This is a genomic window from Vibrio japonicus (genome assembly GCF_024582835.1).
GTDB lineage: Bacteria > Pseudomonadota > Gammaproteobacteria > Enterobacterales > Vibrionaceae > Vibrio > Vibrio japonicus.
This window is the reverse complement of record NZ_CP102096.1, coordinates 1,038,090-1,153,432: the sequence shown is the minus strand read 5'-3', so window position 1 is coordinate 1,153,432 and position 115,343 is coordinate 1,038,090. Positions and strand designations below refer to the sequence as shown.

Annotated in this window: 92 protein-coding genes (2 of these 92 cut by a window edge); 42 read left to right on the top strand and 50 right to left on the bottom strand. The window is 44.6% G+C overall.

The window, feature by feature from the left end:
- Positions 1-674, top strand: the 3' portion of a protein-coding gene (locus NP165_RS05510; protein WP_257085314.1) for a dicarboxylate/amino acid:cation symporter. The gene continues 583 nt to the left of window position 1, outside the view; the window shows 674 of its 1,257 coding nt (coding positions 584-1,257); its start codon lies beyond the left edge, outside the window; the stop codon is at positions 672-674.
- 209 nt (positions 675-883) lie between these two features.
- Here NP165_RS05510 and NP165_RS05505 read toward each other — a convergent pair whose 3' ends face one another.
- The 16 genes from NP165_RS05505 to hrpA form a co-directional block, all read right to left on the bottom strand.
- Positions 884-1,231: a hypothetical protein gene (locus tag NP165_RS05505; RefSeq protein WP_257085313.1), complete on the bottom strand. Its 348-nt coding sequence runs from the start codon at positions 1,229-1,231 to the stop codon at positions 884-886.
- A 116-nt stretch (positions 1,232-1,347) separates the two neighbouring features.
- Complete coding sequence (locus tag NP165_RS05500; protein ID WP_257085312.1) at positions 1,348-1,893, bottom strand: hypothetical protein; 546 nt, start codon at positions 1,891-1,893, stop codon at positions 1,348-1,350.
- A 39-nt stretch (positions 1,894-1,932) separates the two neighbouring features.
- Positions 1,933-2,934 carry a hypothetical protein gene (locus tag NP165_RS05495; protein WP_257085311.1) on the bottom strand — a complete coding sequence of 334 codons (1,002 nt, stop codon included), beginning with the start codon at positions 2,932-2,934 and terminating at the stop codon, positions 1,933-1,935.
- Between the two features lie 106 nt (positions 2,935-3,040).
- A complete protein-coding gene (locus tag NP165_RS05490) occupies positions 3,041-4,000 on the bottom strand; it encodes a hypothetical protein (RefSeq protein WP_257085310.1) in 960 nt (319 codons plus the stop codon).
- A gap of 125 nt (positions 4,001-4,125) precedes the next feature.
- Positions 4,126-5,136 carry a hypothetical protein gene (locus NP165_RS05485; protein ID WP_257085309.1) on the bottom strand — a complete coding sequence of 337 codons (1,011 nt, stop codon included), beginning with the start codon at positions 5,134-5,136 and terminating at the stop codon, positions 4,126-4,128.
- A gap of 12 nt (positions 5,137-5,148) precedes the next feature.
- The gene (locus NP165_RS05480; protein ID WP_257085308.1) at positions 5,149-6,093 is read right to left on the bottom strand and encodes a hypothetical protein; all 945 of its coding nucleotides are present in this window, start codon (positions 6,091-6,093) and stop codon (positions 5,149-5,151) included.
- Positions 6,094-6,199: 106 nt separating this feature from the next.
- The gene (locus tag NP165_RS05475) at positions 6,200-7,159 is read right to left on the bottom strand and encodes a hypothetical protein (RefSeq protein ID WP_257085307.1); all 960 of its coding nucleotides are present in this window, start codon (positions 7,157-7,159) and stop codon (positions 6,200-6,202) included.
- Positions 7,160-7,219: 60 nt separating this feature from the next.
- Positions 7,220-8,158 carry a hypothetical protein gene (locus NP165_RS05470; protein ID WP_257085306.1) on the bottom strand — a complete coding sequence of 313 codons (939 nt, stop codon included), beginning with the start codon at positions 8,156-8,158 and terminating at the stop codon, positions 7,220-7,222.
- A gap of 44 nt (positions 8,159-8,202) precedes the next feature.
- Positions 8,203-9,153 carry a hypothetical protein gene (locus tag NP165_RS05465; protein WP_257085304.1) on the bottom strand — a complete coding sequence of 317 codons (951 nt, stop codon included), beginning with the start codon at positions 9,151-9,153 and terminating at the stop codon, positions 8,203-8,205.
- 60 nt (positions 9,154-9,213) lie between these two features.
- Positions 9,214-10,152, bottom strand: coding sequence for a hypothetical protein (locus NP165_RS05460; RefSeq protein ID WP_257085303.1), 939 nt, complete (start codon positions 10,150-10,152; stop codon positions 9,214-9,216).
- Between the two features lie 44 nt (positions 10,153-10,196).
- Positions 10,197-11,156, bottom strand: coding sequence for a hypothetical protein (locus tag NP165_RS05455; RefSeq protein ID WP_257085302.1), 960 nt, complete (start codon positions 11,154-11,156; stop codon positions 10,197-10,199).
- Between the two features lie 125 nt (positions 11,157-11,281).
- A complete protein-coding gene (locus NP165_RS05450; protein WP_257085301.1) occupies positions 11,282-12,292 on the bottom strand; it encodes a hypothetical protein in 1,011 nt (336 codons plus the stop codon).
- Entirely contained in the window at positions 12,293-16,678 is a 4,386-nt protein-coding gene (locus tag NP165_RS05445) for a PAAR-like domain-containing protein (protein WP_257085300.1), read from the bottom strand.
- Positions 16,679-16,695: 17 nt separating this feature from the next.
- A complete protein-coding gene (locus NP165_RS05440; RefSeq protein WP_257085299.1) occupies positions 16,696-17,148 on the bottom strand; it encodes a hypothetical protein in 453 nt (150 codons plus the stop codon).
- 353 nt (positions 17,149-17,501) lie between these two features.
- A complete protein-coding gene (locus NP165_RS05435) occupies positions 17,502-17,999 on the bottom strand; it encodes a porin family protein (RefSeq protein ID WP_257085298.1) in 498 nt (165 codons plus the stop codon).
- Positions 18,000-18,104: 105 nt separating this feature from the next.
- Entirely contained in the window at positions 18,105-22,055 is a 3,951-nt protein-coding gene (hrpA, locus tag NP165_RS05430; RefSeq protein WP_257085297.1) for an ATP-dependent RNA helicase HrpA, read from the bottom strand.
- Positions 22,056-22,337: 282 nt separating this feature from the next.
- Here hrpA and NP165_RS05425 point away from each other — a divergent pair, with 282 nt between their 5' ends.
- From NP165_RS05425 to NP165_RS05405, 5 genes are all read left to right on the top strand, one after another.
- Positions 22,338-22,703, top strand: a complete 366-nt coding sequence (locus tag NP165_RS05425) for a VC1380 family protein (protein WP_257085296.1) — start codon at positions 22,338-22,340, stop codon at positions 22,701-22,703.
- Positions 22,704-22,706: 3 nt separating this feature from the next.
- A complete protein-coding gene (locus tag NP165_RS05420) occupies positions 22,707-24,617 on the top strand; it encodes an alkaline phosphatase D family protein (RefSeq protein WP_257085295.1) in 1,911 nt (636 codons plus the stop codon).
- A gap of 84 nt (positions 24,618-24,701) precedes the next feature.
- A complete protein-coding gene (locus NP165_RS05415; RefSeq protein WP_257085294.1) occupies positions 24,702-25,157 on the top strand; it encodes a tellurite resistance TerB family protein in 456 nt (151 codons plus the stop codon).
- Between the two features lie 227 nt (positions 25,158-25,384).
- The gene (locus NP165_RS05410; RefSeq protein WP_257085293.1) at positions 25,385-26,134 is read left to right on the top strand and encodes a helix-turn-helix domain-containing protein; all 750 of its coding nucleotides are present in this window, start codon (positions 25,385-25,387) and stop codon (positions 26,132-26,134) included.
- 123 nt (positions 26,135-26,257) lie between these two features.
- Positions 26,258-28,399 (top strand): VIT and vWA domain-containing protein, encoded by a 2,142-nt coding sequence (locus tag NP165_RS05405; RefSeq protein ID WP_257085292.1) that lies wholly within the window; start codon positions 26,258-26,260, stop codon positions 28,397-28,399.
- A gap of 194 nt (positions 28,400-28,593) precedes the next feature.
- On the opposite strand, the gene NP165_RS05400 is transcribed toward NP165_RS05405, so the two are convergent.
- Positions 28,594-29,124, bottom strand: a complete 531-nt coding sequence (locus NP165_RS05400; protein ID WP_257085291.1) for a 3'-5' exonuclease — start codon at positions 29,122-29,124, stop codon at positions 28,594-28,596.
- Positions 29,125-29,211: 87 nt separating this feature from the next.
- Complete coding sequence (locus tag NP165_RS05395) at positions 29,212-30,741, bottom strand: sensor domain-containing diguanylate cyclase (protein ID WP_257085290.1); 1,530 nt, start codon at positions 30,739-30,741, stop codon at positions 29,212-29,214.
- A 319-nt stretch (positions 30,742-31,060) separates the two neighbouring features.
- Here NP165_RS05395 and NP165_RS05390 point away from each other — a divergent pair, with 319 nt between their 5' ends.
- From NP165_RS05390 to NP165_RS05380, 3 genes are read left to right on the top strand one after another with little or no spacing between them, the layout of a single operon-like run.
- Positions 31,061-31,693 (top strand): DUF2760 domain-containing protein, encoded by a 633-nt coding sequence (locus NP165_RS05390; RefSeq protein WP_257085289.1) that lies wholly within the window; start codon positions 31,061-31,063, stop codon positions 31,691-31,693.
- The gene (locus NP165_RS05385; RefSeq protein WP_257085288.1) at positions 31,693-33,609 is read left to right on the top strand and encodes an Hsp70 family protein; all 1,917 of its coding nucleotides are present in this window, start codon (positions 31,693-31,695) and stop codon (positions 33,607-33,609) included. Before NP165_RS05390 ends, NP165_RS05385 begins: the two co-directional genes overlap by 1 nt.
- A gap of 57 nt (positions 33,610-33,666) precedes the next feature.
- A complete protein-coding gene (locus tag NP165_RS05380) occupies positions 33,667-36,477 on the top strand; it encodes an Hsp70 family protein (protein ID WP_257085287.1) in 2,811 nt (936 codons plus the stop codon).
- Between the two features lie 99 nt (positions 36,478-36,576).
- Here the strand turns inward: NP165_RS05380 and NP165_RS05375 are convergent, their stop codons facing one another.
- Positions 36,577-36,777: a hypothetical protein gene (locus NP165_RS05375; RefSeq protein ID WP_257085286.1), complete on the bottom strand. Its 201-nt coding sequence runs from the start codon at positions 36,775-36,777 to the stop codon at positions 36,577-36,579.
- Between the two features lie 103 nt (positions 36,778-36,880).
- Between NP165_RS05375 and NP165_RS05370 the strand changes: the two genes are divergently transcribed.
- Positions 36,881-37,582 (top strand): DNA-3-methyladenine glycosylase I, encoded by a 702-nt coding sequence (locus tag NP165_RS05370; RefSeq protein WP_257085285.1) that lies wholly within the window; start codon positions 36,881-36,883, stop codon positions 37,580-37,582.
- A gap of 192 nt (positions 37,583-37,774) precedes the next feature.
- Here the strand turns inward: NP165_RS05370 and NP165_RS05365 are convergent, their stop codons facing one another.
- Together NP165_RS05365 and metE are read right to left on the bottom strand one after the other, a co-directional pair.
- Positions 37,775-39,232, bottom strand: a complete 1,458-nt coding sequence (locus NP165_RS05365; protein ID WP_257085284.1) for a DUF3360 domain-containing protein — start codon at positions 39,230-39,232, stop codon at positions 37,775-37,777.
- 399 nt (positions 39,233-39,631) lie between these two features.
- The gene (gene metE / locus NP165_RS05360) at positions 39,632-41,923 is read right to left on the bottom strand and encodes a 5-methyltetrahydropteroyltriglutamate--homocysteine S-methyltransferase (RefSeq protein WP_257085283.1); all 2,292 of its coding nucleotides are present in this window, start codon (positions 41,921-41,923) and stop codon (positions 39,632-39,634) included.
- 293 nt (positions 41,924-42,216) lie between these two features.
- Here metE and metR point away from each other — a divergent pair, with 293 nt between their 5' ends.
- Complete coding sequence (gene metR, locus NP165_RS05355) at positions 42,217-43,128, top strand: HTH-type transcriptional regulator MetR (RefSeq protein WP_257085282.1); 912 nt, start codon at positions 42,217-42,219, stop codon at positions 43,126-43,128.
- 67 nt (positions 43,129-43,195) lie between these two features.
- Here the strand turns inward: metR and NP165_RS05350 are convergent, their stop codons facing one another.
- Complete coding sequence (locus NP165_RS05350; RefSeq protein ID WP_257085281.1) at positions 43,196-43,396, bottom strand: DUF4250 domain-containing protein; 201 nt, start codon at positions 43,394-43,396, stop codon at positions 43,196-43,198.
- 71 nt (positions 43,397-43,467) lie between these two features.
- Positions 43,468-44,148: an HI_1241 family integral membrane domain gene (locus tag NP165_RS05345; protein WP_257085280.1), complete on the bottom strand. Its 681-nt coding sequence runs from the start codon at positions 44,146-44,148 to the stop codon at positions 43,468-43,470.
- Positions 44,149-44,406: 258 nt separating this feature from the next.
- Here NP165_RS05345 and NP165_RS05340 point away from each other — a divergent pair, with 258 nt between their 5' ends.
- Positions 44,407-46,707 carry a YgiQ family radical SAM protein gene (locus NP165_RS05340; protein WP_257085279.1) on the top strand — a complete coding sequence of 767 codons (2,301 nt, stop codon included), beginning with the start codon at positions 44,407-44,409 and terminating at the stop codon, positions 46,705-46,707.
- Between the two features lie 118 nt (positions 46,708-46,825).
- Here NP165_RS05340 and serC read toward each other — a convergent pair whose 3' ends face one another.
- Together serC and NP165_RS05330 are read right to left on the bottom strand one after the other, a co-directional pair.
- Positions 46,826-47,908 carry a 3-phosphoserine/phosphohydroxythreonine transaminase gene (gene serC, locus NP165_RS05335; RefSeq protein ID WP_257085278.1) on the bottom strand — a complete coding sequence of 361 codons (1,083 nt, stop codon included), beginning with the start codon at positions 47,906-47,908 and terminating at the stop codon, positions 46,826-46,828.
- A gap of 176 nt (positions 47,909-48,084) precedes the next feature.
- The gene (locus tag NP165_RS05330; RefSeq protein ID WP_257085277.1) at positions 48,085-49,344 is read right to left on the bottom strand and encodes a DUF945 family protein; all 1,260 of its coding nucleotides are present in this window, start codon (positions 49,342-49,344) and stop codon (positions 48,085-48,087) included.
- A gap of 172 nt (positions 49,345-49,516) precedes the next feature.
- Here NP165_RS05330 and NP165_RS05325 point away from each other — a divergent pair, with 172 nt between their 5' ends.
- From NP165_RS05325 to NP165_RS05315, 3 genes are all read left to right on the top strand, one after another.
- Complete coding sequence (locus tag NP165_RS05325) at positions 49,517-51,445, top strand: ATP-binding protein (protein ID WP_257085276.1); 1,929 nt, start codon at positions 49,517-49,519, stop codon at positions 51,443-51,445.
- A gap of 17 nt (positions 51,446-51,462) precedes the next feature.
- Positions 51,463-51,960, top strand: coding sequence for a response regulator (locus tag NP165_RS05320; protein WP_257085275.1), 498 nt, complete (start codon positions 51,463-51,465; stop codon positions 51,958-51,960).
- Positions 51,961-52,124: 164 nt separating this feature from the next.
- A complete protein-coding gene (locus tag NP165_RS05315) occupies positions 52,125-52,676 on the top strand; it encodes a hypothetical protein (RefSeq protein ID WP_257085274.1) in 552 nt (183 codons plus the stop codon).
- A 158-nt stretch (positions 52,677-52,834) separates the two neighbouring features.
- Here the strand turns inward: NP165_RS05315 and NP165_RS05310 are convergent, their stop codons facing one another.
- A complete protein-coding gene (locus tag NP165_RS05310; protein ID WP_257085546.1) occupies positions 52,835-53,422 on the bottom strand; it encodes a TfoX/Sxy family DNA transformation protein in 588 nt (195 codons plus the stop codon).
- 353 nt (positions 53,423-53,775) lie between these two features.
- On the opposite strand from NP165_RS05310, the gene NP165_RS05305 reads away from it, so the two are divergent.
- The 7 genes from NP165_RS05305 (at position 53,776) to NP165_RS05275 (ending at position 61,544) form a co-directional block, all read left to right on the top strand.
- Complete coding sequence (locus NP165_RS05305; RefSeq protein WP_257085273.1) at positions 53,776-54,696, top strand: HDOD domain-containing protein; 921 nt, start codon at positions 53,776-53,778, stop codon at positions 54,694-54,696.
- Between the two features lie 13 nt (positions 54,697-54,709).
- Positions 54,710-55,615: a LysO family transporter gene (locus NP165_RS05300; protein ID WP_257085272.1), complete on the top strand. Its 906-nt coding sequence runs from the start codon at positions 54,710-54,712 to the stop codon at positions 55,613-55,615.
- A 112-nt stretch (positions 55,616-55,727) separates the two neighbouring features.
- Positions 55,728-56,240: a hypothetical protein gene (locus NP165_RS05295; RefSeq protein WP_257085271.1), complete on the top strand. Its 513-nt coding sequence runs from the start codon at positions 55,728-55,730 to the stop codon at positions 56,238-56,240.
- A gap of 144 nt (positions 56,241-56,384) precedes the next feature.
- Positions 56,385-58,031 carry a pyridoxal-dependent aspartate 1-decarboxylase PanP gene (gene panP, locus NP165_RS05290; RefSeq protein WP_257085270.1) on the top strand — a complete coding sequence of 549 codons (1,647 nt, stop codon included), beginning with the start codon at positions 56,385-56,387 and terminating at the stop codon, positions 58,029-58,031.
- Between the two features lie 285 nt (positions 58,032-58,316).
- Positions 58,317-59,171 (top strand): MurR/RpiR family transcriptional regulator, encoded by an 855-nt coding sequence (locus NP165_RS05285; protein WP_053408385.1) that lies wholly within the window; start codon positions 58,317-58,319, stop codon positions 59,169-59,171.
- A 251-nt stretch (positions 59,172-59,422) separates the two neighbouring features.
- The gene (locus NP165_RS05280; protein WP_257085269.1) at positions 59,423-59,686 is read left to right on the top strand and encodes a GrxA family glutaredoxin; all 264 of its coding nucleotides are present in this window, start codon (positions 59,423-59,425) and stop codon (positions 59,684-59,686) included.
- A gap of 175 nt (positions 59,687-59,861) precedes the next feature.
- Positions 59,862-61,544: an aspartate:alanine antiporter gene (locus NP165_RS05275; RefSeq protein ID WP_257085268.1), complete on the top strand. Its 1,683-nt coding sequence runs from the start codon at positions 59,862-59,864 to the stop codon at positions 61,542-61,544.
- 46 nt (positions 61,545-61,590) lie between these two features.
- On the opposite strand, the gene NP165_RS05270 is transcribed toward NP165_RS05275, so the two are convergent.
- The 4 genes from NP165_RS05270 to NP165_RS05255 form a co-directional block, all read right to left on the bottom strand.
- On the bottom strand, positions 61,591-62,268 hold the full coding sequence (locus NP165_RS05270) for an ABC transporter permease (protein ID WP_257085267.1): 678 nt from the start codon (positions 62,266-62,268) through the stop codon (positions 61,591-61,593).
- 3 nt (positions 62,269-62,271) lie between these two features.
- Entirely contained in the window at positions 62,272-63,012 is a 741-nt protein-coding gene (locus tag NP165_RS05265) for an ABC transporter permease (RefSeq protein ID WP_257085266.1), read from the bottom strand.
- An 81-nt stretch (positions 63,013-63,093) separates the two neighbouring features.
- On the bottom strand, positions 63,094-63,864 hold the full coding sequence (gene aotJ, locus NP165_RS05260) for an L-arginine-binding protein AotJ (RefSeq protein WP_257085265.1): 771 nt from the start codon (positions 63,862-63,864) through the stop codon (positions 63,094-63,096).
- 74 nt (positions 63,865-63,938) lie between these two features.
- Complete coding sequence (locus NP165_RS05255; protein ID WP_257085264.1) at positions 63,939-64,709, bottom strand: ABC transporter ATP-binding protein; 771 nt, start codon at positions 64,707-64,709, stop codon at positions 63,939-63,941.
- A gap of 665 nt (positions 64,710-65,374) precedes the next feature.
- Between NP165_RS05255 and NP165_RS05250 the strand changes: the two genes are divergently transcribed.
- The 9 genes from NP165_RS05250 (at position 65,375) to NP165_RS05210 (ending at position 78,082) form a co-directional block, all read left to right on the top strand.
- Positions 65,375-66,922 carry a DUF3360 family protein gene (locus tag NP165_RS05250; protein ID WP_257085263.1) on the top strand — a complete coding sequence of 516 codons (1,548 nt, stop codon included), beginning with the start codon at positions 65,375-65,377 and terminating at the stop codon, positions 66,920-66,922.
- 295 nt (positions 66,923-67,217) lie between these two features.
- Complete coding sequence (gene pflB, locus NP165_RS05245) at positions 67,218-69,497, top strand: formate C-acetyltransferase (RefSeq protein ID WP_257085262.1); 2,280 nt, start codon at positions 67,218-67,220, stop codon at positions 69,495-69,497.
- Positions 69,498-69,639: 142 nt separating this feature from the next.
- Complete coding sequence (locus NP165_RS05240; RefSeq protein WP_371133692.1) at positions 69,640-70,647, top strand: lipid A deacylase LpxR family protein; 1,008 nt, start codon at positions 69,640-69,642, stop codon at positions 70,645-70,647.
- A gap of 92 nt (positions 70,648-70,739) precedes the next feature.
- Positions 70,740-71,480, top strand: coding sequence for a pyruvate formate lyase 1-activating protein (pflA, locus tag NP165_RS05235; protein WP_257085261.1), 741 nt, complete (start codon positions 70,740-70,742; stop codon positions 71,478-71,480).
- A 66-nt stretch (positions 71,481-71,546) separates the two neighbouring features.
- On the top strand, positions 71,547-72,212 hold the full coding sequence (locus NP165_RS05230; RefSeq protein WP_257085260.1) for an energy-coupling factor ABC transporter permease: 666 nt from the start codon (positions 71,547-71,549) through the stop codon (positions 72,210-72,212).
- Positions 72,213-72,337: 125 nt separating this feature from the next.
- Positions 72,338-72,838, top strand: coding sequence for a YfbU family protein (locus NP165_RS05225; protein WP_257085259.1), 501 nt, complete (start codon positions 72,338-72,340; stop codon positions 72,836-72,838).
- 340 nt (positions 72,839-73,178) lie between these two features.
- Positions 73,179-75,113, top strand: coding sequence for a PrkA family serine protein kinase (locus NP165_RS05220; protein ID WP_257085258.1), 1,935 nt, complete (start codon positions 73,179-73,181; stop codon positions 75,111-75,113).
- 148 nt (positions 75,114-75,261) lie between these two features.
- A complete protein-coding gene (locus NP165_RS05215; protein ID WP_257085257.1) occupies positions 75,262-76,533 on the top strand; it encodes a YeaH/YhbH family protein in 1,272 nt (423 codons plus the stop codon).
- Between the two features lie 10 nt (positions 76,534-76,543).
- The gene (locus NP165_RS05210) at positions 76,544-78,082 is read left to right on the top strand and encodes a SpoVR family protein (protein ID WP_257085256.1); all 1,539 of its coding nucleotides are present in this window, start codon (positions 76,544-76,546) and stop codon (positions 78,080-78,082) included.
- A gap of 90 nt (positions 78,083-78,172) precedes the next feature.
- Here the strand turns inward: NP165_RS05210 and kdsB are convergent, their stop codons facing one another.
- Genes kdsB through NP165_RS05185 form a run of 5 tightly spaced genes read right to left on the bottom strand, consistent with a single transcriptional unit; the run spans position 78,173 to position 84,043 of the window.
- Positions 78,173-78,928, bottom strand: a complete 756-nt coding sequence (kdsB, locus tag NP165_RS05205) for a 3-deoxy-manno-octulosonate cytidylyltransferase (RefSeq protein WP_257085255.1) — start codon at positions 78,926-78,928, stop codon at positions 78,173-78,175.
- The gene (locus NP165_RS05200; protein WP_053395656.1) at positions 78,928-79,107 is read right to left on the bottom strand and encodes a Trm112 family protein; all 180 of its coding nucleotides are present in this window, start codon (positions 79,105-79,107) and stop codon (positions 78,928-78,930) included. The genes kdsB and NP165_RS05200 overlap by 1 nt, the downstream gene beginning before the upstream one ends.
- Positions 79,088-80,095 carry a tetraacyldisaccharide 4'-kinase gene (gene lpxK, locus NP165_RS05195; protein WP_257085254.1) on the bottom strand — a complete coding sequence of 336 codons (1,008 nt, stop codon included), beginning with the start codon at positions 80,093-80,095 and terminating at the stop codon, positions 79,088-79,090. The genes NP165_RS05200 and lpxK overlap by 20 nt, the downstream gene beginning before the upstream one ends.
- Positions 80,096-80,097: 2 nt before the next feature.
- Positions 80,098-81,846 (bottom strand): lipid A ABC transporter ATP-binding protein/permease MsbA, encoded by a 1,749-nt coding sequence (gene msbA, locus NP165_RS05190; RefSeq protein WP_257085253.1) that lies wholly within the window; start codon positions 81,844-81,846, stop codon positions 80,098-80,100.
- A 31-nt stretch (positions 81,847-81,877) separates the two neighbouring features.
- Entirely contained in the window at positions 81,878-84,043 is a 2,166-nt protein-coding gene (locus tag NP165_RS05185; RefSeq protein ID WP_257085252.1) for a DNA internalization-related competence protein ComEC/Rec2, read from the bottom strand.
- Positions 84,044-84,126: 83 nt separating this feature from the next.
- On the opposite strand from NP165_RS05185, the gene NP165_RS05180 reads away from it, so the two are divergent.
- Positions 84,127-84,657 carry a DUF2062 domain-containing protein gene (locus NP165_RS05180; protein WP_257085251.1) on the top strand — a complete coding sequence of 177 codons (531 nt, stop codon included), beginning with the start codon at positions 84,127-84,129 and terminating at the stop codon, positions 84,655-84,657.
- A gap of 139 nt (positions 84,658-84,796) precedes the next feature.
- Here the strand turns inward: NP165_RS05180 and lolE are convergent, their stop codons facing one another.
- The 3 genes from lolE to lolC are packed head-to-tail and all read right to left on the bottom strand — an operon-like array spanning position 84,797 to position 87,930.
- Positions 84,797-86,041, bottom strand: a complete 1,245-nt coding sequence (lolE, locus tag NP165_RS05175; RefSeq protein ID WP_257085250.1) for a lipoprotein-releasing ABC transporter permease subunit LolE — start codon at positions 86,039-86,041, stop codon at positions 84,797-84,799.
- Between the two features lies 1 nt (position 86,042).
- A complete protein-coding gene (gene lolD, locus NP165_RS05170; protein WP_257085249.1) occupies positions 86,043-86,729 on the bottom strand; it encodes a lipoprotein-releasing ABC transporter ATP-binding protein LolD in 687 nt (228 codons plus the stop codon).
- Entirely contained in the window at positions 86,722-87,930 is a 1,209-nt protein-coding gene (gene lolC, locus NP165_RS05165; protein ID WP_257085248.1) for a lipoprotein-releasing ABC transporter permease subunit LolC, read from the bottom strand. Before lolC ends, lolD begins: the two co-directional genes overlap by 8 nt.
- A 164-nt stretch (positions 87,931-88,094) precedes the next feature.
- Here lolC and NP165_RS05160 point away from each other — a divergent pair, with 164 nt between their 5' ends.
- From NP165_RS05160 to NP165_RS05145, 4 genes are all read left to right on the top strand, one after another.
- On the top strand, positions 88,095-88,661 hold the full coding sequence (locus tag NP165_RS05160; RefSeq protein WP_257085247.1) for a PilZ domain-containing protein: 567 nt from the start codon (positions 88,095-88,097) through the stop codon (positions 88,659-88,661).
- 10 nt (positions 88,662-88,671) lie between these two features.
- On the top strand, positions 88,672-92,133 hold the full coding sequence (gene mfd, locus NP165_RS05155; protein WP_257085246.1) for a transcription-repair coupling factor: 3,462 nt from the start codon (positions 88,672-88,674) through the stop codon (positions 92,131-92,133).
- 52 nt (positions 92,134-92,185) lie between these two features.
- The gene (locus NP165_RS05150; protein ID WP_257085245.1) at positions 92,186-92,941 is read left to right on the top strand and encodes a peptidoglycan binding protein CsiV; all 756 of its coding nucleotides are present in this window, start codon (positions 92,186-92,188) and stop codon (positions 92,939-92,941) included.
- A gap of 83 nt (positions 92,942-93,024) precedes the next feature.
- Positions 93,025-93,564: a GNAT family N-acetyltransferase gene (locus NP165_RS05145; RefSeq protein WP_257085244.1), complete on the top strand. Its 540-nt coding sequence runs from the start codon at positions 93,025-93,027 to the stop codon at positions 93,562-93,564.
- A 76-nt stretch (positions 93,565-93,640) separates the two neighbouring features.
- Here NP165_RS05145 and NP165_RS05140 read toward each other — a convergent pair whose 3' ends face one another.
- From NP165_RS05140 to hinT, 7 genes are all read right to left on the bottom strand, one after another.
- On the bottom strand, positions 93,641-94,930 hold the full coding sequence (locus tag NP165_RS05140; RefSeq protein WP_257085243.1) for an NAD(P)/FAD-dependent oxidoreductase: 1,290 nt from the start codon (positions 94,928-94,930) through the stop codon (positions 93,641-93,643).
- Between the two features lie 413 nt (positions 94,931-95,343).
- On the bottom strand, positions 95,344-95,886 hold the full coding sequence (ycfP, locus tag NP165_RS05135; RefSeq protein ID WP_257085242.1) for an alpha/beta hydrolase YcfP: 543 nt from the start codon (positions 95,884-95,886) through the stop codon (positions 95,344-95,346).
- A gap of 100 nt (positions 95,887-95,986) precedes the next feature.
- On the bottom strand, positions 95,987-96,841 hold the full coding sequence (locus NP165_RS05130) for a phosphotransferase (protein ID WP_257085240.1): 855 nt from the start codon (positions 96,839-96,841) through the stop codon (positions 95,987-95,989).
- Between the two features lie 16 nt (positions 96,842-96,857).
- The gene (gene lpoB / locus NP165_RS05125; RefSeq protein ID WP_257085239.1) at positions 96,858-97,448 is read right to left on the bottom strand and encodes a penicillin-binding protein activator LpoB; all 591 of its coding nucleotides are present in this window, start codon (positions 97,446-97,448) and stop codon (positions 96,858-96,860) included.
- A 68-nt stretch (positions 97,449-97,516) separates the two neighbouring features.
- Positions 97,517-97,906, bottom strand: coding sequence for a YcfL family putative periplasmic lipoprotein (locus tag NP165_RS05120; RefSeq protein ID WP_257085238.1), 390 nt, complete (start codon positions 97,904-97,906; stop codon positions 97,517-97,519).
- Positions 97,903-99,297, bottom strand: coding sequence for a COG3014 family protein (locus NP165_RS05115; protein ID WP_257085237.1), 1,395 nt, complete (start codon positions 99,295-99,297; stop codon positions 97,903-97,905). Before NP165_RS05115 ends, NP165_RS05120 begins: the two co-directional genes overlap by 4 nt.
- 101 nt (positions 99,298-99,398) lie before the next feature.
- A complete protein-coding gene (gene hinT / locus NP165_RS05110) occupies positions 99,399-99,749 on the bottom strand; it encodes a purine nucleoside phosphoramidase (protein WP_257085236.1) in 351 nt (116 codons plus the stop codon).
- A gap of 453 nt (positions 99,750-100,202) precedes the next feature.
- On the opposite strand from hinT, the gene NP165_RS05105 reads away from it, so the two are divergent.
- Positions 100,203-101,375, top strand: a complete 1,173-nt coding sequence (locus NP165_RS05105; RefSeq protein ID WP_257085235.1) for a DUF1887 family protein — start codon at positions 100,203-100,205, stop codon at positions 101,373-101,375.
- Between the two features lie 95 nt (positions 101,376-101,470).
- On the opposite strand, the gene fadR is transcribed toward NP165_RS05105, so the two are convergent.
- Complete coding sequence (gene fadR / locus NP165_RS05100) at positions 101,471-102,310, bottom strand: fatty acid metabolism transcriptional regulator FadR (protein WP_257085234.1); 840 nt, start codon at positions 102,308-102,310, stop codon at positions 101,471-101,473.
- Positions 102,311-102,996: 686 nt separating this feature from the next.
- Between fadR and nhaB the strand changes: the two genes are divergently transcribed.
- Both nhaB and dsbB read left to right on the top strand, forming a co-directional pair.
- Entirely contained in the window at positions 102,997-104,586 is a 1,590-nt protein-coding gene (nhaB, locus tag NP165_RS05095; RefSeq protein WP_257085233.1) for a Na(+)/H(+) antiporter NhaB, read from the top strand.
- A gap of 92 nt (positions 104,587-104,678) precedes the next feature.
- Positions 104,679-105,197, top strand: coding sequence for a disulfide bond formation protein DsbB (dsbB, locus tag NP165_RS05090; RefSeq protein WP_257085232.1), 519 nt, complete (start codon positions 104,679-104,681; stop codon positions 105,195-105,197).
- Between the two features lie 76 nt (positions 105,198-105,273).
- On the opposite strand, the gene NP165_RS05085 is transcribed toward dsbB, so the two are convergent.
- Together NP165_RS05085 and lrp are read right to left on the bottom strand one after the other, a co-directional pair.
- Positions 105,274-108,264 (bottom strand): DNA translocase FtsK, encoded by a 2,991-nt coding sequence (locus NP165_RS05085; protein ID WP_257085231.1) that lies wholly within the window; start codon positions 108,262-108,264, stop codon positions 105,274-105,276.
- A 139-nt stretch (positions 108,265-108,403) separates the two neighbouring features.
- Positions 108,404-108,898, bottom strand: coding sequence for a leucine-responsive transcriptional regulator Lrp (lrp, locus tag NP165_RS05080; RefSeq protein ID WP_257085230.1), 495 nt, complete (start codon positions 108,896-108,898; stop codon positions 108,404-108,406).
- 174 nt (positions 108,899-109,072) lie between these two features.
- Between lrp and ald the strand changes: the two genes are divergently transcribed.
- The gene (ald, locus tag NP165_RS05075) at positions 109,073-110,197 is read left to right on the top strand and encodes an alanine dehydrogenase (RefSeq protein WP_257085229.1); all 1,125 of its coding nucleotides are present in this window, start codon (positions 109,073-109,075) and stop codon (positions 110,195-110,197) included.
- Positions 110,198-110,285: 88 nt separating this feature from the next.
- Here ald and yfbV read toward each other — a convergent pair whose 3' ends face one another.
- Positions 110,286-110,738, bottom strand: coding sequence for a terminus macrodomain insulation protein YfbV (gene yfbV, locus NP165_RS05070; protein WP_257085228.1), 453 nt, complete (start codon positions 110,736-110,738; stop codon positions 110,286-110,288).
- 363 nt (positions 110,739-111,101) lie between these two features.
- Between yfbV and NP165_RS05065 the strand changes: the two genes are divergently transcribed.
- Both NP165_RS05065 and pta read left to right on the top strand, forming a co-directional pair.
- Positions 111,102-112,298 carry an acetate kinase gene (locus tag NP165_RS05065; RefSeq protein WP_257085227.1) on the top strand — a complete coding sequence of 399 codons (1,197 nt, stop codon included), beginning with the start codon at positions 111,102-111,104 and terminating at the stop codon, positions 112,296-112,298.
- Positions 112,299-112,414: 116 nt separating this feature from the next.
- Positions 112,415-114,559 carry a phosphate acetyltransferase gene (pta, locus tag NP165_RS05060; RefSeq protein ID WP_257085226.1) on the top strand — a complete coding sequence of 715 codons (2,145 nt, stop codon included), beginning with the start codon at positions 112,415-112,417 and terminating at the stop codon, positions 114,557-114,559.
- A gap of 55 nt (positions 114,560-114,614) precedes the next feature.
- On the opposite strand, the gene NP165_RS05055 is transcribed toward pta, so the two are convergent.
- Positions 114,615-115,343: the 3' portion of an MgtC/SapB family protein gene (locus tag NP165_RS05055; protein ID WP_257085225.1), read on the bottom strand. Its footprint extends 546 nt past the window's final position; 729 of the gene's 1,275 nt are visible here — the last part of the coding sequence; its start codon lies beyond the right edge, outside the window; it ends in the stop codon at positions 114,615-114,617.

The following is a 115,343-nucleotide window of genomic DNA, read 5'->3' as shown; positions in this document are numbered from 1 at the left end:
TAATGATCATTGCTCCAATTGGTGTATTTGGCCTAATGGCAGAAGCAGTAGGCACATTCGGTTTTGGCGCACTAATGGTCGTCTTCAAACTGTTCGTTGTGTACGTTGCTGCCATTCTAATCTTCGGCTTTGTTGTTTACCCTCTAATGGTTCATATCTTCACTAAGACCTCAGCGAAGAAGTTCCTAACCGCAATGAAGAAACCACAAGCAGTTGCTCTTTCAACGGCATCTTCTATGGCTACACTACCAGTTACTATGGATACTTGTGAGAAAGAACTGGGCGTTAGAAACTCGACGGCATCATTTGTACTGCCACTTGGTGCAACCATCAACATGTCAGGTAACGCGATTTACTACGGCCTTGTTGCTATCTTCTTTGCGCAGCTGTTCAACATCGACCTAGGTATGGGCGCGTACATCGCGATCATCGTAACGTCTACGCTAGGTGCGGTTGGTCAAGCCGGTGTTCCTGGTCCTTCTTTCCTAGTGGTCGCTGTTCTGCTAGCGGCGGGCATTCCAATTGAAGGTCTACCACTGCTGTTCGCTCTAGACCGTATTTTCGACATGATTCGTACTGCGCTAAACATCACTGGTGATGCGGCTTGTGCTGTTATCGTTGATGCAATCATCGAAGACGAAAAAGAAGTAGAGTTACAAAAGCAAGAAGCTTGAGTTTAAGCGTACAAAAATCAAGTAGGAGGAGGTCTAGCGGCCTCCTTCCTCTCACACAACCATACAAGTGTGGGTCGAATATGTCAGTGACTGACGCTACTCTTATAACGAATTCAGCCCCCTAAACTTTCACGAGTTTGTGCGACCAATCAATACTTAGCAGGCATAAATCCACGCTTCATTTATTGTCCTGCGGAGACTTAATCCCTCTATAATGCATGGCCTCTTACCCGATTCGTTTGGTAATGAGAAACTAGGTCACCTTGAGCGGCAAGAGCCGCTTCAACACGTTGTTCAAAGTTATCCGGCTTTTTATCCTTACGTAAGAAGTATTTTGCTGGCTCCCTTCTAAATGACTCTCCTGTAATAACCGCCTCTTTGCCATGTTCCATAAACGCTAAGATTTGAGCTAATGGATAAGTCATATCGCCTTCTCGATGAAAAGAAAGTTTACCAATATCAATACCCATGATCCCCATTGGCCGGTAGCCCGTTTGGTTTTTGTTCTCAAATTGCAATACGATATTTAAGCCAAGGTGATTTTCTAATATTCCCATTTTGTCAAATGATGCCGCTCCAACTCTCCCATGGCGCCACGAGTAGACAATTTGCCTGTTTCGATCAAAGTAAACTTCCGCGTCTTGAGGTTTGAGTAAGAAAAGCAACCACATACCTAAAGATAAAGCGCCCATGAAGGAAAAAGGCCGATACCGAAAAGGAAATGGTCTAGCTCTCCAAGTTGCTTAAGCGCTCTCATATGAGTAAACAATGTCACATCGCCGTCTTGCTCAAAATAGATACTGAAACCTTTAATGGAATTATCTGCGAGAGCTATCCCACGCCGATAAATATCTTCTTTTTTCTTATCTCCGTCCTTTTGTGCATCGGAAAGTCGGTTTATGTATCTGGCTTTGTCTTCTTCATAGCTTTCAATCATACGAGCTGCCTGAGCCTTGTGAGCTTCAAAATCATATTGGTAACGAGAATCGTAGATAAAATACAGGGTCAATACGGTTAGCATCAGCATCCATGGCACGACAATGGTATTTCGGCGAGTATGATAGCCAGTCCTTAACGTCAACAGATTATCATTGACCGTCATAAACGGTTCGAGCGGGTCTTTCATCGGGACAACAATCACTTCAGCTCGAAATTGCGCCCACCATTTTGAAAAAGGTTGCGCTTTTGTTGTGAATATTCCTTTAGAGCCGCGATTCATTTATTTGCTCAACACACCATCATGTCCCAAAAAATGTATTTACATAGCCAACGGTTTAATAACATTCTTCTCGTAGAGCTCGACCAAGTTATGACTTGCACCAAGCACCATTTCTAGTCGCTGATCAAAGTTCTTGGGCTTCTTATCATCGAACAGGAAAAAGCGTGCAGGCTCACGCTGAAATGATTCGCCAGTAATCACAGCGTCTTTTCCTTTTTCCATGAAAGCCAGCAATTGAGCAAGTAGGTAAGTGAGGTCTTCTTCTTTATGGAAAATGAGTCTTTCGGCATCGATCCCCCACACAGCACTGGGCCAGAAACCGCCTTTCTTCTTGTTCTCGAACTGAAGAAAGATACTCAACCCCATCATGTTTTCTTTGATCCCTATATCTTCAAAGCGAGCAGCTCCAATACGGCCCCAACGCCATGTGTAAACAATACCTCGACGTCGGTCAAAATAAACCTCCGCATCTCTGGGCTTTATAAAAAATAATCCAAAAAAGCATGCGGCTGAACTCCCGCAGACGCCCAACATCAGAAAGCCAAAAAGTGTCCATACCAAATAGCCTTGTAGGTACTTGCTCTCTAGGTAGGTAAAAATGGTTGGTTCACCGTCCTTTTCTACATAAACCATATAACTTTTAATCAACTGGTTATAGTCTTCAACTCTACCTAAATAGTATTTCTCTTCTTCTGCATTATTGTCCTTTTTAGCTTCTAGAAGCCACTCCTCCCTTTGCTTTTTCTCGTTTTGGAAATACTCAATATTTTCGATGGCTAACTCTTTTTGTCGATCTACATTAGGAATTATACCAAGCCATAAGTAGGTACTAAAGATTGAAGCGAATAGCAAAGGTAAGCCGATTGTGTTTCTCCTGCTATGGAAGCCGGTGCGAATGGTTAAAGTGTCATCATTGACGGACATGATAGGCTCCAATGGGTCTTCCATTGGCACCACGATCACTTCTGCTCGAAATTGCGCCCACCACTTAGAAAAAGGTTGTGCAAATTTGGTAAATATCCCCATTTCCTGGCGTTTCATTTATTTTCCCCAAGGTGTGGTGTTTGGTTATTCATCAAACATACTCATTTGGCTATTGTTGATATATCTGATTTAAAGCCAACACACCGATGGCCATTAATACCTGTTAATTCACTACTTTTAGATTCGCATAGAGGTCGGGAAGTACGTGCTCGTGCTCTAGCAACTTCTCTAATCGTTCTTCAAATGGCTCCGGTCTTTTATCGATAAAAAAGTACGTTTTCGATTCTGGTCTATGGAAGCTCTCGCCTGTTATTACCGCACTCTTGCCGTTGTCCATAAAATTAAATAGCTGCGCCAAGAAATAATCATTATCTCTTCCTGAATTGAGATGCACTTTTCCTGTCGGCTGAACAGTCACAGGAACCACGTCATAACCACCTTTACCCTTTTTGTTTTCACAATAAAAGTAGAGAAGCAGTCCCGTTTTACGCTCTAAGAACCCTAAGTTCTCGAAACGGCAAGCCGCCAGTCGTCCAAAAAACCAGGTGTAAACAAGGCCACGCTTTCTGTCGAAATATATATGCGCAGGCTTTGGAGATTTGATGAAAAACACTGTAAAGAATAAGGTTAATGACAAAATCACACTTGCAATAACTAATTCAGAAATAAATGATTTACGTATATTTTCCGCACCATATGTCAATACAGCCCTACCGTAGTTGATTAAAGAATATTCTCCTTCCTCATCAAACCAAGCTCGATAAAACTTAGACCACTGTTTATCGAAAGCATCAAATGGTTCCCCCCTAGCCTCTTGGGCCTTATATTCAATAACCCTTTCCTTTGCAGTAATCAGCGAAGCAGAATTAGGGCCTAAGTCACCGACAAAAACAAAGGCCAAATACCATAGCCCAATAACTAGAGGTAGAAGGTAGGCAAATCGTAAACCATGCCTAGCATCACGCACAGTCAGGACATCATCCGTCACCGTCATAAAAGGCTCTAACGGATCATGAGCTGGCTGTATCGGCTTAAATTGGGAAGTAAAGGACTCCCGCCATTTACTGAGCCTTTGTGGGTATTGGTATCTAACTAAAAAGCCTTGGCTGTTTGTTCTTTTCATTGTTTCTGTTGTCACGTAAGTAAACTGAATCGTTGGCTACCGGTGTTGGTTACACAAATAAGGTGATGGTTGCTGGTGCTCTCTTTTAATATTCCTTTAGAGCCGCGATTCATTTATTTATCACACTAAATCGCATGGCCTCTTACCCGATTCGTTTGGTAGTGAGAAACTAGGTCACCTTGAGCGGCAAGAGCCGCTTCAACACGTTGTTCAAAGTTATCCGGCTTTTTATCCTTACGTAAGAAGTATTTTGCTGGCTCCCTTCTAAATGACTCTCCTGTAATAACCGCCTCTTTGCCATGTTCCATAAACGCTAAGATTTGAGCTAATGGATAAGTCATATCGCCTTCTCGATGAAAAGAAAGCTTACCAATATCAATACCCATGATCCCCATTGGCCAGTAGCCCGTTTGGTTTTTGTTCTCAAATTGCAATACGATATTTAAGCCAAGGTGATTTTCTAATATTCCCATTTTGTCAAATGACGCCGCTCCAACCCTTCCATGTCGCCACGAGTAGACAATTTGCCTGTTTCGATCAAAGTAAACTTCCGCGTCTTGCGGTTTTAGCAAGAAAAGCAACCACATACCTAAAGATAAAGCGCCCATGAAGGAAAAAAGGCCAATACCGAAAAGGAAATGATCTAGCTTCCCAAGTTGCTTAAGCGCTCTAATATGAGTAAACAATGTGACGTCACCGTCTTGCTCAAAATAGATGCTAAAGGCTTTAATTTGTTTATCTTCATCAGCGACTCTTCCACGATAGTAGCTCTCATCATCTTTTCGCCCTTCTTTCTGAAAGTCTATAACCCAGCGTTCGTATTTATTTTTTCTATCTTGGTGAAATTCAATCATACGCTCAGCTCGAGCCTTGTGAGCTTCAAAATCATATTGGTAGCGAGAATCGTAGAAAAAATACAGGGTCAATACGGTTAGCATCAGCATCCATGGCAAGACAATGGTATTTCGGCGAGTATGATAGCCAGTCCTTAACGTCAACAGATTATCATTGACCGTCATAAACGGTTCGAGCGGGTCTTTCATCGGGACAACAATCACTTCAGCTCGAAATTGCGCCCACCATTTTGAAAAAGGTTGCGCTTTTGTTGTGAATATTCCTTTAGACCCGCGATTCATTTATTTATCACACTAAATCGCATGCCCTTTTGGCCTGTGGGTTTGGTAGTGATGGACTAAATCCCCTTCAGCCTTCAGCGCTGCATCTACACGCGCTTCAAAGTTGTCTGGCTTAGGATCCACTCGCCAAAATAGCTTTGCAGGTTTACGCTTAAATGACGGCACTGTGATGACTGCTTCTTTGCCATGATCCATAAACGCAAGGATTTGCGCTAATGGGTAGGTGGTATCTGCTTCGGTATGAAAAGCGAGCTTACCAGTATCAATACCGACAATCGCCATCGGGCGATAGCCCTTCTGCTTTTTGTTTTCAAACTGCAACACGATATTAATACCAACTTGGTTCTCAATCAGCCCCATTTTATCAAAGTAGGCCGCGCCCACTCGGCCATGGCGCCAGCTATATACAATTTGGCGTTGGCGGTCAAAGTAGACTTCGGCATCTCTGGGTTTTAGAAAGAAAATGAGCCACATAGCAATGCTCGGTAACAAAAAAAAACATAACAGAAGAAAGCCAGTAAGAAAATAACCAAGCTCGCCTTCAATTTCCTTAGCCCTTAAATAAGTTGCCCATGTCACCTCACCATTTTCATTAAGCAGCGCACTGGCACGCTTTTCAATATCATCAGTTCTGTACGATGGGTCTCTCAACGCCCTCTGCTGCTCAACATATTCCAGCATTTCATGTGCATATTCCTGCTTACTTTCAAAATCAGGCAGCCAATCATTAAGCATATAAATCGAAAAAAAGCTAAACAGCAACATCAGCGGAATAAGGATCGTATCGCGCCGGTTATGATAGCCTGTTCGTACGGTCAGCACCTTATCATCTACCGATACTATAGGATCGAGAGGGTCTTCCATAGGAATGACAATTACCTCAGAGCGAAACTCCTGCCACCACTTGGAAAAAGGCTGGGCTTTGGTGGTAAATATGCCCCAAAATCGACGTTTCATTTATTTTCCCCAAGGTGTGGTGTTTGGTTATTCATCAAACATACTCATTTGGCTATTGTTGATATATCTGATTTAAAGCCAACACACCGAGGGCCATTAATACCTGTTAATTCACTACTTTTAGATTCGCATAGAGGTCGGGAAGCACGTGCTCGTGCTCTAGCAACTTCTCTAATCGTTCTTCAAATGGCTCCGGTCTTTTATCGATAAAAAAGTACGTTTTCGATTCCGGTCTATGGAAGCTCTCGCCTGTTATTACCGCGCTCTTTCCATTGTCCATAAAATTAAACAATTGAGCGAAGAAGTAGTCATTATCTCTTTCTGAATTGAGATGCACTTTTCCTGTCGGCTGAACGGTCACAGGAACCACGTCATAACCACCTTTACGCTTTTTGTTTTCACAATAAAAATAGAGAAGTAATCCCGTTTTCCGCTCTAAGAACCCTAAATTCTCGAAACGGCAAGCCGCCAATCGTCCAAAAAACCAGGTGTAAACAAGGCCACGCTTTCTGTCGAAATATATATGCGCAGGCTTTGGGGATTTGATAAAAAACACCGTAAAGAATAAGGTTAATGACAGTATCACGCTAGCGATAACAACGTCTGAAATCAGAGACTTTTTTTGTGACTCTCTGCCATAAGTAAAAATAGCTTTGCTATAGCTTAAGAAAGAATAGCTTCCGTCATCATCAAACATCATTCGATAATAGGAATACCGCCTATTGTGATAATCATCAAAATAAAAATCTTTTGTATCTTTAGCTTGATATTCAGCTAATTTATCTCTCCCATAAGACACTGATGCAGAGTTTGGTCCTAAATCCCCAATAAAAGCACAAGACAAAATCCATAACCCAATAACCAAAGGCAAAAGGTAGGCAAATCGCAAACCATGCCTAGCATCACGCACAGTCAGGACATCATCCGTCACCGTCATAAAAGGCTCTAACGGATCATGAGCTGGCTGTATCAGCTTAAATTGGGAAGCAAAGGACTCCCGCCATTTACTGAGCCTTTGTGGGTATTGGTATCTGACTAAAAAGCCTTGGCTGTTTGTTCTTTTCATTGTTCTTTTGTAATCAAAGCCAACAGAGTCGCTGGCCTACTTTTAATCAACACAGATTTCTCAAATTAGATGTTGCGTATACAAATCTGGCAATTCATGGTCTCTTCTCAATATTTCCTGTACCCGCAGATCAAAGTTCTCAGGCTTCTCATCGATATAAAAGTAATATTTTGGCTGAGGCCGGACAAATCGTTCACCCTTAATCACTGCGCTTTTGCCTTTATCCATAAAGGCAAAAATTTGAGCCATGAGCTCCGTATTGTCACTTTCATTGTTGAAATGCGCACGTCCTGTCGGCTGAAGCCCAAACCTAGCCGGCCAGAACTGTTTTTTCTTGTGTTCACTGTACAATATAAAATCAAGTCCATAGCTGCTTTCACGGTAACCAAGGTTATCGAAGTGACAAGCGGCCACTTTCCCCCAACGCCATGTGTAAACAATCTGACGTTGCCTATCGAAATAAATATCAGCAACTCTCGGTAATCGAAAGAAAGCTACGGTGCCTGCGATAGAAATAATCAACAACATGAAAGAAATTATTATGTTTTCATGTAAAATTTCTTTTTGATACTCCCCACCATAATTATTTACGGCATTTAAGCGCTTAAATAATGAGCTCTTTCCCTCTTCACCAACTAAAGATTCGTAGTAAATAAAATCTGTACTATCGAAAGAGCGCCCGGCGTCGATGAACTCTTGCTTTCTCTCAACCATTCTATTGGCAGATGCTATCTCAGTGTCACTTGGCCACAAGCCACTAGTGACATAAATGAACAGTCCCCAAAATGCCAACACAAAAGGAGCGATGTATACAAATCGCATGGAATGCATAGGGGAAGCCACGGAAAGCCTAGTATCGTCCACCAACATAATCGAGTTCAGAGGATCGTTATAGGTATCAAGAGTGACGCGATCATTGAGCCACTCGCGTAGCTCTACAAATCTTCTAGCGCGTTGCAGCAGCCCAATAGAGCCGCTCTTATTTCTTTTTTCTATCATTGAGTTTGATTTAAAGCCAACACACCGATGGCCATTAATACCTGTTAATTCACTACTTTTAGATTCGCATAGAGGTCGGGAAGCACGTGCTCATGCTCTAGCAACTTCTCTAATCGTTCTTCAAATGGCTCCGGCCTTTTATCGATGAAAAAGTACGTTTTCGATTCCGGTCTATGGAAGCTCTCGCCTGTTATTACCGCACTCTTGCCGTTGTCCATAAAATTAAACACTTGAGCGAAGAAGTAGTCATTATCTCTTTCTGAATTGAGGTGCACTTTCCCTGTCGGCTGAACGGTCACAGGAACCACGTCATAACCACCTTTACCCTTTTTGTTTTCACAATAAAAGTAGAGAAGTAGTCCCGTTTTCCGCTCTAAGAACCCTAAATTCTCGAAACGGCAAGCCGCCAATCGTCCAAAAAACCAGGTGTAAACAAGGCCACGCTTTCGGTCGAAGTATATATGCGCAGGCTTTGGGGATTTGATAAAAAAGACTGTGGTACATACAGCAAGGGAGATTGCAATCAAAGAAATAGCAACATTAAAATACACAGATTCTCTATAGGTTTGAGAACTGTAATTAGCTACTGCATTAAGATAGTTCCCAAAAGAGTAGTCACCATTTTCGCTAAAAAGTGCTTTTGAATAAGCGTAGAATTGCTTGTCATATGGAAGGCCTTCACTCTCTTTCATTTCATAATATGAAATACTTTCTTTAGCATAGGCTATCTCATCTGGATGAGGACCGACACGCTCAATAAAAACAAAGGATAGAACCCATAAGCCAAGTACTAAAGGCAAAAGGTAGGCAAATCGTAAACCATGCCTCGCATCACGTACAGTCAGGACATCATCGGTCACCATCATAAAAGGCTCTAACGGATCATGAACTGGCTGTATCGGCTTAAATTGGGAAGCAAAGGACTCCCGCCATTTACTGAGCCTTTGTGGGTATTGGTACCTGACTAAGAAGCCCTGACTGTTTGCTCTTTTCATTGTTCTTTTGTAATCAAAGCCAACAGAATCGCTGGCCTACTTTTAATTAACACAGATTTCTCAAATTAGATGTTGCGTATACAAATCTGGCAATTCGTGATCTCTTCCCAATATTTCCTGTACTCGCCGCTCAAAGTTCTCAGGCTTCTCATCGATATAAAAGTAATATTTTGGCTGAGGCCGGACAAATCGTTCACCCTTAATCACTGCGCTTTTACCTTTATCCATAAAGGCAAAAATTTGAGCCATGAGCTCCGTATTGTCACTTTCATTGTTGAAATGCGCACGTCCTGTCGGCTGAAACCCAAACCTCGCCGGCCAGAACTGTTTTTTCTTGTGTTCACTGTACAATATAAAATCAAGTCCATAGCTGCTTTCACGGTAACCAAGGTTATCGAAGTGACAAGCGGCCACTTTCCCCCAACGCCATGTGTAAACAATCTGACGCTGGCGGTCGAAATAAAGGTCAGCAACCCTCGGTAAGCGAAAAAAGGCAATGGTTCCACATATAGATAAAGCTAGTAATGAAAAAATAATTACTATATGCCAAAAAACCTTACTTCTATAACGTTCACTACTGTACTCTTTTACGGTATGTAAATACTCAAATAAGGAGCTTTTCCCATCTTTACCAACTAAAGATTCGTAATAAAGAAAATCAGTATTATCGAAGGAACGCCCCGCTTCGATGAACTCTTGTTTACGTTCAATCATTCTATTGGCAAATGTTACCTCACTATTACTCGGTAGAAAGTCACTTGCAACATAAAACAGCAATCCCCAAAGCGCTAATACCAAAGGAGTGATGTATACAAATCGCATGGAATGCATAGGGGAAGCCACGGAAAGCGTAGTATCGTCCACCAACATAATCGAGTTCAGAGGATCGTTATAGGTATCAAGTGTGACGCGATCATTGAGCCACTCGCGTAGCTCTACGAATTTTCTAGCGCGTTGAAGCAGCCCAAAAGAGCCGCTCTTATTTCTTTTTTCTATCATTGAGTTTGATTCACAGCCAACACACCGATGGCCATTAATACCTGTTAATTGACTACTTTTAGATTCGCATAGAGGTCGGGAAGCACGTGCTCATGCTCTAGCAACTTCTCTAATCGTTCTTCAAATGGCTCTGGCTTTTTATCGATAAAAAAGTACGTTTTCGACTCTGGTCTATGGAAGCTCTCGCCTGTTATTACCGCGCTCTTTCCATTGTCCATAAAATTAAACACTTGAGCAAAGAAGTAGTCATTATCTCTTCCTGAATTGAGATTCACTTTTCCTGTCGGCTGAACAGTCACAGGAACCACGTCATAACCACCTTTACCCTTTTTGTTTTCACAATAAAAATAGAGAAGCAGTCCCGTTTTACGCTCTAAGAACCCCAAATTCTCGAAACGGCAAGCCGCCAGTCGTCCAAAAAACCAGGTGTAAACAAGGCCACGCTTTCTGTCGAAATATATATGCGCAGGCTTTGGGGATTTGATGAAAAAGATCGTAAAGAACAAAGTTAGAGATAACACCACACCCGCTATGACAGAATCAGAGATAAGAAACTTACGCTGCGTCTCCGTACCATGAGCAAGAACTGCTTTTGTATAACCAATGAGAGAATACTCACCATCATTTTCAAACATTAGTTTATAGTATTTATAATCCTCTTTGTGATATTCACTAAATGGTAAACCTTGAGCTTCCATTTTTTGATACTTAGCAAGCTTTTCTTCTCCAGTATGAATAGAAGCTGTATTTGACCCTAGCTTACCAATAAAAAAGAACGACAAAACCCAAAGCCCAATAACCAAAGGTAAAAGGTACGCAAATCGTAAACCATGCCTCGCATCACGCACAGACAAAACATCATCAGTCACCGCCATAAAAGGTTCTAACGGATCATGAGCTGGCTGAATCGGCTTAAATTGGGAAGCAAAAGACTCTCGCCATTTACTGAGTCTTTTTGGGTATTGGTATCTGACCAAGAAACCTTGGCTATTTGCTCTTTTCATTGTTTCTGTTGCCACGTAAGTAAACTGAATCGTTGGCTACCGGTGTTGGTTACACAAATAAGGTGATGGTTGCTGGTGCTCTCTTTTAATATTCCTTTAAAACCTCGATTCATTTATTTATCACACTAAATCGCATGGCCTCTCACCCGATTCGTTTGGTAGTGAGAAACTAGGTCACCTTGAGCGGCAAGAGCCGCTTCAACACGTTGTTCAAAGTTATCCGGCTTTTTATCCTTACGTAAGAAGTATTTTGCTGGCTCCCTTCTAAATGACTCTCCTGTAATAACCGCTTCTTTGCCATGTTCCATAAACGCTAAGATTTGAGCTAATGGATAAGTCATATCGCCTTCTCGATGAAAAGAAAGCTTACCAATATCAATACCCATGATCCCCATTGGTCGGTAGCCCGTTTGGTTTTTGTTCTCAAATTGCAATACGATATTTAAGCCAAGGTGATTTTCTAATATTCCCATTTTGTCAAATGATGCCGCTCCAACTCTCCCATGACGCCACGAATAGACAATTTGTCTGTTTCGATCAAAGTAAACTTCCGCGTCTTGAGGTTTGAGTAAGAAAAGCAACCACATACCTAAAGATAAAGCGCCCATGAAGGAAAAAAGGCCAATACCGAAAAGGAAATGATCTAGCTCTCCAAGTTGCTTAAGCGCTCTCATATGAGTAAACAATGTCACATCGCCGTCTTGCTCAAAATAGATACTGAAACCTTTAATAGAATTATCTGCGAGAGCTATCCCACGCCGAAAAATTTCCTCTTCTTCTTTATCTCCTTCCTTTTGAGCGTCGGAAAGGTAGCTTATGTATCTGGCTTTGTCTTCTTTATAGCTTTCAATCATACGAGCTGCCTGAGCCTTGTGAGCTTCAAAATCATATTGGTAGCGAGAATCGTAGATAAAATACAGGGTCAATACGGTTAGCATCAGCATCCATGGCACGACAATGGTATTTCGACGAGTATGATAACCAGTCCGTAACGTCAACAGATTATCATTGACCGTCATAAACGGCTCGAGCGGGTCTTTCATCGGGACAACGATCACTTCTGCTCGAAATTGCGTCCACCATTTTGAAAAAGGTTGCGCTTTTGTTGTGAATATTCCTTTAGAGCCGCGATTCATTTATTTTCCCCAAGGTGTTGTGTTTGGTTTTTCATCAAGCATACCTATTTGACTCGTGCTTATGTAGCCGCTGCTGGTTAAATAGCGTTTTGGCACAACAGTGTTTGGTGTCGGTTCATAACACCAGATCAGACGAGCCGGATGCGAAAACTCGACATTGACCGTGACATGCAGACCGTCTTCTTTGGCGATACATAACGCCTTATCTTCAAATGCTGCCACCAGCGCACTCCTGAAAGTTTCGGTCATGGCCTTATCGGGCTCAGGTACTGAGTAAGCCGCGTATTTGGCATCATCAAGTTCACGATAAATCGAGCCATGCAGTTGAGATACATTCATTTTAAAATCCGGTAAGACGAATACGTAACTGAACTTGTATCGATATGGCACTGAGCCATAAGGACGAATACTGCTGTCTACGATAGTGAGTTTTGGTGCGTAAAAATAGTTTAAAAACTCCTGCGACTCGATGTTCAATGCGGCATCAAAGTACTTAATGTTATCAGATGTCACAGCCTTGTTGTTATCAGATACCGCAGCGGCGATAACATCTATCCTCTCTTGAACAGTATCAATGTCTTCTTGCTTCTTAAAATCACTCCAAAACGGATAATACTTACTGGTCCCCCAGAAAGAGCTGTAGAGCAAGTTTTCAAAACTATTTTTGCCAAATCGGTCGATTTGATATGCGCTAAATAGGAGGCCAGCAAGACCAACGACTAATAATATGACTCCAACAGGGCCCTCGATGACAGAAAGGGCAATCAATAGACTGGAGACGCCACCAGTCAGATAGCCCAGAGAAGCTTGTTTATTGCCTGACCTATAACTAGTAAAAACATCCCAGAAGTAAATAAATGCCATTGCTACGTTTGCACCGACAACAAGTCCTTTTATAGGCGCTGCCGCTAGACGCGTATCTAGACGCTGACTGTAAGCTTGTAAACTGCGTACTCCGAGCTTTTCAGCTAACTGCTTACTCATATTCGGTAACTGCTTTTGAAGAGCAAGAAGTGCCCTCTCAGTTCCACGTGCTGCAACATTTACCCCTTTAGCACTGTACTGGCTAAGAGTAATACTGTCTGCGGTAATCGCCGCGAGCGTGGACAACATTTTCACCGTACGATACGCATATTCTTTGTCATCATTGACGGGATCAAGTGTATCGAACTGTGTTTGAGCCAAAAGATCATTTATGGTGTTCACATTTGCTTGATACGACCAATAGGTCAGTCCTAAGCCAGCACTTTCTTGAGCGAAGTGCAGAAGTGTTTTTGTGGGAAGCTTATCGGCCAGTTTTTTGAGCCATTCAGGCGCTGATGTTGTTGGTTCAGCTTCCAGTAATTCGAAAATACGTTGCTCTGCTCGGTTTGCTTTCATTTCAGACCAATTGAGAAGTTTTTCTCCAAATTGCACGTTCGATTTGGTTGAATTCGTTTGACCCGTTTGTTTATAGATTAAGTTTTCGATGTCATCCAGAGCCACGTTTAGTCGATTCCCAGTAAACCGAACTCCTAACAAGGCATCAAATAATGATGGTAAGGTTGATCTGTAAAAACACTCTAACCCAGAATTTCCTAGTAACTTAGTGCCATAAGTGAACTCAGCTTGTATGCGGGCTAAATAATTGCCTATAGAAGTTAATACTGGAGGAACAGCATGGTGCCAATTTATTTGTTCTTGAGGTTGAAGAAATACCATCTGAATGGCTTTTAGAGAAATCCCCCACACCTTATCTAATGAGGTGAGTTCTTCTGTATAAAAGGCTTCACCAACCCATCTATCCATGCTTTCAATACCTTCTTCACTTGCGGTAACGCCTTCAAAAAGCGAGCCAAGAAGGAACAGCAATTTACCCATCTCAGCAGCAGGATCGATAATTCCTTGCTGACGAATATCAAAGTAGTGTCTTAGATAGCAAGTTAGAGAACCAACCTCATCTTCAGCGCCTTTACCCGCAACAAAATAGTCCATTAGAGCAAGCAATTTCTTGCGTTCCGTCTTTTTCGTGCTGATTTCTCTTTGGTAAGCTTTCAAAAATAGTGGGAGTCTTTCCGTATCAAGGTTCTCTTCTGCTGCTTGTTTAACTTCAGGAATGTCGCTTTCAAGACACGACTGTGCATACTGACCAATCGTCAATGGGTATTGGTTGACACTTACATAGGCTTGCTGCTCAGCGACATTTTTCGAGATGACTTTGGAGATATCCCGCTGACGTCCAGTAGGATCAAACAAAGCCACCAAAGTGCCGTCTTTATGCTCGCTATGGCTTTTTTGCATGGTTTCAACCACACCTTCAGCAGCAAGGTGATAACTTAGTGTAGTGGTTGCCAAATCAAGGCCATGGGGCATCGGTTTCGCGCTGTCTTTGTCTGCCAACCATTTTTCATCGTTATTACGATAATCCTCAACCAAAGCACTGAGGTTCTCTTGCGTCGCCTCTTGGCTAAACTCCGTTTGCGGCGAACTTAAATCCACTTGCTGCATGGATTTTTTACGTAAGTCTTTATCACCGTTCATTTTGTCAATGATGGCCGCCGACCACTCATGCTCTGAGTACGCGATGGAGATTTTTTTCGTGTTGGCGGTTACAAATGCAAAGGGATAGAAGGTCGAGCCAGATGAGGTATCGAGCGTTAAGCCATCTTGTGCGTTCTCTTCATTGGTGAAGAAGTACTTCTCAAACTTCTCAAGCACACCAGTTGCAGTTTGGGTTTGGGCGTATTTGAAGATGTGGAAAGGTCGGTTCTCTTCCTCACTTTCTTCCTTAATGTATATCCAACCCTCTCGAAGCAGTCTCAGTAAGTAACCACCAGTTTCCTTCAGTCCTGATGCAGCCGTCATCTCCGACATGCTCGGTGGCGCCTGAGCAGGCATCACCTCATCAAAGAAATTCGCGTAGCCGTATCGAACTGGGTAGATTGGAATAACGTTTTCAATCACGCCCGCCACTTCGTTCATGAAAGGCTCCACCGTGTCAATGGTTTTGGTGGTGTTCACTACCGCTTCAATGGACTCGCTTTCAATAGAATGAGTGTCATCTGCGGCTTTAATCACCTTCACATTATCGGTATTGGCAAGAAGTGCAGCCGCCTTACTTTGCATCTTGATAAATACATCAGAAGTCAGATCAGGCAACTGCTTCATATAAGCACTTAAAGTATCAATATGTTTATCAAACACTTCATCGGATAAGTAAGCGTATTGCAGCTTGCTTGCTTCACCACGCAAGAAGTTTAAACGGCCTTGGATTTTATTAAGCAGTGAATCTAGCTCTTCATTGATGGTCTTTTCTGCAGCTTGCCAATTGTAATTCGCCAGATAGGTTTGTGGATTGCCTTTACCTCGTTCTCGCATGTACGCCAGCATTCGGTCTGTGGTTTCGTGAGGCGCTAAGCGAAGTAAAACCGACAGTAGTTCCCCTTCCTCTAACACTTGCGGCATTGTGTACGACAGTAGGGCTTCTGTGGTATGCGGCAGAGGTTGATCAACGTTGCCGATAATGGCATCACAGGTTTTCGACACATCAAATGTGGTCTCTGGATGAAAATGGGTGAAGTGTTGGGTGGTTTCCGCTTTCACCATGTCTTGAAAGTAAACATCGCTACTTAGAGTTTGACCGATACTTCCCCAAGGTGTGCCAATCGTTTCGATTCTTGTGGGTTGCCAAAAACCACGTTGCCCTTTGGTGGCAATATCAAAAAAGGCATCATCGGAGAGGCGTTCAACATGGTGAGGGTTTTCTCGACGCACAGGGGTAACGACAAATTCGTCTTGACTCTCTTCCACCATCAGTTTCACTTTGCCTGATTTGAGTGAGTCTGCCCCACCACGGCCTCGCCCATCAAGCTTGTTTTCATAAACGGTCGCGCCTTGTTCATCGGTTAGTTTAAAGGGCGCATTAACCAGTCGTTGACCATTTGGATGACGAACACAAACATCCATAATAAAAATTTCTTCTAGCTCTTCTTCAACCGAGAAAGGCGGATTTTGTACCCCAAAACACATAGTGTTGGCATTGTTCATGGTCATTTGATCACTTTGGCGGGCAACACCTCGGCCTTCAATTATGACATTCGAAGAAGACGTGACAAATTGAGCTTCACCTTGAATCGTGCCAGAGCTGATGCCTTTTTTGTCGCCACCTTCATCACCAGTACTGGTAGAAAACTTACTTCCTTGCAGCGCAATACAGTTACCACCATCCGCCGTGACGCTGGTTGAACCATCAACGAGATCTGAAGATTTGGCGTTATTGCCATAAGGGATAGGCACAACAGGCTTGCCTACTTTAGTTAAACAAACATCTGGCACAGAAGCATTCGCTTCGCCACCAGAACCTTTATGAACGAAACTTAACCCGTTTGCGCCTATTGTTGATGCCATGCTGTGTTCTCTCTAACTCAGTTTAATCGGACTTTAGTGGCTTGAATTTTGTGCAACTTATCCGCCGACGTGTTGATGTGTTGAGCGGTCGTTTTGATGGTGCCGTTTTTGGCTGTCATTGATACTTGAGCTTCTCCAGAACGGAGAATGATGCTTTCATCGCCTTGAATAACCATGTTTTTAGCTCTGAGGACGAGCAACTCTTCGTCAAGCAATGAACTATAGATATCAACGAGAATAGGTAGGCTGAGATCCCCAGCAAGAAAGTCAATTCTGCAATCCAATTGATTATCAATCGCCAATTCGATGTCCGATTTGGTAAATGCACGGCCAATCGCCGCCCAGACAGGCTGACCCACTGTGTTGCCATGAAAATCAACTTTAACGCGAGTTTGATCTGAGTGGACTTCACTTACCCAGCCGATGCGTGGATATGGTTCTCTGGAGTTGTCCTGACGGTGTTGGCTCATTACTGGAATTCCTCTAAATAAATAGCGAGGAATTTTAGCAATTAAAAGGGAGTAACAGACAGTTGCATATAACTAGGTTATTCTCTGGCGTAAGTCGACTAAAACACCCTTTAAATAGGTAAAAAGAAAGATGTCACAGACAAAAAGAACATAAGGCCTATCGATTCGTTTGAATGCACGAATTGTCAGAAAACACCAAGGTGAGACTAACATCACACTTTGTATAGCAAGTGCGCTAACACAAAGTCATTGCAGAGTGTCATGCAACCTTTCGTCACTTCTCGTTGAAACAAACCACAAAAAAACCACTCGACATAAGCGAGTGGTTTTGATTATTCGTCTATCTTATAAAATTATAAGAAGTGGAATGATGCGTTAACTGAAAAGTTCTCTACGTCTTCATCATCCATTGTAAATACATTGTACGATGCACCTAAAGAGATTGGGCCCATGATAAAGTATTCTGCACCTACACCGTACATTGTATCGATATCATCTTCTTTAAAACCTGCTGAGCTGTCTTCCAGCTTGTAAGAGTGCAGACCTGCTTTTGCATAGATGTGAAGAGGACCGAAGTCGATGCTTGGTTTTGCCGCTGCATAGAATGTTGAACCATCTAGGTTTAACTTTTGATTCTTGTAGTTAACGCCGTCAAACTCACCAAATGATTGGTAACCAGCTTCTAGGCCGATAAACGGAAGAATACCGGTACCTACGTGCACATTGTAAGATGAAGCCGTCTCACCACTAAAATCAGCTTGACCGACACTTGCACTACCATAAATCCAAGAGTCCGCAGAAGCTGTTGCTGATGCGCCAACAAGAGCAAGCGCTAATAGTGTTTTTTTCATAATAAACCTTCTTTTTAATTACTAATGGCAGTAGAGCGCAGAGGCAACCTACTGCCTATCAAGTCAAAATTCTGAACAATACCGTAAACCAAGCAATATTCATGCCTAGCAAGCATCAATTGCGTTCTTCACTCGCTTGTCTGATACCGGATATGGTGTCCCTAACTGCTGTGCAAAATAGCTTACACGAAGTTCTTCCAACATCCAGCGGATTTCTTTGACATTTTCCGGCACTGCCACCCCCTTAGGTATCTTATTGAGCAGTTCTTTGTAGTCATTAGCCACTGACTCAATCTTCAACATGTGCAGACGGTCTTTGTTTGGATCAATCGGCAATTTTTCCATGCGGCGTTCAATCGCCTTCATGTAACGCAGAATATCCGGCAAACGCTTCCAACCACATTCGGTAGCAAAGCCTTTGAAAATCAATCCTTCGATCTGCGCTTTGATGTCCGACAGCGCAAACGCCATCGTGAAATCGATCTTACCTTTTAGCTTTTTGTTGATGTTAAACGCAGTGGTTAAGATGGTTTCCACCTGCTTTGCAATATCGACCACGGTGTCACCCAGCTCGGCTCTCACATGCTCTTTCAACGCATCGAACTTTTCTGGTTCCCACACCAAACCGCCCTGCTCTTCAATCAACTTATCGACACCACACGCAATGCAGTCATCAATCAGATCCAGCACCTTGCCGTATGGGTTGAAGTACAAACCGAGCTTAGATTTGTTCGGCAAGTTCGAATGCAGGTATTTGATCGGCGACGGTACATTCAACAAGATCAAACGGCGCTGACCAGCTTGCATCGCCTGGATCTGCTCTTGCTCAGTTTCGTATAGCTTAATTTCCACGCTGTCTTTGGTATCAACAATCGCTGGGTAAGCTTTTACGTCATACCCGCCACGTTTTTGCTGATACACTTTTGGCAACTCGCCAAAACTCCACGTGTGCAAACCTTGCTGCTCGATGTCGTCATCCGCAACTTTGGACAAAGTTTCCTGAACCTTATCTTTTAAGCTCTCTTTTAGCTCATGCAGATTACGGTTTTCTTTCAGCTTGCGATTTCTGTGGTCAACCGCGCGGAATGTGACTTTTAAGTGATCTGGTATTTGGTCAAGATTCCAATCTTCACGCAGTACTTCTACCCCAGTCATGCGGCGCAGTTCTTTTTCCAAAGCATCCAAAAGCGGCGCTTCCATTGGCGTCACTCGCGCTAGAAATGCATCGGCGTAGTTAGGCGCAGGTACAAAGTTTTTACGCACTGTTTTTGGTAGCGATTTAATTAAGCTCACCACCAATTCGTGGCGCAGACCTGGGATTTGCCAATCAAAACCAGCTGGCTCCACTTGGTTGAGCACTGGCAACGGCAAATGCACCGTAACACCGTCACTGTCTTCACCCGGCTCAAACTGGTAACTCAGTTTGAGTTTAAGACCGTTCTGATGCCAGAAGTTTGGATAATCCAAATCAGTGATATGGCTGGCATCTCCTTTGAATAACATCTCTTTTTCAAAGTTGAGCAGTTCACTATTTTGCTTCGATGCGCTCTTCCACCAAGTGTCAAAATGTCGACCAGAGACGACTTCAGTACTGACGCGTTGGTCATAGAAGTCAAACAGCTCGTCATCATCGACTAAGATATCGCGGCGGCGAGACTTGTGTTCCAGCTCTTCCACTTCTTGCAGCAATTTGCGGTTTTGTTTGAAGAACGCGTGTTTGGTTTCCCACTCACCTTCAACCAATGCACTGCGAATGAAGATCTCACGGCTTATTGCACTGTCGATGTTGCCGTAGTTGACCAAACGCTTAGGCACGATTGGTACTCCGTACAACATCACTTTTTCGTACGCCATCACCGCGGCGCGTTTCTTCGACCAATGCGGCTCACTGTAGCTGCGTTTGATCAGGTGTTTCGCTAACGGTTCAATCCACTCTGGCTGAATCTTAGCGATGATGCGACCCCACAATTTTGAGGTTTCCACCAGCTCCGCTGACATGATCCACTTCGGCTGTTTTTTGAATAGCCCAGATGCCGGGAAGATATGGAAACGCGCGTTACGCGCACCTTGGTACTCGTTCTTTTCCTGATCTTTCATACCGATGTGAGACAGCAAACCAACCAAGATGGCACTGTGCACGCCTTGGTAGCTGGCTGGCTCGTCATTCAGTTTGAATTCCATCTCGCGCATTGACTGGTGCAGTTGGAAGTACACATCTTGCCATTCACGGATACGCAGGTAGTTCAGGTACTCTTGCTTACACTGCTTGCGGAACTGGTTGCCAGTGAGGGCTTTTTGCTGCTTCTGAATGTAATCCCACAGGTTCACAAACGTGAGGAAATCCGACTCTTCGTGGAAGAAACGGCGGTGTTTGTCATCAGAAGATTGCTGTTTATCACTTGGGCGTTCACGCGGGTCTTGAATAGACAGCGCAGAGGCAATCACCATCAATTCTTTCAATGCGCCGTATTTCGGTGCTTCCAGCACCATACGTGCTAAACGCGGGTCGATAGGTAGACGTGCAAGTTGGCGACCAATATTGGTTAAGCGCTTCTTACCACCTTGAGAACCGCCATCTTTCGCTTCGGCGTTAATCGCGCCTAGCTCTTCAAGCAAACGCACACCATCTTGGATGTTGCGTTTATCTGGCGCTTCAACAAATGGGAACGCCTGAATGTCGCCCAGACCCAGTGCGGTCATCTGCAAGATAACTGACGCAAGGTTGGTACGCAGAATTTCCGGATCAGTAAACTCAGGACGAGAATTAAAATCCTCCTCAGAGTAGAGTCGAATACAGATACCTTCTTCGACACGACCACAACGACCTTTACGCTGGTTGGCGCTCGCTTGGGAAACGGGCTCAATTGGCAGCCGCTGAACTTTGGTGCGGTAGCTGTATCGGCTAATGCGCGCTGTACCTGGGTCAATAACGTATTTGATGCCCGGGACGGTCAAAGAGGTTTCCGCGACGTTGGTTGCCAGCACAATACGGCGGCCAGCATGTGGTTGGAAAATCTTATTTTGCTCACCCGCAGACAAACGTGCGTACAGCGGCACAATCTCGGTGCTCTTCAGGTTACGCTTTGAAAGCGCATCGGCGGTATCGCGGATTTCTCGCTCACCGTTCATGAAGATCAGGATGTCGCCTAGCCCTTCATCACACAGCTCATCGACGGCTTCAAAAATGCCTTCTAGCTGATCTCGGTCGCTATCGTCATCGCCACTCAGCGGTCGGTAACGCGTTTCAACCGGATACGTGCGACCAGACACTTCAATGATCGGAGCACTACCAAAATGTTTCGAGAAACGTTCTGGGTCGATGGTCGCCGAGGTAATGATCACTTTAAGATCTGGGCGACGCGGAAGTAACTCTTTCAGGTAGCCGAGGATAAAGTCGATGTTCAGGCTGCGCTCGTGCGCTTCATCGATAATGATGGTGTCATATTGATTCAGGAAGCGGTCATGCTGAATTTCAGCCAGCAAAATACCGTCTGTCATCAATTTGATTTGGGTGTTTTCTGATATCTGATCGTTAAATCGAACCTTGTAACCAACGAACTCACCCAGTTGGGTTTCCATCTCTTCCGCAATACGGCTGGCAACCGAACGAGCCGCCAGACGACGTGGCTGAGTGTGACCAATCAGGCCGTACTTACCGCGGCCTAATTCAGCACAAATCTTCGGCAGCTGAGTGGTTTTACCTGAGCCCGTTTCACCCGCGACGATCACCACTTGGTTTTCTTCAATCGCTTTGGCAATGTCGTCTCTTTTCTGACTGACGGGTAGCAGTTCTGGGTATTCGATGGTGGCTTGGAAGTTGGTGCGTTGCTGCACTTCCATCATGGATTTCGCGATATCAAGAGCGATTTCATCCAGTACCGCATTGCGAGAAGCGTCTTTTTTAATTTTGCTTGCACCGGAAATGCGTTTATTGAGACGAAATCGATCGCGCATCATGCACTGCTGAAGTGCTTTCCGTAAGGATGCCGGCGTATTGGCCTGAACCTGTTGTTCAGTCGCCTTAGATTCTGTTCTTGGGGGCTGTGACGATGTCAAAGCGTTACCTATTCATTCTTTTCATAAAACTGCGCGGATTGTAGCATAAGCCGTGTTATCGATTGAATAAAAACGCTTATAGGGTCACTCTCTAAAAAGGATTCACACAGATATCTAACGAGGGAGCCACTCAGACGCCAACAGCAACACTAAAACTTCAGTGTTACTAGCGTTTTCTTGCCTTAAAATGACAATTATTAGTCAATTGAACCTCTTAGTACTTATGTTTCACCGCCGTATGCCGTTAATATAGATAGCGTCCTGTTCTTAAATAAATTGACTGTGAAAGTATCCGAACTCAAAACACTACTTAATTCCCTCCCCGCTCACTCAGACCCAGAAGTGGTATGCGGTGAAATGTGGCTACCAGAACGACTCACACAAGCTCAACTTGACGGGGAGTTGCTGTTTCTGGAATTTGATTCTGCGCCCGAGGACATTCAGGGAGAAGAAGAAGGAAGAGGTTTTGTTGAGCATGAAATTGATATGATCAGACACCGTTTAGAGCAAATTCTGGACGACGAGTCAGATACAAAGACAAAAGCGGATGCTATGCTAGCACTTTTCCTCATGGGCCATGAGCTAACAAGCTCTGAAGTCGTCGAAATACTTGAGAACCCAGAAATAGTAGAAGAAGCAATTGACTAATTAATGACCTCCAATACGATTCCTTTTCTTATCGCTGGCCCTATTTTACGAAAAGCGACGGCCAATCAGCTTGTTTTTTGGTTCGTGACACGTGAACCACTACAAGGGACTTTTCAGCTATACAAGCACGGTGACGACACCGCTTTTTACTCAGGCGATTTAGGTGAGTGCCAGTCCATTCGAGTTGGTGAACATGCCGTGGTCACACTTGCTAAGTTTGACAGTGAGTTTCCAACCAATACCGCCTTAAACTATGAGTTCAACACTCAGTTTGGTGAAGTATCACAACTGATTCCGGATTTGCTTTACGACGATGAGGATCGCTTAAGTATCGTCATTTCTGACAAAGCTGACTACATTCTCCACGGTTCTTGCCGTAACCCACATGACCCTTGCTTGGATGCATTAGTCGCTGCAGACAACAAAGTTCAAACGCTGGCGATTAATGATAGACCTGACTTATTGATGATGAGCGGCGATCAGATCTATGCCGATCATGTGGCCGGACCCATGTTGGATGCTATCGATCAAGTGATTGATTTACTGGGTTTACCAAAAGAGCATTTTGTTGATAGCCCAGTGTCTGACTGCAGTGAGTTACGAGCTCATCCCGATTTCATGTATGGACGGGATAAGATTTTGCCTCATTACGTTGATGATGGCAGTTTGTTGACGACGTTTTTCCCACACCGACACGCGCCGATCTTTACTTCAAAAGACTGCGAGAATCACTTAATCACGTTCTCAGAGTTTTTCGCGATGTATCTTTTGGTTTGGTCGCCTAGCCTATGGTCACGGGTTAACCAAACACGATTGCTCGACCAAGGATTTGTCTCCAACGGTACGCAACTCGAACCAAAATGGCAGCAAAAATGGCGTGAAGAAAGAGAACACCTCGACAAATTTGTTGCAGGCCTAGTCCATACCCAGCGTTTACTGGCTCACATTCCGACTTACATGATCTTTGACGATCATGATGTCACCGATGACTGGAACCTCACTATCGGTTGGGAAAAAGCCGCCTACGAGAATCCATTTTCGAAACGAATCATCGGGAATGCCTTGATCGCGTACTGGATATGTCAGGGCTGGGGGAACGAGCCAAACAATTTCAATCAAGAGTTCTTGGAGTTAGCAAACAACTACTTCACTGAGAACTGTTGCGAATCTCAAGACGCGTTTATCCAACATCTCTATTCATTTGAGAGATGGCACTACACCATCCACACATCGCCCAAGGTGGTGGTGCTGGATACTCGCACGAGGCGCTGGCGTTCTGAGTCTCGCATGAATAAGCCTTCTGGTTTGATGGACTGGGAAGCACTCATCGAATTCCACCAAGAATTGATGCACCAAGACAAAGTCATTATTGTTTCTGCCGCGCCAATATTTGGCGTCAAATTCATTGAGGCTTTGCAACGTATAATGACGAACCTTGGCCATCCTTTAGTTGTCGATGCGGAAAACTGGATGGCTCACCCTGGCAGCGCCAATACTCTGTTGAGTATTTTTACGCACACCAAAACGCCCACCAATTTCGTGATTCTGTCAGGCGATGTACACTACTCGTTTGCTTATGACATCAAACTGAGATTTCGAAAATGCAGCCCGAACATTTTCCAGATTACCTGTAGCGGCTTAAAGAATAATTTTCCGGAGCCACTTTTGGGGTTCTGTGACCACGCAGACCGATTACTCTACTCTCCGCGTTCGATTTTGAACTTTTTCACCAAACGTAAGCGGATGAAAATCCAAAAGCGCGACCCTGATATGCCAGGCTCTCGTCGCTTAGTGAATAGCAGCGCGATTGGAGAGCTGAAGCTAGACGCACAAGGTAAGCCACATCGAATTTCAATTTTGACCGCTAGCGGGCAGGAGATCGAGTTTCCCCCGATACAAAAAAGACATCAGTAAAAACGTAAGCGTTGTGTAAAAACACTTGTGTTCCACACGATGAATCACTATCTATTAATGTGAGACGTTTTTCAGGGGGACGACATGGTTACTGCCATCACAAAATTATTTAAACAGCTATTGGAAGGGAAAGATTTAGGAAACCAGTCGACCACTGACCCAAATCTCGCCATTGCCTGTTTGCTATCCGAAGTAGCAGGTGCTGACTACCAGATTGACGAATCTGAAAAGGTCGCAAAAGTGCACTTACTTTGCAGATTACTTAACTTGGATGAGGCTTCTGCCAAAGCGCTGTTATCACGTGCTCAAGATAAGAATAAAGAATCTGCATCCCTTTATGATTTTACCTCTCAGCTTAGAGAACTCAGTCAAGAAACACGGTTTGAGTTAATACAAGCTATGTGGGAAGTCGCCAATGCCGATGGAAAAATTGATCCACTTGAGGACGCGGTCATTCGTAAAACTGCAGAGCTTTTGTATGTCGACCACCAAGCATTTATTCAGGCTAAACTGGCTGTCATCGACAAAACAAAACCTTAGTAGACGGGTTTTACGAGCCGAAATACCACACCAGAAAAGTCAAAAGGGAGCTTTCGAGTTGCCCTTTTTATAGCCTCCTCTTCCAACGCGCCTATGCGGTTTGCAAATACCCAAGTCTTGCACCCCATCACAACAGCATGATTCAGGGGTGAAACTCCCCACTAGATCTCAACTTGTAAATCGATTTCATATAAACTGCAAAAAAGCCTATAGAAATCCGATTTATCATGTCAGAAAGCCAACAACTCATTAAGCAACTGAAGAAGCAGTTAAAGCTGCGTGATATACAATATTTAGACATTGCCAACCACTTAGAGCTAAGTGAAGGCTCCGTAAAGCGTCTTTTGGCGTCGGGCTCTCAAATCAGTCTCGAGAGATTAAGCAAAATATGCGACCTTATTGGGATGGAAATGTCTGAGCTATTTGCGTTAGTGGCACAAGAGAGCAAAGCACTGCAAGGGTTGACGTTCGAGCAAGAAAAGCAAATCGTTGATGATAAAGCGCTGCTGCTGGTGGCGGTTTGCGTTATGAATGGTTTCTTGTTTGATGAAATTCTTGCTAGGTACCCGCTCGGTCAAACCACCCTTATTCAAAAACTGGCAGAGCTTGATCGCTTAGGCATCATTGAGTTGCAACCTGGGAATCGCGTAAAGCTGAAGCTCTCACCAGATTTTAACTGGATTGCTGGCGGCCCTATTCAAACCTTTTTCCTCAACGACGTGCTTTCCGAATTTTTCCGTAGTTACTTTAATCGCCAAGATGAGAAGTTAGTTTTAGCAACGGGTTTAATGACGCCACTCACTAACCAAAAGTTCCAACAAAGATTACAAAGACTGGTCGATGAGTTTTACTCCGCTTGCCATGATGACAAACAACTGGGTATTGATGAGCGTAACGGCACATCCCTTGTGGTGGCATTGCGACGTTGGCATTTCGACTTGTTTGACCAAATCAATAGCACAAACAGCTCGAAGTAACATAAGAAATCACTTCTAGTCGCTCATTATGTTACTTGGACAATAACCCTACGCCTCCCACTCCGCGTGTTGCATTCTAGCCCTCTCTAGAATGAGGTCTAACCACTTAAGAACGGAGGCAACATGGACCATCACCCACTCAGCCAATTAAACAGCAGTGTGCGTCGTGTAATCGACCTGACATGCAGCTTTATCCTGATCATATTTGCCGTTCTGATCAGCCCTAACCTTTTTGCAGCGGGCTTACTCAAGCCAAGCGATGCTAAATATCAATCACTGACTATTAAGACTCACCACGTCGATGTTGTCATTCAAGACGGCATAGCGACCACGACCATTGAACAAACCTTCGCAAACCCTAACGATCATGAGCTGGAAGCGCTATACACCTTCCCTGTTCCTGAGCAGGCTGTCGTTGGCGAGTTCATTTATTGGATTAATGGCCAACCTGTCATTGCCGAAGCGGTAAAAAAACAGCAAGCCCGCCAAATTTATGACGATCAGAAGGCTCAAGGTCGCTCTACTGCACTCACTGAGAAAGACGGCTATAAAGCATTCTCTATGCGTGTTTTCCCAGTATTGCCAAATCAAAGTGTCAAGGTTCGACTGGTCTACTTGCAAGACGCGATCCTTGATCACGGTGTCGGACGTTATGTTTACCCAATGGAAGAAGGCGGCACCGATGCAGCGGCAGACTCGTTTTGGACTCGCAATGACCGCGTTGAACAAGATTTCAGTTTCACCATGACCTTAAAGTCTGGCTACCCAGTGGATGGCGTGCGACTACCTGCTCACCCTAAGGCCCTGCTGTCTCATAGCCCTGATGGTGAACATACCATTTGGAGTGCGCAACTTGGCAATCTCAGCACAAACGTTGACGGTAACGCGGGAATTGAAGAAAGCGATAAAAGTGCTATCGCGCAACCCTCTAACGTAAGCAACGCACCGGCTTTCAACTTAAATCAAGACATCGTAGCTTACTGGCGACTTGCTGAGGGCGTACCAGGTCGAGTAGACATGCTGGCTTACCGCGATCCTCAAGAAAGTGACCGAGGTACCGTTAAAATCACCTTCACTCCAGGCGATGATCTCAGTGCCATCACGCAACCAAGAGACTGGGTATTTATCCTAGACCGTTCTGGCTCAATGCAAGGCAAGTACGCAACGTTGGCCGAAGGCGTAAAAAAAGCCCTACATAAACTGCCAACGCAAGACAGGTTCCAAATCATTATGTTTGATGACAGCGTGGTTGACGTTACCAACGGCTATCAAGCGGTCACTCCTGAGCGAGTTAACCAAGCTATTGAAAAAATGAACACACTCGGTGTCGGTGGAGGAACCAACCTATATGCGGGCCTGAAGAAAGGACTAAGAAACTTAGACGACGACCGAGTTACCGGTGTGGTTTTGGTCACCGATGGCGTTGCCAATGTGGGTACAACAGAGAAAAGTGCCTTCTTGAAGTTAGTCGAACAAGCCGATGTGCGTCTCTTTACCTTCATCATGGGTAACAGCGCCAATCGCCCACTGCTTGAACCTATGACTAAGATCAGTGACGGTTTTGCTGCCAGCGTTTCAAACTCCGACGACATCATGGGTCATTTGATGAACGCCACCAGCAAGCTTAATCATCATGCTTACCGAGATATTGAGCTCAAGGTGAACGGAGCAAAGATTACCGATTTAACGCCTCAAGATATTCGCTCTTTATACCGTGGTGAACAACTGACCGTACTCGGCCATTACTTCAAACCGGGCCAAGCGAAGTTAACGCTATCGATGAAAATCGCTGGACATGAGAAACAGTACACGACAGAAGTCACGTTACCTGAAAAAGCCACAGAGCACCCAGAACTGGAACGTATTTGGGCATTCTCCGCGATTCGCGACCTTGAAGAGACCATGAATTACTTTGAACATAAAGATTCAGACTCACAACAAGCCATCGAAGACATCGCCTTAGAGTACGGTTTGCTCACCGATTACACCTCATTGCTTGTGGTTGAAGAACAAGTATTTGAAGAGCTGGGGATTGAGCGTCGTAATCAACAACGAGTAGAAAAGGAACAACAAGCACGCCAACAACGTGAGTCAGCCCCAACGGAATCACGTCGTGCCGACAAAGGCCAGCCAATGTTTAATGACCCTGCACCTTCCCATTCAGGTGGTGGCAGTGGCGGCGGCAGCATTGGATGGTTATCACTACTTGGCTTTATCGGTTTGGCGTGGGCAAGACGTACGCCGAAGAAAAATAAGACCCAGTAAATTCACTGAAACACATTCGCCAAACAGTTTGACGAAACAGCAACCACTCATGGGGCAAAGATAGGATTCCCTGCCCCATGAGAAAAACCAGACAACTTGGAGACTACTATGAATCAGCAGTGGTATCGATGAAGGTGACGACTATGTGGGAGCAAGCCCAGTATATCTTGAGAGCTATAGCTATAGACAAAAGACTAAAGCATGGCGAGGGCCAACTTGGCCAAATTGTACGCATCGACATACCCTGAGTGCTGTCGACCTTCCCATTCTATATTTTGGCTTTCTTGAGCCGCTCGATGCCCAATTCGTTTGTCTTTAAGGCGATTTTGCACGCGATATAAAGTGGCTAAGTTGATGAACTCTTTAAACGGCATTTCGATGCCTTTGTCTTTGCATTCTTGTGACAAGACTAAATCGTCACGTCCCCAAGATGCATAGATCTTGTTTGCACCACCAAAGTTCTTGATCATCGACTTTAATACTTCTTGTAATGGTCGACCTTGCTTTTCTATCTTTCGCGGTGTGATACCCGTTAATTGAGAACAGAAAAGCGAGACTTCGTCTTTTTCAGGCTTCACGTAATACTGAGCACGCTTAACAATCTCGCCTTTTACTAAGTCGATCTCAGCCAAGCCTACTTCAATGATTTCACCAGTTGTACCTACACCGTTTTCATTCCAGCAACACATTTCCAGATCAAAACAAACTATACGGTTATGGTTCATCACTCGCCTTTAATTGAATTCTTCGAAAGAGCGGAATTCTACATGAGAACACCCTACAATTCGAATTTTGCTCGGCTAACTGCTTAGTTAATCCGCAACTGTGACCTTGTTACGCCCTGCATTTTTGCTTAGGTACAGTTGGACATCAGCTTTTTGCAGCGCATCTTCTTCGTTTTCAGTGGTGCGAATGATTCCCCCCATACTCAGCGTACAGCGAACAGTATGCTCACCACTTTGAAGCGGTGACAACTCTACCGCTTCAATAATGCTCAGTAGGTAATCATAGAACGCTTTTTTATCTGAAACTTTCGATATAATTGAAAACTCATCACCGCCAGTACGGACAAACATGTCGTCAGGCTTGAGGTAACTTTCTACCACTCGAGCCACATGAATTAGCATTTCGTCCCCGACCACATGACCAAAGTTATCATTAATGTGCTTAAAGTTATCGACGTCAAATGCGGCTAAGCCAAATGTTTGCCCTTCCGAAATATTGCGGTTCAATTGTTCACTAAAGGCCCGTCGATTAAACAATCCCGTCAGCGAGTCATGATTTACTAAAAATTGCAGCTCTTGCGTACGTTCATCCAGTAATACAGAAAGGCGCTCTTTCTCACGGACTTGAAGGAAGACAACGTAAGCCATCAAACAAGCGACGGCTAGACCACCGATAGCGACACTCTTAAGCACCATACGATCATTGTTTGTTAGCCTTTCAATTAACTTAAACTCGACGATCCACTCTCGATTTGGCAAAGTGACGGTTTTGCTGAGCAACATGCCGCCTGTCTCTTGCCATTTTTCACTCTCATATAAAATAGGGTCATCTTCCGCATCAAAGCCCATGTCGGTCACTTTGATAAGCAGCTCTTGGTCGGCAGAGGTACGAGTAACAAGGGTGTCGAAATAACGCGTTGTTCGAATCACACCCACCATCACACCAATAAGATCTTGATCCGATTTTATGTCGAACACTGGGTGATAAACCAAAAGCCCCGTCTTCTCTAGTGATTGGTCCAATCCATCTTGCAACAAACGTACTTTGTCAGAAATGCTAGGCTGACCCGTCGCACGGATACCATCTACAACAAGTTGAAAGCGCAAACGCGACGAATAAAAACCAAGCAGTTCCATGTTGCTATCGGTTCTTGGGTAAATGTCAGACGCGACATAAATTGGCTCGTTATTCGGCATAATGTAGCCCAAGGTTTTAGGGCCATCTTTAGGAACGGTGTAAAGGGTAAAGCTAGGGAAGGTTTGCTTTACCGTGGCAATGTATTCACTCAGGTTCTCTTTTTCAACTTTCTGCATCCATTGCAGGCCGATTAGCGTGTCCGATGAAGAGAGGAGTTTTTTGGCAAATATCGGAAAGGTTTCCCAATTTTCAGGCTCGGTTGAATGGAAATAATTCGCCCCTGCACCTATCGTATGAAGGTCACTTTTTAGAATCTGTTGCAGGTTTCTTACCCTTTGCTCTGCATGGTTATCAAACAAATCAACGGTGTACTTGAGTTGCGATTGATAGGCAAAATAAAGTAAAACAACCATCACCAACGCGATAGAAAGAAACGCCATCAGAGGGTAAACAAACTTCTTTGGAGCGGATAATTGCATACGTGATACTACAGTCCTTGTTAATCGCTATTTGATAATCTTATCTGCATACTATCAATAACATAAGTGTTTGCGTGTATTCCTTGAACTAAACCGTACAAACTTCGCAATAACGCGCACTTTACGTACTACAAGTGTGTAAAAACCCGCCATACAAACTTTCGTTCAACGGATTAAGTACGATTTCTAGCGGCGTGAACCATTGAATGTGTTACTATTCGCCCCAATTTATCATAGTAATTTGACTCCATGTTCAAGTGATAGCAATGTCAGAGATTCAACAAATCTCTACTTGAACTGTAACTATAAGAGAAATGTCATGACGTTCGATTTACAAATGATCCCTCAAACGTTCGATATGCTACATGCTGGCTTAGCGGCTTCTAGCGTTCTATTACTGCTGATTGCAGTTTCTCGTAAATCCAAAGTGATTGAGAAAGTGGTAGAAAAGCCTGTCGAGAAAATCGTCGAAGTTGAAAAGCCTGTTGAAAAGATCGTTGAAGTAGAAAAAGTTGTCGAAGTTGAAAAAGTTGTTGAGAAAGTGGTTGAAGTAGAATCTAAACTGGCTACCGCTTCTACCGATTCAGCAATGCAGCTGCTTTCTATCATGCAGCAAGAAGCTCGCTTAATTGATTTCCTACAAGAAGATCTCACTTCGTTCTCTGATGAAGAAGTCGGCGCTGCTGCTCGCGTTATCCATACTGGTGGTCAGAAAGTTCTTAAAGACTACGTAACGCTAGAGCACATCCGCAATGAAGATGAAGAAACGCGTATCACCATCGAAGAAGGCTTTAACCCTCAAGAAGTTCGACTGACTGGTAATGTGACAGGTCGCGCACCGTTCAACGGCACACTTGTACACAAAGGCTGGAAAGCAAGCTCAATGAACCTGCCTAAGCTTGCGGAAAACTACGACGCATCTGTGATCGCTCCAGCAGAGGTAGAGCTGTAATGGAACAAGTACAATCTGAAATTCAAGCGCCTAAGTTTAGCGTTGGTATCGACTTAGGGACCACTCACTGCGTGCTGTCTTATGTGGACACATCAAACGAAGATGCACGTGTTGAAGTGATGCCAATTCCTCAGCTTACTGCGCCCGGCACAGTGGAAACACGCAGCCAGCTTGGCTCATTTTTATATCAACCACACGAGCATGAGATGGATCCATCTTCTCGCGTTCTACCTTGGTCATCAGAGCCACGAGCACTAGTGGGTGCTATAGCACGTAACTTAGGCTCAAAAACACCAATTCGCCTAATCGCCAGTGCAAAATCTTGGCTTTGCCACGGTGGAGTTAACCGTCGTGATGCATTTTTGCCAGCGGGCAGCCCAGAAGAAGTAGAAAAAGTATCACCGCTTCGTGCGACTGAACTTTACCTTGAACACTTGAAAGATGCATGGAACCACACGCATCCTAACCATGCTCTTTCTGAGCAGGACGTAACGATTACTGTCCCAGCCTCTTTTGATCCGGCAGCACGTGATTTGACCGCAGAAGCAGCACGTAACGTGGGCTTTGTGCATCTGACGCTTCTCGAAGAGCCACAAGCGGCTTTATACAACTGGATTGACAACAGCAATGACAAGTGGCGCGACGAAGTTGCCGTCGGTGACATTGTACTGGTTGTGGATATCGGTGGTGGTACCACTGACCTTTCTTTGGTTGAAGTGACTGAAGATGAAGGCAACTTGACCCTAAACCGTATCGCAGTAGGTGAACATATTCTACTGGGTGGCGACAACATGGATTTGGCGCTAGCGTACCGTTTGAAAATGAAGCTGGCTCAAGAAGGTAAAGAACTCGCGCCTTGGCAAGTTCAGGCGATGACGCACGCATGCCGAGACGCAAAAGAAAGCCTATTAAACGACAGCGAACTTCAGTCTGTACCAATCGTTGTGCCAAGCCGCGGTTCTAAACTACTAGGCGCGACACTGAAAACTGAGTTGACGCAAGAAGAAGTTCAGCAAACGCTTGTGGACGGCTTCTTCCCTCAAGTCGCGGTGACTGAACATCCTGTTACACGCAGTCGCGGTGCCTTGACTCAAATGGGTCTGCCTTACGCACAAGACGCAGGCATTACTCGTCATATTGCGGCTTTCTTATCTAAGCAAGCAAACGCGAAAGGTGGCGAGGCTGCACCTGCACAAGAGTTTGACCCGTTTGCGAACATGCCAGGAATGCCAGGTGGTGATTCAGCACCTTCGGCGGACTTTATCAAACCAACAGCAATCTTGTTTAACGGCGGTGTTCTTAAATCTGATCTTCTGGCAAATCGCCTAGAAGAAACCATCAATGAATGGCTAATCGACGCAGACTGCGAAATGGCGAATCGCCTGACAGGTGTTGACCTAGATCTCGCCGTAGCAAGCGGTGCTTCGTACTACGGTTCGGTAAGACGTGGCCAAGGTGTTCGTATTCGTGGCGGTATCGCATCAAGCTACTACGTTGGTATCGAAAGTGCGATGCCTGCTATACCTGGTATGGCTCCTCCAATGGAAGCGCTTTGCGTTGCTCCTTTTGGTATGGAAGAAGGTTCGAGCGTTGAAGTCCCAAGTCAGGAATTTGGTTTGATCATTGGTCAGCCAGTCAACTTCCAGTTCTTTGGTTCTACCGTTCGTCGTGAAGACGCAGCAGGTACACACCTAGATCATTGGGGTCAAGATGAGCTGGAAGAGCTGCCTGAGATTCAGGTAACACTGCCGGTTTCTGAAGGTCGCAGCGAAGGCGAAGTCGTTCCGGTGACGTTGGCAGCACGAGTGACAGAGTTAGGCACGCTTTACCTAGAAGCAATTGCAGCCGATAACGGTCAGAAATGGCACGTTGAGTTTGATGTGCGTGAAGACAGCAAAAACGACTCAAACGAATAAGAATAAGTAAAACAGACGGCATCCTCATGGGGTGCCGTTTTTTGATAAGGTTTTGTCATGGCATCCCCTCGTTTTCTCGTCGGTATCGACTTAGGAACAACCAACACGGTTGTTGCGTACTGCGAAATCACCGACAACCTACAACAATCCGCAGTTTCCCTATTTGAAATTGACCAGCTTATCGGTCCGGGTGAAGTGGTTCGTAAACCCCTCCTCCCCTCTTTCCGCTATCACCCTGCGACAGGACAAATCTCTCCGTCTGATTTGATCTTGCCGTGGGAACATGAACCCGTGTCGGGTGATATTCGCCATGTTATCGTGGGCGAATGGGCGCGCGAGCTAGGCGCAAAAGTAGAAGGCCGCCAAGTATCCAGCGCAAAAAGTTGGCTATCTCATCAAGCTGTAGACCGCAATTCCGATATTCTCCCTTGGGCAGCAGCTTCAGATGTCGACAAAGTGTCGCCTGTTGTAGCAAGCGCAAGTTATCTCAACCACATCCGACAAGCGTGGAATTATCGTAATCCAAGTAACAAGTTAGAAGATCAAGACGTGGTGGTTACGGTTCCGGCCTCGTTTGATGAAACCGCTCGTAAGCTAACCCTTGAAGCAGCGGAGCTAGCGGGTCTGAACAAAATTGTACTGCTTGAAGAGCCACAAGCCGTCTGCTACGACTGGTATGCAAGGCACCAGCAAACGGCCTCAGAAGAACTGCAAGATGTACCACTGATCCTTGTGTGTGACGTGGGTGGCGGTACCACTGATTTAAGCTTGATTGAAGCCAAATTAGACGACAATGAACTCGCACTGGATCGTATTGGTGTCGGTGAACACTTGATGCTTGGTGGTGACAATCTGGATTTGGCTCTCGCACATTTGGCAGAAAGTCGTTTTTCTCAGAACACCAAAAAGCTCAACGCGGCAGCCTTAACCAAACTGATTCAACAAACCCGTAAGGCAAAAGAAAACCTACTCTCTTCGAATGCCCCGCAAGAAGTGAAAATCACTATGTTAGGCAGTGGCTCCAAGTTATTGGGTGGCACGAAAAGCATCGGTTTGACGAAGGAAGAGGTTCACCAGATTGCTCTGGATGGCTTCTTCCCACTATCAGATTTCAGTGATATACCAGATAAACGCCGAAGTGCCGTGGTCGAGTTTGGTTTGCCGTACGTCGCCGATCCTGCCGTCAGTAAACATGTCGCAGAATTCCTCAATGTACATCAACAAGTCTCTTATTCGGCACTGAATCAAGAAGACACCTCCAAACCCGCGATTCCTGTCGGCCTGCTACTGAACGGCGGTGTGTTTAATAGTGACCTCGTCACCGAACGCATCACCAGTTTACTGGGCAACTGGCGTGGTGCTCCTATCACTGTACTAGACAACCCTCACCCTGATTGGTCCGTCGCACTGGGCGCGGTAGCATTCGGCAAAGCTCGCCGTGGTGCTCAGCTTAAAATTGGTGGTGGTGCAGCGCGTTCTTTTTTCTTGCATTTACAAGAAAAAAACAAAATGGGCAAAGCCCTGTGTTTGCTAGCCAAAGGCACAGAAGAAGGCCACGAAATTCGCTTGAGCGGCCGTCGTTTTTCACTCACTTTGGGTGAACCCGTTCGCTTTAATCTGTTGACGTCAACGCACGATACTCTTACCCAGAATACAGCGATTCAGAATGGCGTCATGGTCGATGTGGACCCCGACATCTTTGCACCACTACCACCGTATATTTCAACGCTCGAAGGTGAAGGCATTGAACTACAAGCCAACCAAAAAGAACGCGTTGAAGTGCAGTTAGCTTGCCAATTGACCGAAGTCGGCACACTCAAAATGGAGTGCGTCAGCGTCGAAGATGACACCAAACGCTGGGCATTAGAGTTCGAAGTGCGTAACCAAAAAGCGGATGACGCCGAACAAGAGCAGCTTCACCCTCGCCTCACTGATTGCAAAGAACTGATCACTCGAATCTACAGCGGCAACAAAAAAAGCGCAGATACGAAAGAGATCAAAACGCTCGCCAAAGATTTAGAGAAGAAGCTCGGTAAGCGAGATGAGTGGGATTTTTCTACTTTACGACAATTATTCGATGCATTCGCTCAAGGACGCAAGCGTCGTCGCCGCTCTGAGCAACATGAAAAGAACTGGTTACGTTTAGCAGGCTTCTCTCTTCGTCCTGGATTTGGCGACCCAACAGACTCTTGGCGAATAGAACAAGTTTGGGGGCTCTACCAGCAAGGTATTCAGTTTAAAAATCACCAAGGTTGGACTGACTGGTGGGTATTCTGGCGTCGTATCGCGGGTGGACTCAGCCAAGAACAGCAAGAAACCATTTTGGCAGACATTGCAAAATACCTACATCCTGGCGCGATGAAAAATCCACAATCGGCAAAAGCTGCGCAAGAGATGGGCTACGAATCTATGGTCCGCTTGTCAGCGTCCTTAGAGCATCTTGAAGTCGAAGATAAAGTTCTGCTGGCGAGTTGGTTCTTAAGCAAAGCACTCAATCATAATCAGTTTGAACAGGCGCATTGGTGGGCCATGGGTCGTTTAGCCTCGCGCACGCCACTCTACGGTAGTCAGCACAACGTGGTTTCTCGTGAGCAGGCCGAACAATGGTTGCCAAAACTGCTAGAACAGAACTGGCAAAAAGAGCCTATGATTGCGTTTGCTGCGGTTATGATTTGTCGAAAAACGGGTGACCGACTGTTTGATATTTCAGATGATTTCAGAGAACAAGTACTCGCTAAGTTGAAACAAAGCAAAGTGCCGGAATCTTGGGTTTCACTGGTTGAAGAGATCAAAGAGCTATCTGAAAGCGAATCTAAACGTGTATTCGGGGATGCTCTGCCAAGTGGTTTAACGCTCGTTAATCACTAACAATCAGAATGATCTGAAACTTATTAAACCCGATTTCCGCGATGATAAGTGTCAAAGATAAAAAGAATCAGGCCAGAGTTAAACTCTGGCCTGATTCTTTTAGCAGTTGCCTTTTTTGGCTTGCCCAGGAGGACAAAATCTTTTTTGATAATGCCCATCGTGGTGCCTGTCATCGTTGCCATATCGGTCACCTTTGGTGTTCACCTTCACTTCAACGTCCCTATACTCGCCTTCAACTCGAGTAAGCTGACAGCCTGCTAACAAGGTGCTAGCGACAAGCACAACTAAAAAATTCTTCATGAATCAACATCTCCCGTATTTGTCGCAGACTTTAATCGCTACACAGCATAGAATGTCATAAGTCGGTTATATTTTGTTAGCGCAGTGTTAGGGAGACAATACAGTGGCATTTGAAAAATTCGACGACATTTATCGCCGAGCAGCCGAACGCAAAGGTGGCGAAGACAAACTAGAAGCGCTGCTTTCTACACCGCTAAGTAAAGAACAAGTTGCCGACATCCCCAATGATCGCTGGTTATCCGCATTTAGCATGAAAGTGTTCCAAAGTGGTATTTCTTGGAGCGTAGTAAGAAACAAGTGGCCAAATTTCGAAGAGGTGTTTTTTGGCTTCCAAATCGAGCCATTGCTATTGTTGTCTGATGAGCAATGGGATACTAAAGCCTCTGATAAACGCATTATTCGTCACCACGCCAAGGTCAAATCGATTCAAGCCAACGCGCAGATGATCCATGAAGCATCGTTAAAACATGGCTCTTTCGGAAATATGGTTGCCAACTGGCCAAGTGAGGAGATCACTGAGCTGTGGGCATATTTAAAGAAATTCGGTAGTCGACTTGGTGGGAACACAGGCCCCTATTCTTTACGTCAACTGGGAGTGGATACATTTATTCTCTCTGGTGACGTTGAGGCATATTTGCGCAGCTGCAAAGTGATCGAAGGCGGTAAAGACACAAAACGCTCTCTACAAGCTGCCAACCAAGCGTTTGCTCAGTGGCAAGCGGAAAGTGGTCGTAGCCTGACGCAAATCAGCCAAACTATCGCGTTCAGTTCTGGTGACAATCGAGTGCTAGCCCCGATTGAATAAACATGCCATTCCAAATTCAGGCGATCATCAATTTTTATAATTCTAGCGCCATCTAGGTGGCGCTTAAAGAATGGTCATAAAGTGAATGTACAAATAGCTATCTCGATGCAGGACATAAACGAGTTGCAGAGTAGAGCCGGAATGAGAAAAGGCATAGGTGGTGACCATCTATGCCTTTAGTACGAGATTCTATTAACCAATCAGAGCAGGAATCCCAGGAAGCTGACCGACTACAGCAAGAGAACCAGCGCAAATGATAAAGGCAACGCCAGGAATCAGGTATTTGTCTTTGCCTGATAGCTCGTTAGCGCGCTCATGGTCGCCGATAAGTCCGAGGTTATCCAACAGCATAGTTATTGCCCAGCCGAATACTGGGTTAACAAATGCACAAGCAAAAATACAGATACCTGCACTGAGTGAATCTTTATGCTTATGGATCATCTGCATACCCGCTTCAAGAAGTGGTAAGAATACACCGACAATTAGTGCAACGCGTAGAACAGGCTCCCACATCGCGAGATCCATCGGGTAACCAATGACTGCCGCGGCAATACACATTAAACCCGTTAACAACGCGCCGCCAGGAATAGGACGTTTGGCAATTGCGGCTGGAATCATGTACGTACCCCAAGAAGAAGCTAGGTTACCGCCACCTAATAATGATCCAACACCCTGACGAACAGACGCTCCGACCATAGTGTCGTCGACATCCATTAGTACGCCTTTCGCTTCTTTTGGATAGTTAAGTTCTTGAAAAACACGATGCCCGAGGTAGTCAGGAGACCACATAGCGACGGCGAGTAGAGCAAATGGAGTAACAGCAATAAAGTGCTCTAGGGTTGGCCAGCCTAGTTGCCAACCGGTATTTTCACCCCACCAGTAGAATGGGCTGAAATTAGGCAGGCCCGGCTCGGTGGTAAAAGCAAACTCAGCGCCCATCGCATAAGCAACAATACCCGCGAGTGCAGAACACAGTGGGATGGCCAACCAACGTTTGTTGATCTTGGCTAAGTAGGCATAAACCATAACCGTTAGACCAATAACCACAAACGAGATGTAACCTTGGTCCGTACTTGCAGCCCACGCTTCAGTCTTATTAATCTGTCCAATCAACCCCACTGCGCCGAGGTAGATCAGTAACCCACCTCGAACCCCAATACCAGTCAGGGTCATGAGTTTAGAACCGCCTTTAGTAAAAGCGAGAATTAAACCAAAAGCACATACCATCAAACCGAGGGCCAGAGGGTGCCCCCCTGCGGCTGCAATCATAGGAATCAGCGGTATCATTGGGCCGTGAGTACCAGCTAAGTTTGCGTTCGGGTTTAGGATTGCAGAAAACAGGATAACAAACAGAGCGCCCGCAATAAGCAGTTCGTAACGCACGTTTTCTGCAACGAACTCCGGAGATAAGCCGAACTGAGCAGCAAAGGCGGCAACCATAGCGGTTACCATAACCACTTTACCAATGGTGGCGGCTAATGCAGGTACCCAGTCTTCGATTTCAATACTGTAATCACGTGATGGCAAATGAATACCCCAGCGACGAAAGCTCATGACGGTTAAATCATGGTTTAGAAAGTCTTCTCGGTTTTCAAATTCATGCGGTTTTTTGCGCACATCCCTGTAAAAGGTCTTATTTGTGTCAGACATTGAGTTATCCTTTGTTATGTTTCGAAGTTGAACTATGTCAACTAGAGCTTCACTTGGTATACAGACCCTCGACCAATACGAGACGACACCCTAGGTGCTATCGAGCACCTTTATTGATTTGAGCTTATTAAGCATGTGTTGCTATCGATAGGAATATTAGACATTAGTAAAAGAACAACAAAAATCTCACTAATTGAACATAAATTTAACATTACATTAGGGCGTGCTGATCTTTCGTGAGCGATTTTTGAACGGTAAGCCAAGGGGGAACGGTCGTAACTTCAACCTGTGTTTGTACGCTAAAATCTACGCTTTTTGGGGAGCGTCCTACCCTATACCTCCCTAAATAAAAATGCCGACCTAAATAGGCCGGCATTGTTCGTTAAAAAGAAGTGAACGTTATGCTTGCTCAGCAAACTCTTTACGTAGCTTCTTAGCTGCTGAAACCATGTTAGCAAGCGATGCTTCAGTTTCAGCCCAGTTACGTGTTTTAAGTCCGCAGTCTGGGTTTACCCACAAACGCTTCGCAGGGATCTTTTCAGCGGCTTTGTTGATAAGACCTTCAATCCAATCTTCACTCGGAATATTTGGCGAGTGAATATCGTAAACACCAGGACCAATTTCGTTCGGGTAATTGAACTCTTCGAACGCTTTAAGTAGCTCCATGTTCGAACGTGAAGTTTCGATGGTAATAACATCTGCATCCAATGCTGCTACCGAATCAATAATTTCATTGAACTCTGAGTAACACATGTGTGTATGAATTTGTGTTTCTGGTTTCGCACTCGCTGCCGAAATTTTGAACGCGTTGACTGCCCAATTTAAGTATTCCGCATGGTCACGTTTCTTAAGCGGTAGACCTTCACGAATCGCCGGTTCGTCAATTTGGATAATGTTGATGCCAGCATCTTGCAAATCAGACACCTCATCACGTAGCGCTAGCGCCAATTGGTCAGCGATTTCTTTACGCGAGATATCTTCACGTGGGAATGTCCAGCAAAGAATCGTAACAGGTCCAGTCAGCATGCCTTTCATTTGCTTAGATGTCAGTGACTGAGCATAAGTCGACCATTCAACCGTGATTGGTTTTTCACGTTCGATATCCGCGACAACAATGGCTGGTTTTACGCAGCGAGAGCCGTAGCTTTGTACCCAACCAAATTTGGTTGTCTGAAAGCCCGCTAGGTTTTCGGCAAAGTATTCCACCATGTCATTCCGCTCTGCTTCGCCGTGTACCAGTACATCCAGATCCAGTGCTTCTTGACGTTTCACCGCATCCGCAATATGCCCTTTAAGCGCTTCTACGTATTCACCTTCAGATAGCTGACCAGTGCGGTACGCGCTACGCTGAACACGAATTTCACTTGTTTGAGGGAAAGAACCAATCGTCGTGGTCGGGAACAGAGGCAAGCCCAGTACTTCTGCCTGATGCGCTGCGCGTTCTGCATAAGGCGCACTACGCTCACCCAATGCTTGAGTAATCTTACTTAAACGAGCCTGAACTTGTGGCTTGTTAACTTCTTTCGACGTTTTACGTGCTTGAATTGGCGCACTGTAGGTATCACTCGCTAAGATTGCCTCTTGATCACCTTCTAACGCTTTACCCAATAGAGCGACTTCGGTCACTTTCTGTTTTGCAAAAGCGAACCAGCTTTGTACGTCTTCAGACAATGACGGCTCAAGCTCTAGGTCTACTGGGCTGTGAAGCAGTGAACAAGAACTTGCGATCCAAAGATTGTCACCTAGCTTGTCTTTAATCGGCTGCAGAGTTTCACGAAGCGTCGTTAGATCAGCGCGCCATACGTTACGGCCATTGACGACACCCGCAGACAATACCCAACCTTCAGGCAGTTTATCCGCCACTTGCTGTAGTTGTGTTGGAGCAGCAGACAGATCCACATGCAAACCATCAACATCCAATTCAACAATTTTATCTAAAGAGTCGGTGACCGAATCAAAGTAAGTTGTCAGTAGCACTTTTACATCGCTACGGATCACTTGATAAGCCAGTTTGAATGAATCTAACCACGTTTTTTCCAGTTCTAGAGAGAGAATTGGCTCGTCGATTTGTACCCATTCAACACCTTGTTTGGCCAGTTTTGCCAAAATTTGCTGATAAGCAGTCAGTAAGCGTGGTAAGAGTGTCAAACGGTCAAAGCCTTCTTCCACTTCTTTACCCAGATACAAATAACTGATTGGGCCTAGCAGTACTGGTTTAACCTTGTGTCCAGCTTTAATTGCTTCGTTTACTTCTTCAAACAGTTGCGGCCAACTGACTTCAAAGCTATCGTCTTTGCTGAATTCAGGCACGATGTAGTGATAATTGGTATTGAACCATTTGGTCATGTCTGACGCAGCGCTTCCACTGCAACCACAGCTTGTCTGAGATTGCCCGCGCCCAACCTTAAACAGCGTGTCTAGATCAGGGAAGCCACTACGATGACGTTTTGGCACGTGTCCAAGTAACAGAGTTGTTGTTAAAACATGGTCGTACCATGCAAAGTCACCAGCAGTAACAAAACTTAGCCCAGCTTGAGCCTGAGTAGCCCAGTTCTTTTGGCGTAAGTTTGTGCCTACGTTTTTAAGTTCAGCCTGATCGATTTCACCGCGCCAGTATTTTTCTAATGCAAATTTGAGTTCTCGTTTTTCACCGATTCGCGGGTAGCCTAGAATGTGCGTTGTTATAGCCATGTTCATAATCCTTTTTAGACGTTGATTTTTTGTTCGGTCAGACGCTGCATCGACATTAAACAACTGACTATCGAAGATGTCTGGATGGCCAAACTATCTCTCTAAACCCCAATCTCTACAACATCCAATTATTCAACTTGTTTATTAAGAAAATTCATGGTGAATAACACTATCATTAAAATCCGATCATACTGTGATGCATGTGCATTTAGCCATCTAGATGTTTACATGGCTTGAATTAAAAGGTAAGTTAAGGGTTCCTCATGAAGAATGGACAAGGTTGAAGGGAATTCATGATAGAGCTTAAACATTTAAAAACGCTAACCTCATTACGCGATACTGGCTCCTTGACTGCAACCGCAACCTCATTGCATCTCACTCAGTCAGCGTTATCACATCAAATAAAAGATTTAGAATCTCGCATTGGTGGGCAGTTATTTCTGCGTAAAACGCGCCCGGTCAAGTTCACCTCTGAAGGTGACATATTGTTAAAACTGGCTGATGACATCCTGCCAAAACTGGCCAAAGCTGAAAACGAGATTGCCAGCCTGAAAGAAGACGTGAACGGGCGACTGCACATGGCGATCGAATGTCACTCTTGTTTCCAATGGTTAATGCCTGCATTGCGTGAATATCAGGTCGCATGGCCTAGTGTGACGCTCGATTTCTCGTCCGGCTTTGGTTTTGAACCATTACCAGCATTAATGAATGGCGAGCTAGACTTGGTCATTACTTCAGACATTCAACCGCGTTCTGAAGTCCACTATGAGCCACTTTTTGATTTTGAAATGCGCTTGGTGACAGCGACCAATCATCCGCTGGCGGAGAAGGCATATATCGAACCCAAAGATATGAGCCACGAAACCATGCTCTCCTACCCTGTACAGAAAAACCGTTTGGATGTGGTCAAACACTTCTTGCAACCTGCGGGAGTTGAACCTGCGAGATGGAAGCAAGCCGATAACACCTTGATGTTAGTGCAAATGGTTTCAGCAGGGTTAGGTGTCGCGGCACTGCCCAACTGGGCGATCAGCGAGTTTTCACGTCAAGGTTTGATCACCAGCATTCCTTTGGGCGATGGGCTATGGCGCAGACTGTTTGCTGCCGTACGTCATTCAGATAGAAACAAGCGCTATTTACAAGCCTTCTTCAGCACTGCGAGGCAACAATCTAAGAGTCACTTGGAAGGGATTAAAACCGTATAGCCGGAAATAGCAAAGGAGGCACCTGGCCTCCTTTGCTGAATTGCTTTTGTATTGCAACGACTAAGCGTTACCTGTCGTAAGATTTAAACTGATTGGTTAGCGGGTCATATTGATAGCCAAGAACGTCTAATTTGCCTACCACACTTTCAACATCCATTTCGTACATGCTCGCCAATTCTTCAAAGCTATCACACTCAAGTCGCAGCTTCTCATTAACGATACCCAATAGGATGATGCTATCCAAACCGCCTACATTGCTCAGATCCATAGCTGCACTCCTCTGCTCACCTTATACAAACAAGCGTAGCTACAATTCGACAAATTTAAAGTGAGTCAGTTCTAAAGAACAAACAATCCCTGGTTGAAGGTTGTCGCAGCTAACATAGCCACCAATGCGATACTTAACTGCACTTTCTGCACATCTTTCGATAGCAGCATATGCCAACACCAGATAACAATCGCAGAAATCAACAGAGCCAGACCAATCAACAATGGCTGCGTAGCAGATACCAACATGTCATCCCCCAGACCCGAGGCTTTAAGTAATATCGCCAACGACATCAGCATCGCCGATAGCACGCCCGAGACAGGTAAAATTCGGTGAAACGCTTGCAATCGCGTTCTGGCAATCGTAAGGAGTAGATGTGCAAACAACGCGCCCAACAAGAAAACTTGCACCAGTACATTGAATCCTGCTGCGATACTCTGCTGTTCACCAACCATAATGCCGATATAAGCTAAGGCCAAACCGTTAGCCAAATACATCACCCACATAGGGCCTTGGTCACGGGTCTTTTTAGTTTGTACTTTTGAGTAGAAATACGCGATGGCAAATACCACCAGCATCGCCTGAATCTTAAGTGACGCAACCGCGAGCCAAAGAATCGCAATTGCAGGCAGGATTTTATGAATACGTCCGCGTTGCCCCGGACAGATATCGCCTTTCACAAGAATGAGCGTCAGGATAAGCTGCGCGCCGAAAAGCATAGGAGCGATAACCGCTAACAATTGCTGAACCATGATGTATCGAGTCTGTATTATTTTTAATGGGGTCGGATAATAACAAACTTAACGTGCTAGCGTAAATTTATGCTTGAAGATATGTAGCCATAAACCATGACTGACTCATTTAATGCACGTTAAACCAGAGAGTTGCATGCCTTTTACGTTCACGGCCTTAAAGCGTAAGAATAACCTAAACAAACTAGGGATATGTTGTGGTAGATACATCAGCTTCAAGTCGCTATAATTCGCGCTCCTTGAAACAGAGAACAAAATATGTACAGCAAAACTACTCCTATTCACGAGCATAAGAAATATTGGGCAGAGTGCTTTGGCAATGCACCTTTTCTGCCTACCAGCCGAAAAGAAATGGATGCCCTTGGATGGGATAGCTGTGACATTATCATTGTGACGGGTGATGCTTATGTCGATCACCCAAGTTTCGGTATGGCTATCATTGGTCGACTGCTTGAAGCCCAAGGGTTTCGAGTCGGTATTATCGCACAGCCAGAATGGAATACTAAAGACGCTTTCATGGAACTAGGGAAACCTAACCTGTTTTTTGGTATTACAGCAGGCAACATGGATTCCATGATCAACCGCTATACCGCAGATCGCAAACTTCGTCATGATGATGCCTACACGCCAAACAACGAAGGTGGCAAACGCCCAGATCGTGCGACTCTGGTTTATTCTCAACGATGCCGTGAAGCCTACAAGGGCGTACCTATTGTACTAGGCGGTATCGAAGCCAGCCTACGTCGATTGGCTCACTATGATTACTGGTCTGACAAAGTTCGCCGCTCTATATTATTTGATGCGAAGGCTGATATTCTCCTGTTTGGTAACGCTGAGCGTGCACTTGTTGAAGTTGCCCATCGCCTAGCAAATGGTGAAGAAATTTCATCAATGACCAATGTTCGAGGAACTGCAGTCAACCTTCCTGCGGAACCTGAAAATTATAAAATCGTGGATTCTTCTCGTATTGAAAAGCCACGTAAAGAAGCGTTCATCCCGCCAAACCCATACGCGGTAGAAGAACAGTGTGAGACGAAAGCGAAGACAGAAGAGCCTGAAGCAAAACCGATTACCATTCGTCCGTCTCGACACGATGCTCAAACAACGGCTGTTCGTTTACCTCCGTTTGAAAAGCTAAACAACGACCGCATTTTGTATGCGCACGCTAGCCGAATCATGCACCTAGAGACAAACCCATACTCTGGTCGCGCGCTAATCCAGCGTCACGGTGACAGAGAATTATGGGTTAACCAAGCGCCGATCCCACTCTCAACTGAAGAGATGGATTACGTGTTTGGTCTGCCGTATGCGCGTGTGCCTCACCCAATGTACGGTAAAGCTAAAATCCCGGCTTACGACATGATCAAGACTTCGGTCAATATCATGCGCGGTTGTTTTGGTGGTTGCTCTTTCTGCTCAATTACAGAGCACGAAGGTCGAATTATTCAAAACCGTTCTCAAGAATCTATTCTTAACGAATTAGAACAGATCCGCGACAAGGTTCCTGGCTTTACAGGCACAATCTCTGATTTGGGTGGACCAACTGCAAACATGTACCGTTTGGGTTGTAGCGATCCTAAGGCGGAGATTAACTGTCGCCGCCCATCTTGTGTGTTCCCGGGAATTTGTAACAAGCTAAACACAGACCACAGACACACCATCGATCTGTACCGTGCAGCACGCCAAGTGAAAGGCATCAACAAAGTGATGGTTGCTTCTGGCGTACGTTACGACTTAGCGATCGAATCTCCTGAATATGTCAAAGAGCTGGTCACTCACCATGTAGGCGGTTACTTAAAAATCGCGCCAGAGCATACAGAGAAAGGCCCACTCAATCTAATGATGAAACCGGGCATGGGGACCTATGACCGCTTCAAGGAGATGTTCGAAAAATACAGCGCGGAAGCCGGAAAGAAACAGTACCTGATTCCTTACTTTATCTCTGCCCATCCGGGTACAGAAGACGAAGATATGCTGAACTTAGCACTCTGGTTGAAGAAAAACGATTTCGAGTGTGATCAGGTACAGAACTTCTACCCATCGCCTATGTGTAACGCGACATCCATGTACTACTCAGAGACTAATCCTCTGAAACGCGTTAAATATAAGCAACGCGAGGAAGTGCCAGTAGCTAAGGGTGAACGTCAGCGTCGCCTGCACAAAGCGTTGCTACGCTATCACGATCCAGCGAACTGGCCAATTATTCGCGAAGCACTGGTGAACATGGGTAAAAAACACCTTATCGGTGACAAGCCAAGCTGTCTGGTTCCTTCGGAAGACAGCGATGCGCTTACTCCTGCACAGCGCCGTAAGTCGGGTCGCCATGGCTCTAACCGATTTGCGACCAAACATACGAAAAGCCAGCCAGGCTTTGAGAAGATGAATGGCTCGGGTAGCAAACCAAGCGGAAATGGCAAACGTAAGCCAGGTGCGAACAACCCGCAAAGTGGAACAAGCAAACCGACCAATAACCGTGGTGGAAAACCTACTGGCCAAAGTGGAAAACCAGCGAGTCACGGCGGTAAACCAGCGACAGGACGCAAACCAAAACGTCGTTAATCGTCCTACCTAATCGCAATACTCATCGCAGTGAAAAGCTGCGAAGAGTATTCAAGTAACAAAAAAGCTTAGACCATTTGGGCTAAGCTTTTTTAATATCTCGCCAGATGGAAGAATTCTACGCGTTCGTTGCTTCGAATTCTTTCATGAATTCAACTAACGCTTTCACGCCTTCGACCGGCATTGCATTGTAGATAGATGCGCGCATGCCACCTACCGCGCGGTGACCTTTCAGAGCAACTAAGCCACGAGCCTCAGCCTGTTCAAGAAACAGTGCATCTAACTCTGGTTTTGCTAATTGGAAAGGCACGTTCATGCGAGAGCGATTCTGTGGATGAATATCATTCTTATAGAAGTTCGAATCATCGATGTAGCCATACAAAATCTCCGCTTTTTCACGGTTAGTTTGTTCCATGGCAGCCACACCACCTTGCTCTTTCAGCCACTTGAATACTAATCCTGACAAGTACCATGCAAACGTAGGCGGTGTATTAAACATCGAGTCTTTGTCAGCTAGGATCTTGTAGTTGATAAAGCTTGGTAGTAGATCGTGTGCAAGCCCGAGCAAATCATCACGCACGATAGCAATACAAATACCCGCTGGACCAATGTTTTTCTGTGCACCTGCGTAAATCACACCGTATTTAGACACATCAATCTGGCGAGACAAGATGTTAGAAGACATATCCGCTACGATAGGCTTATCAGTCACGGGTAGCTCAGAAATTTCTATACCATCGATAGTTTCATTTGGGCAGAAGTGTACATAAGCGGACTCTGGGTCGATTGCCCATTCTGAAGCGTTTAGAACGCCACTCTTTCCATCTATTTCTGTTTTTGCGTTAAATACATCGACGTCACAGTACTTGTTAGCTTCATCAATCGCACTTTCAGCCCAATAGCCTGCATCGATATACGTTGCTTTTTTAGCACCGCCAAGAAGGTTAAGAGGAACTGCAGCAAACTGAGCACGAGCACCACCTTGGCAAAACAGAACTTTATAGTTGTTTGGAATATTAAGAAGATCTCGCAGATCTTGTTCTGCTTCTTCAGCAACCTTGATGAATTCCTTGCTTCGGTGGCTGATCTCCATCACCGAAGTGCCAAGTTCATTCCAATCAACGAATTCAGCCTGCGCTTTTTCCATGACCGCTTTTGGTAAACCTGCTGGTCCAGCACTAAAGTTATACACATTTTCCATTCCGACTTTCCTTGCTCATGCTTTAAATTTTGAGAACTCATACCACTCTGAATAAGTAAATGTTCAGAGACTTATTCAGAGTGGTATAGAGGATTAATACCATGTTTTCCAACGTATAAAAAGCAAGAAATGAGGCTTTGATACCTCATTCCTTGTTAAACACTAAAAACAGTAAGTTATTGCTGAATCATAATAGGCAAGAGTAACGCCAATAGCGGTATTTGCTGGCCGTTTGAGAAAACTAAATTCCCCTCTTTAAGATCCGCTTTCACTTGATACCCTTGCTCCGTTTTTTCAACGAATTCGTTCAGTGTCGCTTCCTCTACCGCTTCACTGATTAACGGATAATGCAGCAACAATTCGTCAGAAATGTAAGTATCCAGATTCCCTGTTAATGCCGGAATGATAGCGTCAGGATTTTTTGAGATGTTTTCTGTCCCTTCAGGTACAGCAACGCGCCACTGACTCTCGAATTGACCATTTTCTTCTAGTGTCATCGACAAGTTATTCATGGTCAGATGGAAACCTTTTGCAAACAACGTGTCGATGTAAGGAATCGCGCTTTCAATTTGTTCTGGCGTCAGTTGCGGGTTGTTTTTATACAAACCCACCAAATACTCAAATGACGTGACATCCAAGTCACCAAATTCGAGGTCCATTGCAAATTTATCCACATCGCCCTGTGTGCTCTGCACGTTTTCAATATTGATAATGTGCTGGCTGTTTACTCGCTCTGACACTTCCGTCAAAGATGTTGAGAACCGATATTGTGCATTCTTCATTGCCACGATAGGGGTTTGTGATTCGTCTAGCAAAGACATATCACCAATTTTGATCTCCTGCTGCCCTAGCCAAAATAGGCTTTGCATTTTTCCGTCGCCTGAGCCTTCAATTCCTGAGACCAAAAACTTCTCACCGGAATTAAAATCAACCTCGATGGAAGGAATCGTCAGTTTGTACGTCAATTCTCCAAGCACGGTGACGTGACCACTCAATTCCGACGGTGTGATGGACATCATTGCGCCGTCATTCGCTTGGTGCCAGTTTTCTAACTTTAGGGAATAATCCGTGTTACCGTTAAGTTGAGTCACGGTATTTAGCGTCAGCGGCAAGTCATCCATATTCTCAAGCACAGAGGCTGCTGTCAGGCTGAAAAGCCCATGTTGAACTTGGCTATTCACCACATATTCACTTGGTAACCCATCTAAGGCCAGTTGCTGCGCTAAAATCGGATCCGTGATGACATAACGCGTTTTAACTTGAGAGGACAAATAACCACGATCGTACTGAACAATTTCCGCCTGAATCGACTGACTATTAAGTTGTGAGATACTATCGTTGATCACGTTATGACCAATCTGGCCTACTGCTAAGGGCCAACATAATGCAAGAGATATAGCGCCACCAATCGCGCCCATTTTTTTGAGTTGGTGCATAGTGTTTTCTTCTTTGGGTGTTTTTGCCAGTTTACATCAAAAAACATTGAGATATATCAGAGTATTGTCGTCACTCGTTAAATGCTCACTGATTCTTAAACCTAGCTCTCAATAACATCCGCCCTACCCTGATAAATTGTTGGTACGTATAGATAGATGAAGTGACGTCCAAGTGAATCAATTCGCCATATTGTGTGTTGATGACAATCCAGTAAGCATAGAGCAATTGCGAAATGAATTACGCCCATTTTCCAGTCGATTTGACCTTCACACGGCCAATTCGATGGAGGAGGCAAACTCCGTACTGGATTATTGCAATGAACAAAAACAAAGTATGGCGCTGGTCGTTGCCAGCCACAACGAAAGCTTTAACGGCGCAGAAGTTCTTATTCAGGTCGATAAGTTAGCTCATACGCAGCAAGCGAGAAAAATTCTCATAAGCAGCGGAAAAGACATCGAAGCCATATTGTCAGCAGTCAATGACGGTCGCCTCGACCATTGTTTAACTAAACCTTTGCAAGACAACCTCGCCTACAAAACCGCCCAAAAAGAGCTGACCACCTTTATTCTTGAAAACGATAAAGACAACCTACTCAGCTACAGCCGGATACTTGACCAACAGCGATTACTGCGCGCTCATATTGATCAAAAAATGCGATCCTACCGCGAAGGCTTTATGACGGATCATCACAAGCTCTCCGATAAACAACTGGCACAGCAGGTGACGGATGCGCTTTTCGATTTTTTTGCCGACAAAGATGAAACAGGCGCTTGTCGTCACTACTCCCCAGATCACCTTCTGACCAAAGAAGGGGAAGAAAACAGATTTTTATGGTTCATAACAAAAGGGGAAGTGGCACTGTACAAGAAAGATGAAGCAGGTATCCAGCGTGAAGTCGTACGCCATACACAAGGTAACATCGTTGGCGGTATGTCATTCGTCACTGGCGAGCCTTCTTTTTCGACCGCGATTACACTGACTGCGACAGAAGTGATTAAGCTGGATCGGGACGTTTTTGCCCAAGTCATGCACTCTAACACCTCTCTTTTACCCTTGTTTACCAACTTGCTTCTACGACACTTTAACCGTCGACTTCAACGCAGTATTACGACAAAACTTGAACTTCAAAAGACGCTCGAATCGCTTGAATCTGCTCATCAACAGTTAATAGAAAGAGAAAAAATGGCCATGCTCGGCCAACTCGTCGCGGGCGTAGCACATGAACTTAATAATCCTATCGCTGCAATTTTGCGCGGCACTGAGACACTCACCAATAAAATCCTCAGTTTGTTGCAGCACCCTAATTCTGCGCTAGAAAATCAAAGCATAGATGTTTTAAACAGAGCATTAGAGTCCAAGCCACGCTCCACGGCATTGGAAAGAGAGTTAGTCAAGTTGACCGAACAGCACGTAGGTGATCGTCGAGTTGCGAAAAAGTTAGTAAAATTGGGGATTGAAGATCATCCTGGCTGGATATCCAAAGTTAAAGATGGCGAGCCTAACTTAATGAACCAATTGGCTCATTTAGAGGATTACCATATCGCAGGCGCGACACTCCGTTCGATTCACGTCTGTGCGCAGAGAATTGCGGATATGGTTAAAAGCTTAAAAGGATATTCTCGCCCAGATGATGAACGATTCAGGGTTGTCGATATTCACGAAGGTATTGAAGATACGCTGGTCATCTTCGAGAACAAGCTCAAGTTTCACCAAGTAGAAAAACGGTACTCCCCTACCCCACCCATACGTTGTCTACCCATTGCGTTACAGCAAGTTTGGACAAACCTTATATCCAACGCGATAGATGCCTTGCCTGAGAAAGGTTGCTTGACAGTGGAAACCTCAGAAACAAACGTTAATGGCAAACCATGGGTTGTCGTTTCTTTCGAAGACAACGGACAAGGAATTCCACAAGAGGTGCATGAAAAAATATTTGAGCTTAATTTTTCTACAAAAAAAGAAGGGAATTTCGGTTTAGGGATTGGACTATCTGTCTGCCAACAAATTGTTCATCAGCATGGTGGCCACATTCAAGTAGCGTCAGAAATCGGAAAATACACAAAAATGTCAGTTTGGCTGCCTTTACGCCAAGAACAATAAATAATGAGGAAACTGCAATGAGTAAATACCTTATCTTATGTGTCGATGATGAACGCGAGGTTCTCGATAGCGTCATTCAGGACCTCGACTGTTTTGAAGAGCACTTCCTCTTAGAAGCGGCCGAATCCGTTCAAGAAGCCAAAGAGATTATTGCAGATTCAGAACAAAACGAGATCAAACTCGCCCTCATCCTGTGCGATCACATTATGCCCGATCAAACTGGGATCAGCTTTTTAATCGAGCTCAACCAGCAAGAATCTACAAAGCCAACAAGAAAGCTGCTTTTAACTGGGCAAGCTGGACTAGAAGACACCGTAGAAGCCGTTAATCATTCAAGTTTGGACTTTTATATCGCGAAACCATGGATTGGGGATGATCTTCGTGATGTCGTAAAAGAACAGCTTACCGATTATATGATTGAAAATGAGCCAGACTTGATGCCTTGGTCATCCTTCCTAAATACGGAAAAAATCTTTAATGCGGTTGCAAAGAAACGAATGAACTTTGGTGAATAAGCGCACGCTTTAGTGGATTGGTTACGGATTTTAAGTAAAACAAGACAAAACAATGACATTTAGGTAGAGGCTACCGCTATGATGCATTATGATGTTGGCACTTTCGTCATAGCGTAAGCCGCTAACGACCAAAAAAATTAACAAAATATAGGTTTATTGTCCTCATGCGTAAAACACTCTTAGCTACAGCGCTAGTACTAGCTTCTGGATCTTCTTTTGCTGCACAGTATGATCAAAATAGCCCAGCAGTGATGAGCAACTTTAGTTACGATTATGTAGAAGCTCGTATCGGTGCAAGCCCAGGTACCTTTGGTGCGGCACTAAGCATGTCTGTTCACCCAAATGCTCACTTTATTGGCCGTATCGACTCTGAATTTGAAAGCGATTATGACGCTGCTGCGGGTTTTGGCTTCCACGCTCCAATAAACAACTGGGCCGATTTTACTGGTGAGATGTTATTCCGCGCTGTTGACACTTCATACAGCAATGGTTCAGATACTGGCATGGAGCTAAACCTTGGTGCTCGTCAATGGCTTGGACCTCAATTAGAGGTAGGTGGTAAAGCAGGCTTCGTTTCTATCAGCGATGAAGACGAATGGTTGGGTTCCGTTTACGGAAGATTCCACGCTACTGAGCTATTCTCTATGGGTCTTGAGGCTCGAATCAACGATTTCTACGGCGATCAGTTGATGTTCACAGCACGCTTTAAGTACTAACTCTGAATAAGTACTGACTCTTAAAGCGCTGGTTTTATTACGAAATAAAAAACCGAGGTACTTTCAAAGTACCTCGGTTTTTATATGTTCTTAATCAAAATGATTCGTCGGGGTTACATGACAAGTGGCATGTATTAATAGTAAACCCTAACTAAGCGTTATTGACAGCTTTCTAGCAACTGGCGCTTGCGTGGCTCCTGAATTAACTTCCAATGGATGCCATCGACTGCCCCTGCAAATTTCCAAAGTAGCTTTATGTCAACATCGTTACCATACGCTTCCTTAACCTTGGTAAACACTGCTGGTGCGCCCAACTCAAGAAACGTATCCACATCTTCTATGCCAGCCTTTTTCACCATACGCTCTAAAGTGAGTTGCATATTGGGTAAATCGCGTAGCCTACGGTTGGCTGCCGAACGCTTAAATTTACGCTCAGACACAGAAAAATCGATAGATTGCTGTAACAACTCATCTAAGCGAGCACTGTCTGCCTCAAAAATTTCCGTAATATCGTAGTAGTTAACCGTCGCTGTAGTTTGTTTTTTTACGTGGCGATATTTCTCGCATCCTAGCGCTGTTAACTCTTTATCCAACTGGTCTCCGCCTCGGATAAAAATTTTATTCGCACTTAATAGAGCGAACATAGCTTCATCTTGAAACAGCCCTGTACCACCAAACATAGAACGTTTTTGGAATGTACCAAACTTACTTACATATTTTATAAATACGTGCTCTATCATATCTATTGATCCTTCAAATCATTAAACCCCGATTATTTATGATCACCAGATAGCAGCAGTTAAAAGCGAAAAAAGGTATAAATAAATTATAGAAATGTAATTAAAAATCTTATTAATCAATGTCGGAACAGATAATAGTTTACCGAACAAAATAAGTCGCGTGCATAGATCACACTGCCGAAAATCTTGTTGATCTTTATTCCATATTCAATCTATGACTGTTTTAAATAAGTAACCATCAACAATTGAATACTTTGTAACCAATTGAATCTAAATTCGTCGATATACTAATCTAGTCGTTGCCTCATGCGTCTAAGTAACGGTAAAATGTTACAAAAATATTCAGCGGTTTGTATTTTATGACTCATCTATCTTTTTACTGGTTGCCAGAAAATAAAGATCTCATGCTTAAAGGTATTGAGTCGGAATTTTCGAAAATTATTGAACACGCCGTTTCAAACAGAAAAATTACGCTGCCACCTATTCCTGAAGCAGTGCTTAAAATACAAAAACTCTGTACGGATGAATCCACAACTATTGCCGATATAGCAGATACTCTATTAGAAGATCCTAGTTTGGTGGCAACTGTCATCCGCGTAGCAAACTCGGTTATATTTAATCGCCGAAATATTACGTGTTCTGATATAACAACCGCGGTATCTCGACTAGGCATTCTACGCGTCCGTGACATCGTGACAGCTCAAGCCATCGAGCAGTTAAAGCAATCTGTAAGCTTAAGCCAAAGTTGCAATAACATGCTCGCAAACAGCGCCATGAATTCACGAGAGCTTGCGGCGACAATGGTCATGGTCGTACGTGGCTTTAAGGAAAGTGGTTCGAAGACTTATCATAATCTTGAACCTGAAAAAGCGCTGCTTACTGGGCTTTTGGCAGACATCGGCCTATTTTGTCTCGTCAATGAATATCATCTACATCTCGAAAATGGCAATTACTTAGATGAGAAATTGGCGTTTTCGATTTTTGAACGCCTATGTTCTGACACAAGCTACCTAGTATTAAATACTTGGGGATTTGATAACGACTTCTTAGAAGTGGCCTCCAACCAAGTAATAGAAAAGCCGTCTACAGAAGTGACCTACCTAGATATTGCTCGAATGGCTAATCATATTCTGATGTTCCGCCGCCAAGATGAAAATATCGACGAGCATGTTGTAAAGTTTGATGTGACTGGTGCAGATGTACTGTACAAACTCAGTAATTTAAGTGATATTGAGTTCAATGCGCAACTGGACACATTGATTAGCGCAAGCGGCTTATAACACAGGATGTACCATGTTTTCAGGGATGTTATTTATTTTTGCCCCACTCGTAGTGGGGTATTTAATTTCTATATCTAAAAAATCGTTACTCGATACAATCAATACCACCACTTCCAACTTAATCTATGTCATTCTGGCATTGATGGGATTAAGCTTGGCTGCGCTTGACAACCTTGGTGAAAACCTACAACTGATCCTCAAGTATACAGCTGTCTTTTTCTCATGCCTTGGCCTTGCCAACCTCGCGGTTTTACCTTTGGTCGACAAGTTTTTGCCAATCAAAACAGATAATGTCCATAGCAAACTACCGCTATCAAGTATGGCGCTAGAATCAGCAAAATTGATACTGGTCGTGGGCGGAGGCTTAATTGTTGGCCTAGTTATCCCGCTTGACCTGAGCTGGGTGGATACCGCAAGCGAATGGATTTTATTCTTACTGCTGTTTTTCATTGGTATTCAGCTCCGTAACAGCGGCCTGACACTCAAACAAATTTTACTGAATAAACACGGAATGGTGATCGCCCTACTGATTATTATCAGCTCTATGGTGGGTGGTTTAATCGCCGCAATGATACTGGATATAGATATATACCGCGGGCTTGCAATGGCATCCGGATTTGGCTGGTATTCACTTGCTGGTATTTTGATGGGGGATGCATTCGGGCCTGTTTATGGTGGCGCATCGTTTATGATCGAGTTGCTACGCGAGTTGATTGCACTGGTTCTTATTCCACTATTTATAAGGACTCGACCATGTACCGCAATTGGGTATGCAGGTGCGACTGCGATGGATTTTACGCTCCCAGTGATTCAAACTACCGGAGGCGTGCGCTGCGTTCCAATAGCGATAGTGAGTGGCTTCATTTTAAGCCTACTCGTTCCAGTCATGATGTTATTCTTTGTCTCACTTGCAGGCTAGATCGCATGATTTTATGCTCAAATTCACTATATTAACGCACGGCGATTTAATAAACTTAAGCAACCGCTAATGTAACAGCGGATTATAATTATATTTTTCAAAAGGAATCATTATGAAACGCCTGATTGTTGCACTGCTGCTAGGTGCTTCTTCTTCGATGGCTGCTGCTGCCGACAATACTTGCCTGTCCAAGAAATACGATGCCTATATTGATGCTTCTATCCACTGGTATGAAGACTTAACAAAATTGACGTCTGAAGAGTACCCTGACCTAACCGAAGTCAGCGAATGGTTCTTAGAAGGTAGAAAACATCACTTCGAACTTAATCGTGCAGCTGTTCACTACTACTTAGAGCATGACGGAACAAAAGTCGCAACAGAACAACCAGTCGAAGCATGGTTGCAGTTAGAGCAGAAAGACATCAAAACCCTCGCATCACGCAGCGACGAGCTTGGACAATTGGCGAAAGTGACGTTTGACGATCGTCAAGCTAAGCCACATGACAAGAACTACGACTTACGCTCAGCGTTTGCAGACTTGCTGAGTCACCCAACTAAAATAGACAGTGCACTCAAACGCTATAATCAGTCTATAAAACAACTAGAAACGATTACGTGTAACTAAGTTTTGTTACTCTGGCTTTGTCCAGTTGTCTAGAAAACGTAAAGAAATCAAATGAGCAATCGATTAATTTAAGACGGGACTTTGTTCCCGTTTTCGTTTAGATTGTCCCGCTTGCACCAAGAATAAATAGAGCTATATCGCAGTATGGTATCTGAACATAGAACGGCTGATGTGAGTTTCGATAGTCTTCTTCGTATCTTCACAGTACCTGAAGGGCCAAACTCAACGCTAACCCAAATAGAAGAAAAACTTTCGCGTAACTTGAACCAGTTTTTGCGAGAGCATATCGTTGCGGAAGAAAAGCCGCTGATTGAGATTGAGAAAGACTTCTCAAACGCTTCCATTCCAGAGCAACCTGAATTTGTTTCAGACCACACACAACACTTGCTTGATACTCTGGTTTCCCATTCTGTACATACGTCTGCGCCTAGTTTTATCGGCCATATGACATCGGCGCTGCCTTATTTCTTGATGCCGCTGTCTAAAATCATGATAGCGCTCAACCAGAACTTGGTGAAAATTGAAACGTCCAAAGCTTTTACGCCGTTAGAGCGTCAGGTTTTGGGAATGCTTCATAGATTGATCTACAGCCAAGATGATGCGTTCTATTCGAAATGGATGCATAGTGCCAATCATTCCCTTGGCGCGTTTTGTTCAGGTGGAACTATAGCCAACATCACCGCCCTTTGGGTTGCTCGCAACAATGCGTTAAAAGCGGATGGCAACTTTAAGGGAGTGGAGAAAGAAGGCCTCTTCAAAGCAATGAAGCACTATGGCTATGAAGGTCTAGCGGTATTGGTCTCTGAACGTGGTCACTACTCTCTCAAAAAAGCGGCCGATGTCTTGGGCATAGGGCAGGAAGGGTTAGTCGCCATCAAAACAGATTCAAACAACCGAATTTGTCCTGACGCGCTGAAAGTGCGTATCGCTGAACTTAAAGCGCAAAACATCAAACCTTTTGCAGTAATAGGTGTTGCTGGTACAACAGAGACCGGGAGTATCGATCCTCTTGAGTCTATTGCAGCGATTTGTCAGCAGGAAGATTGTCACTTCCATGTAGATGCGGCTTGGGGTGGTGCAACCTTGATGTCGAATAATTACAGACACTTACTATCCGGCACCGAGCTGGCAGACTCTGTAACCATTGACGCCCATAAACAGCTGTATATTCCAATGGGTGCTGGCATGGTTCTTTTTAAAGATCCCGAAGCGATGAAGTCTATTGAGCATCATGCACAGTATATTTTACGTAAAGGCTCAAAAGACTTAGGAAGTCATACTCTTGAAGGTTCTCGCTCGGGTATGGCAATGCTCGTTTATGCTGCGATGCACATTATTAGTCGACCTGGGTACGAATTACTCATCGATAAAAGCATTGAAAAAGCCAAGTATTTTGCAAATCTCATCAAAGAACAGCCAGACTTTGAGCTGGTCTCTGAGCCAGAGCTCTGTTTGCTGACTTACCGCTACCTACCCCCTCATATCAAAGGTGCGTTAGCGTCAGCCAATATCGAGCAAAAAGCAGAGCTTAATGAATTGCTGAATGAGCTCACTAAATTCATTCAAAAGACGCAACGTGAAACAGGTAAATCCTTTGTATCTCGTACTCGATTGAACCCTAGCCAATGGGATAGGCTCAACACCATCGTTTTTCGAGTCGTGTTAGCCAATCCACTGACAGGTTGTGACATACTCAATACCGTTTTAGAAGAACAGCGACAGATTGCTCAGCAAGCACCAAATCTTATGGCGAAGATAGAAGCGTTGGTCGAGAAAGTGAATGCAGCATGAAAGTTTCTTTCTTGATATATGTAAGTTGAGCAAAAAAATGACACCTCAACAGCATTAATTTCGACTAAATTTAATAGAATTGTGTAGTTTTTAATAATGTTTAGTTGAGGCCTGTCATATTCTGACCACTCGAAGAAAAGAAAAGTTACAGAAAACCGATGGCTTAGGTTTATACTGGCCCTATGGCGCTGGATAGTTATTGCCTTTTGGGGAACACCTTGTTTCCTGCTCATTTCAATCATTTGGTATATCCAGCAAGTTGTTCTCTATACCTTCGTGAACACTATGAACACATTAGAAAAAATTCAGAAAAATCTAGAGAACTTCAGTAAATCAGAACGTAAGGTCGCTGAAGTTATTATGGCCTCCCCACAAACGGCCATTCATTCTAGTATCGCTACTCTCGCTAAAATGGCGGATGTAAGTGAACCAACAGTTAATCGCTTTTGTCGTCGTCTGGATACTAAGGGTTTCCCAGATTTCAAATTACACCTTGCACAAAGCTTAGCTAACGGTACGCCGTATGTGAACCGTAACGTCGAGGAAGACGATGGCCCTGATGCATACACCCATAAGATTTTCGAATCCACTATGGCGTGTTTGGACGTAGCCAAAAACAGCTTAGATCCAATGCAGGTAAATCGTGCGGTTGATCTTCTCACTCAAGCGAAAAGAATCTCATTTTTTGGCTTAGGTGCGTCATCAGCAGTCGCTAAAGATGCTCAAAACAAGTTTATTCGTTTTAACATTCCAATTACTTGCTTTGAAGATATTGTCATGCAACGTATGAGCTGCATTAACTGTACCGACAATGATGTTATCGTGTTGATTTCGCATACTGGTCGCACTAAGAGCCAAGTTGAAATTGCCAATCTAGCACGCGAAAACGGTGCAACAGTGATTGCCATCACGGCAAAGGATTCACCACTGGATAAGGCAAGCTCACTGTCCATTTCACTGGATGTGCCTGAAGATACTGACGTCTACATGCCAATGGCAAGCCGTGTGGTTCAGATGACCGTTATCGATGTGCTAGCGACAGGATTCACCCTACGCCGTGGTACTGGCTTCCGTGAAAACCTTAAACGAGTGAAAGACGCGCTTAAAGACTCTCGCTACGATAAGCTGTCACAGTTTTAATCAGACACTACCAACAAAAGGGGCAAATCAGCCCCTTTTTCAATTCCCAATTTTCTCTTCTGCAAATTACCTACCTACCCTTCTTTTATCAAGAACCCAAGTTGAACAGGCTACAAACATTGCTTCAGTTCACTTCATCGGCGCAAAAAATCATCAATAGGTTTTCCCTATCGAAACAACAGGTATTTGCCACTTTATTTCCGGCACCGATTCGGGCATAGTGACACTAACAAATTAAAGGAGAAACATTTATGTTCGTAGTTATCTTTGGTCGCCCTGCTTGTCCTTTCTGTGTACGTGCTAAAGAGCACGCAGAGACGCTAAAAGAGAAACGTGATGATTTTAACTACCGCTACGTTGATATCCACGCAGAAGGTATTTCAAAAGCAGATTTAGAGAAAACTGTCGGTAAACCAGTTGAAACCGTTCCTCAAATCTTTATCGATCAAGAACATATTGGCGGCTGTGATGATTTCGAAGCTTACGCAAAAGAGAACCTAGGCCTGTTCGACTAAGAATTTTACACGATTATTTAAAGCCGCTTATTGCGGCTTTTTTATTACCCGCACGATACATAGATAACCATACGTAAAGTAATAGTAAATTCTAAAAATTTTCACTATTTATTTTGAATCATTCATATACAATTCGCCCCACTTAACTTCTAACCTGCACAGAAACAAAAGACCTGTGAACATCGACGTCGTACTCTTACTAGAACAAAACCCTATACTTCTTATTTTTGTCGTTCTCTCAATTGGCTTAGCTATTGGCAAAATCCGTTTTGGTAATATGCAGCTTGGCAACTCCATCGGTGTCCTAGTGACATCACTCATAATGGGTCATTTAGGATTTACCTTTAACACCGACGCCTTAACAATTGGCTTTATGCTGTTTATTTACTGTGTGGGTATCGAAGCTGGACCTAACTTCTTTGGCATCTTCTTTAGAGATGGTAAACACTACTTCATTTTAAGCATGGTCGTGCTCTCAACTGCGCTGCTTATTACCTATACCACTGGTCACTACTTAGACCTTGGGTTTGGACTTTCTGCGGGTATGATGGCAGGTGCGCTTACCTCTACCCCTGTTCTGGTAGGGGCTCAGGATGCGTTAAACTCCGGCCTTGCTGACATTCCTCGCAATATGGATTTCGGCCTAGTCATTGAAAACCTGTCGGTGGGTTATGCAATGGCGTACTTAATCGGACTCATCAGTATGATTATGTTCGCTAAGTTGATGCCAAAGCTGCAAAAGCAAAATTTGTCTGACTCCGCAGAGCAAATTGCGCAAGAGCGTGGATTGGGTAATTCAGGACAACGTAAAGTCTACTTACCTATTATTCGCGCGTATCGCGTAGGTCAAGAGCTTATCGATTGGATCGATGGTAAAAACTTGCGTGAGCTTGGTATCTACCGACAAACAGGTTGCTACATTGAGCGTATTCGACGTCATGGAATTATCGCACACCCTGATGGTGATGCCATTTTGCAAGAAGGCGATGAAATTGCGTTGGTAGGTTTCCCTGATAGTCACGCGCGACTTGACCCAAGTTTTAGAAACGGAAAAGAAGTATTTGACCGTAATCTGCTGGATTTAAGAGTCGTTGAAGAAGAGATCGTAGTAAAAAGTGATTCGATTGCAGGAAAGCGCCTCTCAGACCTAAACCTATCAGAATATGGTTGTTTCCTAAACCGAGTGGTTCGTGCTCAAATTGAAATGCCGATGGACTTAGATATCGTTCTCGCTAAAGGTGACGTCCTCCAGGTCAGTGGCGAGAAAAGTCGTGTTCACGGGTTAGCAGAACACATTGGTTTTATCTCCATTCACAGCCAGATGGCAGACTTATTGGCATTCTGTAGTTTCTTTATTTTAGGCGTGCTTTTTGGATTGATTACCATGACATTTGGCCAAGTCTCATTTGGCTTAGGTAACGCTGTTGGCCTGCTCCTTTCTGGTATCACGCTGGGCTTTTTAAGAGCGAATCACCCGACTTTTGGTTACGTACCACAAGGTGCACTGAACATGGTTAAAGATCTCGGCCTTATGTTCTTTATGGTCGGTATTGGCCTAAGCGCTGGCGGAAAAATGTTTGAACATCTTTCCCAAGTAGGTATTCAGGTCCTCGGCCTTGCGTTTATCGTCAGTGTTGTACCCGTTGCGGTCGCTTATCTTGTTGGAGCATACCTTTTAAAAATGAACCGCGCCCTTCTGTTTGGTGCCATCATCGGGGCAAGAACTTGCGCACCTGCAATGGACATCGTTAATGACTACGCAAAATCAACGATTCCAGCCCTTGGATACGCGGGTACCTATGCGATAGCCAATATCTTGATGACGTTAGCCGGTACGATACTGATCATTTTGAGCTAGAACAAAAAAAGGGAAGACAACGTCTTCCCTTTTAGTTTTTATATCATCAGCTTAGTGGGCGTAGATAGGCAAGAAAACGCTTTTCGGCTTGCTTGAAACACCACAAGATGACAAATGTCAGTGACATATAGAACAAACCTGCTGTCAGGAACGATTCAAACGGTGCGTAGTAACGTGAGTTCACCAAACGTGCAGCACCTGTTAAATCTACGATAGTCACAATACCTGCCACGGCACTGCCATGAAGCATAAAAATCACTTCGTTACTGTACACCGGTAGCGCTCGGCGTAGAGCACTTGGTAATACAATACGGCGATAAGTCAACGGCGTACTCATACCATAAGCCTTGGCAGCCTCAACTTCGCCTTTAGGCAAACCATTGATCGCACCTCGGATGATTTCTGCTGTATATGCAGAAGTATTAAGTACAAACGCAACTAGCGCACAAAACCAAGCATTTTCCCACAGCGTCCCTTTTACCGGGAAAAACTGATCCATTCCGTAATAAATCAAGTACAGCTGGACCAAAAGTGGCGTTCCACGGAAAAAGTAAATGTATGCCCAGCTCGGCCCCATAATCAGATAGTTGTGACTATTTCTCGCAATCGCCAATGGAATTGATACAGCCAAACCAATCACTAGCGCAATTCCCACCAGCCATACCGTCGTCCACAAACCACTCAAATAGATAGGAAAGCTTTCTACAATCAATGAAAAGTCCATACTCTACCTCGTGTGAATACTGAATTTGCGTTCAACGACTTTAAGTAACCCAGTCGATACGCTTGTGAAAAAGAGGAAGATAATTGCGACAACCATATAAAACGTAAATGGCATCTTCGTAGAACCTGCCGCCAGAGAACTGGTTCGAACCATATCCTCAAGCCCTATGATTGAAACCAATGCCGTTGTTTTAAGCAGTACCAACCAGTTGTTACCAAACCCCGGCAAAGCGTGACGAATCATTTGAGGAAGCAAAATGCGACGGAAAGTCATCACTGAGCTCATCCCATAGGCCTTCGCCGCTTCGAGTTCACCTTTATCGACCGCCATAATCGCGCCACGGAAGGTTTCGGCCATATAGGCACCAAAGATGAAACCTATCGTTAGAACCCCCGCAATAAATGGACTGACATCGATATAATCTGGGAGGTATGACGTCCACTCATGGTTAGGGTCACTTGACGCAAACCATTCGTTAAGAGATTCATTGATGGAATAAAGTGTGTTGTTAAGCAGGATTTGTCCACCGAAGAATATAAGCATCATCAGGACTAAGTCTGGAATCCCGCGTATAACGGTTGTGTATAGCGTAGCAATAGCTCGAGCCCATCGATATGGTGCCATCTTAGCAAGCGCACCAAGCATGCCCAATATTACCGCCAGCAGTAATGAAAGCAGCGCCACCTCAATGGTGACTATGGCCCCTTTGAAGATAGAGGCTTCGTATCCTTTTAAATCTAGCATAGGTGAGTTCCTGATCCCTAAACTCATAAAATCGGTCGTTGGCTACTTCTAGGAACAAGCCAACGACCGCTTAATAGCGACTTACTCGCCGTATACGTCGTAGTTGAAGTAACGAGCAGCTATCTCTTGGTAAATGCCTTTTTCACGTAGAGACAGAATCGCAGCATCTAACTTTTGCGTCAGATCTTTGTCTTGTTTACGTACAGCAATACCGAAACCTTCACCAAACCACTTAGCGTCAGTCAGAGATGGGCCTACAAACTCGTAGCCTTCACCACCTTCTTTGTTTAGTACGCCTTCTTCTAGTGCAGAGGCATCTCCCAATACTGCAACAACACGGCCGTTAGCCAGATCTAGGTAAGCTTCGTCAAATGAGCCGTAACGTACAATTTCAACTTTATCGCCGTAATTGTCTGTCAGGTACTTGTCGTGAGTTGTTGCGCGCTGTACCGCAATTTTTTGACCATCTAGATTATCGAAATCTAGGTTAGCGCCCTTTTTCGCAATGAATTTATTCGGGATAAGTGCGTATTTACCAGTAAAATCAACTTTCTTCTTACGCTCTTCAGTAATAGACATCGCAGCGATAATTGCATCGTATTTACGTGCTAGTAGAGAAGGAATAATACCGTCCCAGTCTTGAGCGACAACCTTACACTTCACCTGCATTTCTTGACACAAAGCATTGGCCATATCTACGTCAAAGCCTTTTAGCGAACCATCACCTTCTGTCCAGCTAAATGGAGGATACGCACCTTCAATACCAAAACGAACTTCTTTCCAATCCTTTGCTTGGGCTACTCCCGATACTGCTGTTGCAGCCAGAGTCGCTGCTAATAACCACTTTTTCATTTCCATACTCCTGTGATTTTTATTGTATAAATATAAATTTGAGTTGTGTTTGCCGCTCAATCAGATAAGCGTAATTAGTAAATAGACGATACGAATTGCTTCAAGCGCTCCGAATCCGGGTTCGTAAATAGTTTAGAAGGATGTCCTTGTTCTTCAACCAAACCTTGGTGCAAAAACATCACATGGTTAGATACATCACGCGCAAATGCCATTTCATGCGTTACCACTAACATGGTGCGCCCTTCTTCTGCCAAGTCTCTCATAACCCCAAGAACCTCACCCACAAGTTCAGGGTCAAGTGCAGATGTAGGCTCATCGAAAAGCATGACTTCAGGATCTACGGCTAAAGCTCGAGCAATGGCTGCACGCTGTTGCTGACCACCTGATAAGTGGCCTGGGTAGTAATCTTTACGCTCGTAAAGTCCAACTTTCTTTATTAGTACTTCAGCGTTCTCAATCGCTTGTGCTTTTGGCACGCCCAACACATGAACTGGAGCCTCAATAACATTTTCCAGCACTGTCATATGGGACCATAAATTGAAACCTTGGAATACCATTGCCAGTCGAGAACGGATTCGCTGGACTTGTTTTTCATTGGCAGGAACGGATTCACCCAGACGGTTATTCTTCATTTGGATTAACTCACCATTAACCCAAATTTCCCCGGCTGTAGGTGTTTCAAGAAGGTTTATGCATCTAAGGAAGGTACTTTTACCAGAGCCCGAAGAACCGATAATAGAAATTACGTCCCCTTTGTGAGCTTCTAATGAAATACCTTTTAAGACTTCGTTTTGTCCAAACGTTTTATGTAGCTCTTTTATATCTAGCGCTGGTACATCATTCATGCGCCTAACTCCCTGTTATTATTTTGTCCCACATGTACGTGTATTTTGGGTGGGTTAGATGCAGGTCTCCACCTACATTGCGAACAAACTATCACTACAAATAAAAACATGCAACAAATCATTAACCTGCATTACGGGGATATTTAACCATTTTGTGTGATTATTGATTCGCTTTTTAGTCGATATTACTTCTTATTGCGCATAATTTGTTTTAAATGTCGTCTTATAAAATAGCAAATGAAATTAACATTTTTATAAAAATAAGATCTGTCTCAATATTCAATTAATCTTCTTTAACACCTCTGCTTTAGATATTAATCTAGTTTCCTATTAAACCAATTGTGTAAATTTATTTCACATAGAATGAATATCCGTTAAATCACCCCCATTTATTACGTAGTTTTCTTTCACATCCATAAATAAGGTGATCTAAATCAATCACGCTGTAGAGGCCGCACGATACACTCAGCCCATAAATAAAAAGCTAAATTATGCGAAATTTTAGTGTTTTCCATCACTGTAGAGCACGCTCAAGAGCGCTTGTCGAGGTGATAAATCAATAACAAAACGCAGAGTGTTAGCCACAGTTTTACAAGAACGCCAAACAACAAAAACAATGGCGACTTATTAACAATTTATTAACTTTTTCAATATATGAGGAATCTATGTCAGACGCAGTCAACAAACCGCACTCTGATTCGGATATCGAGAATAAGAGTTATCAAGAGCTGCACCGCCCGGCATCTGAGTTTGCCAGCCGCAGTGATTACCTAGACCATGAATTACAGATCATGAAGCCACGCCGCTTTGGATTGAACCTTCCTGGTCGAGATTTTCGATTTGAACTAGAGGACTTAGTACCAGCATTAGCGGGTACGATTGGCATTATCGCAATGTACTCTGCGGTAATGATGTCGTGGGCTGATGGCCTGACGGCTGCATGGGATCACGTGAACCTTGGCAAAGAATTTGCGATTGAGGTAGCGCGTGTAGAAATGCTGTTTCCAGCATTGTTTTTCTGTGTATTAGCATCTGGATTTATTAACCCAAAAGCCAACCTTGCTGGTAACCATGGCCCAATGATCCCTCTTATCGGTGCTATTGCTCTTGCTGGTGCTCACCCTCTGGCTTTGGCAATTCTGCTTGGTGTTTTTGGTTTACTGCTTAGTTACTTTAAAGGCGGCTCTAAGCTAGTTAACTTAACGTCTGAAGGTACCGCAGGCGGCTTGCTCATATTCCTTGGCTTCACAGGTACTATGAGCCAAATTACTTCCATCCAAACATGGGCAACTGGGTTGCAGTCTACTGAAGTAGCAGCAGGCAGTATGGGTTATGTGGGCTTGGTTGTACTGGGTATCAACATTGTCCTTTACGCGTTCTTGGCAAAAATCAACAAGCGTTGGTTGGCCATTCCGGTATGTGCCTTCACAGGTTTGATCATCGCACTGGTACTGGGTGCTGGTTTCGACCTTCGCTTCGAAACAGAAATGGGATTACCTAACCTAAATCCTGTGTATTGGTGGGGCAGTACTGAAACAGGTTGGCAGCTTGGCTTACCAAACCTGCAGCACTTTATCGCATCGCTGCCGTTTGCCATTCTTGCTGTTGCTATGTGGTCTCCTGACTTCCTAGGTCACCGTATCTTCCAAGAGCTAAACTACCCTAAGAAAACTGACAAGGTTCTAATGGATGTGGACGATACCATGACGATGTGTTCAGTGCGCCAAATGGTCGGTACGGCTTTAGGTGGTGGTAACATTACTTCCTCTTGGGGGACTTACATGATCCCAGCGGCGATTGCTAAACGTCCTATCCCTGGTGGTGCCATCATTCTAGGCCTGTTGGTAATGACGATTGCTATTTTAGGTTTCCCAATGGATGTTGCAGTATGGCCACCTGTCATGCGTGTTGCTTTGCTTGTTGGTGTATTCCTTCCTCTATTGGAAGCAGGTATGCAAATGGTGCGTGACACGAAAGATTCACAAGCTGCTGGTATCTGTATTTTTGGTTCAGCGGTTGTTAACCCGGTACTTGCTTGGGCTTTGACCATGCTACTCGATAACAACGGTCTCATTGGTGACAAAGCACGTGCAGCGAAACTTTCGTTTGTCGATAGGGTCGTAATTCCAGGTGGCGTGCTTGTTATCTGTTTAATTGCAATGCTTGCAGTTGGTATGCTAGAAAGCCAATATGGCCTGCAAGCTTGGCTGTAAGATAAAAACAACTAGGGTGGCTATAATTGCCACCCTAGTTTTATCGAAAATTTTGATGATTTATTGATTTAGTTTAAGGTTTGCGATTTTTTTTTAACTTATGCTTGTTAACAAGTTAAGAGAGTCCATTAAGGTAAGTGACAATATATATAGTTTTATGACCACTTTCAGTGCAGAGCAATTGAGACTATACATATTGTTATTCATTTAGAGTGTATCAAACCAGAAATGGGAGTCTGGCTGGCTCAACGGTCCGACAGGTACGTGTTTTTTCTACTAAAAAGGTAGGTATGTCATGGCAGAGCAATTTGCTAAAGCTTGGGAAGGTTTTGCTGAAGGTGATTGGCAAAACGAAGTAAACGTTCGTGATTTCATTCAGAAGAACTACACACCGTACGAAGGCGACGAATCTTTCCTAGTTTCTGAAGGTACTGAAGCTACCAATAAGCTTTGGGCTAAGGTAATGGAAGGTATCAAACAGGAAAACGCGACGCACGCACCTGTTGATTTTGATACATCTGTTATCTCTACCATCACTGCTCACGATGCAGGCTACATCGAAAAAGATCTTGAAACTATCGTAGGTCTACAAACTGAAGCGCCTCTAAAACGTGCGATCATCCCTAACGGTGGTATTCGCATGGTTGAAGGTTCATGCAAAGCATATGACCGCGAACTAGACCCACAAGTTAAGAAAATCTTCACAGAATACCGTAAAACACACAACGCTGGTGTTTTCGATATCTACACTCCTGATATCCTTGCATGTCGTAAATCTGGTGTACTAACTGGTCTTCCTGACGCATACGGCCGTGGTCGTATCATCGGTGACTACCGTCGCGTTGCACTTTACGGTATCGACTTCCTAATGAAGGACAAACTGGCTCAGTTCACTTCTCTTCAAGAGAAATTCGAGAACGGCGAAGACCTTCACATGACTATGCAGCTTCGTGAAGAAATTGCAGAGCAACACCGCGCTCTAGGTCAAATCAAGCAAATGGCTGCGAAATACGGTTTCGATATTTCTCGCCCAGCTGAAACTGCACAAGAAGCTATCCAATGGACTTACTTCGGCTACCTAGCGGCTGTTAAATCTCAAAACGGTGCTGCAATGTCTCTAGGTCGTACTTCTACATTCCTAGACGTTTACATCGAGCGTGATATCACTGCAGGTAAGATCACAGAAGATCAAGCTCAAGAAATGATCGACCACTTCGTAATGAAACTACGTATGGTTCGTTTCCTACGTACTCCTGAGTACGATGAGCTATTCTCTGGCGACCCAATCTGGGCAACAGAATCAATGGGTGGTATGGGTCTGGACGGTCGTACGCTAGTAACGCGTTCTAACTTCCGTTTCCTAAACAGCCTATACACTATGGGTCCTTCTCCAGAGCCAAACATCACTGTTCTTTGGTCTGAAGCGCTTCCTGATGGCTTCAAACGTTTCTGTGCGAAAGTATCTATCGATACTTCATCTATCCAGTACGAAAACGACGACCTAATGCGTCCAGACATGAACTCTGACGATTACGCTATCGCTTGTTGTGTATCTCCAATGGTTGTTGGTAAGCAAATGCAGTTCTTCGGTGCTCGTGCGAACCTTGCTAAAACGATGCTTTACACCATCAACGGCGGTATCGATGAGAAGCTGAAGATTCAAGTTGGTCCTAAGATGGACAAGATCGAAGGTGAATACCTAGATTACGACGAGCTATGGGCAAAAATGGATCACTTCATGGATTGGTTAGCTAAGCAGTACGTGACTGCACTAAACAGCATCCACTTCATGCACGACAAGTACAGCTACGAAGCGTCTCTAATGGCTCTACATGACCGTGACGTTAAGCGTACAATGGCATGTGGTATCGCAGGTCTATCTGTTGCCGCTGACTCTCTATCAGCGATCAAATACGCAAAAGTAAAACCAGTTCGTGACGAAGATGGTCTAGCAATCGATTTTGAAATCGAAGGTGATTACCCTAAATTCGGTAACAACGATGCTCGCGTAGATGACATCGCTTGTGAACTTGTATCTGTGTTTATGAATAAGATCCGTGAGCTTAAGACTTACCGTGATGCGGTTCCTACTCAGTCAATTCTTACTATCACTTCAAACGTGGTATACGGTAAGAAGACAGGTAACACACCGGATGGTCGTCGCGCTGGTACTCCATTTGCTCCTGGTGCAAACCCAATGCATGGTCGTGACGAGAAAGGTGCTGTAGCTTCTCTAACTTCAGTAGCGAAACTACCGTTTGCTGACGCTCAAGATGGTATCTCTTACACATTCTCTATCGTACCTAACGCACTAGGTAAAGAAGAGACTAGCCAACGTGCTAACCTTGCAGGCCTAATGGACGGTTACTTCCACCACGAAGCTGGCAAGCTAGAAGGTGGTCAACACCTAAACGTTAACGTTCTTAACCGTGAAACGCTAGAAGATGCCGTTAAGCACCCTGAGAAGTACCCTCAGCTAACAATTCGTGTATCTGGTTACGCTGTACGTTTTAACTCTCTAACAACAGAGCAACAACAAGATGTAATCGCACGTACGTTCACTGAGTCTCTATAATCTCAGTTGATGGTACTTTTGAGCCCCGCACTCGCGGGGCTTTCTATTTTTCGCGTAAATTGACAACCACGAAGCCCTCTCCCTATCTTAAAAGAATGAGTATCTCGGGTGAGTTCGGCCCTTTTCAAGTTGAGATTTACGTATGCAAATAAAAGCTAATGTTGCGTTGTTTGTTGTTTTATCGCTAGCCCCCTTCTTTAGTCAGGGCTCAGAGCACTCAACTTTCTCGGTTACCTTCGACAATGATGGCTTATACAGCACCGATAGAGACTATACGAGTGGCCTTTTCCTTACCTATACTTCTCGCCCTTTTGTTTCCAAAGGCTTGCTAAAGACTCTGAGTTTATCTAATTGGAAAGGTTCATCAATTGACAAGCTGGAATTCACTCTTGGGCATAAAATTTATACGCCAGAAGATCTGGAAGCTAACTTTCCTTTGGTTAATGACCGCCCATACGCAGGCTATTTACATGCAGAATTTAACTACATAAGTTTGCACCCACAACAGGCCCAACGCATTAACGTCACAATCGGTACGACAGGTGAACATTCCTTCGCAGATGCCTCACAAGACTTCGTTCATAAAGTTACTCCCGCAAAAAAACCTGATGGATGGGAATACCAGATAGACAACGCAATCGTGGGAAGCGTAGGCTATCTAGCTCACTTTAATCTGAACCGCACCCAAGATTCTAATAATCTCGAATGGGAACTTTCTAACGTTTCCGAAGCAAATATAGGCAATTTTCGCTCGGATGTTTCAACAGGCTTTATGGTTCGCTGGGGTTCTCATCTATCAGACAACTTGGGGGCAGGAAACATTGATAGTGAGCACCCCTTTAGAGCTGGGATGCTTGGATTTTCTGAGTCAGAGTGGTTCTTCTATACGGGAGTAAAAGGGCGTTATCGGTTTAATGATGCCACAATCGAAGGGGACAGATCCGGTATAGAAGATAATCCCAATATTCCTGACCCTAGTATTTACGATGTCGAATTAGAGAACATACAAGCGGTTGGAGTCGCGGGCTTTGTTATTTACAATCAAGGTGTTGGCATTGCTTTAAGCACCACAATCAAAACGCCTGACTTTAAAAACGCACCACGTATAGCGTATGGTACGGGCAGTTTATCTTTGTTTGCTTTCTTTTGACCACTAACGTCACTTGTTTATGCGGGTATTACTATTTTAACCATACTTTTTGTAATAAAATAACGTACAAATCCTTTGTGAGAGAACTACTCATGTCAACAACTGGTCGTATCCATTCTTTCGAATCTTGTGGAACAGTCGATGGCCCTGGCATTCGCTTCATTGTCTTTATGCAAGGCTGCCTTATGCGTTGTATGTACTGCCATAATCGTGATACTTGGGATACCCATAGCGGTAAAGAAGTGACAGTAGATGAAATCATCCAAGAAGCAAAAAGCTACCGTCATTTTATGAACGCTTCTGGTGGTGGCGTGACATGTTCTGGTGGTGAGGCGATGCTGCAACCCGAGTTTGTACGTGATTTCTTTCGAGCAGCCCAAGCAGAAGGCATCCACACATGTTTGGATACTAATGGCTACATCCGAAAACATACTGAAGTGATCGATGAGGTTTTGGAAGCGACTGACTTAGTTATGCTCGATATCAAGCACATGAAAGATGAGATTCATCACGACTTTATTGGGGTTTCAAACAGACGCACATTAGATTTCGCCAGATATTTACACAAAGTTGGCAAGAAAACTTGGATTCGTTACGTTGTTGTACCAGGATACACCGATGACGAAGAAGCAGCGCACATGCTTGGCGAATTCATTAAAGACATGGATAACATCGAAAAAGTCGAATTGCTGCCTTACCACAAACTAGGTGCTCACAAGTGGGAAGCTCTGGGTCATGATTATCCACTGGAGGGTGTGAATCCACCAACCAAAGAAACAATGGACAATGTAGTCTCAATCCTTGAGCAGTATCACTCAAATGTAAAATACTGATACCATCTCGTTACCTTTTCGTAAAAAATACCAGTCTTTATCGGCTGGTATTTTTTTGGGGATAACGTGCTACTAAACCAATTATTCGCTTTCGTCATTGTTTTAGGCTCACTCGGTTTTATCTGGCGAGATGTTGCGCAAGTACTCCTCCCTAAACTTCGTGCAGAACGCGCTTTCCAACATCTGACCTTTGCGGTCATTTTTGCGTTGACGGTACTATGGTCAGCTCAGGCTGGAGTGAAAGAAGGACTTTCCATCCACTTTCTCGCGCTTACAACACTTGCGCTGATGTACGGTTGGCGAAGCGCCTATGCCATCTCCATTGTTGTCTCATTGACTCTCTGCCTGACTGGCACGCTCTCCCTTTCGCAAGTCCCTGAATATCTGATTTTCTCTTGTCTGCTCCCAATCGGGACGAGTTACATCGTATTCCTACTAAGTTACCGATTTTTACCTCGCAATATTTTTGTGTTTATCTTCGTTGCGGGATTCTTCAATGGCGCCATTACAGGCAGCTTCCACTTGCTCACCAACTCTGTGTATCACGTCATTCTCGATACGTATGACTGGACGACCATTGTTGATAATTACTTAGTTTTTGTCCCCTTACTCGCGTTTCCTGAAGGATTACTCAACGGTATGTCTTTAGCGATGTTTTCTGTGTTCAAACCTGAGTGGTTACGCGTCTTTTCCGATAGGGATTACATTTACAATCACTACCACAAAAAATGATCAAGATTTCTGCTGTTTCTTTGCACTTTTCATATTAAACATGTGTTGAGATCATGTTTCAGTAACGCATCAAAAGATAACCTAAGCACATTAAAGATGTACTAGATTATTTTTGTGAGGCCACTATGGAAATGACCAATGCTCAACGCCTGATCCTATCTAACCAATACTTTCTGATGTCACAGTTGGATCCAGAAAACGCGGCAAAATATAAGCGACTGCAATCCATTGTAGAACGCGGTTATGAGCTGCAAATGAGTGAGCTGGATAAAGATTTCGGGCACTTAAACGACGAAGCTTGCCGACAAGTTATTGATATTATGGAAATGTACCACGCGATGCAGGCGTCAAATAATCTGCTGGATGCCTCTGAGCGTTCAGACGTGGATCAGCGTCGATTAAATTTCCTTGGCTTCGACATTGCAACTGAATCACAACTCGTTAACTACGTACGCTTCTTGACTGAATCTGAAGGTTTGTACGCTCAGTTTGATAAAGCTGACCACCACTTCAATGCACAAATGCCAATGCTTGAAAAATACCAAAGAATGCTGGCGGTTTGGCACAATTGCCCACGTCAATATCACCTATGTGCCAATGAACTGAGACAAATCCTTAGCGCATAAGCTTTTCTAACGTAGGCTGCCATTTCCCGCAGCCTACTGCTTATTCACGGTATGTCATTAAATTTTCACATTCCGCCCCTCTCTACCTTAAAAGCTATCATTCACTTACGTACGATCTCGGTGTATTTGTATTCACACTCAACTGTAAGTTATTGCACCCCTATCCTACCCATAAGCACTAGATTTATTTATTTGCAAGATGCACTTACACGTCAAAATTTTCAAATAAACACATATTTTTTAAGCAGAATTCGAAAATTAAACTAGTCTTAGAAAAGGAAGGAATAGCTTTCTTTTGCGGGTTGATTGTCGATAAGACAAGTTCAGAGGGGAATTCATTATGAGTATTTTCGACCACTACCAAGCACGCTATGAAGCCGCCAAGGATGAAGAGTTGTCTTTACAAGAATTCTTGACGCTATGTAAAGACGATAAAAGTGCTTACGCAAATGCCGCAGAGCGTCTATTAATGGCTATTGGTGAGCCTCAGATAGTTGATACAGCGCATCATCCACGTTTGAGCAGAATTTTCTCAAACCGCGTCATTTCACGATATGAAACATTCAAAGATTTCTATGGTATGGAAGACGCTATTGAGCAAATCGTGTCATACCTAAAGCATTCAGCGCAAGGCTTAGAAGAGCGTAAACAGATTTTGTACTTACTCGGCCCGGTTGGGGGCGGTAAATCATCGTTGGCAGAAAAACTAAAAGCATTAATGCAGCAAGTACCCATCTATGTACTTACTGCTAATGGTGTACGAAGCCCTGTTAACGATCATCCGTTTTGCTTATTTGACGTAAATGAAGATGGTGATCTTTTAAAACGTGAATATGGTATTGATCAACGCTACATCCGCTCAATTATGTCGCCTTGGGCTGCGAAACGATTGCATGATTTTGGTGGTGACATCACCAAATTTAAAGTGGTGAAAGTACGCCCTTCAATTCTCGACCAAATTGCTATCGCTAAGACAGAGCCCGGTGATGAAAACAACCAAGATATCTCATCGCTTGTTGGTAAAGTGGATATTCGTAAATTAGAACATTATTCACAAGATGATCCTGATGCCTACAGCTACTCAGGTGCCCTATGTCGTGCAAACCAAGGTTTAATGGAGTTTGTAGAGATGTTCAAAGCGCCGATTAAGGTGCTACACCCACTTCTAACTGCAACACAAGAAGGTAACTATAACGGTACAGAAGGCTTATCTGCCCTTCCATTTGACGGAATGATCCTCGCCCACTCCAACGAATCTGAGTGGCAGACATTCCGAAATAACAAGAACAACGAAGCGTTTCTCGACCGTGTATATATCGTGAAAGTTCCATACTGCTTGCGAGTGTCTGAAGAGGTTAAAATTTACCAAAAACTGCTTGATCACTCAGAGCTATCAAATGCACCGTGTTCGCCAAGTACTTTAGAATTACTTTCTCAATTCAGTATTTTGTCTCGACTCAAAGAGCCTGAAAATTCGTCCATTTTTTCAAAAATGCGCGTTTATGATGGTGAGACATTGAAAGACACCGATCCGAAAGCGAAAAGTTATCAGGAGTATCGAGACTTCGCGGGTGTAGAAGAAGGGATGTCTGGTCTATCGACCCGTTTCGCGTTCAAGATATTATCGCGAGTTTTCAACTTCGACCAAAGTGAAGTGGCCGCGAACCCAGTGCACCTGTTCTACGTGATTGAACAACAAATCGAACGTGAACAGTTCCCTCAAGAAACCGCTGAACGATACTTAGAGTTCCTTAAAGGGTACTTGATTCCTCGATACGTGGAGTTTATCGGCAAAGAAATTCAGACCGCTTACCTAGAGTCATACTCTGAGTACGGCCAAAATATCTTTGACCGCTATGTCACCTATGCTGACTTCTGGATTCAGGACCAAGAGTACAGAGATCCAGAAACCGGCCAGCTATTTGACCGTTCTGCACTAAACAATGAGTTGGAGAAAATAGAAAAAACAGCAGGCATCAGTAACCCTAAAGATTTCCGTAATGAAATCGTTAACTTCGTGCTACGTGCTCGTGCCAACAATAATGGCCTAAATCCGGTTTGGACCAGCTACGAGAAACTACGCACAGTTATCGAGAAAAAAATGTTCTCCAATACGGAAGAGTTGCTACCGGTTATTTCCTTTAATGCGAAAACGTCATCTGAAGATCAGAAAAAACACGACGATTTTGTCGCCCGTATGATGGAAAAAGGTTATACCGAGAAACAGGTACGTTTACTCTCTGAGTGGTATTTACGTGTACGTAAATCATCATAAATTTAGAAGTAACCGCCTAACTCAACTACGCTATTTAAAGTAGTGGAGAGCCCATGAAACTTCTATCAGGGCTGACTGGCTCTGATAGAAGGCTGATTGCATGATTTAAACATGCGCCTCAAATGCATGTACGGAAAAGGGGTGACTCATGGCGCAATTTATTGATCGACGACTGAATGGTAAGAATAAGAGTGCGGTAAACCGCCAACGATTCTTACGTCGTCATAAGGAACAAATTAAAGAGTCTGTTGCGGACGCTGTTAATCGCCGCTCAATTACAAACACTGAGACAGGCGAAGATGTTTCGATTCCGCACAAGGACATTAAAGAGCCGATTTTCCATCAAGGCTCTGGTGGTCTTAAAGAGCGTGTGCACCCAGGTAATGACCAATTTATCACTGGTGATAAAATTGAACGCCCAAAAGGTGGCGGTCAAGGCGGTGGCTCGGGTGATGGCGACGCCAGCCCAGACGGCGAAGGTCAAGATGATTTTGTCTTCCAAATTTCAAAAGACGAATACTTAGACATCCTCTTTGAAGATCTTGAGTTACCGAATCTAGAAAAAAACCAAATTAACAAAATCACTGAATGGAAGACCCACCGCGCGGGTTATCAAACCGCGGGCGTGCCCGCCAATATCTCCGTCGTCAAATCACTTCAACAATCGCTCGCACGTCGTACGGCAATGACTGCGGGTAAAAAACGCCTATTAAAAGAACTCGAAGATGAGTTAGAAAGAGTAAAAAGAAGCGAACCCGCTCAAATGCTTGAAGAGCAGCGTTTGAAAAATGAAATCAAAGAGCTTCGCCAGCGTATTGAATCCGTGCCTTTCATCGATACATTCGATTTGCGCTTTAAGAATTATGAACGTCGCCCTATTCCATCGAGCCAAGCCGTGATGTTTTGCCTGATGGACGTTTCTGGTTCAATGGATCAGGCAACGAAAGATATTGCCAAGCGCTTTTACGTATTACTCTACCTCTTCCTTAATCGCACATACGAAAATGTCGATGTGGTTTTTATACGCCACCATACTCAAGCGAAAGAAGTCGACGAACATGAGTTTTTCTATTCTCAAGAGACAGGGGGAACCATTGTATCCAGCGCGCTGAAACTCATGAAAGAAATCGTGGCAGATCGTTACCCAACTCAAGAATGGAACATCTACGCGGCACAAGCTTCCGACGGTGATAACTGGGCTGATGACTCCCCGCGTTGCCGTGAATTGCTGACCAAGCACCTACTGCCAAACTGCCAGTACTATTCATACATAGAAATTACTCGCCGCTCTCATCAAACGTTGTGGCACGAGTACGAAAAACTCGAAGGCGGTTACAGCAACTTCGCGATGAAAAACATACGCAGCGTCGAAGATATTTACCCTGTGTTCAGGGAGCTCTTCAGAAAGGAAACCGCTTAGGGAGGCAACTATGTCAGAAAAAACAGTAAATCCAACCAAGGATAAGCGATTACCTGACGGCCCAGACTGGACGTTTGACTTACTGGAGCGTTATCACAAAGAGATAAAAAGAGTGGCTGCTCACTATCGTCTTGATACCTATCCAAATCAGATTGAAGTCATTACGTCAGAACAAATGATGGATGCATACTCTAGTATCGGTATGCCTATTAATTACAACCACTGGTCATTTGGTAAAAAGTTCATCCAAACTGAACAAGGCTATAAACATGGCCAGATGGGATTAGCGTACGAAATCGTCATCAACTCAGACCCATGTATCGCCTACCTTATGGAAGAAAATACGGTGACGATGCAGGCCTTGGTTATGGCGCACGCCTGTTATGGCCATAATTCGTTCTTTAAAGGCAATTACCTTTTCCAGACTTGGACTGACGCTAGCTCGATCATTGACTACCTATTGTTTGCAAAAAATTATATTGCCGAATGCGAACAGAAATATGGCGTTAAAGAAGTGGAAGAGCTTCTGGACTCTTGCCACGCACTGATGAACTTTGGCGTTGACCGCTACAAACGCCCAGAAAAAATTTCGATAGCGGAAGAAAAAATGCGTCAGGAAGAGCGAGAAGCTTACCTGCAATCTCAAGTCAACGATCTTTGGAGAACCGTTCCAAAATCGAAGGCATTGTCAGAAGAGTCTAAACAGAGATTCCCGTCTGAACCTCAGGAAAATATTCTCTATTTTATTGAGAAACACGCCCCTCTTTTAGAGCCGTGGCAAAGAGAGATCGTAAGAATCGTTCGTAAAATCAGCCAATATTTTTACCCTCAAAAGCAGACTCAAGTTATGAACGAGGGCTGGGCAACATTTTGGCATTACACTATTTTGAATCATTTGTATGACGAGGGAATCGTCAGCGAACGATTTATTCTTGAGTTTCTTCACAGCCACACCAGTGTTGTGGCTCAACCTCCGTACAATAGCCCTTACTTCAATGGCATAAACCCTTATGCACTCGGTTTTGCTATGTTTCGTGATATCCGAAGAATTTGTGAAGAGCCTACGGATGAGGATAAAGAGTGGTTTCCTGAGTTAGCAGGGACAGATTGGCTGGAAGCGGTACATTTCGCAATGCATAACTTCAAAGATGAAAGTTTCATAAGCCAATATTTATCACCCAAACTGATACGAGACTTTAAACTGTTCGCCATCACAGATGATGATAGGAAGAACTACATTGAAGTGAGCGCGATTCATGATGAAAGCGGCTATAAAGCCATTCGAGAAAAGCTCGCGGCGCAATATAACCTCAGTAATTTAGAGCCTAACATTCAAGTCTTCAATGTCGATGTGAGAGGCGATCGCTCTATGACGCTTCAATACGTCCCTCACGATCGTATTCCGCTAGATAACAGCTACGAAGAAGTCCTTAAACACCTTCACCGCTTGTGGGGCTTCAGTGTGGTTTTGGAGGAGGTGAAAGACACTGGAAGAAGAGAAATCTTAGGTACCTGTCCCAAAAGAAACGAGTACGACGGAAAAATCTGATAGCACTAACTAACCTCAGTTAAAGTTAGCTAAAACTAAAAAGGCCCATCTTGGGCCTTTTGTTTTCTTATCGTCGCTATCCGCTTGTAGTTACTTTTGTGCTGCTACCAGCTTTCTAACCGCCTCGAGATCCTCTGGCGTATCAACACCAGCCGCTGGCGCTTCTTTAGCGACTTCGACATGGATCTTCTCTCCGTACCAAAGTACACGAAGCTGCTCTAAGCACTCAATTTTTTCCAGCGCAGTCGGTTCCCAGTTGATATAGGTATTAATGAAGCCAGCGCGGTAAGCATATATGCCAATATGCCTCATCAAAGGATGAACGACGTTTTTCGCTCCATTAGCAAAGTTATCGCGATCCCAAGGAATCGTCGCTCGGCTAAAATACATAGCGTAACCATCTTTATCAGCCAGCACTTTAACCGCATTGGGGTTAAACACTTCTTCTTCGTCAGAGATTTCCACCGCCAATGTTGCCATCGGCGCTTGGCAAGACGCTAAGTTGTGAGCCACCTGAGAAATAATAGACGGCGGGATCAGCGGTTCATCACCTTGAACATTAACAACAATATGATCATCAGGAATGTTCTTTAGTTTCACCACTTCTGCTAGGCGCTCTGTACCAGACTCATGATCAGGAGAAGTCATACAAACGTCACCACCGAACGCTTTAACCGCGCGTTCTACACGCTCATCATCTGTCGCGATAATGACTTGTTCAGCACCCGCCTGCATCGCTTGCTCATAAACCCACTGGATCATCGGTTTACCACCAATGTCAGCCAGTGGTTTACCCGGCAAGCGTGTTGATTGATAACGCGCTGGGATAACAACAGTAAATGACATTATCGTCCCTCATCCATACTCATTTGACGAGCTTCAGGCTCTAATAACACTGGAATCCCTTCTTTGATTGGATAAGCTAAGCGATCAAATTTGCAGATCAATTCTTGCTTATCTTTATCAAAAGTTAGCTTACCTTTGCATACAGGACATGCGACGATTTCAAGCAGACGGTGATCCATATTTTTCCTTAACCTCTTTTATTTTGTTCAAAATGCGCTGCTCATCTTCGCGGCAAAAGCTCGCGGTTACGGGCAAATACCACCAATTGTCTTTCGCGTAATCAGCGCATTTTACAGCATCTTTCTCAGTCATGATCAGATGGTCTCCACGTTGAGACAAGGCATCTAATTCTGACGGTACAAAATCTTTATGGTCAGCAAACCCTTGGGCAAAAGTCACCTTCGCACCTAGTGTTTCTAACGTATTGAAAAAGCGAGGGGGATGACCAATCCCAGCCATCGCCACAAGGTTAGTCAGCTGACTCACTGGCATTTTCTGTCGATTTTTCAAATTCACCGCTAAGCTTGGTGACAACGACATGGCGACTTCACCCGCTTTCGCTGACCCACCATTAGTGATGATAATATCAACTTCGTTCAGACGTTCCACACTTTCACGCAGCGGGCCGAGAGGGATAAGTGATTCATTACCGAAGCGGCGTTGCCCATCCACAACAACAATCTCTATGTCGCGCTGCAAGGCGTAGTGCTGCAGACCGTCATCCGTAATAATGACATCAACACCAAGCGGCAAAAGCGCTTTGACGGCTTCGCTTCTCACGGGGGAGACTGCAACCGGCGATGACGTGCGTTTATAAATCAGCTTTGGTTCATCACCGCAGTGTTTCGTTGATGTGTTTTCATCGACGAGTAGCGGATAGCTCGGCGCTTTCGCACCATAACCTCTGGATACCACACCTGGTTTATAACCCAGTTGCTGCAATTGCTCTACAAGCCATATAACAACGGGAGTTTTGCCGTTACCGCCAGCAGTAATATTTCCGACAATAATAACGGGCACAGGTGCACGATAGCTTTCCTTCTCACCTGATTGAAACTTATTGCGTCTTGAACGGCTGATCACACCAAACAAAAGGCTAAGTGGCCAAAGTACTGGCCACATCAGATATTTTATCGGGTGGTTTTCAAACCAGATTTTTTCAATCACGCTTATCCACCAAACTGAATACGGTGTAGTTGCGCGTACGCACCATCTTTCGCGATAAGCGTTTGGTGATCACCACGCTCCACAACCTCACCTTCATCAATAACAAGAATTTCATCTGCGTTTTCAATGGTGGATAGGCGGTGAGCAATCACAAGAACCGTCTTATCTTTCTGCAATTCATCGAGCGCCGACTGGATAGCTTTTTCTGATTCTGTATCTAACGCAGACGTCGCTTCATCCAAGATCAAAACTGGCGCATCTCTTAGCAATGCACGAGCAATAGCGATACGTTGTCTTTGCCCACCAGAGAGACTCGCGCCGTTTTCACCAATCACCGTATCGAGCCCATTTTCCATAGGCTCAATAAAGTCCATCGCATAGGCTAAACGTGCCGCCTCTTCTATCTGTTCACGGCTGTACTCTTCTTCAGCAGCATAAGCGATGTTATTGGCGATGGTGTCGTTAAACAAATGCACGTTCTGAGAGACTAATGCGAAGTGAGAGCGCAAATTCTTCAACTTGAAATCACGAACATCATGCCCATCAAGCATAATGCTGCCCGAGTCCACATCATAAAAACGGGTAAACAGATTCGCGATGGTACTCTTACCAGAGCCAGAGCGACCTACCAGCGCAACACTCTTTCCTTGAGGAATTTTAAAGCTAACATCGCGTAGTGCTGGTTTTTCTTTGCCTTGATAAGTGAATGTCACATCTTTAACTTCCACGTCCCCACGAACACGATCTGTTTCGTAAGTGCCCTTGTCTTTTTCCGTTTCAAGGTCCATCAACGCAAACAAGGTCTGGCTCGCTGCCATACCACGTTGAAAATCCGATGTTACGTTTGTCAGCGCTTTAAGTGGTCGCATAAGACCAAACATTGCCGAGAATACAACGGTAAATGTACCTGGAGTTAGCTGACTACGAATTTCTTCAACACTCGCTAGGAAAAGGACAACAACCAAAGCCAAAGACGCGATCACCTGAATAACAGGGTTGGCAATCGACTTTGCAGCGACCAACTTCATGGACTGCTGGCGCATTTGGTTACTCACAGCGTCAAAGCGTTGGCTTTCGAGATCTTGACCACCATAACTTAAAACAACTTTGTGCCCTTTAAGCATTTGCTCAGCAGAAGACGTCACACGCCCCATTGCGTCTTGCATGTTTCTAGAAATCTTACGGAAGCGTTTAGAAACAAATCCGATAGCCCATGCCACAATTGGCGCGATAACGATAAGAACCAGTGACAATTGCCAACTATTCCAAAACATTAGCGTCAACAAGCCAATAATGCTCGCCCCTTCGCGTACAATACTGACGAGCGCTCGGCTTGTCGCCCCTGCAACTTGTTCCGAATCGTAAGTGATACGTGAAAGTAAACCGCCAGTGGACTCTTTATCAAAGAAAGAGACAGGCATATGCATAAATTGTTTGAAGATGCCTCTTCGCATCAACATAACGACATTGCCGGAAACCCAACTCAAGCAGTAGGAGGAAACAAAACTACTCAGTCCACGTACAATCATCATTCCTAAAATGATAAGCGGCAATATACGGAAAAATTCAGATTCTGCGTTACCGAAGCCTTCATCCAGCAACGGCTTTAGTAAGGACACCATGTAAGTGTCAGCAGCGGCATTGATAATCAGTGCCACTATGGCAACCGCCAAACCCGCTTTATACAAGCGAATATATACCCACAAGCGTTTAAAGGTTTGCCAAGTGGTTTCGTCTTTATTGAGTGACATAGAACTGCTTATTTTTCTTACAATAATCTGCCTATTCTACCCCCTTACGTAGCATCTGCCTATACCAAGCACGTCCTTTACTCTCTCTTAGCGCCTCTACTTGATAACCATCTGGATAAAATTCAACCGTCACTTGACCGGAACGCCCCGTCTCTTTCCAGATAACGCCTCTCTGTTCGTATCGAGCGACAACCGACGCATCAGGCAATGCCCACCGCCCTACTTTCGCCGTAGAAGCTATTGCATAATCTGGAGATACCGCGTCAATAAACTGAGGGAGTGAAGAGGTTTTGCTGCCATGATGTGGAACAAGGAGAATGTCCGAGTCTAGTCTGGTTTTGTTTCGTAGTAATAACCATTCGGCTATCGATTCAATATCACCGGGCAAAAGCACTGAAAATGGTGCTTGTCTGCTGGTTAGTTTTACAACGCAAGACTGAGGATTATAGGCTCTTGGCACGAGCTTGGGCGGCCAAAGCACTTCTAGCGTTAAATCCCCCCACTCCCATGATGCACCTTCCACGCATTCAGCATTACCCGTTCGATGTTGACTGGAGACGAATACGCTTGAGTTCATTGTTCCTTCAATTTCCTCCCAGCCACCAGCATGATCATTGTCAAAATGGCTCACGATAAAGAAATCGAGAGAATCAATCCCCCTTGCCTGCAAATAAGGAATAACGACTTGTTGAGTGATGCCCGAACCCTCCCAAGACGGTCCAGTATCGTAAACCAGCGCTCGGCGGCCTTGAATCACCACGACAGCCAGTCCATGACCCACGTCCAACACGACTAATTCCCATAACGGGGTCGGTTTCCAGTCATAAGTGGCAAACGCTGCAATCCCTATTCCCAAAACAAGAGCCTGACGGTTTAACCAAATCGACAAACACACAATAATGGCGAAAGCAGAAAGAAGTGTGATGTGAAACGCTGACAACGACAACCAAGAAAAGTGGGAGAAAGAGGAGAGGAAAACCACGGGCTCGAGCGTTAAATTCACAAGCTGCCAGGTCATAGCGTAGCTAGAATCCCATAGAGAAACGAGCAACGACAAAAATGCGATAGGAATGACAACAAAACTAAACCAAGGGACAAAGAGCAAATTATACAGGACCGAGCTCAGACTGATTCCCTGAAAAAGTGCCGCCACGATCGGAGACATCGCAATCACAATAAAGCATTGAATTTCAATCGCCAAACCAACACCGCGTCGTGTTCTATTCTTGACCGCGAGATAGATAAATATAGTACCGACTGCGCTCATCGACATCCACAGCCCCATGTCTAGCGTTGAGAATGGTTCCATCACTAATAACGCCGCGAACACCACGAGCCATTTCATAAGCAGCGGGAGATATCGACCACTAAACTGAAGTGCACTAAACAATACACACATCAGTAACGCCCTGCGTGTTGGGATCGAGAATCCTGCTAACCACGCATACAGCATCGCCAACGACAAACCAATCAAGACAGGCGCAAAAAACATGCGAGGACTTATCGTCAACAAAATTCGGCCTGCCCACCATCCCACACCAAAAATAATGCCAATATGAAGCCCGGAAATCGCAATAAGATGACTCAACCCAGCACCTTTAAAACGCTCCCAAACTTCGTCCGAAATTCTGTGTCTCATCCCAAACAATAGCGCTTCGATTAGTGGCCCATTGTCCAATCGGGAGGTTTGTTCTGACGCCCGAGAAAAAATCACCTGTCGCAACGAGCCAGACCGGACGAAATAGAAACTCGTTGAGTGACGGATAGTCCCTTTGGCAATCACTCCTTTCGCTAATGCGTGTTTTTCAGCGTCAAAACCGACATCGTTCATTAGGCCAGTAATCGGCTTGATCACCATCTGAGTGGTCAACTTGTCTCCAATTTCTAACTGATTCGGTGAAACTAGCCATATTTTAGGCTGCTCGAATGCGTTTAATTTTCGTCCGTTAATTGATCTAACTACAACTATGCCCTGAAAGCCGTGACTTATTTGCTTAAAAAAGCTGTCAACCTCGGCATTTATGATAATATTCTGTTCTGCTTTGAATAGCTCATTGGTTTGGTGTTGAAGTAGGTTGCCGTGAATCAATATGACAGCACACGCTATACTAGGACCGATTAACACTCGTAGACGATTAAGCTTGAGTGAGACGACCAAACAGCCAAAACACGGAGCTAGCCAAATCCAATCTGGCATTGCAGGCCACATGGGTGCGGTAAATATAACAATCAAGAACGAAGTAAGCGTCCAGTAATTTAAATAGAGAGTCATCTTCCACTATGCCAAGAAAGTTCATAAAGCGCTTTATGCCTGACCATGAATTGATAAAGCGTCAAAAGGCATTAAAGATTTTTGGCAATGTACTTTACAACCCAAACCTGTGGTGTCTAAATCGTCGATCCGCAGCGGGTGCGTTTGCCGTTGGTCTATTTATGGCGTTTGTACCTTTACCAAGCCAAATGATCATGTCAGCAGGACTGGCTATTGCCTGTGGTGTGAACCTCCCACTTTCTGTCGCACTTGTGTGGGTCAGCAACCCAATTACGATGCCTGTCCTGTTTTACTTCGCCTACAAAATCGGCGCTTGGGTGATGCATGTTCCTCCACAACCTTTCCACTTTGAACTTTCATGGGACTTTATCATTGCGCAAATGAGCACTATTGGCCCTCCATTTCTTTTGGGTTGCTTAATATGCGGTGTTGCTTCTGCCATATTGGGTTACTTCGGAATCAAAGCCTTGTGGCGATACTCTGTTGTTCGAAGTTGGCAAAAGCGTCGGATTAGATTAGGCAGGTTGCTGCACAAGTAAAGTTCATCAGTCAGTGACTTGAGCGGAGCCGACACAAATCGGTAAACTCAATGAAAGAGAAGTATGAAAAAGGACCAAGATTGTTGGTCCTTTTTGCGTTTAAAGAGTCGTTGCCTTAACTACTTTTTTGGCGGCCAGGCTACTTGGAACTAAGAACGGTAGCTGGATTTAACTTACTCGCACGCGATGCAGGATACCAAGTTGCCAGCAAGCTAAGAACAACAGCCGTGCTAGAGACCAACAAGACATCACCCATATTTACTTCAGACGGCAAAAAGTCGACAAAGTAGATATCGCCAGATAAGAATTGGTGTCCGATAAGGCTTTCGAGCATTTTTATCAGTTCCGTCAGATTGAAAGCAACCAACACACCAATAGCGCTACCAACTAAACTGCCAAGAACGCCAGAGAACACGCCCTGCCAAACAAAGATACGCTTCACTAACCCATCCGTCGCGCCCATCGTCCGTAGTATTGCGATTTCCGACGCTCGGTCTTTCACGGCCATCATTAACGTTGAAACAATGTTGAAGCTTGCCACGCCAATAACCAAGACCATAACGAGATACATAATGGTACGAACCAGTTGAATGTCACGGTGCAGGAAACCATATTTTTGCTGCCAGCTACGTAGATACACATAAACGTCGAGCGTATTGCCCGCTTCGCGAACAATCTGAGTCGCGTTTAATACATCACTCACCTTAACAGCGACTCCGGTGACGCCATCACCTAACTTAGCGTATTGCTGCGCATCTTGAAGTGGAACTAGCGCCAAGCTATGGTCAATTTGTCCGTTGAGGCTTAACACCCCGATCACCTGAACTCGCACTCGCTTTGGCGCTTGAACTTTCGTTGCATCACCGCTGCTTGGGATCATCAAGGTTAAAAAGTCGCCCGTATCAACGCCGAGTAAACTCGCGATCCCTTGACCGAGAATCACTTGCTTGTGTCCTGGCGTAAACTCTTGCCAGACCTTCGCATCAATATAGTGGCTTAAATTTGACACTTGTTCTTCTAGTTGAGGCTCTACGCCACGAACTTCAATGGCTTTGAGCTGCTGACCCTTTTCCGCTAAGGCAGTCAGCTTCACATAGGGTGCGGCTGCTTCGACTTTTGGGTGTTGCTGCGCTTTGGTAATGACGGACTGCCAATCTTCAATTGGGCCTCTCACGCCTTCAAACTCGCCGTGTGACACAACCGAAAGTACGCGGTCTTTCAGCTCTCGCTCAAAACCATTCATCGCCGATAAACCGATGATGATGACCGCCACACCGACCGTAATTCCAATGGTCGAAGATAAAGAAATGAACGAAACCATTTTGTTCCGTTGTTTAGCGCGACTAAAACGTCTGCCAATAAACAAAGAAAGAGATGAGAACAAATTAGACCCCCTCAACGTTTAACAGCAAACCATCTTGCATATGCAGCTGCCTATCCATCTTTGCGGCTAACTCGCCATCATGAGTCACCACCAAAAACGCCGTCCCTGACTCGCGATTCAGCTCACGCATGAGATCGTAGATAGCCAGTGCTGTGGTATGGTCCAAGTTACCCGTAGGCTCATCCGCCAAGACAAGAGAAGGGTTATTAACCAGTGCTCTTGCAATCGCCACACGCTGTCTTTCTCCCCCTGATAGCTCAGATGGTCGATGGTCAATACGGTGACTAAGCCCTACCTTATCAAGCAGTGCTTTGGCTTTCGATTTGGCTTCCGTCGTTCCACATCCACCAATCAATAAAGGCATAGCCACATTCTCTAACGCACTAAAGTCAGCTAACAGATGATGGAACTGGTACACAAACCCTAAGTGTTGATTACGCAATTTCGCCTGTTTGTTTGAGCTCAAACGCGATAGATTCTGCTCGAGAAAATCCACATGACCTTCCGTCGCGTCATCAAGCGCTCCTAGAATATGAAGTAAGGTGCTTTTTCCGGAACCCGATGAGCCGATGATAGAAGCCAACTCACCTTTCTTCAGCGCAAAGCTCACACCTTTCAAAACCTGAGTATCGAGGCTCCCTTCGCGATAAGTTTTACAAATGTTATGACACTCTAGCAGGTTACTCATATCTCAAAGCCTCAGCAGGTTTTACAGAAGATGCACGATAAGATGGGAAAAGTGTGGCAACTAAGCTTAGTGCAATCGCTAATACGACCACGACGACAATTTGAACAGGATTAATGGAGACGGGTAACGCTCCCCCTACAGAGAAAAGAGCCACTCCGGCACTTTCCAGTAATGTATTAAGGTTGCTTGCGAGTAACACACCCAGTGCACCACCTATCAGCGCACCTAGAATCCCACTACTTGCGCCTTGGACCATGAAGATGGCAAGCACTTGTCTGTCTGACATGCCTTGTGTTTTAAGAATGGCCACTTCAGCCTGTTTCTCCATAACCACCATAATCAAAGCGGAAATGATATTAAATGCAGCGACACCGATAATAAGCCCGAGCATCAAACCCATCATGTTTTTTTCCATACGGACGGCTTGAAACAGCTCGCCTCTCTGATCTCGCCAATCTTGCCATTTCCACCCATCTGGTAATGGTTGGCTACTGTAATCCGACACGACGAAAGGATCTTCAAAAAAGAGACGCCATCCAGTCATCGTATTGTTCTTCATTCGCAGTAAGCGCGCCGCGTCGTCAATATGCGTCAGCATCAATTGCCCATCGACGTCCGAACCGGTGTTGTAAATAGCAGCAACGGTGAACATACGCTGGCTAGGAATGCGACCAAGGGGGGTAAACTGGCTCGCACTGGTCACCATTAAACGCACTTTATCGCCGAGGTTGACGCCCATAGAGTGGGCAAGCGTATGGCCTAGAACAATTTGGTATTTTCCAGACTCTAAAGTGGATAGTCGCCCTGCAATTAAGTGTTGCCCGATAGGATCACTTGCACTGGGTTCGATACCAATCATCAACCCTGCACTGAGCTGAGACGAACTTTGGACAACCGCTTCTGTTTGAATAATGGGCTCAGGCAACGCGGCAGTAGACATTTGCTTCACAAAATCAGGCGCATCCTCGCTGCGAGGCGTTTTACCATCTTGATGAGACACAATGGCCTGAGGTAAGACACCTAAGATGCGCCCTTTAAGCTGAGCTTCAAAGCCGTTCATGACTGAAAGCACGGTCACTAATGACATCACACCAATGGTGATCCCCGCTGTGGACATGTAGGATACAAATCGACTGAACTTGTCACCAGAGCGACCACGTAAATAGCGCAACCCGATGAAAGCCGAAACCGGATGAAACATAAAATAGACCAATAATGTTTGATAGCGGCTAATGTACCTATTTATGCCGCTTGGTTGTAGTCCTTAATTGCCAAATACACGTCAAAATGTGTGATAAACAATGACATATCTTGATTAGTTGCGTCTTATGACGATAATCATAGGACTAGAAAAGGAAGTTCCGAATGCCTGATCAAGAATATTTTACCGTTCACCATAATTTGACTGTTAATGTGGAGCCTCTTCCCCCGGAAGAATCAATACCACCTTTTGATCAATTTGAAAGCGAGATACCTGCGCCTTTTCTTGTTGCGAGTGAGTTCAGTCATCTCGATGTGATGAATGACAACGCAAGAAATGAACTCAAAAACAAAGATTTAAAACACGTCATTGCTCTGCTCGACACTCAAAATGCAAAGCTAAACTTACTGTTGACGTTTCTTCTTGCGCAGCAAGACATCAATGCCTTTCGCTACCAAACGACGTCATTCGGAGCGAGTCAATTTAGCTATCTTGCCCCAGCGCCTCTTGCCATTGAGGATAAGGTACGCGTTAAATTATTTTTGGAACATCCAGCGGCTGCGATATACAGCTACGGGCACGTTGTTCACTGCGAGCCAAAAGATGGGCAATATTTGATCACCATTAAATACGATCTACTGCGAGATTTAGACGAAGATCTACTCATCAAAGCCGCGCTTTATCAGCAGCAAAAAATATTGCGTCAACGCACTCTAAATCGAGATAAATGAAACTAAGTTTATGTCTGATACACATCTTTTCCATCTGGCGAATCCAACAAAAGCCGGAGATAAAAAACAAGTCGGTAACCTACAAGGCGCGAGCTTAGCAGTTGCTGTAGCGGAACTTGCTGAGCAACACAGTAACCATACACTGCTCGCGGTGCCAGACCCTCAAACTGCGCTGAAGCTACTCCAAGAAGTTGAGCAGTTTACCACTCAGGATGTTGCACTTTTCCCCGATTGGGAAACTCTGCCTTACGATAACTTTTCTCCCCATCAAGAGATCATTTCTGACCGTATAGCAAAACTTTACCAGCTACCCACTCAAACAAGTGGCATTACCATTGTGCCCGTCAGCACGTTACTGCAACGCCAGTCACCGCGTGACTTTTTGTTGCAACACACTTTGATGGTGAAAGTCGGCGATCGCTTCTCTTTAGACAAGCTCAGAATCCAGCTGGAAACCTCTGGCTACCGACATACCGATCAAGTGTTTGGGCCGGGTGAATATGCCAGCCGTGGTTCGATTTTAGACCTCTTCCCAATGGGTTCGAGTGAACCGTTTCGTATCGATTTTTTCGATGATGAAATCGATACGATTCGCACGTTCGATCCGGAAAATCAGCGTTCAATAAACGACGTCAAAGAGATTAGACTGCTTCCGGCACACGAGTTTCCGACGACAGAATCTGCTATCGAAGATTTTCGTATTCGCTGGCGTCAACGCTTCGAAGCAAGACGCGAGCCAGAATCCGTCTACATGCAAGTTTCTAAAGGCACTTGGCCGGCGGGTATCGAATATTGGCAGCCTCTATTCTTTGATAAGACAGAAACATTATTTGACTACATTTCTGAAGGCAGTCAGTTAATTACGGTTGGCAATATTGAAGCGTCCATTGACACCTTCCTAGACGATGTCGACTATCGATATGATCAACGTAAAGTCGATCCACTTCGACCACTGCTGCCACCTGAAGAATTGTGGCTTCGCAAAGATGAACTGTTTAGTCACTTCAAGACGTTACCGCAAGTACAGTTATCGATAGAACCTGTTATTGAAAAAGCCGGACGCAGCAATCCTGATGTAAAACCCTTGCCCGAGCTTTCTGTTCAACACCAGAATAAAGAACCAATGGCGGCACTGCGCCAGTTTAGTGAATCCTATAAAGGAAAAGTCGTTTTTTCCGTTGAGTCAGAAGGTCGACGCGAAGCGCTTTTGGAGCTTTTACAGCCAATTAAACTCAGACCGAACTCCCACGACAGTTTTGCCAAAGCAATCACAAGTAAAGACAAATTCAGTCTGATCTTAGGGGCAGCAGAACACGGTTTTCTTTTTGGTGACGAGCAAGTCGCACTCATTTGTGAAAGCGACTTATTAGGCGATCGCGTGATTCAGCGCCGCCGGAAAGATCGTAAAACAACCAACAGCGACGCCGTAATTCGAAACCTTGCAGAGCTAAAGCCTGGCCAGCCCGTTGTACATATCGACCACGGCATTGGACGCTACTTAGGCTTACAAACCCTTGAAGCTGGCGGCATGATCACAGAGTACGTGACGCTTGAGTACCAAAACGAAGCAAAACTATACGTACCTGTAGCATCACTCAATTTAATCAGTCGTTACTCAGGTGGCGCTGAAGACAGTGCTCCCCTACACAAGCTTGGTGGCGAAGCGTGGGCGAAAGCCAGACGAAAAGCCGCAGAGAAAGTGCGAGATGTGGCAGCAGAGTTATTGGATGTTTATGCCAAGCGCGAAATCAAACCGGGTTATAAATTTGCCCTAGACAGGGGGCAATACGCCACATTCAAAGCAGGTTTCCCATTTGAAGAAACCGATGACCAATCGATGGCGATTAACGCGGTGATGTCTGATATGTGTCAGGCTAAAGCAATGGATCGTTTGGTTTGTGGTGACGTTGGCTTTGGTAAAACGGAAGTTGCGATGCGGGCCGCTTTCCTAGCCACAGACAACGGTAAACAGGTCGCTGTCCTCGTACCGACGACCTTACTTGCCCAGCAACATTTCGAGAATTTTAGAGACCGCTTTGCTAACTTGCCTATTCGAGTCGAAGTGCTGTCTCGTTTTAAAACCGCCAAAGAGCAAAAGCAAGTGCTGCAAGACATTGATGACGGCAAAGTCGATATCATTGTTGGCACGCACAAACTCCTTTCAAACGACATCAAGTTTAAAGACTTAGGGCTACTCATCGTTGATGAGGAACACCGGTTTGGAGTGCGTCAGAAAGAAAAAATGAAAGCGATGCGTGCTGATGTTGATATTCTAACGCTCACCGCGACACCAATCCCTCGTACACTGAATATGGCAATGAGTGGCATGCGCGACCTGTCTATCATCGCAACGCCTCCAGCCAGACGATTAGCGATTAAAACCTTTGTTCGTCAGAGTGATGACGCTGTCGTGCGTGAAGCAGTTCTACGTGAAATCATGCGTGGCGGCCAAGTCTACTTCCTCCACAATCAGGTTGAGACCATAGACAAAGTTGCAGCGGATCTAGAAAAACTGATCCCTGAAGCCCGGGTTACGGTCGCTCATGGCCAAATGCGAGAGCGCGAACTTGAGCGAATCATGAATGATTTTTACCACCAGCGTTATAACCTGCTTGTGTGTACGACGATCATCGAAACCGGTATCGACGTACCGACGGCCAATACCATTATCATGGATCGTGCAGATAACCTTGGCCTGGCTCAATTACACCAGCTTCGTGGTCGTGTTGGTCGGTCACACCATCAAGCGTATGCTTACCTACTTACACCTCATCCTAAAGCGATGACGAAAGACGCGATTAAGCGTTTAGATGCCATTGCATCGCTGGAAGACTTAGGTGCTGGTTTCACGCTCGCAACGCACGATTTAGAAATTCGAGGCGCTGGTGAGTTACTCGGTGATGAGCAAAGTGGTCAGATTCAGTCTGTTGGTTTTACGCTCTATATGGAAATGTTAGAGCAAGCTGTCGAAGCACTTAAAGAAGGGAAAGAACCCTCTTTAGATGAGTTGTTAAGAGAGCAAACCGAAGTTGAGGTGCGTCTACCTGCTTTGCTACCGGATGATTATATACCCGACATCAATACTCGTCTTTCAATGTACAAACAGATTGCCAGCGTAAGCGACAAGCAAGAGCTAGACGATCTAAAAGTTGAACTGATTGATCGTTTTGGTTTATTGCCGGACGCAACACAAAATCTACTTTCTGTTTCCGGATTGAAACTGCAAGCCGCGACACTCAAAGCAAGAAAAATTGAAGCGCATGATAAAGGCGGATTTATAGAGTTCTCCCCAGATGCGGAGATAAACCCTATGTATTTGGTGAAACTATTGCAGTCTCAACCACAAAAGTTTGCAATGGATGGACCAACCAAATTTAAGTTTACGGTACCATTGGTCGATAGACGTAAAAGAATTCAATTTATTGGTGACATGTTGGAAGAGTTCCAACAAAACCTTTTACCTAAAGCCTGACCTTGTCAGGCTTATAAGATCCCTAGGTAAACTGCCTGGTTATGGAGTTGTAATGAAAAAGCTGATCCCACTATTACTCTTTTTGATCGCCCTTCCGTCATGGGCGCAACAATTTGACGTAGAAGTGATCGTTTTTAAACGTACGGTAAATCCGGAACAAACGGTTGAGTCTTGGCCTGATGTTTTACCAAAAATCGATTTAGAAAATGCAGGAAACCTGTCTGACTCAGACTTCCGTGCTCAAAAAGGCGTACAAATTCTCCCTTCTTCGTCTTACCAACTAAACGGAAGTGTTGATAAACTAAACCAGCATGCTGGCTTTAAAGTTTTACTGCACACTGCTTGGCGTCAAAACGGTAAAGGCCGACTGTCAGCACCTGCCTTACATATTCAAGCAGGTAAAGACTTCTCATCCAGTTACAATAGCGATGGGACGTTGAAAGGCTCAATTCAGGGGACAGAACTTCTAGACGGTGTCTCTGAAACGAGCATCCCCGTACCCCTGTATGAACTTGATGGTAAGATTCAAATATACGTAGACCACTATCTCTATGCAGACGTACAAATGGATGTCCGCGCGCCAAGCGTGCGTGAAATTGTCCTGCAAGTACCGCTCAAACTTGAATCAAATCAAGAGAACGACGCAGCTGTTCAATCTGGCTTTATGGCTGAAGTTGAGCCTACTATTCAAAAGCAAGAGTTGCTGAAAAGCTTCCGCATTATTCAAAAACGTCGTATGAAGAGTAGTGAAACCCACTACCTTGACCACCCTCTTATGGGCATCATCATTCAAGTACGAAGAGTCTAGTATCAGTCACTATACTTAAACCTGACCCTATAACCATTATTTTAAAGCAGCTCAAAAGGGCTGCTTTTTTAACAGGAAAAGACATGAGCCCTGATTATTGCATTATTACACGAAGACTTGAGCTCAAGCTTATCCCTCACGAAGATGCCAATAAACTTAGAGATTGCGTTTCACACTCCCCGACTCTTCATCGCTGGATCGATTGGTGTGAGCCCAATTTTACTCTCCAACAAGCTGAGCGATTTTTGCTCTTAACTCGTTTAAATTGGGTCAAAGCTGAGGCTTATGGGTTTGGTGTTTATCACAGAGACACAAGCGAATTGCTGGGTATGGTTGCAATCAATGAACTGTATCACACCTTCAATATGGTGAGTGTGGGCTATTGGATAAGAGACAGCGTCCAAAGAAACGGTTATGGAAAAGAAGCGCTCGAAGGATTGGTTAACTTTTGTTTTGAACAGCTCAAGATCACGCGTATCGAAATTGTGTGCGACCCAGAGAATACCGCCAGCCAAAAACTGATCGAGCAATGTGGTGCTCAATTTGAAGTAAAAGCGCGGAATAGATTTCTCTACGATGGAAAACCGAGGACGGGCTTGGTCTATTCGATGATTCCAGAATAACGAACTCAAATTCGGCCATAAGAACCTAAGAAAAAGAGCGCTAAAACAGCGCTCTTTTTGATCATCTAAAAACCGATTAGTGCAGTTTTAAGTTTGGACGCAATACGCGGTTAATACGGCCCATCAGAATGATAAGTGCCGTTTTAAATATTCCGTGCAGTGCCATTTGGTGGAGTCTATAAAGCGAGATGTACACCACTCTCGCAATGCGACCTTCAACCATCATCGACCCTTTAGTCAGGTTCCCCATCAAGCTACCCACCGTAGAGAAATTACTTAAAGAGACCAGTGAGCCTTTATCTTTATAAACATAAGGCTTCAATTCACGGCCGTTTAACTTCGCAATGATGTTAGAAAATGCGCGGCTCGCCATTTGGTGTGCTGCCTGAGCGCGAGGCGGTACGAAAGAACCATCGGCCTGAGTACATTGAGCCAGATCGCCGATGACAAAAATGTCGTCGTCACGCGTTGTTTGAAGCGTATCTTTTACCACTAACTGATTAATGCGATTCGTCTCAAGGCCAGCAATATCTTTGATGAAATCAGGTGCTTTAATACCTGCTGCCCACACCATAATTTGTGCCGGGATTTTTTCACCATCTTTCGTCATCAAGCCATCTTTATCGGCTTGTGTAACCATAGTTGCAGTACGAACATTGACACCGAGTTTCGTTAATTCTTGATGTGCGGCAGAAGAAATGCGCGGTGGCAAAGCAGGTAAAATGCGCTCTCCCGCTTCAACTAAGTTTACATTTAGCTTGCTTGAATCTAAGTCACCAAAACCATATCCACGAAGCTCTTTTACTGCATTATGAAGTTCGGCAGACAATTCGACGCCTGTTGCACCAGCCCCCACAATCGCGATATCTACTGCACCTTGACCATTTTTAGCGTGCAGTTTGAGGAATTCATTATTCATTTCCTTACGGAAACGGTGTGCCTGTTCTGGACTGTCTAGGAAGATGCAGTTCTCTTTAACACCAGGGGTATTAAAGTCGTTAGAAGTGGAACCAATCGCCATGACAAGAATATCGTATTCTAATTCACGGCTAGGGATGAGAAGCTCACCATTCTCATCAGTTAACTCATGAAGTTTGATCACTTTGCGCGCGCGATCAATGTCTTCAAGACTACCCAACTGAAAATCAAAATGGTGGTTTTTGGCGTGTGCTCGGTAACTCAGGGCGTCAACACCTTCGTCCAGAGAGCCTGTTGCCACTTCGTGTAAAAGTGGTTTCCATAGGTGACTTGCTTTACGGTCAACCAGAGTGATATTAGCACGCCTTTTACGGCCAATGGTTCGACCAAGTTTGGTGGCTAGCTCAAGTCCGCCAGCTCCGCCGCCTACTACGATGATTCGTGTCACAGCAATATTCCTCAAAAAATAAATAAACATGCATCAGACTGAATATTCAATCCGAAAAAATTCTGTTCTTTTTATGGCTAACCGCAGAATCGTAGTGATCCTGTCTTACGTCTTGATCCATGTGAGGCTTCAATTGTTCTTTGACACATATTGGATAAAGGGAGCTTTTAGCTCAAAACCAATCGTTTAAAACACGATTAGTGGACTGTGGGCAAGTTTATTACTCGCTCTCTACTTTTTTGACAACGATAAAGTTTTTATAGTTGCTCATTATAAAGTGCAAAACTCGCATAGCAACAGTAGAGTAACGCGCGATGTGTAAAATGAGCACGTTTTAGTGCTAAATGGATAAGAAAAAAGCGACATGGTTATTCCCTGTCGCTTGTATCATTTAGATGCATTTCCAACACGTTTTATTTCTGTTCTTTAAAGGCTTTTATTGTTTGGAGATGTTGTGAGATTTTCTTGAACTTGTGACTTTGAGTTTCATCCCAAATAATGTCGTAATAATCTTCTAATTCCTCAGCTGTTTTGCGGTTGTCGTGCACTTCATCTTCTTTAGATAAAATAACCAAACAGCGTCGATTATTTTTCACGCGAAACTGCTCAACGCATTTTGTTGCAATGTCTTCATACTCTTCGGGTCTATCGATTCGACCCTGCATATTCGTTTCTGGGTGTAGATTGGGATTAAAAATCACCTGCTTAATACCACATAAAAAGCCAATCCGCTCTGACCAGTACCCACCTAAGCCAACACCGCATATTACAGGTTCTGGATCATCAGACTGTTCAATCACCTTATTCACTTCTTTTAGAAGGTGTTGCATGTCGTGTTTGGGATGCAAAGTACTATAGTTGATAAAACGTACATCATCGTCGATAAACTGCAGTTGAAGAACCTTTTCGTGGTTCCCCGGGCTTGTCGAATCGAAACCGTGTAAATAGATAATCATTGTATTTCCCCCACTCCTTACCCGTTAAATCTACCACTAATTACAAGGTTTTAAAGCGAACTAGATGAGATTAGCGTTGTTGACATTTCAAACAGTGATCTTAGCTACAAAATGTGTCGGCCGTATTTTGCGCTTGGGTTAAGTATTGCTCATCTCCCCAAAGTTGGTAGGCGAGCAAGTACCACAGCATAGCCATCATTGTCGCACGTGGTCTCCATGCCATAACGCCTTCAACCCAATCATCAACACCTTCGATGCCTCTGACTTGGCAATATTGGTGCACCGATTTAATGGGATCTTCGCCTAGCACATCAATACTGAGAGTAAGGTCTAACCTCGGATCGCCAATAACCGCGTATTCCCAATCAATCACTTTATTCCCTTGGGGTGTCCCCACCATGTTGTAGCCCGCTAAATCAAAGTGACACAACACCACGCCAACATCGGCCAAACTGGGAGCCTTACGCCAGGTTTGATACACCTCGTCATAAGGCGCATGTTTAAACTCTTCACGCAGCATCATCCAGTAATGATCGACCCTTGCGGTAAAATTAAAAGGAGCTACAGGAATACGACGAGTATCTAACTCGTGAATTCGAACCATCGTTTCTAAAAGGGAGTCAAAGCTCAGATCATGCGTTAAAGCATGGCCTTCAATCCATTCTACCAAGAGCCCTTGATCGTTAATGAAAATGGGTAAAGGCGATATTTTTGATTCACTGATGGCTGAAAGAATTTGGTGTTCTTGATGTCTGGAGATTGAGAACGCTTTTGTGATGGGAGTGGTTGGTCGCCAAACAAATGCATCGCCATTACTAGCGACAATTTTCCAGCAACGGTTGGTCAATCCGCCAGTCAGCGTGAGCGCATATTCTGGCGGTCGAGAAAAGAAGTGATCCAAGGACATGAGTGAACGATCAAGTTGGCATGCTTCATACCACGACATTCTTGCCATAAATCACCTCTTACAATTAAAGACCAAGTAGGCTTTTTGATTCTTGTTTGCGAATTTCCGTCTCATCCGCCCACTCAATTAGGCCTGATTCTAGGTCCATTAAGCGCATGGTCATTTTGTAATAAACGTCTTTATCACTGCCGGCACTCTTCGCTATGCTCGAAAGGTTGCCGTATAGCATGTACTGCGCTCCAACCATCTTACCAAACTGGATAGCAGCACTTTGGTTCACTAACTGATCGTTGTTTTGAAAGTTAAGCTGCTCGCGTACTTGCTCAACACGGTCCATATCGACGAAACGGAACTTACCCGAGTTAAGTAGCTTCGTACTGATCGTATCTGTAATGGATTCCGTATCAATATGTTCGCTTGTCTTATTCTTAATACGTTCTACAAAAACAATTGGACGTGAGTTACGAGTAATCGCTGCCACCGAACCTGACACCATCATACTATCTACCATTTGACCTGCGATGGTTTGTAGATCCGTCGATCCGAAATCAATCGTTGTTGTTTCCACTGCTTGTGCATCACCGTATGACACGCGGTTCGAACAACCGCCTAGGATGACGGCTAAGCCAAGTAAAGCGATAACACTTTTCTTCATTCTTGGTTCCTCAAAAGTATCGTTATAATCTATCTGTATGATCTAAAGGTGACATACTTTAGCTCATGTTAATTGTTGTTTTCGCGAATCTGAACACGGAATTGTCGCCCTTTTGGATTCACAGAAACTTCTGAAATATGGATCGTTTCAAAACCACGCACAATGGCTTGACGCCAAGGGCCTAGTTTCGTGTTCACTTCTAAGCCGTTATCGTCGTACCAATAAAAGCGGTACAGAATAGCCTGATCCCCTTTGTATCGACTCGTCAGACGAACAATGCCTCGCGCATGCCCCTCTTCTTGTACTGTTGATATATCTTCAATCAGAAGATGACCTGCAAGAACATTGTCATCAAACAACACTTGCTGAGTTGAACCATCGACGCGCAATCCTGCGGTATTGTCTGCACAACCTACCATTGTCAATGCGACAATCGCTGTGATAAGCCATTTTTTCATCGGATATTTCCTAACTGTTTATGCCAAATTGTAGCACTGTTCCCTTGGCGTGATACCCACACCAATACAGTGTCCCCTTCGTCTACGTGGAATTGGATTCTCTTATCCGCAACCTCAATCACATGGTCGCCGGCAGTCACAACTTCACTGCTACTGCGAATCTCCCCAGGCAGTGTTAACCAGCTTCGTGTATCTGCTTGTTCAGTCATTACATTCCAAACATTAAACAATAGATTCCCTACACCATTTTGCTCAGTCGTTTGACGGCGAAGTTGGTCTTTAGCCCAAACCCGTATCGCCTGACGAATGATAATTGCTGGCATGCGTTCAGACAGATTCTTTTGCGCCATTAAATTCACATCGGTCAATAAGTCACTAGACAGCTGGCTTTGGTCGAGTGTCATAGGTAGAAAACTCTGCGTTTGCGCAGTTGGGTAGTATGGCAGAGAAATACTGTATAAGGCCCCTAAGCCACGACTGTCAAACAAAGGCAAACTTTGCTTCCACGCCTGCATTGCCTCAACAATACCCTGCTCTTCTAACACAATCACTCGAGATTCATTACTCGCCAACGTCTTAGCCTTACCGTAACGTCTCTCAAGTTGTTTTAAATCAGAACTCATTCCTAAACGCTTTGCGACTCGCTTAGTACCTTCTATCACTTGCGTGTTATCTGGTGCTACGGCTAACGCACGTCTGTAGTCCACATACGCGCTGTTTAACTCTCCACTGGCTTCATACAATAGAGCCGACAAATACAGCAGATAACCATTTTGTACGGCTTTTAGCGTGTCACCAGCATCTGGGTATTGAGATAATATACTCCCGAGGTTGGGCGATAGGCCCTGATTTTCAAGCTGCTCTTGCGCAGATTCGAGCTCCCTCTCTCTTTCTTTACGCGCGCGTTCTTGGACAATGTTGGCACGTCTCATTTCAACCAAGGCATCTTCTAGACTATTTTGCTGTATATAGTTCAGACCCAAATAAAGGTGCAAAAATCCGAGTTCATAGTCCGCAGGTTGGTAGACGCTAAGATTATCATTCACTGCAAAAGAGCTAATACTTGCCGCAGATTCGGATACTGAGATGACAGCCTTGTCTTGAAGCTCTCTCACCGCTGAGTCACCGCGTGCTAACGAGGCTTGGCTCTGCTGAAATTGCTCGTTAAGTAATTGGACACGCCCTTTTTCTAAGTTGTCGAGTATATCGCCCGCAACATACTCCGGCAGCAGTGCATCGGCTTCTTGATAGTGCCCAGACTTAACGGCCTGATAAACAGCTTCGTTTTGAGCGCTGTAATGACTAAATAAGTTTCCTGCCGAAAAGCTCGAGCATGCGGAAAGAAACGCAGAACTAGCGAGAATGAATGCGAGTTTAACGTATTGACGCACCTCGTACTCCAATGATCTTAAATAGTTACAATTGATAAGCATAAAGGATGACAGTGCCGGAAGAAAGAGCCACCGACACCAAATTGAATGGGATATATTGATTAACTCATCAGCATAGGACCAAGAGGTCTACCGCCTAACAAGTGCATGTGAATATGGTACACTTCCTGACCACCGTGAGAATTGCAGTTTACAATCAAACGATAACCGTCTTCGGCAATGCCCTCTTCTTTTGCTAGCTTACGAGCAACAACAAACATACGACCCATTAACGCTTCATCTTCATCGTTTACGTCATTCACTGTCGGAATCAACTTGTTTGGGATAATAAGGATATGACTAGGCGCGCGAGGGTTAATATCACGAAATGCAGTCACAAGTTCGTCTTGATAAACCACATCCGCTGGAATTTCTTTACGAATAATCTTACTAAAAATGGTTTCTTCAGCCATGAAGTGCTCCGTGTTTTTATCTTTTACATATTTGTCGTCCTCGAGTATGCGTCAAGCGGCGCAAAATCACCAATGAAAATCAGTGATTAACGCCAAATAAAACGTGCATCGGAATCTTCCTTGAACAAACTCTGCGCTTAAACACGACAAGTGTTTATCTTGTGATCAGCAAAATAAAAGCAATTTTATTAAACCTATAATAGACCAAGGCTTTTAATGATCTCATTCAGTCACGCTGGTTCTTAAACCAATGTTGGTAAATTCAATGGAGATCTAGGAGCTAACGAGACTCTCAGCCCATCATTTACGCTATAACAATATTGAAAGTAGGAACAAACACGTCTAATTTTGCGAGTTACCCTTGTTTTTTATGACCCGCGACATTATATGGATAATAGGCTTGCCCCTTATTTTCCTTCACATTTTTTTGCAAGCCATACTTGAGGAACAGTTATGGCAATACATGTTGGCATCATCGACCAAGACCCTATTCGCTTGGTAACTCCGTTGCTAGACAATCGTACTACCAGTAACCATATCGTTTTTATTGGCGTAAAAGCGCAAGAAGAGATGTATGCGCGCCTTCATAAAGTACTGGCGAAACGTCAAATTACCTCTGAGTTTTTTGAAATCCCTAATGTTGCTAATACTTCCAAAATTAAACAGGCAATCGCACTTCTTGCAGACGATTTAAATCAAAGATTCACAGAGGTAAAGCTGAACGCGAGCTGTGGTCTTCGTCATCGCCTGTTATCGGTATATGAGATATTTCGTAGTTTTCACTGGCCGATTTTCGTTGTAGAGCCAAGTTCTGACCGCTTGTGTTGGCTGTACCCTGATGGTCTAGACGATGCTCAAGTACAAGATCGCATAACAATAGATGATTATCTGACAATATTTGGTGCTCGAGGCGAATTTAGCGAGAGCCAACTCCCACCTAAATTGGATCAAAAGCTTTATGAGTTGGGTGAACGCTGGGCAAGCAATGCTTTAGAGCTAGGGCCAGGCTTAGCCACGCTCAATTATTTAGCCACCACATGCCGTAAAGAACAAAAGCTTGATGTTGAGCTGTCTGAGAAGCAACAAGGTTATCGTGAACTTAATATGCTACTCAGTGACTTGGTTGAAGCAGACATCGCCACTTACGAAAAGGGTATTCTCACCTTCGCCGATGAAGATGCGAGACGCTTCTCTAATGGGGAATGGCTCGAAACGCTCGTACACAGCACTGTTCGTCAAATTCAAAAAGACATGCCAACGATTCAGGATCACTCATTAAACGTACAAGTTTATCGTCAGCTTGGTGATAGAGAAGTCCGAAATGAGCTTGACGTTGCGTCTGTCGTGAATAACAAACTGCACATCATAGAGTGTAAAACCAAAGGTATGCGAGACGACGGTGACGATACGCTGTACAAGTTGGAATCACTCAGAGACTTACTTGGGGGCTTGCAGGCTCGCGCTATGTTGGTGAGTTTCCGACCTCTTCGCCACAATGATATTACTCGAGCAGAAGACTTAGGTTTGGCACTCATTGGCCCAGACGAGTTGAAAGATCTGAAAACGCATCTCACAAGCTGGTTCCAAGAAGCTGGCGGGAATGAAGATGAATGTGCGGATTGTTAATGGTCTAGCAGACCTACTGCTACACTCCTCTAGCTTACAAACAATAAAAAAACCGCTGATGCGGTTTTTTATTGTTGTCATTGAAGGTAAAGAGCTTAGCTGTCATCTTCTGTAAAGTTGGTAGGTAGTGTCATCTTCATTTTATTCCAGACTTGCGCACTTTCCATCCCATAATTACGAATAACAATCAGGATTCTATCACGATCACCTGACTCACAAACGTCGAGCAAATCATGGTAGAACTTTAATGCCAAATCTCGCGCATGCGGATTAGAAAAGTAGTAACTACCCACGCGATCATATAGCTTTTTCAATCCATTAAAGATCAAACCATAAATTTGGTTACCAGAATGGAACGCTAAGCGTTGGAAAAGCATGTAATCATAGAAATTGAACGTTTTCGCAATCAAAATTGCCTGACGTTTTTCCTCGTCCTTTTCACCATCATCTTTTACGTGCTGAAGAATCTTGTCTGCATAAGCTGACGATTCCATAAACGTGTCCCATGATTCAGAGGCAAGGAGGGCTTCGCAAGACTCGATAACCGTTGAGATAGTTTTCTCTGAGCTTTCTTTATTCGCCTTGAATGCGTATCGCATGAAAATCGGGCTAATGTTAGTACGTGCTGCAAGCAAATCCTCAACGATAGAAGTCGCGTTTTCCGCGTCTAGAGTCATCAAAGTATCTAAAATGTGTAGCCCCGATGTTTCCATAAACTGATTAACTCGGGTTGGTTTCCCATGCTGGATAGTAAGCCAGCCATCACGAGCTAAACGTTGTAACACTTCACGCAATGTAGTTCGGGTTACACCAATAAGTTCGGAGAGCTCTCGTTCTGCAGGTAAAATAGAGCCAGGAGGGAAGCGTCCTTTCCAAATACTTTCAATAATGTATTTTTCCGCAAATCCCGCTGGGCTCTTTGCCTTTATGACCATTTATGTTTTATCCAATATTTATTTTATATGGGTCTAATAGAACTCATCATACCACTAGTTATGAGTTATCGGAAACCGCAAGCAAGTAAACTTGGTGTCAAACATACTTAAAGTATAAGCTCTAATTGCACCGCAGGTATTTTGTATATTCCCATCAATGATTAACGCACTTATTTCGAAGTTTAATAAAAAATTAACACCGTTAACCAACTGTGAAGTCTATACTTTTTTACTATTTCTTAGTTTTCAAATTTGCAAAAACCTTCCTGAAATCACGGCAAAAAGCACGTTAAATTCACTGCTATATTAGAACTTCAGGCTCACCCCGCATGTAGTGATGCGTTTTAACAACTATTAAGTCATCTTTACGCAACTCAGATCGCGTTTTTTGACAAAAATTCCGAATCTAATTATCTAAGTCCACTTAAATTATTGACTAAATCTAGCTGTGGAGTAGAGTGACGACCGAAGTAAAAGTGCTTGTCTTCTCAGGGAGTGACTTGGCAAGACCACATTGATAACGCCTTATGTCGTTTTACTAAGTCGCTGTTGGATCGGGTACGCAGCCTAAGTTTTAAAAAACAATCACTCATCGTATATTTGTGGTTTAGTTTACTACTGCTCCGATTTATGAATACAAGCATTTGTAGTGTCGATTCATAACAACATATAAGAGTATTACGATCATGCCGATTTCACTCGGAAATGCGTTTATTAAGAACTTTCTTGGTAAAGCCCCTGATTGGTACAAAGTTGCCATCATCTCATTTCTTATACTGAACCCTATTGTTTTCTTCCTCGTTGACCCTTTTGTAGCTGGCTGGTTGCTCGTTGCTGAGTTTATCTTTACGCTCGCTATGGCGCTTAAGTGCTACCCTTTGCAGCCAGGTGGTTTGCTAGCCATCGAAGCCATCGCAATTGGAATGACCAGTCCAGAGCAGGTAAAACACGAGCTTGTCGCTAATATTGAAGTGCTACTACTGCTTATCTTTATGGTTGCTGGTATCTACTTCATGAAACAGTTACTACTGTTTATTTTTACGAAGATACTACTAGGTATCCGCTCCAAATCCATGCTGTCTGTGGCATTCTGTTTCGCGGCTGCATTTCTCTCTGCTTTCCTTGACGCGTTAACCGTTATTGCTGTTGTTATCAGCGTTGCGGTTGGCTTCTACGCTATTTATCACAAAGTAGCGTCAGGTAAAGGGTCCAGCGCAACACATGACCATACGCAAGATGACCACCTATCAGAACTGACACGTGATGACCTTGAAAACTACCGTGCGTTTTTACGTTCACTGCTCATGCATGCGGGTGTCGGTACGGCACTTGGTGGTGTTATGACCATGGTAGGCGAACCACAAAACTTAATCATCGCGGATCAAGCAAGCTGGAATTTCGGCGAGTTTATTATCCGTATGCTTCCTGTCACTGCACCTGTCTTTGTTTGTGGACTTATTACATGTGTGCTAGTCGAGAAGTTTAAAGTGTGCGGTTATGGTGCGCGCCTTCCTGACAACGTACGTAAAATTCTGGTTGATTTCGACAATGAAGAAAGAAAAACGCGTACTAACCTAGATGTGGCAAAACTGTGGATTCAAGGTGCCATTGCGGTTTGGTTGATTGTTGGTCTTGCGTTGCACTTAGCGGCTGTAGGCCTTATTGGTCTATCTGTGATTATCCTAGCAACGGCATTTACAGGCGTTATTGAAGAGCACGCTCTTGGTAAAGCATTTGAAGAGGCGTTGCCGTTTACTGCCCTATTAGCGGTTTTCTTCTCTGTGGTTGCCGTGATTATCGATCAGGAGTTGTTCAAACCTGTTATTGATGCGGTATTGCATGTAGAAGATAAAGGCGCGCAACTTGCGTTGTTCTACGTCGCTAACGGTGTTCTTTCTATGGTGTCAGACAACGTGTTCGTAGGTACGGTTTACATCAACGAAGTTAAAACAGCACTTGTTGAAGGTATCATCACCCGCGACCAATTTGACTTGTTAGCAGTTGCGATCAATACCGGTACTAACCTACCTTCCGTCGCAACACCAAACGGTCAGGCCGCTTTCCTATTCCTACTGACATCGACTCTGGCTCCGCTAATTCGTTTGTCTTACGGCCGAATGGTCATCATGGCTCTGCCATACACTATCGTACTGGCTATTGTTGGCCTAGTGGGCATCATGTACTTTGTTGAACCTATGACACAGTGGTTCTACGATGCAGGCTGGATTTCCCATCATACTGGTGAAGTCATGCACGCGGTATCAAATGGCCACTAACCCATATTTGAAAAGTTTTTATTGCTACTGAAACTTTTACACGATAAAAAGCTCTGATATGTCAGAGCTTTTTTTATTACTAGGACACCTCTGTGAATATTCTTTCCGCACTTAAAACGTTTTCGCAAGGCCGACTATCTTGGCTATTACTACTCATCTTTGTCGTGTTTTTTGAAGCATGCGCTCTATTCTTTCAACACGTTATGATGCTTGCGCCATGTGTCATGTGTATATACGAGAGAATCGCAATGCTAGGCATTGGTGCTGCGGCGCTTATTGGTTTGATTGCCCCGCAAAACCCTCTTGTAAGATGGTCTGGTTTTGCGGTTTGGGGAGCAAGCGCCTATAAGGGTTTAGCACTGTCTTTACAGCACGTGGATTATCAATTTAACCCATCGCCATTTGCGACTTGCGATTTGTTTGTAACCTTCCCAAGCTGGGCGCCACTCAACCAATGGGCTCCTTGGCTGTTTGAAGCGTATGGCGATTGCAGCAAGATTGTGTGGCAGTTTCTCACACTCTCTATGCCGCAATGGTTGGTGGTTATTTTCGCTGCAAATCTTATTGCCTTGGCTGTCATTGTTGTTTCTCAATTTGCCAAGAACAAATAATTGTTGGCTCTCTTCTTTTAAGTACAAAAAAAGCGCAGGAATTCCTGCGCTTCTTACTTTACTTGTTTGAGTTGAGTTAGTTCATATCTCGGCCTGGAGCCGGAGCTAATACTTCACGGTTACCATTGTGGCCCGGGGCACTAACAATACCTTGTGACTCCAACTGCTCGACGATTCGCGCAGCGCGGTTATAGCCAATTTTAAAGCGGCGCTGAACACCAGAAACAGAACCACGTCGAGATTGAACAACGTGTTCAACCACTTGATCGAACAGCGGATCCATCTCCTCATCCCCTTCAGGTTTCTCACCCGGAAGTAATGCTTCAGGGCCTTGATCGCCATGAGTGATTTCGTCAATGTAATTTGGCTTACCACGCGCTTTCCAGTTGTTCACCACAGCATGAACATCATCATCAGATGCAAACGCACCGTGAACACGAATTGTGTGGCTAGAACCTGGTGGTAGATAAAGCATGTCACCCATGCCCAGCAGCGATTCTGCGCCGCCTTGGTCTAGAATGGTGCGCGAGTCCGTTTTTGTTGAAACGGTAAATGCCACACGCGTTGGGATGTTAGCTTTAATCAAGCCAGTGATCACATCAACAGAAGGACGCTGAGTCGCAAGAATCAAGTGAATACCCGCTGCACGCGCTTTTTGCGCGAGTCGTGCAATCAACTCTTCAACCTTCTTACCAACAACCATCATAAGATCTGCAAACTCGTCGACGACCACAACGATGTACGGCAGTTTTTCTAGCAACGGCGGATACTCATCCATACTATCACCCGGCTGCCATAGTGGGTCGTGAATCGGATGCCCTGCCTCTGCCGCCATTTTGAGTTTGTCGTTAAAACCTTTGATATTTCGCACGCCCAATGCTGACATCAGCTTATAGCGGCGTTCCATCTCTCCCACACACCAGCGTAGTGCATTCGACGCGTCTTTCATGTCCGTGACGACTTCTGATAACAGGTGTGGAATACCTTCATAAATGGAAAGTTCCAACATCTTAGGGTCAATCATAATGAAGCGCACTTCTTCTGGGGTTGCTTTGTAAAGCATACTCAGAATCATTACGTTAACACCAACCGACTTACCTGAGCCTGTCGTACCTGCTACAAGAACATGCGGCATTTTTGACAGATCAGCCACGACAGCTTCACCCGCGATATCTTGTCCGAGGACAACGGTAGTCGGGGATTTCGCTTCAATAAATTGTTGGCTTCCCACAACATCAGAGAAGTATACGGTCTGGCGGCTCATATTTGGCAGTTCAAGGCCAACATACGGCTTGCCCGGAATCACCTCAACAACTCGTACTGCCATGGCAGAAAGAGAACGCGCCAAGTCCATTGATAGCCCAGAAATTCGGCTAACTTTCACACCCGGCGCAAGATCCAATTCAAAGCGCGTAATGACTGGCCCAGGGAAAATATCCACCACTTCTGCTTTAATCTTGTAGTCTGCAAGTTTCGCTTCTACTAGACGCGCAATCTCTTCCAGCGCATCGCGATCAATGAAGTTCTCGCGCTTCTCCGGGTGATAAAGGAGCTCAAGCGTCGGCATAGGCTCTTTTGGCTTGGGTAGATTAGTATCTTGCTGTACTAAGAATGGGTTACGTTGAGCGACTGCGTTCGCTTGCGCATCTGCAACGATATTCTGGAAGGCAGAAACGTCTTTGTCCTGCTCTGTCACTTCTTCCACGTCAACACTGGCCGATCGTTCGATTTCTTCCTCTGCAACGTCAAACGTTGAAATCACAGGCTCTTGATGAACAGGATCGGGTTCAATATTAGACGTGATTTCGTCTAGGCTTTGAGGCTCAATAACAGGTTGAGTATCGTCTGCTACAACGTCTGACTGTGAATCTACCCAAGGTAAAGATTGGGCAACATCGACCTCTTGAGATCTATCAGGCTGGTAATCATTATCCACTTCACCGAAATATTCCTCTTGAGAAGCCATATATTCCTGTGGATAGTCGTCCATTTGCTGAGGAAAATCTTCTTCAGACTGCGCGGCAGCCTCTAACTCTTCAATGGTGGCTCCAAGCTGGTGAGTACGCTCCATAAGCGGTTCTTCATGATAGGAAGGCGTAGGCTCAACCTCTAGATTCGGCTTGGTGTAAATTGGTTCCACTGATGCTTGTTGTACTCGCTCTACTGGAACCACAGGTGTCACTGGTGTTGTATGTGCTACAGGTGGTGCAGCTGTTACTGGAGTATTGTCTTCGACTACAGGCACGCCTGAAAAGACAGGCTCTTTACGCTCTTCAGGCACATGGATATTAAATCTGCGCTGAGGCTCGCGCTCTACTTCTGGCTTCGCATCAAAAGCAGTAGTCGGCTCTATAGGCTCCTGTTCTTTTAACCTAGAAGGCTCTGGTGTAGTCAGCTGGGGCTCATATACTTCTTCACGCTCTCCACGGAGTTTATTTACCAACCCAGTAAAGAGTGATATGGCTTTATCACCCAGCCAATCGACAATCGTCAACCACGATATACCCGTCAGTAGTGTCAAACCCGCTCCCCAAAGAAACAGCAGTACAAGTGTTGTGCCCAGCACGTTGAATGTTGGAAGAGACAGAGTCGTCAGTACATCCCCTATTACGCCTCCTGAGGAGAAATACCAGATATCGTCGAAGTTGATATCAGCCAGACCACAACTGGTTAATATCAATATGGTCAAGCCAAGTAAACGCGTTCCCCACAACATCAAGTCTATGGATTCATCTTCGCCTCGTTTTCTCAGTACGACCCACGCTGCCACGGTGATAATAAAAGGGATCGGATATGCTAAAGAACCAAAGGTAAAGAACAGCGTGTCGGCAAGCCAAGCACCTAAAAGGCCACCAGCGTTTTCGACGTCCGCTCCCCACGCAGTCTGAGACCAAGATGGATCGGCTGGGCTAAATGTCAGAAGTGCGACAGACAACAAGATAGAGAGCAGCACAATAACGATAAGCATGCACTCTTTAATTCGCTGTGGACCAGACAAACGGGAAGACTGAGGCTCTTCACCAGTTTTGATTATTGTTTCAACTTTAATTCTGTTCTCTTTGAACATAGCCAACTTATCTTAGAAATGTAGGAAAAAAAATAGTCCGAGCGGCATTGCCACTCGGACTATCGATTTAACCATATCAGGGCATAAAACCCAATTACATAAAGTCAGAATATCGAAAGGTATTCGAAACTGAAGTGAATTAACGTGTCTTTATCACTAACTGGTTAGTTTGCTTCACTTCTTCCATTACTACGTAAGTACGGGTGTCATTCACACCAGGTAAACGCAGTAAGGTATCCCCAAGTAACTTACGATAAGCACTCATATCTGATACGCGCGTTTTCAACAAGTAATCAAAATCACCTGAAACTAGGTGGCACTCTTGAATATCGTCGAGTTTTTGAACTGCAGTATTAAACTGTTCAAATACGTCTGGTGCACCACGATTTAATGTAATTTCAACGAATACAAGTAGTGATGCATCCAGATATTGAGGGTTCAGCAACGCTGTATACCCTGTAATATATCCTTGGCGATCCAAACGGCGTACACGCTCTAAACACGGTGTCGGAGATAGTCCAACACGCTTAGATAATTCTACATTCGAAATACGACCATCTTTCTGTAACTCATTGAGAATGTTACGATCGATACGGTCTAAATCCTTGGACGGCTTCTTATTGTTGTCTGCCATTTATTATCCCACCTTATTACTTCCTTGCAAAAATATATACTACAACTTTTTAATATTTAGTATCAAATTTTATTACATCACACCTACACTAGATATACGTCCAACAATACCCTACTCGATAGCCTTTACAACTATGAACTGATTTTTCAACTCACATACAACTAAGGAGTCAGGATGATCATTGGCGTACCAAAGGAAATCAAGAACCATGAATACCGTGTAGGCTTGGTCCCTGCCAGCGTTCGAGAACTCGTATCTCACGGCCACCAAATTTTTGTAGAAACAAATGCTGGTGCAGGCATCGGTTTTTCAGACGATGATTACATCGCTGTAGGCGCATCCATACTTCCTACTGCCGCTGAGGTATTTGCCACAGCAGAAATGATAGTTAAGGTAAAAGAACCTCAATCAATCGAGCGAGCTATGCTTCGCGAGGGGCAAATTTTATTTACCTATTTGCACCTAGCTCCAGATTTTCCACAAACTGAAGAGCTAATCAAGAGCAAAGCTGTCTGTATAGCATATGAAACTGTAACAGATAATATGGGCCGCTTACCACTGCTAGCACCAATGTCTGAGGTTGCCGGTCGCATGTCTATTCAAGCAGGTGCACAAACTTTAGAGAAGTCTCGAGGAGGTTGTGGTTTGCTCCTAGGAGGTGTTCCCGGCGTTGCACCCGCGAAAGTCGTCATCATTGGAGGCGGTGTTGTTGGCGCAAATGCAGCGCGTATGGCGATTGGCCTTCGCGCCGATGTGACGATACTTGACCGCAACGTTGACACATTACGCCGTTTGGATGAAGAATTCCAGGGTCATGCAAAAATCGTTTACTCTACTGACGACGCAATAGAAAAACACGTTCTCGAAGCAGACTTAGTCATCGGTGCAGTTTTAATCCCTGGCGCTGCCGCTCCTAAACTCGTCACCAAAGAGCACGTCTCTAGAATGAAACCAGGGGCAGCGGTGGTGGATGTTGCCATAGACCAAGGTGGTTGTTTTGAAACGTCTCACGCAACAACGCACGCGGATCCAACCTATATTGTTGATGATGTTGTACATTACTGTGTGGCGAATATGCCCGGGGCTGTTGCCCGCACATCGACTTTCGCTCTAAACAACGCGACGCTACCTTATATCGTTAAACTCGCCAATAAGGGCTACCGTGACGCGCTCCTAGAAGACAAAGGTTTGCTAGAAGGCCTGAACGTGATTCATGGGAAAGTGACGTGTAAAGAAGTTGCCGAAGGGTTCAACTTAGAATATGTCGACCCAGTAAAAGCGATTTCTATGTTCAGCTAAGTTTAGACGCAAGCAGGCGCTCAACTTTTGTGAGTGCTTGTCTATTTTTTCTGTACTGGAACGTTTTCTGTTAGGTGTTCCCTACTGACTAAAACCAGCGTTCCAGTGATGCTTTGTCTAATTGCCTGAAAGCTCGATTTAAAATTTGCGCTAACTCTTTATACCTAGGGCGTGATTTCATAGGCTCTAGCGCGAATCCGCTCTCAACAATTTTTTGGTGAAGCTCTCGATACCATCCCGCCAATGAGGGCGGTAACTGGGTATTCGCTCGGTTCCCCAACCACCACATTCCTTGAATAGGCATGCTGATCGCAAACAAAGCAATGATGACCGTCTGCGGCATTGACTGGTAGTTATTGAACACCATTTGAGTCAACACACTGATTGCGGCAATGGCGGGCATGACTTTAATCCCAAAGCGAGTCGCTTTAATAATACGTTGCTCTGGAAACAGTAAGTTGAGCTCCTTTCGCATTGGCCAAGTATCCATGTACTTCTGCCCATTGCGTAGGCTATGAACTAATCCGACTTTGTTACTCATACAACTCTCACTCTATAACTTCGGGCTGCAACTAAAATAAAATTGAAAGATTAAACTAAAAACATAAAAAAATGATAAAAGTTAATATTCTTTCAAAAATTTTTTGTTATCATTGGCGCTTATCGTTATCCTTTGCAGACCTACTCTCTCATTGTTGCTGTTATTTAGCAGATAAGCAACTATTGAGACCTATCTGCAAGGATGCAAACGCGGTGATTTGGAATCACCACGGTCATAATTAGACGGAATTAGAAGTTTTTTTGACCAAGATTAGTACGCGCTATTTTCAGCATCGACTATTCTTGTGATTAATTTTCATCCTTACTGATTGATTTCAATCAGACGAATAACAGGTAGTCACTCATGTCTAAGCTAGTTTTAGTTTTAAACTGCGGTAGTTCTTCTCTTAAGTTCGCTATTGTTGATGCAGCAAATGGCGACGAGCACCTAACAGGTCTTGCTGAATGTCTTCACCTTCCTGAAGCACGTATCAAGTGGAAACTTGATGGCAAGCACGAAGCACAATTAGGCGAAGGCGCTGCACACGATGAAGCTCTATCTTTCATCGTTGAAACTATTCTTGCTTCTAAGCCAGAACTTGCAGAGCAGCTAAAAGCTGTTGGTCACCGCGTTGTACACGGCGGCGAGAAATTCACTCAATCAGTGCTTATCACTGACGAGGTACTACAAGGTATCGAAGACTGTGCAACTCTAGCACCTCTTCACAACCCAGCAGCGATCATCGGTATCAAAGCAGCTCAAAAAGCATTCCCTGGCCTACCAATGTCTGCAGTATTCGACACTGCATTCCACCAAACAATGCCAGAAGAAGCGTACCTATACGCACTTCCATACAAACTATACAAAGAGAACGGCATCCGTCGTTACGGTATGCACGGTACTTCTCACCTATTCATCGCTCGCGAAGCAGCTGAGCGTCTAGGTAAGCCTGCTGATGAACTAAACATCATCAACTGCCACCTAGGTAACGGTGCATCTGTATGTGCAATCAAGAACGGTAAATCTGTAGATACTTCTATGGGTCTAACTCCACTTGAAGGTCTAGTAATGGGTACTCGTTGTGGTGACATCGATCCTGCGATCATCTTCCACCTACACGACGCGCTAGGTTACTCTGTTGATCAAATCAACACGATGCTAACTAAAGAGTCTGGTCTACAAGGTCTGACTGAAGTGACTTCTGACTGTCGTTTCGTTGAAGACAACTACGGCCAAAAAGAAGAAGCAACTCGCGCGATGGACGTATTCTGTCACCGTCTAGCTAAGTACGTAGCGGGTTACACTGCAACTCTAGAAGGTCGTCTAGACGCGATCGTATTCACTGGTGGTATCGGTGAGAACTCAGGCCCAATCCGTGAAATGGTTCTAAACCGTCTTGGCGTATTCGGTATCGAAGTTGATGGTGAAGCGAACCTTAAAGCACGTTTCGGCGGCGAAGGCACTATCACAACTGCAGATAGCCGCATCCCTGCAATGGTTATCTCTACAAACGAAGAGCTAGTTATTGCTGAAGACACTGCTCGTCTAGCAGCGCTTTAATTGACTCAACCGGTTGGCCTAGTGCCAGCCGGTGTTCTTACTGGGGCTTAACTCCTATTCCAATCCAAGGAATACGCAGTTGAGCTTTTCTCCCAATAGCTAAAGGTATTCTACGAATGTCTCGTACTATTATGCTTATCCCTGCAAGTGCTGGTGTTGGTCTTACTAGCGTAAGCATGGGTGTTGTTCGCGCAATGGAGCGCAAAGGCGTTAACGTTTCTTTCTACAAGCCTATCTCTCAGCCGCGTACTGGCAATGAACAACCTGATCTGACTTCAACAGTGATCGGTGTTAACAGCGATATCAAGATTGGCGAACCGATGCCTATGTCAGTTGCTGATTCTCTAATCGGTAACGACAACATGGACGAACTACTGGAAACAGTAGTAGAGCGCTACAACCAAATCAACAAAGATGCTGACGTAACGCTAATTGAAGGTCTTGTACCTACTCGTAAGCATCCATTTGCAAACCAAGTGAACGCTGAAATTGCAGCGACTCTGGGTGCTGAAATCGTTCTTGTTGCGACTCCTGGTACTGATAACCCGGCACAGCTTAAAGAGCGTATCGAAGTGGCATGTTCTAACTTCGGTGGCACTAAGAACAAAAACATCTCTGGCGTCATCATCAACAAACTGAACGCACCAGTGGATGAAGCAGGTCGTACTCGCCCTGACCTATCTGAAATCTTCGATGATGCAGACAGCGCGAAGCAAAACGAAATGAAAGTGATGGAAATCTTCAACACTTCTCCAATTCGTGTACTTGGCTGTGTGCCTTGGAGCATCGACCTAATTGCTACTCGTGCAGTAGACATGGCGAAGCACCTGAAAGCTGAAGTGATCAACGAAGGCGATATTAAGACACGTCGTATCAAGAGCATCACGTTCTGTGCACGTTCTCTGCCTCACATGATCGAACATTTCAAACCAGGCTCACTACTAGTAACGTCAGCAGACCGCCCAGACGTAATCGTTGCAGCTTCTCTTGCGGCAATGAACGGCGTTGACATCGGTGCTGTACTTCTAACTGGCGGCTACGACATGCCAGAAGAGATCGTGGGTCTTTGTAAGCCAGCCTTTGATACTGGCCTGCCAATCTTCAAAGCACACGGTAACACTTGGCAGACGTCTTTGAACCTACAAAGCTTCAGCCTAGAAGTGCCTGCAGACGACAAAGAGCGTATCGAGTTTATCAACGAGCACGTAGCAAGCCACATCGACGGTAACTGGATCGAGTCTATGACAGAGGGGACTCAGAAGTCTCGTCGTCTAAGCCCACCAGCATTCCGTTACCAGCTAACTGAATACGCGCGTAAAGCGGGCAAACGTATCGTTCTTCCTGAAGGTGACGAGCCACGTACAGTGAAAGCGGCAGCAATTTGTGCTGAGCGCGGCATTGCAGAATGTGTGCTTCTAGGTAACCCTAAAGAAATCAAACGTGTAGCAGCGCAACAAGGCGTTGAGCTAGGTGCAGGTGTTACGATCATCGATGCAGATTCTGTACGCGAAAACTACGTTGCTCGTCTTGTTGAGCTACGTGGTGCGAAAGGCATGACTGAGGTTGTGGCTCGCGAGAAACTACAAGATTCTGTATTCCTTGGCACAATGATGCTTGAGAACAACGAAGTGGACGGCCTAGTTTCTGGTGCGGTTCATACGACTGCGAACACTATCGTTCCTCCGTTCCAAATCATTAAGACTGCACCAAACGCGTCTATCGTATCCTCAGTATTCTTCATGCTTCTGCCTGATCAAGTACTGGTTTACGGTGACTGTGCAATCAACCCAGACCCAACGGCTGAACAGCTGGCTGAAATCGCTATCCAATCTGCTGACTCTGCAGCGGCATTTGGTATCGAACCACGCGTTGCAATGATCTCTTACTCTACTGGTGAATCTGGTAAGGGTGCAGACGTTGATAAAGTACGTGAAGCAACAAAACTGGCTCAAGAGAAACGTCCTGATCTGATCATTGACGGTCCTCTACAGTACGACGCTGCTATCATGGAAAACGTTGCTGCGTCTAAAGCGCCAAACTCTCCAGTAGCAGGTAAAGCGACAGTATTCGTATTCCCAGACCTAAACACTGGTAACACGACTTACAAAGCAGTACAACGTTCAGCTGATCTAGTATCTATCGGTCCAATGCTGCAAGGCATGCGCAAGCCAGTTAACGATCTGTCTCGTGGTGCACTAGTCGACGACATCGTGTACACAATCGCACTAACCGCGATTCAAGCAGACCAAGAGCAGAAGTAATTCTTCTCCGAATCTGATTTAAGTATTGAAGCCCTCGAATCATCGAGGGCTTTTTCTATTCAACCAACACAAATACCGCAGCTCCAATGAGCACGGTCATCAGCATCGCGGGTGATAACTTGCGTGCTAAAGCCTTATCACCGATAACAATCACCATCCCCATTTTCACTAAAGTATTGACCGAAGACGCCATCAATATCCCCAGTACAGCCGTTGAAATAGAGAGTGTTAATGTACTTTGCCTGCCCAGCGCCAACGAAATCGCATCCACATCCGTAATGCCAGAGACCGCAGCTAACACTAACGTACCGGTATCACCAAACCAATTAGACAACGCGTGAGACAACAACATAATAATCGCCAGTAGCACCCCAAAAAAGACAGCGGATCTCAGTGCCAATGGGTTATTCTGGTTGTTGGTCTGTTCTATGTTTTCACCATCGCTTTCACGCCAGATCCACCATGCAAACAAGTACATCGTCGCCATCATCGCCATCATCACGGGCCATAATGACTGAACCAACGCTGGATTTAATACCGCCAAAATCACCACAAGACGCGGAAACATAGTGCCACAACTTAGCAAAATGCCGCTTGCCAGCAATGAGCTAATATTAGGCTGTTCTTTAGATAGCTGAGAGAATTGTAACGTCAATGCTGTTGAAGAGCTCAACCCCGCGAAGACAGACGTAAACAATACACCCCGCTTCGCACCACCTATTTTGATAGCAAAATAGCCTATAAAAGAGATGCTGGCGATAAGCACTACCATCCACCAAATCTG

Bases quoted from the DNA above. Each gene is read 5' to 3' on its own strand.
- NP165_RS05505 (WP_257085313.1), bottom strand. From the start codon at position 1,231: ATGGGAATATTAGAAAATCACCTTGGCTTAAATATCGTATTGCAATTT.
- NP165_RS05500 (WP_257085312.1), bottom strand. From the start codon at position 1,893: ATGAATCGCGGCTCTAAAGGAATATTCACAACAAAAGCGCAACCTTTT.
- NP165_RS05495 (WP_257085311.1), bottom strand. From the start codon at position 2,934: ATGAAACGCCAGGAAATGGGGATATTTACCAAATTTGCACAACCTTTT.
- NP165_RS05490 (WP_257085310.1), bottom strand. From the start codon at position 4,000: ATGAAAAGAACAAACAGCCAAGGCTTTTTAGTTAGATACCAATACCCA.
- NP165_RS05485 (WP_257085309.1), bottom strand. From the start codon at position 5,136: ATGAATCGCGGGTCTAAAGGAATATTCACAACAAAAGCGCAACCTTTT.
- NP165_RS05480 (WP_257085308.1), bottom strand. From the start codon at position 6,093: ATGAAACGTCGATTTTGGGGCATATTTACCACCAAAGCCCAGCCTTTT.
- NP165_RS05475 (WP_257085307.1), bottom strand. From the start codon at position 7,159: ATGAAAAGAACAAACAGCCAAGGCTTTTTAGTCAGATACCAATACCCA.
- NP165_RS05470 (WP_257085306.1), bottom strand. From the start codon at position 8,158: ATGATAGAAAAAAGAAATAAGAGCGGCTCTATTGGGCTGCTGCAACGC.
- NP165_RS05465 (WP_257085304.1), bottom strand. From the start codon at position 9,153: ATGAAAAGAGCAAACAGTCAGGGCTTCTTAGTCAGGTACCAATACCCA.
- NP165_RS05460 (WP_257085303.1), bottom strand. From the start codon at position 10,152: ATGATAGAAAAAAGAAATAAGAGCGGCTCTTTTGGGCTGCTTCAACGC.
- NP165_RS05455 (WP_257085302.1), bottom strand. From the start codon at position 11,156: ATGAAAAGAGCAAATAGCCAAGGTTTCTTGGTCAGATACCAATACCCA.
- NP165_RS05450 (WP_257085301.1), bottom strand. From the start codon at position 12,292: ATGAATCGCGGCTCTAAAGGAATATTCACAACAAAAGCGCAACCTTTT.
- NP165_RS05445 (WP_257085300.1), bottom strand. From the start codon at position 16,678: ATGGCATCAACAATAGGCGCAAACGGGTTAAGTTTCGTTCATAAAGGT.
- NP165_RS05440 (WP_257085299.1), bottom strand. From the start codon at position 17,148: ATGAGCCAACACCGTCAGGACAACTCCAGAGAACCATATCCACGCATC.
- NP165_RS05435 (WP_257085298.1), bottom strand. From the start codon at position 17,999: ATGAAAAAAACACTATTAGCGCTTGCTCTTGTTGGCGCATCAGCAACA.
- NP165_RS05420 (WP_257085295.1), top strand. From the start codon at position 22,707: ATGACCTCCAATACGATTCCTTTTCTTATCGCTGGCCCTATTTTACGA.
- NP165_RS05415 (WP_257085294.1), top strand. From the start codon at position 24,702: ATGGTTACTGCCATCACAAAATTATTTAAACAGCTATTGGAAGGGAAA.
- NP165_RS05410 (WP_257085293.1), top strand. From the start codon at position 25,385: ATGTCAGAAAGCCAACAACTCATTAAGCAACTGAAGAAGCAGTTAAAG.
- NP165_RS05405 (WP_257085292.1), top strand. From the start codon at position 26,258: ATGGACCATCACCCACTCAGCCAATTAAACAGCAGTGTGCGTCGTGTA.
- NP165_RS05400 (WP_257085291.1), bottom strand. From the start codon at position 29,124: ATGAACCATAACCGTATAGTTTGTTTTGATCTGGAAATGTGTTGCTGG.
- NP165_RS05395 (WP_257085290.1), bottom strand. From the start codon at position 30,741: ATGCAATTATCCGCTCCAAAGAAGTTTGTTTACCCTCTGATGGCGTTT.
- NP165_RS05390 (WP_257085289.1), top strand. From the start codon at position 31,061: ATGACGTTCGATTTACAAATGATCCCTCAAACGTTCGATATGCTACAT.
- NP165_RS05385 (WP_257085288.1), top strand. From the start codon at position 31,693: ATGGAACAAGTACAATCTGAAATTCAAGCGCCTAAGTTTAGCGTTGGT.
- NP165_RS05380 (WP_257085287.1), top strand. From the start codon at position 33,667: ATGGCATCCCCTCGTTTTCTCGTCGGTATCGACTTAGGAACAACCAAC.
- NP165_RS05375 (WP_257085286.1), bottom strand. From the start codon at position 36,777: ATGAAGAATTTTTTAGTTGTGCTTGTCGCTAGCACCTTGTTAGCAGGC.
- NP165_RS05365 (WP_257085284.1), bottom strand. From the start codon at position 39,232: ATGTCTGACACAAATAAGACCTTTTACAGGGATGTGCGCAAAAAACCG.
- metE (WP_257085283.1), bottom strand. From the start codon at position 41,923: ATGGCTATAACAACGCACATTCTAGGCTACCCGCGAATCGGTGAAAAA.
- metR (WP_257085282.1), top strand. From the start codon at position 42,217: ATGATAGAGCTTAAACATTTAAAAACGCTAACCTCATTACGCGATACT.
- NP165_RS05350 (WP_257085281.1), bottom strand. From the start codon at position 43,396: ATGGATCTGAGCAATGTAGGCGGTTTGGATAGCATCATCCTATTGGGT.
- NP165_RS05345 (WP_257085280.1), bottom strand. From the start codon at position 44,148: ATGGTTCAGCAATTGTTAGCGGTTATCGCTCCTATGCTTTTCGGCGCG.
- NP165_RS05340 (WP_257085279.1), top strand. From the start codon at position 44,407: ATGTACAGCAAAACTACTCCTATTCACGAGCATAAGAAATATTGGGCA.
- serC (WP_257085278.1), bottom strand. From the start codon at position 47,908: ATGGAAAATGTGTATAACTTTAGTGCTGGACCAGCAGGTTTACCAAAA.
- NP165_RS05330 (WP_257085277.1), bottom strand. From the start codon at position 49,344: ATGCACCAACTCAAAAAAATGGGCGCGATTGGTGGCGCTATATCTCTT.
- NP165_RS05320 (WP_257085275.1), top strand. From the start codon at position 51,463: ATGAGTAAATACCTTATCTTATGTGTCGATGATGAACGCGAGGTTCTC.
- NP165_RS05315 (WP_257085274.1), top strand. From the start codon at position 52,125: ATGCGTAAAACACTCTTAGCTACAGCGCTAGTACTAGCTTCTGGATCT.
- NP165_RS05305 (WP_257085273.1), top strand. From the start codon at position 53,776: ATGACTCATCTATCTTTTTACTGGTTGCCAGAAAATAAAGATCTCATG.
- NP165_RS05300 (WP_257085272.1), top strand. From the start codon at position 54,710: ATGTTTTCAGGGATGTTATTTATTTTTGCCCCACTCGTAGTGGGGTAT.
- NP165_RS05295 (WP_257085271.1), top strand. From the start codon at position 55,728: ATGAAACGCCTGATTGTTGCACTGCTGCTAGGTGCTTCTTCTTCGATG.
- panP (WP_257085270.1), top strand. From the start codon at position 56,385: ATGGTATCTGAACATAGAACGGCTGATGTGAGTTTCGATAGTCTTCTT.
- NP165_RS05285 (WP_053408385.1), top strand. From the start codon at position 58,317: ATGAACACATTAGAAAAAATTCAGAAAAATCTAGAGAACTTCAGTAAA.
- NP165_RS05280 (WP_257085269.1), top strand. From the start codon at position 59,423: ATGTTCGTAGTTATCTTTGGTCGCCCTGCTTGTCCTTTCTGTGTACGT.
- NP165_RS05270 (WP_257085267.1), bottom strand. From the start codon at position 62,268: ATGGACTTTTCATTGATTGTAGAAAGCTTTCCTATCTATTTGAGTGGT.
- NP165_RS05265 (WP_257085266.1), bottom strand. From the start codon at position 63,012: ATGCTAGATTTAAAAGGATACGAAGCCTCTATCTTCAAAGGGGCCATA.
- aotJ (WP_257085265.1), bottom strand. From the start codon at position 63,864: ATGAAAAAGTGGTTATTAGCAGCGACTCTGGCTGCAACAGCAGTATCG.
- NP165_RS05255 (WP_257085264.1), bottom strand. From the start codon at position 64,709: ATGAATGATGTACCAGCGCTAGATATAAAAGAGCTACATAAAACGTTT.
- NP165_RS05250 (WP_257085263.1), top strand. From the start codon at position 65,375: ATGTCAGACGCAGTCAACAAACCGCACTCTGATTCGGATATCGAGAAT.
- pflB (WP_257085262.1), top strand. From the start codon at position 67,218: ATGGCAGAGCAATTTGCTAAAGCTTGGGAAGGTTTTGCTGAAGGTGAT.
- NP165_RS05240 (WP_371133692.1), top strand. From the start codon at position 69,640: ATGCAAATAAAAGCTAATGTTGCGTTGTTTGTTGTTTTATCGCTAGCC.
- pflA (WP_257085261.1), top strand. From the start codon at position 70,740: ATGTCAACAACTGGTCGTATCCATTCTTTCGAATCTTGTGGAACAGTC.
- NP165_RS05225 (WP_257085259.1), top strand. From the start codon at position 72,338: ATGGAAATGACCAATGCTCAACGCCTGATCCTATCTAACCAATACTTT.
- NP165_RS05220 (WP_257085258.1), top strand. From the start codon at position 73,179: ATGAGTATTTTCGACCACTACCAAGCACGCTATGAAGCCGCCAAGGAT.
- NP165_RS05215 (WP_257085257.1), top strand. From the start codon at position 75,262: ATGGCGCAATTTATTGATCGACGACTGAATGGTAAGAATAAGAGTGCG.
- NP165_RS05210 (WP_257085256.1), top strand. From the start codon at position 76,544: ATGTCAGAAAAAACAGTAAATCCAACCAAGGATAAGCGATTACCTGAC.
- kdsB (WP_257085255.1), bottom strand. From the start codon at position 78,928: ATGTCATTTACTGTTGTTATCCCAGCGCGTTATCAATCAACACGCTTG.
- NP165_RS05200 (WP_053395656.1), bottom strand. From the start codon at position 79,107: ATGGATCACCGTCTGCTTGAAATCGTCGCATGTCCTGTATGCAAAGGT.
- msbA (WP_257085253.1), bottom strand. From the start codon at position 81,846: ATGTCACTCAATAAAGACGAAACCACTTGGCAAACCTTTAAACGCTTG.
- NP165_RS05185 (WP_257085252.1), bottom strand. From the start codon at position 84,043: ATGCCAGATTGGATTTGGCTAGCTCCGTGTTTTGGCTGTTTGGTCGTC.
- NP165_RS05180 (WP_257085251.1), top strand. From the start codon at position 84,127: ATGCCAAGAAAGTTCATAAAGCGCTTTATGCCTGACCATGAATTGATA.
- lolD (WP_257085249.1), bottom strand. From the start codon at position 86,729: ATGAGTAACCTGCTAGAGTGTCATAACATTTGTAAAACTTATCGCGAA.
- lolC (WP_257085248.1), bottom strand. From the start codon at position 87,930: ATGTTTCATCCGGTTTCGGCTTTCATCGGGTTGCGCTATTTACGTGGT.
- NP165_RS05160 (WP_257085247.1), top strand. From the start codon at position 88,095: ATGCCTGATCAAGAATATTTTACCGTTCACCATAATTTGACTGTTAAT.
- mfd (WP_257085246.1), top strand. From the start codon at position 88,672: ATGTCTGATACACATCTTTTCCATCTGGCGAATCCAACAAAAGCCGGA.
- NP165_RS05150 (WP_257085245.1), top strand. From the start codon at position 92,186: ATGAAAAAGCTGATCCCACTATTACTCTTTTTGATCGCCCTTCCGTCA.
- NP165_RS05145 (WP_257085244.1), top strand. From the start codon at position 93,025: ATGAGCCCTGATTATTGCATTATTACACGAAGACTTGAGCTCAAGCTT.
- ycfP (WP_257085242.1), bottom strand. From the start codon at position 95,886: ATGATTATCTATTTACACGGTTTCGATTCGACAAGCCCGGGGAACCAC.
- NP165_RS05130 (WP_257085240.1), bottom strand. From the start codon at position 96,841: ATGGCAAGAATGTCGTGGTATGAAGCATGCCAACTTGATCGTTCACTC.
- lpoB (WP_257085239.1), bottom strand. From the start codon at position 97,448: ATGAAGAAAAGTGTTATCGCTTTACTTGGCTTAGCCGTCATCCTAGGC.
- NP165_RS05120 (WP_257085238.1), bottom strand. From the start codon at position 97,906: ATGAAAAAATGGCTTATCACAGCGATTGTCGCATTGACAATGGTAGGT.
- hinT (WP_257085236.1), bottom strand. From the start codon at position 99,749: ATGGCTGAAGAAACCATTTTTAGTAAGATTATTCGTAAAGAAATTCCA.
- NP165_RS05105 (WP_257085235.1), top strand. From the start codon at position 100,203: ATGGCAATACATGTTGGCATCATCGACCAAGACCCTATTCGCTTGGTA.
- fadR (WP_257085234.1), bottom strand. From the start codon at position 102,310: ATGGTCATAAAGGCAAAGAGCCCAGCGGGATTTGCGGAAAAATACATT.
- nhaB (WP_257085233.1), top strand. From the start codon at position 102,997: ATGCCGATTTCACTCGGAAATGCGTTTATTAAGAACTTTCTTGGTAAA.
- NP165_RS05085 (WP_257085231.1), bottom strand. From the start codon at position 108,264: ATGTTCAAAGAGAACAGAATTAAAGTTGAAACAATAATCAAAACTGGT.
- lrp (WP_257085230.1), bottom strand. From the start codon at position 108,898: ATGGCAGACAACAATAAGAAGCCGTCCAAGGATTTAGACCGTATCGAT.
- ald (WP_257085229.1), top strand. From the start codon at position 109,073: ATGATCATTGGCGTACCAAAGGAAATCAAGAACCATGAATACCGTGTA.
- yfbV (WP_257085228.1), bottom strand. From the start codon at position 110,738: ATGAGTAACAAAGTCGGATTAGTTCATAGCCTACGCAATGGGCAGAAG.
- NP165_RS05065 (WP_257085227.1), top strand. From the start codon at position 111,102: ATGTCTAAGCTAGTTTTAGTTTTAAACTGCGGTAGTTCTTCTCTTAAG.
- pta (WP_257085226.1), top strand. From the start codon at position 112,415: ATGTCTCGTACTATTATGCTTATCCCTGCAAGTGCTGGTGTTGGTCTT.